We start from the raw sequence: 115,343 nt of genomic DNA, 5'->3' as shown, positions 1-115,343 counted from the left end.
TTCTGCCAGATCTGCTCTGAACCCTGTTTTGTCATCAATACCAATCGTTTCGCGCCAGGTGCGGGCTTTTAAGACCTGATCAGTCCAGGTATTAAAAGAATCTGTGATGTTGGACGCCAGATGCACACCATCCAGCTTGAGATGGTCGAGATATTTCAGCCCTTCCTGACGCACCCGATCAATATCGGCAGTGGACGCCGTGTCCATCGGCACCGCCACAATACCGGAGTGCAGATTGGACAGCTCCAGCAGTTCATGGTTGATTTTCGCCACCTGCTCGGAGGCATCGGCCTGGCCCCGGAATGCCGTCAGGGCTGTCCCCACCAGCATGGTGAAGCCGAGGGTGGTAATCACAACCAGCAATAACAGGCTCTGGCGGAAACCGGTGAGTTTGGACAGCATACAAACACTCCTGCACAAGCCTGAGGATCAGGCTGGAATCTCATCTCCCTTTAACCATAGCAGTCATTTTCCCGGCCGACGGACGAATGCCGGTATGGCGCACGATGTTCGGGAATGACAGCCAGTAATTGCGCTTTCGATTTCTTCTCTCTGCGATAGCCTCAGCATCGGTCGCCGAACTGGCCCAGCGCAGCTGGCTGCTCAATGCCCATCTGGCCGGGGTCGATGTGCCGTTGTCAGTGAATTTCGGAGAAACGAGCCCAGTCGGGCTAAGCAAGGGGAGGCCCGCCCGGCCGGGGGACAAGGTCCCCCAAGAGGGCATACGGATGTGCCAATTAACAAGCCGTGCAGACGGTGCAGCCATCCGGCCGCTTGTATATCGAAAGGATCTGTATAACAGTCGTTACCGGTTTTACATCGGCCACCATGGCGATGAGAAAATCCGGTCCAGCCAGCCCTGTTTGGTGTTGTTATTGAGATTGCCACGACCACCAAAGGAGATACGGGCGTCGGCTACCTTGCTACTGGAAACCGTGTTATCCGGGGTGATGTCCTGCGGCCGGATCAGGCCAACAATACGGATATATTCATCACCTTCACTGAGAGTCAGCCATTTCTCACCGCGGATTTTCAACACCCCGTTAGGGAGTACTTCCGCTACCGACACACTGATCTGACCGCTCAGGCTGTTGGAACGGTCTGCCTCGCCTTTGCCGTTAAAGGTGCGGTCGGCACTGGTTTCAACGCCCAGGTTCAGGTTCTTGAATCCGGGGGTGGAGCCGAGAATCGAACCCGCGCTCATGCTGTTGCTGGACGACTTGTCAGACTTGGTCTGTGCCGATTTACTCGACTGGTACTGCTCATCAAAAATCACGGTAATCAGATCCCCTACCCGCCGGGCTTGCTGATCGGTATACAGGCCCGAGGTATAACGGGCCTGATACAACGAACCGGTCGCGGTTGGTGGCGGTTGCAGGGAACTGGCCGACACCGGCGCAAATGCCGGGTCATCGGGAAACACATCCTTCTCCATGGGAACGGCGGTTGAACACCCGCCCAGTACCAGTCCGCTGGTAATCAGTAGCGCCATCCAGCGACCTGTAACCCGCATTCGGGTTTCCTGTTCAGCATGAGTCCGGGAGTGTTTCATGGTCTCACCTCATCAAACGTTCTGGGTCAGGAACTGCAGCATCTGATCCGCTGCCGATACGACCTTGGAGTTCATTTCATAGGAGCGCTGGACGGTAATCATTTTCACCAGCTCCTCCACCACTTCAACGTTGGAGTTTTCCAGTGCCCCTTGTTGCAAGGCACCAAACCCCGCTTCCGATGGCACCCCAGCCTGCGGTGCACCACTGGCGGCGGTTTCCTGGAACAGGTTGCCACCTAGCGCCTGCAAACCGGCCGGGTTAATAAAATCGACGGTTTCAATCTGGCCCAGATCGATCGGGGTCGGATCACCGGTAATGGTGGCCTGGACAATGCCGTCGGTACTGATGGTCAGGTTACTGGTTTGCTCTGGCACCGTGATCTGCGGCTCAAGGGGATACCCGTTAACGTTCACCACCACCCCTTCATCGTTGAGGTGGAAGGTGCCATCGCGGGTATAGGAAATGGTGCCGTCCGGCATCGCAATCTGGAAAAAGCCGCGACCGTTAATGGCCACATCCAGCGGCTGGTCGGTCAGCTGCAGAGAGCCGGTAGTGAAAACCTTTTGAGTACCAGCGGTGCGCACACCACTGCCCAGTTGCAAACCGGAGGGCAAACGACTGTCGGCCGAGGAGTTGGCACCCGGCTGGCGTTCAATCTGGTACAACAGGTCTTCAAACACCGGGCGGTCTTTTTTGAAGCCGGTGGTTGAGACGTTGGCGAGGTTGTTGGATACCGTGGTCAGCGCCAGGTCCTGGGCTTCCAGACCGGTCTTGCTGACCCAGAGTGCTCTTAACATGATGGCGTCTCCTCAGGAATTATTGGTTGCCCAGAATCTGGGTGGTGGCGGCGGTGTTTTCATCCACCCGTTTCATCAGCTTCACCTGCATCTCGTACTGACGATTGAGCGCAATCAGGCTGGTTAACTCACTGACAGCATTAACGTTGCTGCCTTCAACAAAACCGTTGACCAGCGTGACCGTCGGGTCGGCCTGCGCCGGTGGTGTATTGGGATCACGAAAACGGAACAGGCCGTCTTCGCCTTTTTCGAGCTGTTTGGCATCGGGATTGACCAGCTTCAGCTGGACCGGCTCGGCGACCCCCACCGGAGTTTCACCGGCCGGCTGAATGGTGATGATGCCAGCCTTGCTGATCTCGATTTTGGTGAATTCCGGCAAGGTCACCGGGCCACCATCACCGATCAGTTGCAGCCCGTTGCCATTAATCAAACGTCCGGCCGGATCGACACTGAGATCACCGGCACGGGTGTAGGCCTCCTGACCATCTGGCCCCATCACCGCAAACCAGCCCGCTCCTTCCAGCGCCACATCCATATCTCGCCCGGTTTCCTGCAGTGGTCCTTCACGGAAATCGCTGGCAGGGCGTTCGGTCATGGCATAGGCACGTGACGGAAAGTAGTCACCAAATACGCCCATGGCCCGGCTTTCGGTGTAATCCGACCGGAACCCGGTGGTGCTGGCGTTGGCCAGGTTGTTGGCGTGCGCCGCCTGGCCCAGCGTGTTCTGCTTGGCCCCGGACATGGCGATATATAGTGCTCGATCCATTGTTGCTGCTCCCGACGTCGGAAAAACGCCGTTCAAACTCTGATGCCATGGATTCAGCAAGCACTGTGCCAGTGATATTTTCCGCTTTTAAAACATATAGATAGGAATTGAAGAACGAACGCCACAGCCCCTAAGGTCAGAAAACCGGCAGCATGTTGCCGCTGCCAATCCGCCTATTCGGGCTCATGAACTCCACAGACCGGGATTGATCCGCGACAGCGCCAACAGCTTGTCATGATGAGAAGATACTGTGTGTCACTGACCCTGACGAAATGTTGGAAAGTCATATTCGAGCCAGTTCGCCCGCAGAGCACACCAATTCGACAGAGCGGCCGATTGCGGGCGAAACCCGCCACCAACGCCTCTATATTGAAGACGCCTGATCTGCGAGACTGACTATCCAGCACTGCCGCGTTCCACCTCATCGAAAAGGACTTGTTGCCATGAATCAGGATGATATCCGCCAGCATCTGACCAAAGCCTTTTCCCTTGCCCCCATGACCATTGCGGTTCTGATGGGCGTTGATGAGGATCAGGTGCACCCCCGTCTGGGCGATGTTTTTGCCGATGTGCTGTCACGGCAGCGTTACCAGCGCAGTTTCACCCAGGGCTTCAAGTTTGGTGGAGTCAACCAGACCGATATGGTCAAGCTGGTGGAAGGTGGCATGGATGAAATCGATGCCCATCTGGAACTGGCGACGGTAGCCATCAACAAGGTGGTGGAAACCACCGAACAGGCGCTGTTTATCAAGGTGCGTTTTTTTGAGTTCGCCGAGGAAATGGCGTTGGGGCTGGAAAATCTGGGTCCCGGTCAGGAAGCCTCGTTAAGCATCAACAGCCGCGGCAAACTGGCGTATCTGAATGAAAAGCTGGGCCTGCAGGCCGATTTGCAAAGGATGCGCGGTTAACGGATCAGGGCGCTATCCCCTGATCCCCAATCCAGTCCATCGGAATCAACAGCGTCTGCTCAGCTCAGGCGCCCGTGGTGATCTTGTCGAGCCAGTTACGCGCTCGTAATGCCGACTTGATGGCACTGTCGAGACCCGCCATACGATACGACTCGTCATTCACACTCAGCACCAGATCCCCTTCATAACCGTTTTGCTGGCACTGACGCACCAGTTCGGCGAGATCACCGGAAAGGTTACCGGCACCGGGGAAAAAACGCTGGTGATGATCCACTTCGATCTTGTCTTCCAGTACGTGCAGAGCACTCATCTTGAAGTCTGACAGACGCACCAGAAATACTTTTTCCGCTGGCACCTGCTGGAACACGGTGGTGATGTCAAGATCGGTCAGGTTCTGGAAGCTGTCGACCACCAGACCGAGGTTACGGTTGCCTGCCTGTTCGATCAGACGCCAGGCGCTGGCAAAATCATAGGCATGATCAGACCAGGGCAACGGACGGTAGCCCACACGAATACCCCGTTTCATGGCCAGCGTGGCCAGAGCCCGCAGCTGGTCCACCAGTTCGGACACATGAGTGGTCTTGTTGCTGGCTGACGGGTTCACAATGATGAGTTTGCCGCCCATATCGGCCAGCATCGACAGGCTGGTTTTGGCCAGCTCCATCCGGTAGGTCATCACATGGCCAACGTGGCCTGTGAAATCGCGCAGTTCTTTCAGGGCCGCAACCCGCAGGCCACTGGAACGGATGTGGGAAACACTTTCGGCAATCGAAAAGCTGGAGCGCGCCATATCGGTGGCATCCACTTCCACAGCATCAAAACCGGCGTCACGAATAGCCTGCAAACGCTGGTCGAGTGTGCCGGGTAAACCACCCAGGCCCAGAACGACAGAATTACTCATGCATTTTTCTCCCACAGCCACTCCAGAACGGCTGGTTGCTGCAGGTTTGGCAACAGGCGTTTCTGGCCGTTGCCGCCGGTGACCTCTTCCACTTCCACACCCGTTGGCAGGCTGCGACCACGCAGGGTAATGGCGGAAATGTATTCGTCACCGATGTTGTCATCATCGACCAGCGGCTGGTCGGCAATATGGATGGTCAGGCCACTGGAGTCGCAGACAACGGAGCGACCGTCAGCGGCCTCGCTAAACCCGAACAGCTGAATAAAGAAATCGAGCCATTCGCGGCTACGGCCTTCGACCAGCGTCAGGGTTACGGCAGATACCGAGCCAAAATGCTGGGCTGGCACGGCCGCCGGGCGAATCGGTTCAAAGTCGATATCGTAAATGGACGGACGATTCTCGACACGGTCGATCAGCAGCAGCTGGGTACCACCCACACCTTCCACACCCGGAATGTTCAACTCCATCACCCCGGCGGTGGTTTCCACCGGCCAGGCGCCTTTTTGCAGCAGGGTCTGGTAGGCCTTCTGGGCGTCTTCAACCCGCAGCGCCAGCGCACAGACACTGACGCCACGTTCCAGCGCCAGTTCATGGGGCATCCCCGTGGCGGATTCATTCACGATCAGATTGATCTCGCCCTGACGGTACAGTACCACCGGCTTGTGGCGATGCCGGGCGATGGCCGAAAAGCCCATCTGCACCAGGAAACGTTCCAGCTCCGGGCCGTCCTGAGCGGTCAGCTCGATAAACTCCAGGCCAAGAGCGCGAACACCGGGAGCCTGAATATCCTGAATCATGTTGAACCTCACGGGTCATGGATGCGGCTATTTTATATATCAATATCGATATGATAGACCGCATATATTGGATACATATTAAATTCATCCGGGCGGTTTGCTGAATTTACTCCCCGTCCGTTAATACAAGTGTACTTCAGGGAAAATATATAGCTCAAACCGGTGAATGCCTAATCTTGCGAATCCTGATGCGATTCTGTTGCCAGTGTTTGCACAATCCGGCCCGCAAAGCCCATTAATGCTCTGATGCTGATCAGTTGAGGACTTCTCCAGCCTGCTCATCGATTTCCGAATTTGCCCAGCGTAGCTGGCTGCCCAATGCCCATCTGGGCGAGCCGGGATTCACCGCAACGGCCGACCCGGCCGGGGCATGGATGCCCCGCAAGGCCCGTTGGCACAGGGATGTGCCATCGGGCCGGGGTCGAATAGCCGTTGTCGGTGAAAACCGGAGACACGAGCCCAGCCGGGCAAAAGCAGGGGGAGGCCCGCCCGGCCGGGGGACAAGGTCCCCCAAGAGGGCATACGACGGTGCCAATTAACAAACCGAGCAGATCGTGACCATCCAATGCAGTAACGAAGCGTAAGAATGCCAACGGGGGCTTGGCTGATCGACATTACAGACGAACAACCATTTCGGAAAAACCGTTTTCCCGTTACTGAAAATCAGAATTAACAATTCCTGCCGGAATCCTGGCCATCACAGACTGAATCACAAACAGAACTGAGCCAGCCCAGTGCCAGCGATTGAAAAAAGGAGAGATCGGAAGACCCGCTCCGTCCATAGGGACCCTAGTACGGAGTCTCTCCTGAAGATGTGACAGGACGAGTGACCAGCTCTGGCACAGCTGGCCGGTGTTCACCACACAACGCCGAGGAGCACTGTCATTGTTGTGAGGAACACCGTAGCAACCCATCCAGCAACCCAAACCAAGGTTCCTGGACGAGCGATAGGTGACGGCCCTCCCTGGCCATCATTGCATTCCCCGGTGCCAGAACCGGGGTATCCGGCCCGACCGCAGGTCAGAACGGCAAACACTTATTGCACCTGACGAATCAGGGTTTTCATGGCCTCAATGGCGGCACGCGCCCGTTCCAGTGCCGGTGTGGTACTGGCACGTTGCAGGTGTGGAATTTCCAGGCTGATCACCGCATCCGGCGCAATCACACCCAGAATGCCCTTGAGATCCAGTTGTCCTTCCCCCGGATACAGGCGTTCTTCACGGGCGATACGAATCAGGCCTTCGTTGGACGGATCGTAATCCGCCAGCGCGTCGTTCATCTGTACGTAATGCAGCAGCGCCGGATTAACCTCGGCCAGTTGCGCCAGCGTGCTGTGCGAACGGTCGAAATGCAGGGTATCCACCAGCAAACCGGCATTGGCGCGGTTGGCGGCCTTGATCACCCGCATGGCATGGGTCAGATTGGGCACCTGGGTCCATGGCATGAATTCAAGATCACAGGTCAGCCCGTAACGAGCCGCCAGATCACAGAAGCGGCCATAGTTGAGGGTGAAACGTGCTTCATCCGGATCGTCACCGGCCACCAGAATGTGTTTGGCCCCCAGCATCTGCCCGCGAGCCAGAAATGGTTCGGTAGCAGCCAGATCGAAGTGTTCACCAATCCGGATGATCTCGATGTCAGCAACCGCAACACCGGTTTCTTTCATGGCAGCCAGGGTTTCGGCCAGCAAACCGTCATCAGTCATGATGCGGTATGGGCCATCCTTGGCCGCAGGCAGAAGTCGCAGCCCCACCAGGTCGTAACCACACTCGGCAGCAATACGCACTGCCTCTGGAGGTTCAACCTCGTAAACGGTCAGAAACGCGAGCGAAAAACGATAGGCCATGAGTCGTCACCGGCTTATTTCAGTGGAGAAAACGGCAGTGGCATGGCCAGTGTCGAGGTCATCTTGTCGGTCAGCCAGGCTGGGCCGCCTTTTGGTGGCCAGGCGCCATCAGCAACCGATTTGCCACGTACTTCAGCACGCTCGTTGGCGCTCTTGTATGGCCAGATCTGGGTGAAACGTGGGCCACCGTCGATGCTGTACATGGCAATGGTCAGCTTGGAATATTCGGTACGACGTGGCACCGCTTCACGCCATTTTTCGATGGTCGGTGCCAGACCGTTCAGTTTGGTGTGGTAGGTACGGATTTCGTACACCGGGCCAAATTCACCGGTTTCCACTTCTGGCAGGAAATCCAGCGCCTGATAGCTGTCCATTTCCAGACCCAGCAGCACGTCCATACAACCGAACGGGTTTTCCGACATACGCACACGGTTACGTTCGGTCAGCAGGTCTTCGTAGCTGTCGAAGCTGCGCAGCAAATACACGTTGTTCAGTTCACCGATATCGGAGTACCAGGCGCCCAGCAGGGTGCCTTTGGCTTCCGGTGCGGCCAGAAATGCCTGAATGCCGGGAGCAGCCTTGCCAGCACCAAACAGTTCGGTGTGCAGAGTAGCCAGTTCGTAGTACTTCATTGTGTGATCTCCTGAGTGTGAACCTGGGTAGCCGCCGCGGCGGCAAATGAGGTAGCTGGCACATCGGCCAGATGGTGACCAATGACATAACCAAAGGTCATGGCCGGGCCAAGGGTGATGCCACCACTTGGGTAATAACCGTTAAAGATGCTCGACATGTCATTGCCGGCGGCATACAGGCCAGTGATCGGGCGTTGCTGGTCATCCAGTGCACGCCCTAATTCATCGGTGCGAATTCCGGCAAAGGTGCCAAGGCTGCCCGCCACAATTTTTACTGCGTGGAATGGGCCCTTGCGCAGCGCCGCCAGCGACGGATTTGGGCCGTGATCAGGATTGCCCTGCACGCGGTTGTAGGCCGAGTCGCCACGACCAAAATCGGTGTCCTTGCCCTGATCGGCCTGAGCGTTAAAACGCCCGACGGTTTCTTTCAGATTGGCAGCGTCGATCCCGCACTGGGCGGCCAGCGCCTGCAGGCTGTCGCCAGACTTCAGATAACCAACGCGATGGTAATGGGTCAGCGGGAACGGGAATGGGCGAGACCAGCCAAGGCCCCAACGACGTTGGGCGCTGTGGTCAGCAATCAGCCAGCAATGCGGTTCCTGTCCGGCCGGAGTCGCTTCAAACAACGACTGCATAAAATCGTGATAGGACTCAGCCTCGTTGGTAAAACGACGGCCATTTGGCAGCACCGCAATAATGCCGGGCTTGGCCCGCTCAACCAGATGCGGGAAATGGATGTAATCACCACGGCCGTCCGGCACCAGCGATACCGGTGACCAGGCCCCCGGCTGGAACAGGTCGGTTGGCACCTGCGCTCCGGCCGTTTCGGCCATCCGCATACCGTCACCGGTGTTGGTTTTTGGCGCTGCCGAATAATGGAGGGTGCCTCGACCAGTACCAAACTGCTGGGCCTGACGGGCCTTGTCATGCGGGAAACCGCCAGTTGCCATCACCACCCCACGGCTGGCATGGAGCGTACGGGTAGCGCCATCCACACTGGCTTCCACACCGATCACCTGACCATTGGCGGCGGTTAACAGACGCAGCACATTGGCATCCGTCTTGATGGTGACACCCTTGTCGAGGGCACTTTTGAGCAGACCCGCGACCAGCGCGTTGCCGTTCACCAGCTGCATACCACGACCATAACGGGCGAGGTCCAGCAGGTGTTTGCCGATCCGTTTGCCTGCATAAATAAAGGAAGACAACGAACGGGTGGCGTTGAAGAAATGTTTGATGTCCTGACCGGAGGCAATGCCCATTCCGAACAGCGAAATCACACTCAGAGGTGGACGCAGCTTGTGAATCCAGGGACCGAGCTGGCGACCATCAAAGGGAGCAGAACAGAGCGAGCGGCCACCGTCACGGGCACCGTCAATGGCATGGAAGTCAGGCACCTTGTTGCCGTCGATAAACCGCACAGCGGTGTGCTGACGGAAGAAATCGACCATTTCCGGGCCTTTTTCCAGAAACAGGTTGATACGCGGATCATCCAACGGCTTGCCGAACAGCGAAGCCAGATACCGTTTGGGCTGGTCGATGTCTTCGGTGATACCGGCCGCCACCGCCAGCGGATTACGCGGCACCCACATCCAGCCACCCGACCAGGCACTGGTTCCCCCCAGTACCGGCGCTTTTTCCAGTACCAGTACCCGCAAGCCCAGATGGGCAGAGGTGACTGCGGTAGCAAGGCCACCGGCACCCGAGCCGACCACAATCAGGTCGTAGGTATCATCACACCAGCCCTGGCTGGTGCTGTCGTGAGGGAGTCGCGGTTGAATGGATGTCATGCAAGCTTCCTGGCCGGCTTCAGCGACCGACACTCTGTTGTTGTTAATGGTTCGCGCGGTGCGATTCAGGCAACAGAGGTCGGGGCCGACTGACCGGAAGCCGTTGCTCAGACGGCGGTTCTGGTCAGCGAACGGGTTCCCTCACCCTGTCGCGAAAAAAACAGTGATGCCCGGCTGGCTTCACTCAACTCGCGCGCCGCGTCGTTGAGGGCATCACGAAAACCGTCCATAACGGTTTCGGTCATTCGTACCGATGGCCCGGCGATACTCACCGTACCAATCGGCTCACCAGTGTCCGGATGGCGAACCACCTGGGCCATGGCCGCCATACCCGCCAGATAACTGTTGGCATTGCGGCTGTATCCGCGTTCGCGTACGGCCTTTAACACCTCCAGCAGTTCAGCAATGGTGCGTGGTGACTGCTCGCCCGGCTCTCCTGGACGAATCAGCCCTTGCTTCATCACGGCTTCAATGGCGGCTTCATCACTCATGGCAGCCAGCCAGGCCTGACCACCGGCCGACGACGCCAGGTGAATCACCTGCCCCTGCTCGGAACCGGGGTCGTAACGCAAACCGGAGGTTGCCCCCTGAGCTACGCCCACCCACACCAGCTGTCCGGCATCCATCAACGACATCCGCACCAGCTCATGGCTGCGCTGGGCAAGGTTGTCGAGAATCGGCTGGCTGACATCAACGATGCCGCTCTGCCCCAGGTACGAAAGCCCCAGTGACGCCAGTTTGATGGTGAGTTTGTAGTCACCCATGTCGCGGGTCTGGCGCACGTAACCGATGCTTTCCAGCTCTTTCATCAGTCGATGCACCCCGCTTACCGGCATGTTGAGCGCGGTGGCGATTTCACTCACCGGCACTCCCAGCGGCCGCTGGATCATGTACTCCAGTACGGACAGGGCTTTCTGCAAGGCACTGCTCATGTTCGTTTCTCTCCCGTAGTCGCTCCGGTTGGCCGGAGTCACTTGTCGTTGCGATGAGTTCTGTATCTGCACGTCAGTGTACGAGAGGCATATTCAACATACCAAACCTTTCCAGCTTTTGAAACATTTTTAAAAGTTGAAATTGTTTAACAAAAATGGAATGATGCCCTCAACAACAACAAAACAGCCCCGTTGACACCGATGAAGATCAGCCGGGTTACAGGTGAAACATGACTACTTCCGCTCATGAATTTTTCGGACGCCTGACATCCGGCGCTGAATACGATGTGGCAGTACTGGGGGCTGGTGCCGCTGGTATGGCTGCGGCATTACATGCCGCGCTGGATGGTGCGCGTGTGCTGCTGGTGGAAAAAACCGAATACGTGGGTGGCACCAGTGCCCTGTCCGGTGGTACCACCTGGGTGCCGCTGACCCGTTATGAAAAAGACGCCAGCATTCACGCCACCCAGCCCGACAGTTATGAAAAGGTGTCCGGTTTTCTGGATCGCGCCGTCGGTGAACATGCTCCGGCTTATATGCGTGAAGCCTTTCTGAAAGCTGGCCCGGAAGCGATTCACAAGCTGGTGGATAACACCGAAGTACAGTTCCGTGTGTGTGCATTCCACCCGGACTATATGGCTGACCTCGAAGGCGCGGTGACCTGTGGTCGTGCGCTGGAGCCGCTGCCTTACATCACCCGCCATCTGGGCGATAACCTCAAGTTGCTGCGTCCACCAATCGAGGAGTTCACCGTCCTCGGCGGCATGATGATCAACCGCGAAGACATCGGGCACCTGCTGAAACGCTTCCAGACGTTTGAATCCGCGCTTTATACCGTGCGTCTGGGTATGCGTTATGTATGGGACCGAATCCGTTACGGCCAGACTGCCCGCAGTGTGATGGGCCACGCCCTGATCGCCCGTATGCTGGCATCTGCCTTGAAACTGGGAATCAACATCACCGTCAACACCGAAGCCACCGCCATTGTGCCGATGGGCAAAGGGGTTAACCGCCTGACACTGAGCCAGAACGGCCAGAGCAAGGACGTAGTCGTTAAAGGTGGTGTGATTCTGGCGGGGGGCGGTTTTGGCCGCGATCCGCAAAAGCGTGCCGCGTTTTATCCAAAGGGTATGCCTCCCTACAGCCCAACGGGCCCTGGTTGCACCGGCAGCGCCCATCGCCTGGCCGAAGCACTGGGTGCGTTTTATGGCAGCGCCGAAGACCAGCCGGCCTTCTGGGCCCCCTGCTCGACTCGCAAACGGGCCGATGGCACCACGGCAGTATTCCCGCACTTTGTGTTTGACCGTGCCAAGCCCGGCATCATGAGTGTGGATCAGGACGGCAACCGCTTTGTAAACGAAAGCCAGTCCTACCATGAATACGGCAAGGCCCAGCTCAACAGCGGCGGCAAGGCCAATCCGGCCTGGATCATTGCCGATGCCAAGGCCATCGCCAAATTTGGTCTGGGAATGGTGCGCCTCGGTGGCGACCCACTCGGCCCGTATCTGAAAGACGGATATCTGCTGGAAGGCAAAACCCTCGATGAACTGGCCCGCAAACTGGGGGTCAACGCCGATAACCTCAAGGCTGCGGTCGCCCAGATGAATGCCGCCGCCCATTCCGGTGTTGATGAGAAATTCCACCGTGGCAGCAACTTCTATCAGCGCGCCAACGGTGATCCGCAGCATACCGGTCCTAACCCGAACCTCGGCGAACTGGCCACCGCGCCGTTTTATGCCGTGCGTTTGTACCCGGCCGATATTGGTACGTCCAAAGGCCTGATGGCCGATGAAAACGCCCAGCTGATCCGCGCCGACCAGCAACCGATTGAGGGTCTGTACGCCTGTGGCAACGACCTCAACTCGATTATGGGCGGCAAGTATCCGGGCCCCGGTATCACCATCGGCCCTGGCATCGTGTTTGGTTATCTGGCGGCGCGTCATGCCTGTCAGCGTGCACGTGGCGAACTGGCTGCACCCGCCCCTCGGGTTGCCAATCTTTAATAACAAGACACGTCGGGGCTAACCCCGACAACCGCAATCCGTTTTTCAGAGCGACAAGGAACCACACAACATGACAACAATTATTACTGGTGAAACCCGTCTGTTCCCGATTCTCGGTGACCCGATTGCACAGGTGCGTTCACCCCGTTATCTGACTGAAATTCTGGCGCGTCGTGGCATCAATGCGATTGTTCCGCCTATGCATGTGGCACCACAGGATCTGGCTGCAACTGTCCAGACCTTGCGTGCAATCAAGAACGTGGGGGGACTGGTGATTACGATTCCCCACAAGATTCCAACACTGGCCCTGTGTGACGAAGTCAGTGAGCGGGCCCGCTTTGTGGGTTCAGTCAACATTGTTCGCAAGGAAGCCGATGGCCGTCTGATAGGTGATAACGTTGATGGTATCGGTTACCTCGACGGCATCCGCAAACAGGGCTTTGAGGTGGACGGCAAACGCGCCCTGTTGATTGGGGCCGGTGGTGCCGGTTCAGCCGTGGCGTATGAAATTCTCGAACGCGGTGCCACTTATCTGGGAATTTACGATATTGACCCTGAACGTCTGAGCGCACTGGTGACCCGTCTTGACCAGAAATTTCCGGGCCGTGTTGGTGTACAACGTAACTGTCCGGATGGTTATGACCTCATCGCCAACGTCACGCCCGTGGGTATGAAAGCCGGTGATCCGTACCCGGTGGATGTCGAAAAATTCCATGCAGGTCAATTTGTTGCAGATGCCATCACCAAACCGGAAGTATCCCCTATGGTGGAAGTAGCCCGTTCCGTAGGCTGTAATACTATGACGGGCGAAGGCATGTTCAACGCAGAAGCCGAGATACTGGTCGATTTTATGTGCCAATAACGGATATATCCGACTCAAAATGGAATTTGACCACAAGGGCTATCCAGACAAGGATAGCTCGGCCATGCCAAGGCCCGGCATTGTGAATGGGCCAAACAATAATAACCGGAGATAATCATGAAAAAGCGTCTTCTCAGCACTATCGCTGCACTGGCATTTGCCGCCGCTCCTGCGTTCGCTGCCGAATATCCAAGCAAGGACATCCAGGGCATCATCCAGTGGGGTGCGGGTGGTTCTACTGACGCCGTTATGCGCGCAGTGTCCCCACATGCAGAAAAAGTGCTGGGCACCGATATCGTTCTGACCAACAAGACCGGTGGTGTTGGTGCCATCGCCATGAAATACGTCAATGCCAAAAAAGGCGACGGTTACACCCTGCTGATGGGTGCTGAGAACCCACAGATGTACAAGGTTCTCGATCTGGCTAACATCGACTACAACGACATGATCCCGGTTTCCATCCTGGCTCGTGGTACTCCGATTTTTGTAGCCCGTAACGACGCTCCGTACAACAACATGCAGGAGATGATCGATTACGCCAAAGCCAACCCAGGCAAGGTGAAAGTCGGATCTACCGGCCCAGGTGGTCTGACCTCTATCGTGATGGCAATGGTGGACTCCCAGGTAAAACTGGATGTGACCTCTATTCCTTATGATGGTGACGGCCCAGCCCTGACTGCTCTGCAAGGTGGTGCAATCGACGTGATGCCATCCGTACTGGGTGCTTCTATCGAACACGTTAAAGCCGGTCGTATGAAAGTGATCGGTCTGATGGACGAAACCCCGCACCCGCTGCTGCCAGGTATCGACCCAATCACCAAAACCCTGCCGGGTCTGGAAAAACTGCTGCCTTGGGGCCCATTCTTCGGCGTGTTCGTAAAAGCGGATACCCCTGCTGACGTGGTTACCAAGCTGAGCACTGCGTTTAATGAATCTGCCCAACAGCCTGACTTCAAGGCTCTGATGGATTCCCGTGGCTTTACCCTGATGGGTATTTCTGGCAAAGAAGCTCAGGACTTCCTGACTGCCTACCGTTCCGTATCCTCCTGGATCGTGTACGACGCCGGTTTCGCCAAGAAATCTCCTGAAGAATTCGGCATCAAACGTCCGGAATAATTCGGGAACCGCCCATTCTGAGCAGAAGGGCGTAACGTGAAAGCCCTGCCTCTGGCAGGGCTTTCCATTTGTAGCACCGGTAACATGTAACACCCGTAAGACCCTACCCACAGACCATAACCAACAATAAAGGGAATCTGCATGTCTGAAGTCGTCCCTAAACAACCCGGAGAAACACTGTTCGGGTTTCTGATGCTGGCCCTGAGCCTATTCCTGTTCTGGCAGTCGTATGAAATTGCCGGTTTTTCTGCACTCAGTTCTCCAGGTGCATTTCCGATGGCAGTATCTGCCATCATGGTAATCAGCTCCTGTGTGGCCATTGTCCACGATTTCAAACGTCCTGCAGACTCCTTCGAATGGCAGCACTTTTTTGAGCGCATCCTGCCGCCTGTTGTCGGTGTGATGATTGGCATCATCTTTGTGTTTGCAGTGATGCTGGAAACCGTTGGTTTCCTGCTGACGGCGTTCGCCTTTCTGGTCGTCACCATCAAGATGCTGCACAAGGGCACCATGGCCTACACCACGCTGATTTCAGCACTGGGCCTGGTGGTGATTTACCTGGTGTTCCGCGTGATTTTCGTGGTGGTACTGCCGGAAGGCCTTATCCCGGAAAGTGACATCATGTCTGCTATCAAAGAAATGATCGGCTGAAGCCGCCAATAACAACAAGGGTAAACTCCAATGGATGCTCTCAGCTATTTTGCAATGTCCTGGCTGGATCCCAGCCTGCTGATTCTGACCGCTCTGGGTACCTTTCTGGGTATTTATGTGGGCGCGATTCCGGGCCTGTCGGTCACGATGGCGGTATCGATCCTGATTTCCTTCACCTTCTCATGGGACGTTAACGACGCTCTGTGCCTGATGGTGGGTATTTATATGGGTGGTGTGTACGGTGGTTCCCGTACGGCGATCCTGTTGAACATTCCTGGTGCACCATCGGCCATTGCCACGGCACTCGACGGTTATCCGCTGGCACAACGCGGTGAAGCCGGTGAAGCCATTGGCCTGTCGACCATCATGTCGGTGATTGGTGGTTTTATCGGCATTATCGTTCTGGCGGTTGCTGCTCCGAACGTCAGTGAATTTGCCCTGTCATTCCAGCCTCGTGACTACATGATGCTGGCGGTACTGGGCATCATGCTGGTCGGTTCGCTGGCCGGTGACAGCCTGGCCAAGGGTATTTTTGCCGGTGCCATGGGTATGCTGATTGGTACGGTAGGCCTCGATCCTCTGACCGCTGAAGAACGTTTCACCTTCGGTGTCACCGAACTGTGGAACGGTATCAACCCGGTTGCCGTGATGATTGGTATGTTCGGTATTTCCGAAGCCCTGAACCAGCTGCACCACCTCGACAAGATGGCGGTGAAACAGAAAATCGACCGTATTATTCCGCACTGGTCCAACATCAAGAAATACTTCGGTCTGTCTGTACAGTCTTCTACCCTTGGCGTCGTGATTGGTGCCCTGCCAGGTACCGGTGGCGACATCGCCGCCCTGATGGCCTACGACCACGCCAAACGTATTACCAAGAATCCGGAAGTACCGTTCGGTAAAGGTGCCAAGGAAGGTCTGGTTGCCCCTGAGTCTGCCAACAACGCTGCTGTGGGTGGTGCCTATATTCCAATGCTGACCCTGGGTATTCCGGGTGACGCCGTAACTGCGGTATTTATTGGCGCACTGTTTATTCACGGTCTGAATCCTGGCCCGCTGCTGCTGACTGAAAAGCCGGAAATGTTCTGGTTCACCGTCGGTAACCTGACCCTCGCCAACATCTTTGTACTGATTTTTGGTCTGACCGGTATCCGTCTGTTTGCCAAGATCGTGGAATGTCCAAAAGGCATTCTGATTCCACTGATCTTCCTGCTGTCGATTGTTGGCGCCTACTCCATCAACAACTCGGTGGCTGATATCTGGTGGATGCTGGGCTTTGGTGTGCTGGGTTATTTCATGAAGATGTATGGCTACCAGCTGGGCCCGGTGATTCTGGGTGTAATCCTGAGCCGTCTGATGGACGAGAACTGGCGTCGTGCCATTATCTCCGAGCGTGAAGACCTGGGTTCATTCTTCCTGAATCTGGCCTCCAGCCCGCTGTCAGCCTTCCTGCTGACCTCCATTGTGCTGATTTTCCTGTCCCAGACTCCGGTCTGGGCTCGCTGGATTCGCCCATTGTGGGCTGGTAAGGAAGACAAGGCTCAAGCCTGATTCTGGCATCCCCGCCATGGGCGTTAACAAGCCCCAAAAACAAAACACCCCGCATAAGCGAGGTGTTTTGTTTCAGGAATCCGGATTCTTTCAGGCGGCTGCGGCAGCGGCGGCCACCTGCATTTGCAAATGCGCCATATCGACCATCAGGTTAAGGTGACGAACCTTGCCACGCTGGAGTTGCCAGGTAACGGCGCAGGTAATCCCCACCACCTTGTTGGTGGGTTTCAGACCAAACAGCGGCTGCACAAAGGAGCCACAAAAGGTCATGATGCTGATGGCACGGTCACCATCGGACATGATGTCTTCAATCGTGAGCGTAAAATCACCGATCGCGGAGCGAATAACTTCAACTTCTGCGAAGAACTCGTCGACACCACAGGTGTCCAGCGACTGGCAGGCATGGTAGAGAAAATCGCGGCTGACCATCTGACGCGCAAGGTTGTAACGCCCACGTCCCCAGGCATTGTGAATGAACTGCTCAACCACTTTTTTGTTATCGTAATCCATAGCCGTTCCGCACTGCCTTGTCTAAAGATCTGACGAATAATGAGAAAAACGTCAGAAATTCTATCCGGCAGCCTGTCCAACGACCACACAAAAACCTACAAACCGTGATCTGGATACAATATTTCAGGTGTCTGGACTAAAAAGTTCTGTAAAACAAACCAACAGCCAGACATCAGTTGTTACTATTGCTGGCATTCAATGCATCAAATTGCGCCTTGATATAATCCAGCGTGCTGTTTAACGACTGCACCAGCAGGTCGTTATAAGCGAACTGGGATTTCAGACGTGCTTCCTGGGCACTGATTCGCGCATCAACCCGGGTTTGCTCGGTTTCAACACTGGTCTTCTCCTTATCCAGAGATGCCAATTTGGTATTAATCACACTATTCTGACCAGAAAGAATACCGTCGAGAATATCGGATAACTGATCGGCAAAGCCGGATATATAAGAAATGGTGCCGCGTGAGCCAACATCTCCACCAGTGATTTTAAGACGCAAACCGGAGGCATCATCCACCTGACCAACGGCATCGCTACCGCGTTCCCCTTCTGCAATCCCCTTAACAAAACCGAAGATTGATGAGGCCTCGGTGCTGATGTCTGTGATCTCAACGGATGAGTCTGCACCGGTGCTGGCCGAGATAATACCCAGCTTGTTGTAGGCGAACGAGGTAGCATCAGTGGTGAACTCCACCTTGACGCTAATGCCCTCGGACTTGAATGCCGAATTGCCATTAATCGCTGTTTGCAGGGCGCTGGCCAATGCCGTTCCGGAAATATAGGTCGCTGGCTGTGTCAGTTCGATTTCTGCCTCAACCCCATCAATTTTGATACTGAAGCGGTTATTGGTGTCATCCAGAACCACCGGAGACGAGAAATCGGCCGTGGTATTGGCAATATAATAACCGTTCGTCGCCGCAACGTTACCGTCTACCGCTTTCAGGAATTGTCCAGTACCTTGGGCTTCAACACCGTTAATAGTGCCTTTTACATCCTGCCCCGTCGGAATCTCAGCACTATACAGGCTGACATCCTGCAAACCGAAAAACGAAATCGCGGTGCTATCCAGATCAGTAAATCCTATTGTGCGAGCCTGGCCACCAATATTGATATTAAATGAGCCAAGATTCTTGTCGGCGTCATATATATAATCAACCGTTACATCCAGATCGGTACCAAATACACGTTTTTCGGTATCCAGACCAAAACCGTCATATCCGTTGGTGCTGGTGTCAGCGGCCATACCCAGCAATGTGCTGGCACCACCGCCCAGATTGGAAATCGCAATCGAAGCACCAGAACCATAGGTAGAGGCGGTACGAACGCCGTTTTTGCTGACAGTTTCGAAGTAGAGATTTCCACTGTCATCCACTTTGGCCAACACATCACCGGCTTCAAACTCACCACTGTTCACCAACGCGTCGTCCAGCGCTTCCTGAATGGCAGCCAGGTTGGAATCACGATTGTTGCCGCCCTCGGTCGCATTGCCGTTCACCGCAACGGCCATATCAATACCACCAACCGTGAGTGTGAAGGTAGCGGGATCAGCACTGAAATCAATACCGGTATCGAGATTGGCAAAACTGCTGCTGCGCGCCCCACGCCCATCACTGACCACTTTCAGGGATTGTTCACGGCCATCGGCAACCGTACTCAGCTGCAAACCGGTGCCATCGAGGCTGGCGGTCACCACACCGGCACCAAAAGTGCTGTCCAGTGCGGTCTGGATATCCGCCAGGTTGTCACCGGTGGAATTGTTGATCAGCACATCCTGCTCAACACCCGATACATTCAGACGGAAACCGGAGGCCGCGCTGGAAAAATCGATGGTAGTGCTGATATCACGGCTGCCGGTTTCAGACACGGCACCACTGATCAGGCTGGACAGATTGGCATCCGCATTCACACTGGACTGAATCGCAGCCTGCAGCGCGCTCGCCAGATCGGCTCCGGAATGGTAGGTACCGGCCGGTACTGACACCAGGCTATCACCTGCAATGTCATCCACCTGTACCCGAAAACTGACAGGATCACTGAGCGACATACCAGCGTCCTTGCCATTGGCTTGCAAACCATCGCTGGCGTTCAACCCCAACAGCAGATCGGATGCACTGCTGCCCACTGCCGTAATATTGATTGAAGAACTGCTACCGGTTGCTATGGTAGTGAAACGCAGGTAGCCGTTGTCATCAAAGGATGCCGTCACCTGCCCATTCAGCGAACTGCCATCAATCGCGGTCTGGATCGCCTGCAAGGTATCCTTGCGATCGCCATAAACGCCATCCGCATTCAAGTCCTTGCCAGACGCATTCTGGTTAACGGTAATGGCCACCGCCGCACCACCATTCACCGCCAACGAGAAGGTTGCGTTGGCCGTCGAGAAATTGATGCCTGTGGCTTCATCGACCGGGCGATCCCCAGCCAGAGTGCGAGAACCACGCCCATTAAAGGCATCCGAGTTCAAGGTGGTCAGCGCCACACCATCGTAGGTTCCGGCGCCCAGTTTGTTAAAACCAAGGGTGTTGGCGGTGTTGGTGTCCAGGCTGGTGAAATACACCATGGACTCCGAACCGTATTTGTTGGAAGTAATATTGAACGAGTGAGCATCGGAGTCGTAATCCACCGATACCGAATAGCCGTTTCTGGACAGTGTGGTATTGGAGTTGATCTGCAGGGCAATTTCGCGCGCCAACTCATCGCCGCTGCTGTAACTGCCACGGGTCAGACTGACCGCCGCGTTTTTGCCATTAACATTGATGGTGAAGTTGTCGTTACTTTCGTCGATTTCAACCGGCGAGTTGAAGTCCAGACTGCCCACCGAGCCGCCGTCATAACGCGCCTGGGTAGCCAGCTGGGTAATCACCAGATCATAGGTGCCCGGCTTGGTGTTGATCGAGTCGTTTACATAGGTTACCTGACTGTCGGTGGCCGAACCGGATTTGGCCAAAATACTGGCCACCGCGTTGCGATCTGCGGTCAGCGCCGCTGCAAATTTGGTGGTATCGAATGTCAGCAGGTAATCGTTGTACTGATCGGTGCTGACGCCAAGTTCGGTTAACGAGCTGTACTTGCTGCCGGTCAGACCGGTAATCGGCGTACTGAGCATGGAGCGGATCTGATACTGGATTGAGCGTACGGTTGAATCCCCCAACAACAACCCCGCCTGCTCGTTGGCGCTGTCGTATTTGCTGAGGTCATCCGTGAAGCTTTTGAAGTCGTTATAGGCGGTGACAAAATCCTGAATATTGGTCTGCAGCTGTTCGGTATCCGGCGCAACCGTAATAGTCACACTGGTGCCGACATCCGCATTTTTGAGATTCAGGGTAACGCCCTTGATCACCTCATCCACGGCATTACTGGCACGGCTGATATTCAGGCCGTTCACCCGCAACAAGGCATCCTGACCAGCACTGGTTTGCTCCATGTCGGTATAACTGTTCTGGGCCGGGTTAAACGCCAGCGCCGCCAGACCATCAGTCAGCAGGTTGCCGCTGCTGTCCAGTGCCTGAATGCGCATCGCCGATTCCTTGCCGGTATCATCCGAAGTCATCAACAGACGATAACCGTTACCGTCGTTGATAATGGAAGCGGTTACGCCCATATCAGCCTTGTTGATGGCATCGCGAATACCGCTGAGGGTACGGTTGGAACTGTCGATGGTTATGGTTGCGCCGGTGCGGCTGGTATTCAGGGTCTGACCTGTGAGGTTGCCAGCGGTGTCATAACTGTTTTCACCGAAGGTGAACACCAGTTTACCGGTGCCAATAATTTCGTCGAAGCTCGAATAGCTGCTGGTCGCCAGACTATGTGCCTTGGCAGTATTCAATACCTCGACAGAATAGGTGCCAGGATCAGCCAGAGTCGATGTGGTAGCGGTGAGGATACTTTCATCCGACGATGTGGCCACGGTTGCGTTGGCCAGCGATGGGCTTGCCAGTTTGCTGACTGCGCTGCTGATTTTCGACAGCTGCGACTGGATCTCGCCGTAGGCGGTAATCCTGGCTTCCACCAGCGTCATCTTGTTGGTCAGACGGAGATCAGTGGCTTCCCGTTCGGCTGAAATAATCTTGTCGACCAGATCAGTAGTAAGCACCCCCGATCCGATCCCCAATGATTCAATCGCCATAATGACCTCCCCGGGACGCCGCCCTGATTCCATAAAAAAACCCGCTAAGACCTTATCGGCCAGAGCGGGTTTTTCTTGAACGTAACCGGATTGGTGCTACGCGTCAGACCTGGGCGCTGAATAATAAGGATGGTTCTTCATCATTCAATTTCTGAGCCAATTCCAGTGCCAGCTCACTGGGGATCTGGCGAATCAGCTCATCGGACGCCTTGTCGAACACTTTCACGATAATCTGGCCACTGTCTTCATCCAGCTGAAAGTTCAGAGTCCGTTCTGACTGCTGTACATATTCATTAATACGCGACACCGCTTCCTGTACCTTCTCGATATCTGGCACCGCCTGGCTGCCACTTTCATGACTATTTGCCGCTGGCGGCAACTGATTTCCGCTACTTGCCGCTGAACTGCTGCGACTGGCCTGGTCACGATGGATACTGGTAACCCGGCTGGAGGATGCCAGGCTGATGCGATCAGCACCGCTAACATTCATTTCACTCATGGTTCACCTCACTGCAAGATCATAGCTGCGGGAGCCGGGGTAGCTCCCGCGTCACCGCGATTAACGCAGCAGGGACAGTACGTTCTGACCAGACGCATTGGCCTGCGCCAGAATCGACATACCAGCCTGTTGCAGTACCTGGGTACGAGACATCTCGGCAGTTTCTGCAGCAAAGTCGGCGTCCTGGATACGTGAGTTTGCAGCGTTCAGGTTTTCAGAAGTCACCTGCAGGTTGCTTACAGTGGATTCCATACGGTTCTGGATCGCACCGAGGTCCGCCCGTTGTGACGCTACCTGTTCGATGGCGTTGTCGACGGCCTTGATAGCAGCCTGGGCACCATCGTAGGTAGAAATGTCGATTTCACTCAGGAACTGACCATCTTCACCACCACCGTAGGTACCGGTTGCCAGACCCAGAGCATCCAGCTCGGAGTTACCGTTGGCACCACCTTCCAGGGTGTACTGTTTGGCAGAACTCAGGGTAATGGTGCCATAGGTGGTTTCGTAGGCAGCGCCTTCAGCAGTAATACCACCACCCGCAGAGCCCTTGCCAAACGTTGCCTCACCGATACCATCCTGTGCCGCATCCAGCCCCATCAGAGCACCAATCGACGCATTGGCACCTGATTTGTCATCAATCGCCACCGACAGGTTACGGCCATCGGCCGCAGTCAGGGTCAGGGATACACCGTTGTCGGTCGCCATCACACCGGTTTTACCAGAGGACTGGTTAATCAGGTTCAGAGCGTCAGAACGAGCGCGGTCAGTATCCAGCTCACCAGAGCTGTTTTTCTGCAGGGTTACGGTACCGACTTCCACACCGTTGATGTAGATACCGGCCTGGTCGCCTTCTTCAAACTCAGCGAGTGTAGTGGCGTTCACATTGGAGCCATCGCCCCCCACAACAGTGGTCGCATTCACAGAAGCCGTTACACCGGTTTCATCCGCCACTTCGTTGATTGCAGCGGCTACGGCAATCGCTGACAGACTCTTTTCAGAGGACAGGATACGAGAACCGTCTGAAGACACAGTCGCAGAGGCGGTATCCGCACCTTCGTCAGCGGCACCGATGGTTACACCGTTGATCAGCAGGTCACCGTCTTGCAGACCGTTCACACCGGTATATTCCGCGGTGTTGCTGTTACCGCTGAAAATCTCACCGCCGGTTTCCGGGTCAGACATGGTAACGGTCACGTCTTTGCCAGAGTCGGAGATAAATTTCAGTTCACCAGACAACGCCTGTGCCTGTTCACCCACGAAGCCTGCCGGGGAACTCAGGGACACACCACGACCTTCGGAGTTATCAGACTCCATAGTCAGCTGGGCGCCACTGAAGTTACGGACGGTCAGGGTCAGTTCAGTACCGTCATCATTCAGCACAGCGGCCACATCGAAGTCACCACTGGAGAAGTCAGTGTTGTTGATGTTGTCAGCCAGAGACGCCAAGGTAATGTTGCCATCCTTGTCAGGGCTGATGGAGATATCAACACCGCCAATGTTCAAGGTGTCACCAGACTTGAGGTTGGTGTCGTCAATGGCCAGAGTTACTTCTTCCCACGCGCTAACACCATCAACGGCGTCAATAGCGGCAGCCGCTTCAGCAACGGTGGAACCCGCCGCCAGTGGTGAGCCAGGAACAGTGACAGAACTGTCACCAATTCGCATACTGATATCCACTTCAGTCGAGGTAGTCAGAGCACTGGAAGACACACTGGTAGTGGTAGTGGTTTCACCCGCAGCAGCAGCACCAATTTCATCATTCTCGGAGATCATGGTGACGGATACTTTCTCACCGTTCACCGAGCGGTAGGCCAGTTCACCACCCAGATTAAAGTCGGTGGTATCGGCAATATCCACGCTGTCGGCGGTTCCAGCACCGTCCATATCCGTCCCAACAATCGTAGTAGCAGCATCAGTAGAGGCAGTCACTGCTGTATTACTGAAGTTCTGGATACGAATGGTCAGAGTGGAACGGTCTTCGCTGATTTCAGCGGTTACCTTGTCACCAGCGGCCAGATCACCGGTGGTGAAGTCAGCGGCGTTGATAGCATCGGCCAGCTGGGCAATCTGGTCTTCCTCACTGTAAGCGCCACCAGTGGTGTCTTGCAGTACGAAGTCGACACCGGCCAGGGTAAAGGTACCACCGCCCGCTGCGGTTTCGATGCTGGACGCCAATACGTTGAATTCGATTTCTTCAAAGAATTCAACGTCAGCATCCACACCGGCAGTCGTCGCATCAGTATTCAGTTGGTCAGCAATCGCAGCAACGGTTTCACCAGCACCGGCCGTGATGGCGGTGGAGAATTCGGTTCCGCCGACGTTAACAGCGAAAGTCAGGTCACCAGTCGTATCAATATCCGTTGCGGTAGTAGACGCCAGGTTGGTGATGGTACCAGCAGCCGAAGAGATCTTGGTTGAGCCATTGTCGGCCCGATCGATTGCGTTACTCAGAGAACCACCACCAATGCTAGACGCGGAGCTCTTGTCAGCCACTACATTGGATACCGAAGTAGCAGTAGCACGATCGTAAGTACCAGAAGACAGACCAGCGTTGGCAAGATTACCGCGGCCAGTGCCGTTACCACCGGTAATTTCGATCTTCTTGACGTCACCGTCGGCAACCAGAGTGTAACCACCTTCGTAAGTGTTGCTGTAGGTAGTACCAACTGTATTGGTGGCTCCACCGGCCAGACCAGTCGCGTTGGCAAAGTTGTCCGCGGTGATATCACCGGTCAGGTTGGCGGTATCAAAGGTCAGCTCAATGTTACGACCGTCTTCAGCCACCAGGTTAATACCGGTTGCAAAAGATTCGGTATCCACCGCTTTGACACCAGTCTGCTGGGCTACCGAGTTGATTGCCTGGGAAATCGCCGCACGAGTCTGGGCAGTATCCGTGGTAGTAGAGAAGGATACTTCCACACCGTTGATCTTGAAGGTACCGGAACCGGAAACACCGGTCATTTCGCTACCACCGGCGACGTTTTCATTCACAAAGGCTTTAACACCGGTTTCATCGCTGTAACGGTTAATGGCCGCTACCTTGGAGATCGCCGATGCAGAATTGTTGGAAGTAGAGGCACTGTCGTCTTCGGCCTTGGAAGCTGCAATGGCCACGCCATTGATGATCAGGTCGCCATTTTCCAGAGCATTGTCAGTGCCACGAGCACTCAGGCCGGACTGGGAAGAAGAACCCAATTTGTCAGCAGTCAGTTTGGCGATAGAAACATCCAGAGTCTGACCAGCATTGGCACCCACCTGGAAAGTGGCAGAGAAAGAACCATCCAGCAGTTTACGACCGTTAAAGTCGGTTTCTTCGGAGGTACGGCTGATTTCTGCTACCAGTTGGCTTACTTCCGCCTGTAAAGCTTCACGGTCAACGTCAGAGTTGGTGGCGTTGGCAGACTGTACAGACAGTTCACGGATACGTTGCAGGTTTTCGTTGATGGAGCCAAGTGCACCTTCAGCAGTCTGGGCAAGGGCGATACCGTCACCGGCGTTACGCACCGCTACCCCGAGCCCCTTGATCTGGGAGGTGAAACGGGTGGAAATCGCAAGACCGGCGGCGTCGTCTTTTGCACTGTTGATACGCAGACCAGAAGACAGACGTTCCATGGCGCGCTGGTTGGCAGACTGGGATTTGTCCAGGTTGCGCTGAGCGTTCAGGGAAGCGATGTTCGTATTAATAATTTGGGGCATGGTTGTTTCTCCTGTTCCAGAGTCTGGAGCTACCACATCGCTGATGGGTGTTTGGCACGCTCCGCCTAACTGTGTCATAAGAGTTAGCGGCACTCTGGGCAGGATCTTTAGAAAATATTTTTGGCGCCGTTTTTCAGGCATCGGACTTGCCAGCCCGATCAGCCAGTCAGGCACACGTCAGGCAGTGTCAGCCTCGGCAGAATTTGGTCAGGGCCGGCAAAGTTGGGGCAATCATCATTCCCGTTGATGAGTCATAGAGAAACAATAGAAGCCTGTTGGCGAGGATTCCCTATGAAATACATTTTGATGATTACCACCGTTCTGATGCTGTCAGGCTGTTTCCCTATGTACGGCGGCGGCGGTCAAGGTGGCGGTGGCCACGGCGGCGGTCAGGGTAACAGTCAGGGTGGCGGCCACGGTGGTGGTGGTCAGGGCGGCGGCCAGGGCGAGATTCGCGGTCGCTAGGACATCCGGTCGATGGGCACCCATGGTGGTGCCCAATCTGCTCAATCGGCTGTTCTGATCAGCCGGTTTGCCCGTCGCAACGGGCGCACTATTCAACGAATCAACAGCTCCAGAATGCGTTGCTGTTCGGCCTCACTCAGTAAAATGCCATCGGCCTCGTAAAAGGCGAAACGGCGAATCGAAAAATTGAATTTGGATGTAAACCGGTGGCGGCGACCAAAGCCGTAACGGGTCACACCCGTATCAATCCAGCGCAATTGTCCGTCGCGGTTCATAAACACGTTGCCAAAGTGACAATCGGAAAAAACCACCCGCTGCTCTTTCATGATCTGCAGATGTTGAATCACACCGTCAATCAATTGCTGGCGCTGTAGCAGGGATGTCTGCGGATCACGCAGGATTTCCCGCCCCTCCCGATACCCCTGCTCCTGCAGGTCTTCCATCAGGTAATACCCCAGATAACGACGACCACGGGCTGGCAGCAGCCGTACCCCTACTTCGGTAATACGCACCACTGGAATACCCAGCTGTTTCAACAGCCGATTGCCTCTCACTTCCTTGAACAGGCGGTTATGTGCCCACAGCAGCTTGATATACTCGTGCCAGGAACGTGCTTTCACCAGTTTCAGAACCTGACGACCGTTAGAATCCCCCAGATTCAGCAAGGTCGACGGGGTATGATCAATGATGGTATCCACTGCTGCGTACTCACCATTGTCCGGAGTATTGTGGCTGCCGCCGATGCGCAGAAAGCGGAAGTTTTCATCGCCCAAAGGCAGGTTGATGGTCACGATTCCCATAATAAAAACCTGATACAGTCGTTCGTAATAAAATTGTCACGAGCGTTTTATCAGGTGGCTTTTCAAGCCAGAAGTCACATAGAAGGAACAATGAGTATGATTTTCATTAACTACAAATAAAAACCAGTATCAATCAGCTTACCAAGGGGAAGCCCCCATTTAACCACATATATGGAACAGACTGTCATTTAACCAAAAGACTGTGCCATCTACATTTCCAAAAAAAACTACAGGGACCGTTACATGAATCCGCTTCTTTCTGCCGTACTCGAATTTGCCGCCTATTTTGCTGCTGGCCTGCTGGCATTGGTCATCTTCAAGGTGGTGTATGTCCGCATCACGCCGCACGATGAGTGGCAACTGATTCGCGAAGAAAACAACAGTGCTGCAGCGATCGGTTTTGGCGGTGCCATCATCGGTTTTGCCATTGCCCTCTACAGCGCCATCAGCCATTCGGTATCCCTGCTCGACTTTGGAATCTGGGCCTTGATCGCCCTGTGTGCACAGTTGCTGGCCTTTGCCGTGGTGCGGTTTGTGTTTATGCCAGCACTGGTACGCCGGATTCAGGAAGGTGAAATGAGCGCCGGTATCATGCTGGCATCGGTATCCATTGCCGTTGGTCTGCTCAATGCAGCCAGCCTGACCTGGTAAGGAGCACGCCATGAAATCACTCCAGAATCCGGACAACATCAGCAGCGGCTCTAACCGTAAACGCTCCCGCATCAATCGCGAGCGTATGAAACAGCTGAACTGGCAACGTGCTGTTACTCTGGGGGCCAGCGTGCTGGGCATCAGCGCCTGCAGTGATGGTCGTCAGGATGTCTACGTCGCGACCGACCCATACAGCTGTGCTGAACGCAGCGGCATGACCTTCGAACGTTGCGAGCTGGCCTATCGCAAGGCCCTGAACGAGGCCGCTCAGTCAGCCCCGCGTTATAAAAACCGCGAAGAATGTGAGCAGGAATTCGGCTTTTCCAACTGCGAGCCGGAATCCATGTCGAGCTCCGGTAGCAGTGGCGGTTCCGGCGGTGGCGGTTATGGTGGTGGCGGCGGTTATCGTGGTGATGGTGCTTACCACAGCGGTGGTACTAACCCCGAACCACCGCGCTATTACCCACGGATGACCGGCTTTGTTATGGACGGCAAAAATCCCGCTGCGACTCAGGCCTATAACCCGGTGTTCACCCATACCGACCAGCAAGGCAACATGCGTCTGGTCACTGCCGATGCCGAACCACTGGAATCCGGCAAAAAAGGCATGATGCGCGCCATTCCACAGCAGGTTCATACCACTGCGGCATCCGGTGGCAAGCAGACCCTCAGCCGTGGCGGCTTCGGCTCGCGTATGGCCATGAAAATGAGTTTCGGAGGCTGAGATGTTACGGATTCCGATGCCGGAACGTCCGGACTGGCGCGCCATCGCCGACGAATACGGCTTCCAGTTTCACACCATTGGTGGCGAGCCCTACTGGGATGAAAGCGCAGCTTATCGTTTCAGCCTGCGTCAGATAGAAGAAGACATCGAAGCACCCACCGAAGAGCTGCACCAGATGTGTCTGGAGGTGGTCAACCGGGTGTGTGCCGATGACGAACTGATGCAGCGCTTTGCCATTCCCGAACACAGCCGCGATTTTATCCGGCGCTCTTGGCAAGCACGGGAGCCATCGCTCTACTCCCGTCTTGATTTGGCCTACAACGGCCAGGGTCAGGCCAAGCTGTATGAAAACAACGCCGATACCCCGACCAGCCTGTACGAAACCGGTTTCTGGCAATGGTTGTGGCTGGAACAGCAGGTCGATGCCGGACGCCTGCCGCGTCAGGCCGACCAGTTCAACAGCCTGCAGGAAAAACTCATCAACCGGTTTGCCGAACTCAAGCTGCTGAAGCCACAACAACACCTGCATGTGAGTTGTTGTCAGGACAGCATCGAAGACCTCGGTACGGTTCAGTACCTGCAAGACTGCGCGGCCGAAGCCGGTATCAGCAGCGAGCTGGTGTATATCGACCATATCGGTCTGGATGCGCGTAACCAGTTTGTGGATCAGCACAACCAGCCCATCCACTGGATCTTCAAGCTGTATCCGTGGGAGTACCTGCTGCGGGAAGAATACGGCCAGCTGCTGCCGCACAACCCGACCCACTGGCTGGAGCCACCATGGAAAGCGATTCTGTCGAACAAGGCTCTGCTGCCGATGTTATGGCGGTTATTCCCCAACCACCCGAACCTGTTGCCAGCGTTTTTTGGCGACGAGTTACATCTGGCCCGGAATTGTGACGCGCTGGTGCAGAAGCCGTTGTTTTCCCGCGAGGGTGCCAACATTCGCCTGTTCAGTGGCAACGAAGACATTATGAGTAGTGACGGGCCTTACGGCGAAGAAGGGGTGATTTACCAGCAAGCGCATCTGTTGCCGAACTTTGGTGGCAATTACGCACTGATTGGCAGCTGGCTGGTGGATAACCAGGCCGCCGGTATCGCCATTCGTGAAGATGCGACGGCCATTACCCGCGATACCAGCCGCTTCCTGCCGCACTATATTCTCGACTGACGGGGATTCTCGACTGACCGTTATTCTCGACAGATCAGGGGTATCGACTGATCCTCGTTATTCCGCTCAATTATCCAGAACAGCAGCGGCCGGTTGCGGCCGCCCCAGCCAATAACCCTGAATCAGGTCGACGCCAAGATCCTGCATACACTGCCCTTCCTCAAAGGTTTCAACCCCTTCCGCAATGGTGGTGATCTGCATTTCACGGGAAAAACCGATAAGGGCACGCGCCAATGCCTGCTGGGCATGACAACTGGCAATGCCACTGATCAGACTGCGATCCAGCTTGATCAGATCTGGCTGTAACTGCAGCACATGACGGAAACTCGCAAAACCGGCCCCCGCGTCATCCACCGCAAAGCGGATTCCCGAACACTTCAACTGCAGCAGCGCTTCCAGCAACGGCTGGTAATCGTCTACCAGACGGTGTTCCGTCAGCTCAATCACCATCTGACTGGCAAATTGCACCGGCAACTGCTGCAGATCCATACGAATCAGGGTTTGGGGCGACAGGTTAAACGACACAAACTGGTCGGCAGGAATATCGGGCAACACCTCCAGCGCCGACAGCAGACACGCCATCTCCAGTTCCTCGATCAGATCGACCTGTTCGGCTTCCAGAAACCACTGCTCGGTATGCGGTTGTTGGGCAAAACGGCAGAGGGCTTCGTAACCCACCACCTGCTGGCTATTGGCGGCAAACATGGGCTGCAGATAAATATCCCAGTCACGGCGCAGAATCGTTTCCAGAATTCGCTCACGGATCACCTGGCGTTCCTGCCAGACATCGCGGTCGTGCTGAAGATACTGGCTGATCATGGCGCCAAACAGACGCATGGTTTCAAGATCACGCTGATCCAGTTCCACCGCATAACGGCTGAAACAACAGAATGTGCCAAACACACTGCCATCGGAAAACCGTACCGGCACACTGATATGTCCACCAACGGGCAATGCCAGTGTGGCATGCAGGCTCAGGGCTTCAGCATAGGTGCGAGCATCCACCATCAACTCAGGCAGCCGACCATCCACCACCCGCTGGCAAAAACTTTCGTCCAGCAGATCGGAACCACCCAGTGCGATCGGACAAAATGAATCATCAGCGTCCAGAGCACGGAAGTAACGACGTCCGGCCGAAAACTCCGATATAAACGCGACCTCCATGCCCATCATATGCCGCACGTAGCGCAGCATCGGGCGCAGCAGGTCATCCAGCTTCAGATTGGCATTACTGCAGAACCCGTGTTGTTCACCTGCATTCTTGTCCGAGCAAGCCGGATTATTCGCAATATCGGTTGCCACGCGCCCCCCTTTTCTTTTAACTCTCGATTCCCTGACGACAGCGACCCCGGTTACAAATCGTTGATCTGTCTACCAAGCATACAAGCGTTCAGGTCATGAGCAAGTCGGCAAGCCGGGCCATACCTGACATCGGACACGTTATGAACAAAGAAAAACGCACGGAAATCTTTACACGCCTGCGGGCCGCCAATCCGGAACCGAAAACTGAACTGGAGTACAGCACGCCCTTCGAGCTGCTGATTGCCGTGTTGTTATCGGCGCAGGCGACCGACGTGAGTGTGAACAAGGCCACTCGCAAGCTGTATCCGGTCGCCAACACACCGGAAACCATCCAGGCGTTGGGTGAAGAAGGTCTGAAGGAATACATCAAGACGATTGGCCTCTTTAACAGCAAGGCCAAAAACGTTATCAAACTCTGCGAGATGCTGATCAACCTCCACAACAGCCAGGTGCCACAAACCCGTGAGGCACTGGAAGCGCTGCCCGGTGTTGGTCGCAAAACCGCTAACGTGGTGCTGAACACAGCGTTCGGCCAGCCGACTATTGCCGTCGATACCCATATCTTTAGAGTATCCAACCGAACCGGCATTGCGCCCGGCAAAGACGTGGATGAAGTGGAGCAACGCCTGCTACGACTGGTGCCCGCCGAATTCCGGCTCGATGCCCATCACTGGCTGATCCTGCATGGCCGTTACACCTGTGTGGCCCGCAAACCACGCTGTGGCTCCTGCCTGATTGAAGATCTGTGCGAATTCAAACAAAAGACATCCGACTGAACCGTTGCTGACGGCTCAGCAAACAATACGGAGACAACGATGAGAATCCTTCACACCATGCTGCGCGTTGGCGACCTGCAACGCTCCATCGACTTTTACACCCAGGTGATGGGTATGCAGGTGCTGCGTCAGCACGATAACGAAGAGTACCAGTACACCCTCGCGTTTGTGGGCTACCAGCCGGAAAGTGAAGGTGCGGTGATTGAGCTGACCTACAACTGGGGAACCAGCAGCTACGACCTCGGCACAGCCTATGGCCATATCGCCCTTGAAGTCGACGATGCCGCTGCCGCCTGTGAACGCATCCGCGCCAGCGGTGGCAAGGTCACTCGCGAGGCAGGCCCGGTCAAAGGCGGCAGCACAGTGATTGCGTTTGTTGAAGATCCGGACGGCTACAAGATTGAACTGATCGAGAAAAAAGCGGGCGGCTCTGACGAGTTCTGATCCCGATTCCCGGGTGTAACACAGCGCCCGGGACAACCGCTCACCGGCTGCCGATTATCCCCTGCTACGGTGCCTCTCCTGCTTATTAACCTCTCCTGCACATCTGCCACCCTGCTCACATAAGCTGCCAGATGACAAATTCGCGATCACATCAGGATAACAACCGGGCAACACTGTTTCACAAAATTAAATTGCACACAATTTAATAAGCGGGCAGGATGGTTTCCAAACCGGAGGAACCATGACCACCCCAGATACCCCAGAACAGGCCGTGCCGCTGCTGCACCAGCAAATCTGCTTCCCGCTGTATGCCGCCTCCAATCTGATTGTGCGGTCGTACGGGCCACTGCTGAAACCACTGGGCCTGACCTATCCGCAATATCTGGTGATGATGCTGTTATGGGAAAAACCGGAGCTGAGTGTCGGTGAGCTGGGCGAAGCCCTGCATCTTGACTCCGGCACCCTGACACCGCTGTTAAAACGTCTGGAAAGCAACGGCCTGGTCAATCGCCGCCGCTGCAATGAAGACGAACGCCGGGTACTGGTGAGTGCCAGCGAACAGGGCCAGGCCTTACGGGCCGAAGCCGCGCTGGTACAACAACAGATGGCCTGCCGTCTGGGCGAAGATTTGCCCTGGCTACTGGAATTAAAAACCGATCTGCACAAGCTGATCCGGTTACTCGACTGAATTCGTTATGTCATCGGGTGTTCAGCACCCACCAACCACAGGAAACTGCCATGTCTCTCTACGATATCGAAGTCAAGAACATCCAAGGTGAATCCCTGCCACTGTCCACTTACGAAGGCAAAGTACTGCTGATCGTTAACGTGGCGTCCAAGTGTGGTCTGACTCCACAGTACGAAGGTCTGGAAGCACTGTACAAGGCCAAGCAGTCTGCTGGTCTGGAAGTTCTGGGCTTCCCTTGCAACCAGTTCCTGGGTCAGGAACCAGGTACTGAAAACGAAATTCAGGAATTCTGCAGCCTGAACTACGGCGTATCCTTCCCGATGTTCAGCAAGCTGGAAGTGAACGGTGAAGGCCGTCACCCACTGTACCAGCAACTGATCGCTGCCAAGCCACTGGCGACCCCGGTTGAAGGCGGCAAACTGAAAGAGAAACTGGCCAGCATGAACCTGCTGACCGATGACGAAACCAACATCATGTGGAACTTCGAGAAGTTCCTGGTTGGTCGTGACGGCACCGTACTGGGCCGTTTTGCTCCGGACACCACTCTGGACAACCCGGCGCTGCTGGCCGCTATCGACGCCGCCCTGTAATTCCGGCAGCGCACAGCATCCACTCCCTCGGGAGTAATGCCGATCTGAATCCAGCGTTCTGACTGGCGATCACAAAAATCCAGAGTTCGAACGGGCTCTGGATTTTTTTATTCTCAAGAAAGCCTCCCTTCCCAGCGCTATCCCGAAAGCCCCGAAAGCCCCGAAGGGCGCGGGCTGCAGCGCAGAGCTGTGCAGAGTTATTCAGAGTGTCCCTAATCCAAAGTGCTTCCGAAACAGGTTTTGCAGGCATAAAAAAACGGCTCCCGAAGGAGCCGTTCAGTTGGGCGAACGTTCTGGTACTGGCAGTTCAATCCCCGCCTGCCAGCACCAGCGCACACGTATCACTCCCGACCTTTACACCATGCGGCGCAAAGTATCGTCTTTCATCTTGAAGTGGTGCAGCAGGGCCGCGGCGATATGCAGGGCAATCAGCACCAGCAGTACGTTGGCGGTAAAGCCGTGTACGCCTTCAAGAAATTCATGCAGATCGTGGTTTTCACCAATCAGGGTTGGCACATCAAACAGGCCAAACACGCTGATCACACGACCACCGGACTGGGACATCAGAATGCCGCTCAGTGGCATTACCAGCATAGACACATACATCAGACCTTGCAGGGCCTTGGCTTTGATATAGTCCTTACGCTCGGTGCCTGGCAGCGGGTCAACCGGGTTGCTGAAACGCACCGCAAAACGCACCAGTACCACCAGCAGGAAGATAGCGCCAATCGCTTTGTGATTGCCCATCAGCCAGGTTTTGAATTCGCCTTTGGACAGCTCTTCCATAATCATGCCGCTCCCCAGCAGGCCAGCAATCATCAGGGCGGACAGCCAGTGCATGATTTTGCTTGGGGCGTTGTAGTTACGGATTTCGGTGGACATGATTCGGTGCTCCCTCAGGTAGATGTGGCCGATTATATAGGCCATTCCTGAAATACACCTTAATAACGGCATGCGTTTTACAGAATACCGATTATTTTCAAAACATGGGCCAGCCCAGGTCCCCCCCAGACACGCCCGACTATCTTTGAGGCAGAACAGCACTGATCAGGCGATCAATGCTGCTGGTTAGAAGAAAAGGTCTGAACAACAGACTGGAGAGAAAGATCAGGCAACCGGATAAAGAATGCGGTCCTGATAGCCCGTAAGGATTTCCAGCACACCGGCCCAGTCCTGATCCAGTTGCGGATCACCGCTGTCGATAATCAGCGGGCGGCCATCCAGCCCTCGAATCTTGGTTTTGGTGGATACCAGTTGCAGATTTTCACGTCCCAGGGCCCGTAATATCCGGGCGCTGAACTGCTGGTTACCACGACCAATAATATGGCCCTGCCCGCCCATCACACTCAGAATCGCCTTGTGTTGTGGGTGTTCCTGCAGCAGTTGCCAGATGGCGGCTTCGTTAACATCGGCTGCCAGCAATTCGCCGTTGATCACAGCGTCGACGCCCAGCAGGGTGCCACTGATGCCAAGTTCTTCGGTAATCGCCAGGGTGGTTTTGCCAGAACCGATCAGATACAGGCAGTCGTCTTCCATCTCTTCACGGATGCAGGCAGCGATATCGGCCAGTACCAGTTCTTCGACTTCAACACCGCCCTGTTTGACCGCCTGCACAAAGTGACCCTCCTGTGGCACCCGCATATCACCATAGTGACGGGCACGCACCTGACCGTTACGGAAGGCATCTTCGTCGAGGTCGCGGACTTCGGCTTCACGGACATCCACCAGCTGGCCAGTCACCAGACGGTGAATCACTTCGCCCGAGGCTTTTGGGGTAATGCCGTACACACCGGAATGGATTTTCACACCGGCCGGAATACCCAGTACCGGCAGTTGATCACCCACCACCGCGCAGATATCACGGGCGGTGCCGTCACCACCGGCAAACAGCAGCAGCGCTGGCTGCCGTTGCAGCATCAGTTCAGCGGCCTTGCGGGTATGTTCGGCCGTGGTCGGTGCCAACGGCAAACCGAGGTCCAGCACCTCAAATGCCAGCCCTTCGGCCGCCAGCCAGTCTGCGCCCATTTCACCGGGGCAAGTCACAAAGTGGCATTGCTCGCGTACGTCGGCCAGCACACCCAACGCCTGACGGGTACGCAGGCCGGATTTTTTCTCGGCACCCAGTGCTAACGCTTGTTCGACAATGGCAGCACCATCACTGCCCTTGAGCCCAACCGCACCACCAATGCCCGCCATGGGGTTCACAATCAAACCGATTTCAAGCAATCCGGACTCTCGCTCTGAATAACAGCCGGTTATAGCCAGTCGGATAATTTGATGCCGATGCCAAACCGTTGCTGGTAATGGTTGTAGTCGATCAGGCTTTCGCCGTAGCCGTCAAAAAATTGCACATAACCTTTGAGCTTGCAGGTCAGAGGAAACGTCCAGCCCAGCTCAACGGCACCACGGTTATCGAGCCGATCAAGATTGTTGCGCAGCATAACCGAGAGGTTGTGGTTGCCATAGACCTGAATCCAGGTGAGATCGCCATACCCCAGGTACTGTTCGATATCCGGGTTGTCGTCGTCGGATGGATCATCCGGGTCGGCCCCGCCCGATTCCGGAATCCGCCACCAGGCGCGCCAGCTGAGCATACGCTCACCTTCAAACACCGATGTACCACCAACAATTACCCGGTTCCAGCTGCGCGACAAGGTGCTGGTCTGACCGTTGGACTGGTGATTCAGCGAAATTGACGCCTGGTCAATCCAGTGAGCACCGGGCTGCCAGGTGTACATGATTTCCGGCTCGTGATTGGTTTCGCGGAAGGGTTTGGAGATCTGGTCGTTGTAGGCCTGCCAGAACGAACGGTTGGTATAGGCCACCTGAATTCGCCCGAACTTGTTCAGCACACCTTCGGCCAGCACGTATTTGATACTGAACTGGAATACCGCTTCGAGGTTCTCCAGCTCTGTGTTCTGATAATCCGATTCATCGGCACCAAAGTGATCGAGCAGGCGTTGCAACTCGGCATTGTTGGGATGGGTTTGCCAGGTTAACGGCAGCACATAATTGGGACGATGCGGCAAGAGAACATACGGACTGTCGGCGGCCACCGCTTCGATCTGACGTTTCTCCATCAGCTGCGGCAGGTTATCCCGAATGGCTGGTTTGAATTCTTCAGGCGCAATCACCTGTATATCCAGCGGTTCGGTTTTTAATTCCAGCTCCGGGTCGGCCGCTTCAGTGGCCGCAGGCAGCGTGGCGGAGCCGGTTTCAGCACTGGCAGCCAGAGGCTGCAGCAACAGACACAACCCCGGCAGCAGTACCAACAAGCGGCGCCGGGATTGCGGGCATTGGACATAACGCATGAAAGCCTCCTGATCCAGAGCGGGCACCGGTTTATTCAGAGGGTCCCCAAGCATCAGAAGACTATAACCAGCGTTACTGAATCAGCAAACCATCGGCCTCAAGGAAAGGCGTGCGGGCGGCTTGGTACTCGTTCTTGCAATGCGGGCAAATACGCACGTCTTTCTTGAGGATGCGGTTATGCAAGTGAAAGAGTTTGCTCTCTCCTTCCCAACAGTAAGAACAATAAGGCTGGCCGTAGGTCTGGTTATCACGCGCCTTGTAGTAGGCATCACCGCGACGCCGAAGATTGGCTTTGGTGTGCAGTAACTCTCCCATCGCCTTGAGTTCAGCATCCTTGTCGAACAGGTGCCCTTGCAGGATACCCAGCTCCATCTTGGCTTCGGAAATAGCGCCGGTCAGTTCCGCCAGAATCCGTTTGAGGTCCGACTTTTCCAACTGGAAACCGGATTCACGGATCATTCGTCCCACTTCGTTTGCCTGATTCAGGCTACGCATAATGTCGGTAAGTTTGCCCTGTCCTGCCATATTAACCTCACATCTGACACTGGTTCTGTCATCGCGACGGCGGATTGGCGTTTCCATCCACCGGCGATGACCATAACCGTCATGAAGCAGGTTCAATGCCAGTTTTTAACGTGCGTACTACAACGGGTTTACGCCCACCTTTTTGCGCCACCAGAACCGAGCCCAGTACCAGCATCATGCCGGCTTGCTGCAGCACCGACAGTTGTTCATTCATCATGAACAGACCCAGCAACACCGCAACCAGCGGGTTTAGAAGCCCCAGAAACGCCAGTCGATCAATGGTCAGAAAACGCAGTGAACGGAACCAGCTCCAATAACCGACACCCAGACCAATCGGGCCGATCCAGATCATCGCCAGCCAGTTGCTGGAGGTCATGGTCGGGGTAGTACCGGTGCTGAACCAGGCTACAGCGGTCAGCAGGAAACCGGCTACCAGAAACTGCGCGGCGGCCAGTTCCAGCGGCGGAATATCACGACCGTATTTCTGCGTCAGCAATCCGCCAATCGCCAGCGACAAGGCGGCCAGCAATGCCAATACAACACCTGTCCAGTCGAGTGGTTCAGAGGCTTGCCATACTAAAAGCGCCACCCCGCTGACGCCGGTCAACGCTGCCAGCACACTCATCCATGACGGTTTGCCGCCGCTGAACCACATCAGCACCAGTACCTGTAATGGCACGGTTGATACCAGTGTGGCCGCCACACCACCCGGCAAACGACTGATCGCCGCAAACAGCAGGCAGGTAAAAATCGCCAGGTTAAACAGGCTGAGGATGACCAGGCGCTGGCCATGCTGACGCCACAGTGTCAACCGCAGCAGTGGCAACAGCATCAGGCCCGGCAGCAACGAACGCAACGCAGCCACCCACAGAGGATCAATATCGGCCAGCCAGTGCTGGGTAACGCCGTAGGTGGTTCCCCACAGCAGGGGTGCAATAAGGGCAATAGGCCACTGCAATGACATGTCATGACTCCCGCATGAAAGTGTCGCCACAGTATCGAGGATTTATCTCCACTTCAAGTATCTTTATATAAAGATATATTTTGACGATCAGGCGGTTAGTGGATACTGTGACCAGCATCAAGAGTTTGCAGACAAGGCCATTCCCCTATGCACGATCAGGATCACCTCGACTTTATCCAGTCGCAGTGGCTACGCGAAAAACCGTCACTGGACACCCGTAGCATGGGACTGGTGGGACGCATGTACCGGCTGCAGCATCTGATTCGGGATGAAATTGACGAGTGCCACAAGGCGTTCGGTTTGCGCAGTGGTGAGTTCGACGTGCTGGCGACGCTGTTGCGAGCCGGAGAGCCCTGGTGTCTGACACCCACCGCGTTGTTTCAGGCCGCCATGTTGTCGTCAGGCGCGATGACCAATCGTCTGAACCGGTTGGAAGAAGCCGGGCTGATTCGCCGCGAAGCCGCGCCGGATGACCGACGGTCGTTACTGGTGATTCTGACAGCGGAAGGCAAGGAAAAAATTGATCAGGCCATCGAAGCCCATGTGGCAACCCTTGATCGGGTAACCAGCATTCTGTCGGAGCAACAGACCCAGCACATGGATCAGTTGTTAAAGGACTGGCTGCGGGGCCTTGAACAGCTCTGACCCCGCAGCCAGGTGGTTGGACCTTACTTTTCTACGAATGCACGCTCGATAACATAATGACCGGCCTTGCCACCACGCGCTTCTTCGAAGCCGAGGTCGTCGAGGATACGGGTCAGATCATCCAGCATGGCTGGGCTGCCACACAGCATGAAACGGTCGGTTTCCGGGTTCGGCTGTGGCAGACCAATGTCTTCAAACAGCTTGCCAGAGGTAATCAGGTCGGTCAGACGGCCCTGGTTACGGAATTCTTCACGAGTCACGGTTGGGTAATAGATCAGCTGATCACGTACCTGCTCACCGAAGAATTCATTGTTTGGCAGTTCGTTTTCAATACGATCCTGGTAAGCCAGTTCGCTGACAAAACGCACGCCGTGGGTCAGGATCACCTTGTCGAACTGCTCGTAAATCTCGTAGTCCTTGATGATGCTCATAAACGGCGCCAGACCGGTGCCTGTGCTCAGCAGATACAGGTTCTTGCCCGGCAGCAGGTGGTCAGCCACCAGAGTACCCACCGGCTTGGTGCCCACCAGAATCTCGTCACCGACGCTCAGTTTCTGCAGGTGTTTGGTCAGCGGGCCGTCTTGCACCTTGATCGAGAAAAACTCCATCTCTTCTTCGTAGTTGGCACTGGCAATACTGTAAGCACGCAGCAGTGGCTTGTTGTCGATTTCCAGACCGATCATGGTGAAGTGACCGTTCTTGAAACGCAGACCCTGGCTACGGGTAGTGGTAAAACTGAAGAGAGTGTCGTTCCAGTGGTGGACGCTGGTAACGGTTTCGCGAATCAGGTTGCTCATGGCTGGTCACCGGTTGTTTAGCTGTTATGGCGCTACTGTATGCCCCGCCGACCATTCGGTAAAACGGGATATTCCGATATACTTATCCGGTTTTTTCAATAAGGGATTTGCCCATGCGTTACAGCCTGCGCCAGCTTGAGGTCTTCCTGACCATTGCCCGCCACGGCAACCTCACCCGGGCTGCCGACGAGCTGGCGATGTCACAAAGTGCCGCCAGCAGCGCCCTGCGCGATCTGGAAGAACGTTTTGATCTGCAGCTGTTTGACCGCATTGGCAAACGTCTGCAACTGAATGAACAGGGCCGCCTGTTGTTGCCCCGAGCCGAAGCCCTGATGCATCAGGCCGAAGAACTGGAAGAGGCGCTGTTAAAACACAATCGCGCCGGTGAGCTGCGAGTGGGCGCAACCCTGTCGATTGGTAACTATCTGGCGGTGGGTTTAATCGCAGAACACATGCGCCGCCATCCGGGGGCGCGGGTGCATCTTGATGTTGAGAACACGGTGCATATTGTTGATCGGGTGCTGAACTTCGAGCTGGATATCGGCCTGATTGAAGGGGAAATCAATCATCCCGACCTGGATATCCAGCCGTGGCGGCCGGACGAACTGGTGGTGTTTTGCCATCCGGGGCATCCGCTGGCACAAACCGGCATACTCAACGATGACGACCTGCTGGCAGCCCCCTGGATTTTACGCGAACCCGGCTCCGGTACCCGTCAGGCCTTTGATCGCGCCTTGCATGGTCTGCTGCCCAAACTCAACATCGTGATTGAGTTACAACACACCGAAGCCATCAAACGTGCGGTGGAAGCCAATCTGGGGATTGGCTGTTTATCCCGCATTACTCTGGCCGATGCTTTTCGCCGTGGCAGCCTGATCGAACTGAAAGTGCCAGGGCGCGACTTCCACCGGATGCTGTACATCATTCTGCACCGCCAGAAATATCGCTCGGCCGGATTACTGGCCTGGCTGGAGCTGTGTCAGCCTGCAGTGCCGAAACGGTCTGCCCCCGGCGTTTGAAGGTTTTTCACTTCCGCCAGACGGCCGGCCCCCGAAAAAGCCACCAGCAAACGATCGATATCGGCTGCACTGACAGGACGGCAAAACAGATAACCCTGCCCGCTGTCGCAGCCCATATCCCGTAACCAGTGCAACTGCGCACTGGTTTCAATGCCCTCTGCTACCACCTTGAGATTCAGAGCATGGGCCATATCCACAGCAGCCCTCAACAACTCACGATCGCGGGGATGACTTTCCAGTTCCTGGATAAACGTCTTGTCGACCTTCAGCACATCAAACGGATGGCTACGCAGGTAACTCAGAGAAGAATAACCGGTACCAAAATCGTCCATCGCTACCGAAAAGCCCATGTCACGCAGGCGTTGCAGCAGACGGTCGCTGTTAAGCTGATCATCCAGCAACACCCCTTCGGTAATCTCGAAAGTAATGCCCTCGGCACAAACGCCGGAGTGCTCCAGCTCACGGGCAATACCGCTGATCAGGCCGGTATCACGGAACTGGCGTGGTGACAAGTTCACCGCCAGCTGGAAATCCGGACGGGTACGACGCCAGCTGGCCAGTTGCTGCACCGCTGTCCGCCAGACCATTTCGCCCAGCGGTATGATCAGGCCGGTACTCTCCGCCACCGGAATAAACTCGTCGGACGCAACATCACCCAACTCTTCACAGCGCCAGCGCAATAACGCCTCAACACCCACCATCTGACCGGTGGCGATATCAAACTCTGGCTGATAGGACAAATAAAAACGGTTTTTGACCAACGATTCACGGATCTTCTGCTCCAGCAACAAACGCCGTTTCATACCTTGGTTCATGCCTTCTTCGAAGAATTTGCCGATGTTGCGGCCGCCACCTTTAGCTTCGTAAAGGGCCACATCGGCATGGCGCAACAGGGTTGATACGTCGCTGGCATGGTCCGGATATATCGCCACACCAATACTGACGGTAATCACCAGTTCGTGTCCGCCAGGCAAATGGAACGGCTGGCGGAAACGGTTCATCAGGCGCTCCAGCAAGGTACGGCTGTCATCCAGCTCCGTCATACTGCCCATCAGCACCAGAAACTCATCGCCGCCAAGGCGGCCAGCAACGTCATGGCCACGCAAACAGGCACGAATACGTTCGGCTGCTTCCACCAGCAGCTGGTCACCGGCTTCATGCCCAAGGGTGTCGTTGACCTTCTTGAAATCATCCAGGTCGAGAAACATAGCAGCAACGCGGGTGTTGTGTTTACCCGCCAGCAGCAGCATGCGTTCCAGTTCCTGCAAGGCAAACAATCGATTGGGCAGACCGGTTAATACGTCAAAATTGGCCTGACGCATGATGCGCCGCTCCGCATGTGACAAATCGGCGGCCATCTGGATCAGGGCATTCCCCAAACGACGCACTTCGCCCTCTCCCATCGCCAGATCGGTCAGACGAAAGCCCAGATTGCCACGGGCGAATTCTTCCGCCGCCTCAATCATATGGAGGATGGGTTCCGACAGTGATTCCCGCAGATAACGGATCAGGCCAGCGGTCATCAGCACCACCAGCGCCAGACCACTGGCGGCAATGACCAGCAGGTTGACCAGGAAACCCTCCCAGTAATCTTCCACGCGGGATTCCAGCTCGGCCATGCCACCACCGGCCATGGCCGGGTTGAGGTCGATGCGCACAAATCCCGCCAGTTCACCAAAATGCACCACCGGGAAATACAAACTCTCCTGACCATTTTGCTCCAGCAAATGCGGCTGTTGATCGCGCAACTGCTCAGGCACCGGCTGCTGCTCGGCATAATGGGGATTAGCATCCGTACCATCACTGAGAATCAGGCCATCCACATCCAGTACCAGCACCCGTTTGGGACGCAACCAGTTGTAGATATCCTGAACTTCTTCGTTGATACGGGTAACGTCGAGGCGATACAGAGGATCAAACAAACGTTCACTAAGGTAACTGGCGTTATCCAGCAGAGCGGCACTCACATAGTTGTCGTGGCTGCTGCTGAAGGTATCTGTGAGCTGATCACGCAAACCGGCGGTGCGCAGATACACACTCACACACAGCAATATCAACACCAGCAGAATCAGCAGCGAGAACAGTCCGGCGACCAGAAAGGCATAACGATGACTGAGCTTGTCACTGGCCATGCAGCGCCTCCATCCATTGAGCCAGATTGTTCCTGTCGGCAGCGGTCAGTGGTTCGATCTGGGTAACCCCACTGGCCTCCTGCAGAGACTTGCGATCGTCTTCATTCTTCATCAACTGCAACAACGAGCGGTTCACGGCCGCTTGCATCTCGGCAGGCAGACGGGTATCCAGCGAAAACAGCCAGCGCGGCACGGGGCTGGTATGACCAATAATCCGCAGATGCTCACGCAGAGACTCTGGCAAACGCTGCCAGTCACCATCGTTAAAGGCGCCAACATCGGCCCGTTGCCGGTCGACCCAGTAAGCCTGATTAATTTCGGATTCGGCGAAACGGTAATTCACATAACGGCTTGGTAAACGGCTGATCTGACCGTCGGGCAACACCTGATAACCTTTCTGCTCCAGCATCAGACGCGGCAAATGGAACGCCGATGTCGAACGTGCGGACTCGAATACCACAGTCTTGCCAGACAAGTCGTCCAGCGACGTGATGGTGCTGTCATTACGAACAAAAAAGACGCTGTGGTAGTTGCGCTGGCCCTGACGCCACATCAACAGTTGCGGCTGCCAGGCGTCATCAAGATGGCTGACATCCAGAGTGGCAAACATACTCTCAAAGAAAGCATCCACTTCATGACGCCGTACAAGGCCTTTTAACTGATCAATACTGTCGACCACCAGCAGCGGTGCGAGGCTGATACCGGCCGCTGCCAGGTGCTGGCCCAAACGTCGATGGAAATCGGTCATCTCTGCCAGCGTTGCGCCAGGGCTGCTGGCTCGTTCACTGATAACGGCCAGCCGCAACAGGGGCGACTCGCCATACGCAGACGCCGTGCTGAACAGCAGCAAAGCGATGATAAAATTAATGACTGCTCTGACAAATCGTATCGATTTGCCGCTCCTTGAGCTGTACATGGACAAGGCTCCGCTAATATCCAGTACAAAGAATATACACAGCAGCCAGTCATTCTTCATGTTTTGCGGCACTTCATTTGCAAAAACCGGACGAACGTTACGACTTTGGCCGTTATGCCCCATTCCTCAGTCAATTTACTGCGGTTTACACCTGACATTCCTGTATTCAAGTTTGGTCGGGACGAATCCTGACCAATGTCAGCGGTTGCCAATATTATTGGCGGCACTTGCCTGTTCCTGTTGCTGCGCCGTTTAACCGCCTCGGCAATTCCGTTAATCTGTTAACCATCTCCTGCAGAGCTTTCCTCTCATATGTCCACCAACACAGCACCACTTCCCATTACCTTTGGAGATCATCTCAAGGCGCTGGTTGCCCTGAACCCCAGCCCACGCCCATGGCACCACGCCATGCTGGTGGCCTTATGTTGTGCGGTTCCGGCCTTTATTGGTGCGGCATTAGGCGCATTTCAGAGTGGGTTGATGGCCTGTATGGGCGCGATGGCAGTGATGTATATGCCAGCTGCCAGTCTTGGCAGACGTATGGTGACCATGCAGGTGGTGGCCTTCGGAATGGCAGCCAGTGTGGCGCTGGGATTGTTGGCCGCCTGGCATCCGGTACTTGGCGCGGTGGTGCTGGGGCTGGCATCTTTTATGATCACCCTGATCTGCCGTTATTTCCGGATTTCACCACCCGGTAACTTCTTCTTTATTATGGTGGCAGCCATTGCCACGGTAATACCGTTTGATCTGCACAGTATTCCGCAACGAGTGGGCCTGATCATGCTGGGCAGCATGTCCTCATGCCTGCTGGTGTTTCTGTATAGCCTGCTGTTCCCGACGCCGGAAGTCCGTACACCGCTGCCACAGGCGTCCGAACGGATTCGTCCTCTGGTTCGCGAGGCCCTGATCACCGGTGGCCTGATTGGCCTGAGTTACCAGATCGCGCATTTGCTGGAGCTGCATAACCCCTATTGGGTCCCAATATCCTGTGCGGCGATTCTGCAGGGCACCAGCTTCCGACTGGTATGGATGCGCAAGGTCCAGCGTATTGTGGGTACTGCAGTGGGTCTGGTACTGGCCTGGCTGATTTTCCAGATTCCAATGGGCCCCTGGGGGCTGAGCTTTGCGATTATTGGTCTGAGTATCGTGATTGAATCGCTGATTCTGCGGAACTACGGACTTGCCGTGATTTTTATCACCCCGTTAACCGTGATCTTCGCGGGTGTAGCCAGCACCGGTATGCCCCACGATGAACTGGTGCTGATTCGCCTGCTGGATATTTCCATCGGCAGCGCGATTGGCGCTTTGGGTGGCTGGTTCCTGCATTTACAGCGGCCCGCCAGTACCTGATTCACCCATAGGCTGACGGGCCCATCGGCATGACATGACTGACGCCCAATGGCTGACCGATAAGTGACAAAGGTGACAATTTCAAAGCATCGCCATATTCAACTTTCGGCATATTGACGGCAAAGAACATCATGACCTGCCATGCCCGCTGAGCCATTTTTCCCACAGTCCATCATGTTATGGTTTGCTATTCCCATAATAAAAATCAGGACACGGAAAATGGTGAGCATTCACAAATTTGCCGCTCGTATGGGTGCCGGAACAGCACTCTTCTCACTGTTGATGGCGTCTGTTGCCGGTTCACTGAGCGTACCGGTCAATGCTGCGGAGCCCCTCAAGATTGGTCTGCACTATCCGGCCAGCGGCCGTTACAAGGAACATGGCTTTGCCCAGGCCGAAGGTGCCTTGCTCGCAGTCGAAGAAATCAACAGCCGCGGTGGTGTACTCGGTCGCAAACTCGAATTGCTGAGCGACGATACTGCATCCGAACCGGAACGTGCCGCCAATAATGCCGCAACTCAGGCACAAGCCGGTGCCCTGATGATGCTGGGCGGCAGCTCCAGCGAAGTGGCCCGCGCCCTCGGACGTGAAGCCAGCCGCCAGAACATTATCTATTTTGCGACCCAGGCCTCCGCCAACGAACTCACTGGTGTAAAAGGTCATCGCAATATTTTCCGCGAGTCCATCAGCGCCCGTATGGGTGCCAAGGCGATTGGCAACTACCTCCAGACCCTGCCCGGTGAACACAAATTTTTCTACATTACTGCCAGTGACAGCTGGGGATTTTCGGCCGAAGCCTCCATGCGCGAGGTAACAGGAACAGAAGACACCGCTGCCCACCCGAACGTGCCGGTGCAATATCCGAAACCGAGCCAGAAAGATCTCGAAAACGCGTTGGCCGCGGCCATGAACTCGGACGCTAACGTGCTGGTGTTAAGCCAATACGGGAAAGATCTCGCGACTATTTTGCAACTGGCGCAAAAACGTAACGTGCAGGAACGTTTCACCATTGTGGTTCCAGTGGTCGATCTGGAAACCGCACGCGAAGCCGGAGCTGGTGCCATGGACGGTGTGATTGGCGCCATGGCCTGGAACTACGATGTACCGGCGGCTCTGAATCTCGATGACGCCCGCCTGTTTGTGAACCGTTATACCGACCGCTTCCAGCATTCGCCGTCAGCAGGTGCCGCTTCAGCCTACAATGTGGTGCATCAGTACGCCGATGCGGTTCGCCGTGCCGGAACAACCGATACCGGCAAGGTCATCAGCGCACTGGAAAACTATTCGTACACCGGTATCAAAGGTGACGAACAGTGGCGGGCGTTTGATCACCAGAACCTGCAAACCGTCTACGTAGTGAAAGGCCGCCCACGTGCCGACGTAATGAAAGACAAAAACAAGGAAAACTATTTTGTGATGCTGGCTGAAACCCCAGGAGCCGACGCTGCTATCAGCGAAGCCGACTGGAAGCAGGAACGTCGCAATAATGGCAAACCGGAACGTCTGGAATAGGCATAAACCCTGACGTGAATTGGCACACGTCCGGAACAATGGTGTAGCATGGCCACCAGCCTATCCTCAGGCTGAGTGGCAGGCACATCCTGGATTCGACATGAATAACGCAGAAGAAAAAAAACTGGTAGGCAAAACAGCCTACGAAACCATTCGCCACGACATCATCACCGGCACTCTTCCGCCTAATGAACGCCTGAAGCTCAACGCTCTGCAACAGCGTTATGGCGTCAGCATCAATACCCTGCGCGAAACCCTGATGCGTCTGGTATCAGAAGGGTTTGTGCTGTTTGAAGACCAGAAAGGATTCCGGGTAAACAGTGTCTCGGTTTCAGACCTTGAAGAGCTTATTGAGCTGCGCAGCACTCTGGAAATACTCGGCCTGCAAAAATCAATGCGCAATCGTAAAAGCCTGATTGAATGGAAATCGCAGCTGATCAGCGCCCACTATCGACTCAGTTGTGCCCAGTCATTAATGCTGGAAGACGAACAGACCTACGCCCCGGACTGGGAGAAGGCTGATCGCGAATTCCATATGACCATTGTTTCCAATTGCGGCTCGCGACAACTGATCCGTTATCACAGCACCATTCTGGAACTCTTTATGCGTTACCAGGTGCTGGCCCTGAAAAAGCGTCCGTTCCGTGGTCAGGGTGTGGTGGATGAACATAAAGAGCTGCTGGATCTTCTGCTGAATGACAAGGAAGAGGAAGCCGCGGCTTGTTTGCTGCACCACATCAGTCAGGGCTCTGCCCTGCCCATCTGAGGCTCAGGCTTCACTTCCGAATACCGGCAGGAATCCAACCTGCCGGGCTCAGGCTTCTTATATAGGTTCTGACGATTTCCCAGGTTCGAACGACGCCAACTGGCCACTCGACAGCGTTTGCACACCTGCCAATACAAACCCATGAATACGAACCCATAAAGTTAACGGTATAAAACAGCAGGCAAAAAAAACGGTGGCCGTAGCCACCGCTAAACAGGGTTCGACAAATGTCGATTCAGAACAAAAAATCGGGCTCAAACAGAATAAACACAGGCCTCAGCTAGCCATACGATCCGGCATTACCACAGCAGATGGTGTACTGCCATGCACAATCTGACGGGCGCTTTCACGAGCGGCATCCATCAGCAAACGCAGCTGGGCAGACGGAACACGGTCGGCACGAATCGTCAGGCCAACCGGGCCGAGGGTTTCCTGACCAGCCAATGGCAGTTCGACCAGCTCACCGCTCTCCAGTTCACGGCTGACTACACCACGCGACACAATCCAGATGGCGTTGCAGTGACGGGTGTATTCCTTGCCGAACGAGTCGGAAATAGTCTCGATACGATCCGGGATAGAACCAATGCCCAGCGCCACCATATAACTTTCCACCGCCGGGAAAATAATGGAGCCCTGTGGCGGATACAGTACGGTGTACTCGGCAATACCACTGGCATCAAAATTACCCTGCAGCAGCGGGTGACCAGGGCGAACAACAAAACTCACACGCTCGGAATAGAGGTGTTCAAAGGTCAGACCGGTAACCTGTTCAGGCTCCCCCAGACGACCAATCACCAGATCCAGCTCACCCACACGCAACTGGCTCAGCAGCAAGGTGTTCTGGGCCGATACGATGTTCAGGGTCACATCCAGACCAGACTCACGGAATTTCTGGACGGTCATTGGCATCAGGCTGGCGGCTACGGTTGGCAATACACCAATGGACAAGCGTGCCCGGCCCTTGTGTTTGGCCTCGGCTACACTGTTAGCACCTTCGCGCAATGCCGCCACACTGGTACCGGCGTACTTGATGAAGACCTCACCAAATTGTGTCAGCTCTACCCCTTTCTTGCTGCGATCCAGCAAGCGCACTCCCAGCATGTCTTCCAGTTCTTTCAGTTTTTTGGAAACGGCTGGCTGGGTGAGAGCCAGAACATCCGCCGCACGCCCAACGCTCCCCTGGCGGGAAACCTCCAGGAAACATTGCAGGTGGCGGTACTTGATGCGGTTCTCCATCATAAAACTAACCTCAAATTTCGAAAATATAGGTTATTTTTGGTTTCGTAGGGTTTTTACACTGGACGCTGATTGAAATCAACATACAAAATCGGAAAAAACGGAATAACAACCTGTTTGGGTACTTTTACAGGTCTTTTCATGCCCGGCGCATAGCATTAGCAGCATACGAGCAGCAGGGAATTTCATTTTTGAACGAGACTGAAGCGGCTTAGTTTATGCGCCCACTGAGCAATCCCCCGACCCGGGGCTGGTGCACACGAGGACAACCATCATGAAAACAGCATTGGCAACCGTCTCCATCTCCGGAACCCTGGAGCAGAAATTTGCAGCCGCTTCCAAAGCCGGCTTTCAGGGCGTCGAGATTTTCGAGAATGACCTGACCCAGTTTCCAGGCAGCCCTCGCGATGTACGCCTGATGGCGGCCGACCACGGTCTGGAGATTATTGCCCTGCAGCCAATGCGTGATTTCGAAGCCATGCCGGAGCCAATGCGCAGCGCCAACTTCTATCGGATGCAGAAAAAATTCGAGCTGATGCATGAGCTGGGCACCAAACGCACCCTGATGTGCAGCAACGTGTCGCCCTACTCGGTTGACGACAACGCTCGTGCCGCTGCCGACCTGTATGAGCTGGCCGAACTGGCCAAGGCCGAAGGCTTCCTGCTGGCCTACGAAGCATTGGCCTGGGGTCGCCACGTTGCCGACTACGACAAGTCATGGGATATCGTCAAACGCGCCGACCATCCAAACCTGGGTATCTGCCTCGACACCTTCCACATGTTCTCTCGTGGTGCCACCCTCGATTGCATGCGTAATGAAATCCCGGTCGAAAAAATCGCACTGGTACAGGTTGCCGATGCGCCGTACCTGCAAATGCGCGAGATTCTGCAATACAGCCGTCACTACCGTTGTTTCCCGGGTCAGGGTGACTTCCCAGTGGTGGAGTTCATGAAAGCCCTGAAAGAAAAAGGCTTCGACGACTACGTTTCCCACGAGATTTTTAACGACGACTTCCGTGCCTCCTCGCCAGAAGACCGCGCCGTTGACGGTATGCGTTCGCTGATCTGGCTAGACCAGCAGAGTGAACTGCCAGCCGATCACACGCCGGAAGAACTGGTCGATGACGTTGAGTTCGTAGAGTTTGCAGTGGCCGGTGAATCCGGAGAAGAACTGGTGCAGCTGCTGAGCCAGCTCGGCTTTGAAGAAACCCACCAGCACAAATCCAAACAGGTGTCGCTGATGCGTCAGGGCGATATCAACCTGGTGCTGAACCGTGAACCGGCCAGTCAGGCGCACCAGCATTTTGAAAAACACGGTGTGTCTGTGTGTGCGCTGGCATTCAGCACCCCTAGCCTGAAAAAGGTGATGAAACGCGCTGACCAGTTCCACTGTGCCCGTTTTACCAACCAGACCGGTCCGGGTGAACTGAATATTCCAGCCATTCGTGGCATCGGCGACAGCCTGATGTACTTCGTAGAACGCAAGCCGGTACGTTTTTTTGAACTCGACTTTGAGCCACTGGAAACCACTCGCTCTGGTAGCAGCGCTGGCCTGATCCGCATCGACCATATCGGCCAGACCGTTGCCAGCACCGATTTTCTATCGGCAGCCTTCCTGTACAAGAGCCTGTTTGACTTCAACGTCGAAGCCAGTCAGGACCTGCCAGACATCTACGGTCTGGTGGTCAGCCGCACGGCACTGAACCAGAACAAACGTGTGCGTATTCCGATCAACATGACTACTGCCCGTTCGGCCGCGGCCCAGCGTTTTATCGATACCACCCACGGTTCCGGTGTGCACCAGCTGGCATTTGCCTGTGAAGACATCTTCAAGGCCGCCGAATGTGTACCGGCGCACCTGCATCTGGATATTCCGGCCAACTACTACCGCGATCTGCAAGCGCGCTTCCAGATCGACAACAAGCTGCTGGCCCGAATGCAGCAGTGGAACATCCTTTACGACCGCAACGAGGACGGTGAGTTTTTCCACTTCTATACCCGTGAAGTACACGGCGTGTTCTGCGAAATCCTGCAACGGGTTGGCAATTACGACCGTTACGGCGAAGCCAACGCCTTTATTCGACTGGCGGCCCAGTCACGCGCGGTTGGTAATCACTGATCCCGGCCAATCCAAACAGAACAAACAGCATTCAGGCAAGGAAGCCTCTCAACGCCCACCAGGATGCCCAGGGTTCCTTGTCGACTCTCGACAATTTTTGACCGCCTTCGGGCGGTTTTTTTGGCCCGCCAATACTTGCCTGGCGAATTGCAAAGATTCAGAAAGCTCCTGCAGTAAACGATCGTAGCCCAAAAATAAAATCGAAAAATGGAATAACAGGAATGCCCAATAGTGATAGAAGGCAATAACGAGGCCCATTTTCAGCAACAATAAACCAACAAATGTGCAGGTTTGTTGCAAAAACAAACACAGATATTCGTCAAAGATTGGCGTCTAATACACGCATTCAAGCCCCTCCGACTTGCCGCGTTCATGGAATGACGGATCAGTAAGCGCACCGTGCGCCACATCACTCCTCCGCCCGAAAACAGTTTCTCTTTATGGACGCCAGCCGCGACCGGGGCTGCCAGTACCTGTTGTGTGCTGTGACCGCTCCACCACAACAATCACTGGTTTACCGATTTCGAATAACATAGATAGCGAGTCCGTAACCATGACTGACAACACACCATCCCGGACGCCACGGGTCATCATTGTTGGTGCCGGCTTTGCCGGCCTGCAACTGGCGAAAAAACTGGGTAAACGCCGGAAAGGCGAACCAGCCCTCGATGTAATCCTGCTCGACAAGAACAACCACCATACCTTCCAGCCCCTGCTGTATCAGGTAGCCACCGGCGGCCTCGAACCCGACAGCATCAGTTACCCGATTCGTCGTGCCCTGCGTGGTGTTTCCAATGTGAAATTCCAGATGGGTGAAGTGAAGATGGTGGATACCACCGCCAAACGTGTAACCACCGAGTCAGGTGATCTGGATTACGACTATCTGGTGCTGGCCACTGGCAGTACCAACAACTTCTTCCAGTTCGACTCCACCAGCAACCAGCTGCTGCCACTGAAGTCGGTACCGGATGCACTCAATATCCGTAACTTCATCCTGCAGAACCTCGAACAGGTAACCCACACCCAGGACCCAAACCAGCAAACCGAACTGATGAACATCGCCATTATTGGTGGTGGCCCAGCAGGTGTGGAACTGGCCGGTGCGTTGGGCGAAATGAAACGCCACGTTCTGCCAAAAGATTTCCCGAACTTCGACTTCAGCCGTATGTCGATCACCGTGTTTGAAGCTGCCCCACGTCTGCTCGGCGCCATGTCTCAGGAAGCATCGGATAACACCAAACGTTATCTGGAAGACATTGGTGTGGAAGTTCGTGTTGGTGCCAAGGTGGATTCCTACGACAGCAAACGCCTGTTGTTAGCCGATGGTTCGGAATTCCCGGCTCGTTCCGTGATCTGGACTGCGGGAGTCAAAGGTAATCCGGTTGAAGGCATCAGCCAGGAACTGATCAACCCGGGTCGTCGTATCCAGATTGACCAGTGGTTCCGCGTGCGTGGTATGGCCGATGTATTTGCCCTGGGCGACTGCGCAGCCTGCCAGACCGACAAAGACCCACGTGGCCTGCCAATGATGGCAGCCGTCGCCATGGACCAGGCCGCCTGGCTGGGTGAAGTGTTTGCCCAGATGGTGAGTGGAAAGGAAGTAGAGCCATACGTATTCAACAGCAAAGGCACCATGGCCACCATCGGCCGCAACCGCGCCGTCGTTGACCTGCCACGCTGGAAATTCCACGGCCCGTTCGCCTGGTTTGTATGGATGTTTATTCACATCCTGTCGCTGATCGGCTTCCGCAACAAACTGGTGACACTGGTCGACTGGCTGTTCAACTACGTCAACTACGACCGTCCGTTAAACGCCATTCACCAGCGTTACCAACGGCCCGGAATTGAAGACAGCGATTTCAAGACATCCTGATCTTTCACATATCGACACCACACAAAACCAAACGGGCCCCAAAGGCCCGTTTTGTTTTTTAGTCGGGCGTCGGGCGTCGGGCGTCGGGCGTCGGGCGTCGGGCGTCGGGCGTCGGGCGTCGGGCGTCGGGCGTCGGGTGTCGGGTGTCGGGTGTCGGGCCAGATCTTGTGGGCATAAATGCCCACACTACAACAGAGCATCCATTTACATCGATTTCACCCAGCTCAGCTGGCTGCCAAATGCCCATCTGGGCGAGCCGGGATTCACCGCAACGGCCGACCCTGCCGGGGCATGGATGCCCCGCAAGGCCCTATTTTTACCGATAGACAGGGCACAGGGACGTGCCATCTGGCCGGGGTCGAAAAGCCGTTGTCGGGGAATACCGGAAAAACGAGCCCAGTCGGGCAAAAGCAGGGGGAGGCCCGCCCGGCCGGGGGACAAGGTCCCCCAAGAGGGCAAGCAACGTAGCAAGTTAACAAGCCGAGTAGCCGTCAGGCGTCAGGCAAAGTAAAAACCGCTGCATTCCCACGAGGGATCGTGGGAACGAGGAAAAATCGACGCCCGGCCAAACGCCAGACATAAAAAAACCCGCCAGGGTGAACGGGTCAAAAAAAGGCCGACACTACCGTCGGCCAAGAGCACATAACGCAGTTATGAACCCGGAGCTCAGCCCAACAGCTTGCTCTGGATATCAAATTTCTTCATAAAATGACGCAGGGCCGCCTGGTCGTCTTCCACTTTGAAACCAGTGAAGATTTCGAAGGCATCTACGCCCTGGTAGAAGAACAGGTCAAAACCGGAAACAATCTGCAGGCCTTTGTCAGCCGCCGCGATCAGGAATTCAGTGTCCAGCGGGGTGTAAACGGCATCAAATGCCCAACGCTGACCGCCAAATGCGTCCAGTGGCAGCGGGTTACCCGGAGTCTTGTAGTGACCAACCGGAGTACAGTTCACCAGACCATCGACACCACGGGCGGCATCGGCCACATCGGCATGAGCCACCACAGAAGCCTTGTAACCATAAGCCGCCAGAGCCTGAACCAGAGACTCGGCGCTGGCGACGTTCATGTCACACACCAGCAGCTCGGTTGCACCCAGTTCAAACAGACCAAAGGCCACCGCACGGCCAACACCGCCAGCACCAATCATCAGCACCTTGCCCGCTGGCTGATCGCCACAACGGCCACGGTAACCACGGATAAAACCGGTGTAGTCTGTGTTAAAAGCGGCCACGCCACCTTGCAGACGCAGGGTGTTGGTCGCACCCATTTTCTCAACAGCCGTGTTAACGCTGCTGGTGTAACCGGTAGCCACTTGCTTGAACGGGAAAGTAACGTTGGTGCCGGTATAGCCCTGATCAATCAGTTGCTTCAGGGTGGCTTCAAACGCTTCCGGAGTGTTTTCACTCAGGTCGAACAGTTCGTAAGTCACCGGAATATTGAACATTTCACCGAGAGTGGTGTGCAGGGACGGAGCACGAGACTGGGAAATGGAAATACCAATAAGGCCAAGTTTGATCATGTAACAAATCTCCCGATGAGCAGCCTGGGTGAGATAAACCGTCCGGTTGTTATGTTATCGGTGCTGAAAATGGGTTCCAGCGACCGACAGAACGGCTTTCGGCTGCGAAAGTGGCGAGAAGATACACCAGCTGACGCCAACCATTGATTACTCTTTAAGCAGAGCGATATTCCGTTTTTGACAAGCATGGACAGAAATTGCCTTTTTCTCCTGCCCGCTGGCTCAGATCACCCCGTGTTCCAACTCTGGTGCTGCGGCTGCCGCCTGACTTGTATGCCTGTCTGGCATCTTGTTGCTATCCATGACAATTGCCCAGCGCCCCCTGTGGATCATGATCATCACTTGAGCCCACTACCGTCTGTCGGCCATTAACGCCCTATTTGGGTGCTCAAATGTCGCTATTTCGACCGAGTCAGCCGCCGCCATCCCCCGCAAACTTCCACCAATCCTGATTCATGCGGTTTTCGATATGGATACGCGCCTGAAATCTCACTTTTCTTAGTTGGGTCGCTGTCGCAGAGTGTCCGGCGTTTTGAAAAGTATCCTATATTTTTGAAATCTATGGATACGATGAGACAATGTCGGATAAATCTGCACAGCCTGCAGCTACCCCTGACTTAGCGCTCGGATCAAAACAGGTGGTCTCCACCGCCTACCAAAAAACATCCGGTTCTGCCCGAAAGAACACTGATAACAATAACCAATGGGATCCTGAATCCTGACTGGAGATGTGAATATGAAATCCATGACCAAAGCCCTGCTGGCCAGTGCCATGGCGGTTGCCGCTTCCGTTCCTGCATTTGCAGAAACCACCATCACCCTGGGCCACGTTGACCCTGTTGAGTGGACCACCTCCAAGAAAGGTGCCGCTGCCAAGGTTTTCAAAGAACTGGTTGAAGCGGAAAGTGCGGGCCGTATCAAGGTAAACGTATACCCATCTGGTCAGCTGGGCGGTGAAACCGACCTGGTTCAGTCTGCCCAGGAAGGTACTCTGACCATGGCCATGGTGTCTGGTCCGTTTGCCCGTGTATGCCCTGAAGCCGGTGTACTGGAAATCCCTTACCTGTTCCCGTCTGCTCCGGTTGCCTGGTCTGTTCTGGATGGCGACTTCGGTAAACAACTGAGCGAACACTGCCTGGCCAAAACCGGTCTGCGCACTCTGGCTTACGGTGAAACCGGTTTCCGTAACTTCACCAACTCCAAGCGTGCGGTTTCCGAGCCAAAAGATCTGGCTGGTCTTAAAATCCGTGTTATGACCCAACCACTGTACGTGGAAATGGTTAAAGCCATGGGTGGTGAGCCAACTCCTATCGCATGGCCAGAAGTGCCAGCCGCTCTGACCACCGGTGTTGTCGACGGTCAGGAAAACCCGGTTTCCGTTATTTACGCCAACAAGTTTTACGAAATGCAGAAGTACATGACCCTGGACGGCCACGTTTACGGTGCTGACTTCTTCCTGATCAACGACGCCATTTTCAGCAAGCTGCCAGCGGAAGATCAGCAGATCGTCAAGCGTGCAGCCCAGGTTGCAGCCATTGCCGGTCGTGCCATCCAGCAGATCAACTCGGCTGAAGGTCTGACCGCTCTGGCCGCCAAGGGTATGACCATCACTACCCCTACCGCTGAACAGCTGGACAAGTTCCGCGCCGTTGCCCAACCAGCCGTTATCTCCTGGCTGGAAAAAGAAGTTGATCCAACCTGGATCACCAAGGTTCAGAGCGCGGTTGACGCTGCTGCCACCAAGTAATCCTCGTACCGTTCACTCTGCCAACCGGATTGTTGGCAGAGTGTTCTCCTAATCGGATTCCATTCATGTTTTCACTTTATTCACGTCTGCTCGCGTTTCTGACCGGCGGATCGCTTCTGGTTGTGTTCGCCGTGATCCTGATCGGCGCCCTGATGCGTTATCTGCTGGGTACCTCCATCCAATGGGGTGAGGAGGTTGCCAAATACGCCATGATTTACGGCGTTATGTTCGGTATGACCCTGTGTTACCTGCACAACAGTCACATCCGTTTTACCTTCCTCGAAAGTCTGACGCCGAAGCAACATCACCGCTGGATCTACCTGACCCACGACGTGATTGCGCTGGCAGCCGGTGTGATTCTGATCTGGTCCGGTTATGACTTTGTGGCCAAGCGTGGTGCCCTGATGGCCACTGGCGTCAACCTGCCAATGTACTGGTTCCAATCAGCCATGGTAGTTGGTGGCGTCTGTCTGAGCATCGCTGCTGTCGTCAAGATTGTTCGTCACTTCACTCATCCGGAACAGGGAGAGTAATTCCATGCTGGCTATTATTGTTCTTGTTTTCCTGCTGCTGCTGGGTGCTCCGATTGCGTTTGGCATCCTGTTGTCCGTCACCGGTTATGTGGTACTGGAAACGCCTTTCCCGGCTTCTCTGGTTGCCCAGCGTATTTTCAGTGGCATCGATTCCTTCGCAATTCTGGCGATTCCGCTGTTCGTTCTGGCCGGTGAGCTGATGAATGAAAGTGGTATTACCGACCGTATTATCCGTTTCGCCAACGCTCTGGTAGGTCACACCAAGGCTGGTCTGGCGCAGGTAAACATCTGGGCATCGGTGATTTTTGCCGGTCTGTCCGGTTCTGCGGTTGCTGATACTTCTGCTCTCGGTCGTGTGTTTATTCCGACCATGGAAAAGGCCGGTTACCCACGTGAATTTGCCGCCGCCCTGACCGCTGCGTCATCGGTGATTGGCCCAATGATTCCACCGAGTATTCCGGTAATCATTTATGCCCTGATCACCACCGGTGTATCTGTACCTGGCCTGTTCCTGGCCGGTGTGGCTCCGGGTATTTTCCTGGCTATTGGTCTGTCTATTTATGTGCGTTTCACCGCGGCCCACTACGCTGAGCCAATGCCGAAACTGAGCATGAAAGAACGCTTCAAGGCGCTGATGGATGCCTGGGTACCGCTGTTGATGCCAGTGTTTATTGTTGGCTCAATCCTGACCGGTATTGTTACCCCGACTGAAGCCGCGGCTCTGGCGGCCGGTTACGCCCTGCTGGCCGGTATGTTTGTGCTGAAGAGCCTGAAAGTATCGGCACTGCCAGAAATTTTTGTGCGTGCCATGCGTGATTCGTCCGTGATCCTGCTGATTATTGCGGTAGTGGCGGCGGCGAACTGGCTGCTGACCTTCTCCCAGATTCCACAGGCGATCAGTCAGGCGGTTCTGAACACTGTAACTGATCCATGGATGTTCCTGCTGATGGTCAACGCCATCCTGCTGCTGGTTGGTCTGTTCCTGGAAGGTATTGCAGCCATGCTGATCCTGCTGCCAATCCTGCATCCAATCGCCATGAGCCTGGGCATCGACCCGACTCACTTCGGTATTGTGGTGATCTTCAACCTGATGATTGGTCTGATCACTCCACCAATGGGGATCTGCCTGTTTGTGGCGGACTCCATCGCCAAGGTGGGTATGGGCAAGCTGTCCCGTTGCATCATGCCAATGTTCCTGGTGGAGGTTGCAGTGCTGGCTATCATCACCTTTATTCCAGAGAGCGTTACCTTCCTGCCGCATCTGTTTGGTTACTGATTATCGGTATCCAGTGCCAACGTCAGGCAATAAAAAAGCACCTTCGGGTGCTTTTTTATTGGTTCTGTTTTGTTGGTTCTGTTTCTACAGGCAGCTATTTACCGACAATCCACTCCATCAACCAGCTCGCCTACTAACCCGGTAACCGATTAACCGGCGTGACGTTGTGGTTCTTGCAGCTCATAACAGGCCAGTCGCTGCCCTGCCAGAGCACACTTCAGTTGCTCCATTTCCGCGTCCAGCACTACCACTACCTGCTGTGGCCAGGCAGGCACTTTGCGACTGAACTCCAAAGCCTGGATACGCTGGCGTAACACACACAAATCATGGAAGTCACCGAGTTGTGATGCCAGCTGATGCAGACCGGTTTGCCGCTGCTGCCAGTAGGCACCCGCCTTGCGGCCACTGTCGCGGGCGAGGGATTCGATGTGCACCAGTCGCCCGACCAGCAGTTCGTATTTCACCCATTTGCGCCAGCTGTGATACGCAAGGCTGTTGTCGTTGAGACAGGCATCGGCTGCCAGATCGGCCGCTTTTTGCCAGCAACGCTGATAACCCGTTTGCCACCAGCGTTTACTCACTGACTGACGCGCCAGGTTTCGCCACAGCAACATCTCATCACGGAAGACCAGTTCCAGCCCGGCAACATCCAGTGTCAACGCCTCGGAAATAGGCGTCAGCAAACGGCGTTTGGCATATCCCAGCGCCAGACGCTGGCTGCCAGTACTCTTGTCGCTCAGTTGCTGTAACCAATCAGCCATCACCTGCTGCTCCCGATGATCGGCCAGCAAGGCAGCTACCTGCGCCAGCACACGTCCACGCTGACGAGCGATACGTCTGGTGTCAGCGTCGGTTTGCAGCCATTGCCAGCTGGCGCGCAGGGTTTTGCAGACCAACCGGATGGCATGCACACGATCAGCATCTACCGGGGTAACAAGCCAGGCCAACACATCGTCACAACAACGCTGATTACTGGCACAGAAAGAAGACCAACGGGGTTCGAGCGACTGTTTCATTATTTTTATCCTGTTCAGTAAACCCATAACAGGAATCTAGCACCACCCTGAACCGGGCGTCAGGGCAATCAGGGACAAAACAGGCTCAGAGGTATTTTTGCCAGAACTGCGCCTGGCCCGCTTGAGGGTCCAGTTCATAGGCTTCAAAGCCTGCAGCTCGGTAGGCAGCCATGGCCGAACGATTATTAGAAAGCACTTCCAACGTTAATTTGCAGTAATCTCGTTGCCGTGCCCATTGGCCAGCAACATCCAGCATCCGGCGCGCTAACCCGCGCCCACGATAATCAGCGTGCACCACCAGATCATGAATATTCAGTAGTGGCCGTGCCCGAAAGGTCGAGAAACCATCAAAGGCATTCAGCAAGGCCACCGGCTGCTGATCACCCCATCCCAACCAGCTGTGGGCTCCGGCAAACCCCGCCAACCGTTGTGGCAGTTCGGCTTTTACCTGTGGGTCGAGCCCTGTTCCACCGCCCATAGGGTCATGGGCATAGTGATCCAGTAATTGCACCAGGGCCTGCATATGCCCAGGGTTGTGAAAATCGACTTCAACAATCTGCAGCGCGTCAGCGTTCATAACACAGGCCTGTATTAACGAATCGGGAAATCAAACCAGGTATCCGGCCAGGGTTCATTGGCCAGGGTGAAGTGCCACCACTCTTGGGCAAATGGCAAAAAGCCCTGTTCCAGCATCAGGTTTTGTAACAACAAACGATTGGCGCGCTGATTCGGGGTCAGGTCGAGATATTCCGGCCAGGATACTGTACTGAAAAAGTCGAACTCGCTGCCCATATCGAGTTCCTGGCCAGTCGCCAGATCAATAATGGTGAGATCTACCGTGCTGCCACGGGTGTGGCTGCTATGAGTGGCCACGTAGCCTTCACGGAACAGGGTGGCCTTGTCGAGGCCAGGGTAAAACCGCTCACGCCCCTGCTCATGACCGTCCTGCCGGGCCCAGCGCAGGAAGTGATCAACGGCCTGTTGTGGACGATAGGCATCCAGAATTTTTAATCCCAGTCCGAATGCTGCCAGCGCTGCCTGTACCTTCTGAACCGCTTCAGCGGCTGGTCGGCTTAACAGGGCACGGTTGGCTTCGTATCCATCAATACGCTCACCAACAAAGTTGTCATCCGAGTAGTAGGCCAGCGCCACTACCAGATCGGGCATCAGATCCTGAAGATCAACAAAACCTTCCGGAATATTCACAGCAGACAGGGACATGGGGGTCGGCAATCCTGAAGAAAACCGCTCAACAGCGGGAAACCGTCAGTATAACAGTGCGATTCCGGGCAGCTACGGCCAGATTGCGACCATTCCCGGAATGAATATCCCCCGCTCAGCAACAACCATCAGTGCGCTTCAGGCCGGAGTCTGTTCGCGCACCGACTCGATCACCTTGCGGACAACAGATGCACTGTGCAGAAACGCTTCCTGCTCCTGCTCGTTCAGCTGCGGATGCAGGATGCGTTCAATCCCCCGCTTGCCAACCACTGCTGGCAAACTCAGGCAGACGTCATCAACACCGAGGAAACCATCCACTTTCAGGCTTACCGGCATGGTGTGACGGGTATCCAGCGCAATCACCTGAATAATATCGGCTGCTGCCAGCGCAATTGCGTAGTTGGTGAAGCCCTTGCGATTAAAGACTTCAAAGCCGGCGCGAGCAGCCTGCTGCGCCAGCGCATAACGGGCGGGAGTGGCATCAATCGGTTCACCACCTGCATTGGCGCAACTCATGGCCGGGAATTGGCTATCGCCGTGTTCACCCAGAATATTGGCGCGGATATCGTCCATATGAATCTGAAGTTCTTCCCCAAGCAACTGCCGGAAACGTGCGGAGTCCAGCAAAGTACCGGTACCAATCACCTGACGTGGCTCGAAGCCGGTAAATTCCAGCGCAAAATGCACCAGAACATCCACCGGATTAGAGGCAATCACGATCTTGCTGTCAGGGGATAAACACGCCAGTTCCGGCAACAAACCTTGCATCAGGGCGACGTTGGCAGGCGCAAGACTGAGGCGGTCGGCCATGTTGGAAGGCATGGGAGCCGATGCACAAATGGCAATCACATCGGAACCCGCAGTATCCGCCAGGGTGCCTGCCACAATCCGGGTTGGGCATTCCACAAACAGCTGGCCATGGCGCAAATCCAGCACATCACCCATCACGGATTCTGGTGAACGCCCAACCAGCACCAGTTCCTGCACAAAATTACGGGTAGACAGGACAAATGCGAGGCTCGATCCCACTTTTCCGACACCGATGATCGATACTTTCATATAACCCCCGATAGTTGGCCTTCCCTGTTATCAGTCTAGACCGGCACTATTCCGGGTAACAGCCGCGGGAACGGATTCAGTCGCAGATGCGGACAATCCCGTCGGACTTTAACCAGACAACATTCCATAAATAGAATATAGTTATATACTTGGAACATACAGTTATTAACACTCACCCAACCTCACCATCGGGAGGTCGTTATGCTCAACGAACTGCTACTGGGTATCGGCGTGGGTATCGCTCTGGGATTAACCGGCAGCGGCGGTACTCTGGCCGTACCGGCACTGATGCTGGGCCTTGGGATGACTATTGAAGAAGCACGGCCTGTATCCCTGATTGCCATTGGCATCAGCTCGCTGATTGGCACCATCGACGGTTTCCGGCATGGGCTGGTGCGTTACCGCGCCGCTCTGGTAATGGCTGCTTTTGGTATTACCGCCTCACCACTGGGCATCAAGGCTGCCGCCTGGCTACCAACCCATGCACTGACCACCCTTTTTAGCCTGCTACTGCTGTTTATTGCCGCTCGTATGGGCTGGCATGCCTGGCATGATGGGGAATCCCGCACGCACGTCGCTCTGTCGCGAAATTGCATGTTGCGCGAAGAGACTGGCCGTTTTCAGTGGAACCCGAAATGTTTTTTCACTCTCGCCGCCATTGGTGCACTGGCCGGATTCAACAGTGGTTTGCTGGGCGTGGGCGGTGGATTCCTGATTGTGCCGGGTATCCAGCAATTCAGTAATCTGGGGATGCATGGCATTGTCGCCACCTCTTTGGCAGTGATTACACTGGTATCCAGCGGCACGGTTTTGCAGTCTCTGGCACACGGCGCTGTGATTACAGAATCCGGATGGTACTTTATTGGCGCCACCGGCGTAGGATTATTGGTCGGACGACTCTGGTCTCCATATCTGTCAGCACGGATTCTTCAGTTCACATTTGCAGGACTTGCAAGCGTGGTAGCAGCCATGCTGTTTGCAAAATACTGGTGATCATTGATATCGGAACAGATACAAATTCCAGACAATCAAAAGCAATATCAAAGCCTGATCATTGATTGCCAAATTCGCCCTGCGCAACTGACTGCACCATGCCCATCCGGGCAACAGCCGACCCAGCCAGAGAACAGGCCATCCATGAGGGCATACGGTTGTGTCAATTAACAAGCCGTGCAGATAATGGAACGAAGCGTAATAATGCCGATTGGTGCTTAAGGGGACATCTATTTAATCCTGCACAGCTCTGCGCGAGTGTTGCCGGTTCTCAGAGCAAGACGGAGAACGCAGCGAAATGACGAGTCCTTTTCAAGTTCTCTAACGCAGCTATGTGAAGCGGCAACCCGCGCCCTTCGGGGGCTGCTGGATGATTCCGACTCTGTGTCGCCAGTTTTTGACTTGACCCGTCAGGCCTGCAAACTGGCTTCGTGATTCGTAACCATCCGGAAGCCCAGAGCGGGCACCGGATTAAATAGATGTCCCCTTAAGGACACTCTGAATAACTCTGCACAGCTCTCGGCTCTGGCTCCTGCTTCGCCCTTCCTGCATCCATGCAGTCGTGCGCGAGTGCTGCAGCGCTTGTGAGCAAGGCGACGAACACAGCGAAATGACGAACCAACCTGGACGGGTCCTTTTCAAGTCGGGCCGCGCAGGTTCGTCAACACCGCTCAAATGCGCTAAAGCCCGCGCCCTTTGGGGCTTTCGAGATGGTGATGACTCGGTGTCTCCGGTTTTTGACGTAGCCCCCAGGATTTAGGCAAGAGGGCCTTCAAACCGGCTTCGTGATTCATCACCATCCCGATAAGCCAGAGCGGGCACCGAGTTATTCAGAGTGTCCTTAACTATCAGCATTCATGCCAGATCCCCTTCTGAAAAACCTTTTGCCTACTACCACTCTGGATTATCGGGGAGCGTGAATCACGAAAGCTCCGAAGGACAAGTGCAGCAGCACATTTGAACTCTATTGGCGAATTTAAAAAAGACTCGGTCCAATGAACTCGCCATTTCGCTGCATTCGCGCCTTATTCACACAAGAGCAGCACTCGCTTACAGCTTTTCAAGGTGATTCGGAGTGTCCCAAGTTGGTTTGACGGCTTTTATTTCTGAAAAATGGGGCAAGTGATGCCCCATATAAAAGTATGTAATATCCGTCAATTATGAACTGACCGGTATTAAACATGTTGGCTCAGCTTTTAGGCTCGGTAAATTACCAGAACTTCTTGATACCTGTGGTTTTTTCAACGGCCGAGTTGGCTTGATCGGCCTTACTAGATACTTTCTTGGCAGCCGCAGACTGCGCACCATCGACCTTGGCGTTAGCAGCATCTTTGGCACCATCAACCTTGGCGTTAGCGGCGTCTTTGGCACCAGTCACCTTGTCAGCAGCCGCTTGTTTGGTGCTGTTAACCTTGTCTTTGGCAGCCGCCAGCGGGTTGCTGACCACACCGGTATCCACACCAGTCGCTGCACCCGCTTTATCGGCGGCACTGCTCTTCAAGGAGTTTGCCTTGTCAGTGGCAGAGGTCTTCAGGCTGTTGGCTTTGTCTTTGGCGGCCCCCACCGGATTGGTCACAGCGCTGGCATCCACACCGGCTTTGGCAGCCACAGCGTCAGTCGCGTTCTGTTTCAGGTTGGACGCCTTGTCCAATGCCTGCTGGGTCTTTTCGGTTTTCAGTGCTTCCGCCTGGGCTTTGGCGTCAGCAGCAGTGTTTTTGCCAGCTTCCTTGGCAGCCTGAACCGTTGCAGCAGTTTCAACGGCGGTGTTCAGCGTGCTGGTAACAGGGTCGTTTTCAGCGGCCATCACATGGGCAGACAGCAGAGCAGATGCAGTGATAGCAAACACCAGTTTTTTCATATCAAGGTAATTCCTTGTGGTTGGTAATTTGGGCGAAGTCTGTCAAGAGTATTCAGGCTTCGCAAGGAAGCACTGGGCAAACCTGACAAAATTATTCATACCTGTGACCCCCTTCGCGCCAAATATGACAACCGCAGATACTGGACGTTCCTACAGGAGAGTCGTAGCCTTGAGGACACAGGCAATCATGACAAAGGAACCCCTGATGAATCTTTCTCTCGTACTGACGGTTATTGCAGATGACAAACCCGGTATCGTTGAACAACTGTCTGCCGTAATTACCCGCAATCAGGGCAACTGGCTGGAAAGCCGTATGGCAAGCCTGGCAGGCAAATTTGCTGGCATCCTGCATATCACCGTGGAAGACAGTCATGCCGATGGTCTGCTGGCCGATCTGGCAACCCTGTCTGGCAAAGGTATTGAAGTCCGTGCCGAACATGGCAACGTACCACACGGTAAAACCGTACACCTGACCCTGAGTCTGGTCGGTAACGACCGTCCAGGTATTGTGCGTGAAGTTTCCCAGGTGCTGGCGGGACTGAACGTTAACGTGCTGGAACTGACCACCGACTGCAGTGCCGCCGAAATGTCGGCCGTGCCACTGTTCCGTGCTGACGCCGAACTGGAAGTGCCAGCCGACTTCGACCAGCAAACCCTGGCCACGGCAATTGAATCCATCAGCAACGAGCTGATGGTGGATATCACCCTGCACTGATCCGGCCAAACAACACTTGGGGGCAATCGCTGCGGTGAGTGCTCCCAATAAAAACGGCACCCGAGGGTGCCGTTTTGCATTGCAGACCATCCACAAAAGCCGATTAACGACCTTTGGTTTCGGTACGGGTACGATCCTTGGCGCGCTGCTTGCGGGATTTCTCCTGCTTGGCTTTACGGATGGCGGTAGTACGCACCACCGCTTCCGCACGGGAACGGCTGCTGTAACGTACTTCTTTTTCCTTGTTGGCAAACGGGTTCTCGCCCTGACGGAATTCCACCCGGATCGGTGTGCCCTTGATATCCAGCACACGACGGAAGGTATTGGCCAGGTAACGCTTGTAGTCGTCCGGCAGATCGGCCACCAGGTTACCGTGAATCACCAGCACTGGCGGATTGGAACCACCCTGGTGGGCGTAACGCAGTTTTGGACGCTTGGAGCGAACCATTGGCGGCTGGTGACTGGACACCGCGTCTTCGAGGATGCGGGTCAGCATGTTGGTCTGCCACTTGCCCATGGAAGACGCATAGGCCTGATCCACGGACTCGTACAGGTGACCAACACCAGTACCATGCAGAGCGGAAATAAAGTGAATGTCGGCGAAGGTCAGGAAGTCAAAACGACGATCGATTTCGTCCTTGATGCGCTCCTTCACTTCCATATCCAGACCGTCCCACTTGTTGACGGCGATCACCAGGGCACGACCGGCGTTGAGCACGAAGCTCAGCATGTGCAGGTCCTGCTCAACCAGACCGGTGCGGGCATCCAGAACCAGGATACACACGTGGCAATCCTGAATCGCCTGCAGGGTCTTGATGATGGAAAACTTTTCGGCGGCTTCCACAATGTTTTTGCGACGACGCACACCGGCGGTGTCGATCAGGGTGTACTCCTGACCATGACGCTCGTACGGGATGTAAATGCTGTCACGGGTGGTGCCGGCCTCGTCGTAAACCACAACTCGGTCTTCACCGAGAAAGCGGTTGACCAGCGTGGATTTACCCACGTTTGGACGACCCACAACCGCAATCTTGATACCTTTGACGTCCAGCTCTTCATGCACTTCCTGATGCATGCGGCCGTCATCGTCTTCTACCCACTGGTAGTTCCATTCGTCTTCGTCGCTGGCGTTTTCGGCAGCATCGTTGGAGCCGTCGAGTTCACCCAGAACGTATTCAACCAGAGCGGATACACCACGGTTGTGCGCAGCAGCAATTGGCAGCGGCTCGCCCAGACCCAGTTCGAAGAAGTCGATCAACACCAGATCCGGGTTTTTACCGTCGATCTTGTTGGCAACCAGGTAAGCTTCCTTACCGTTCTTGCGCAGGTGTTCAGCGATCATACGGTCAGCAGGCAGTACACCGGCACCGGCATCCACCATAAAGAACACGATGTCGGCTTCCTGGATGGCCAGATAACTCTGGGCCGCCATGGCTTCATCGATACCCTCTTCCTCGCCGCTGATACCGCCGGTATCAATCACGATAAAAGGTTTGTCACCCACCTTGCCCTCACCGTATTTACGGTCGCGGGTCAGGCCGGCAATTTCTGCAACCAGCGCGTCACGACTTTTGGTCAGGCGGTTGAAGAGCGTGGATTTGCCTACGTTAGGGCGCCCGACCAGGGCAATGACTGGAACCATGTGATACCTCAAAAAGCAATGGGCTGGTGATTACACCAGCCCTGTCATGTCTTGCAAAAAACGGCTGTCGCTATTATTCGCTGCGGATTTCCAGCAGCAGCATCTCGCCGTCGTTGGTATAAACCAGTAACCCCTTGTCGGTTGCAATGATCGGGTTACGAATGCCAAAGTCGCGGCCGCGCATTTCGCGCCAGCGAGTGGCTTCAGACTGGTTTGGATAATTGATATGCAATGGGCGAGGACGCAACCAGATACGTGCCGCCAGGCTGCCATCCTGCTGGTTCAGCAGATAAAGATAGCCATCACTGTCCGCTACCGCGAGGTGATTGCCACTGGCAGTAATCGGGCCCAGAGCCTTGTCCTTGAGATCCACCTGGGTCCAGATGCCGTTACCGGTGGCCTGGTCATAGGCCTGAATCCGGCCATCATCCAGAGTCAGATAGACGTTACCCAGCGCCAGCTCAGGGCTGGTGTAACTGGAACCGTCTTCTTCCCAACGGGTATTACCGTCAAGACCAATGGCGGCAACCTTGCCATGATAACTGGCGGCGTACACCAGGTTATCCTCAAGGTATACCGTTCCATCAACGTCGACCAGACGATCGAGTTCAGAACGGCCTTCCGGCATCGCCAGACGGGCTTCCCAACGCGGAATACCCAGTTCTCGATCCAGTGCAATCACCTTGCCGTTGGCCAGACCGGTAATCACCAGACCATCAACAGGCATAGGCGTACCCGTGCCACGCACGGTCAGAACCGGCATGGAGGTTTCATAAGACCACAACTGCTTGCCGTCAGCGGCGTCCAGCGCGGCAATACGACCATCAACGGTGTGAACAAACACGCGCTCGCTGTCGGCACCAACCGGTGCTACCGATTCGCTGCTCAGATGGGCTTCCCACTTGCTGGAGCCATCTTCCGCACTCAGGGCATGGATAACGCCGTCGTAGGTCACCACGTACAGGGTGTCATCCACCTTGGTCATGGCAGAACCGATCTGTTTGTCGAGCTGGATCGACCAGATGGTGGAACCGGAGTCGAGTTCCAGCGCCGTCACTGCACCACTGGTGTCCGCAGCATAGATGCGGTTGTCTTCAACCACGGCACGCAGGCGGGAGAACACGCTCCCGGAACCGGTGCCCAGTTGTTTACGCCATTCCACGCTCAGCGGGCTGGATGGCAGATCATCAACCGCGACTTTGGCTGGTTGCCCGGAACAGGCTGCCAGCAATACGGCTGCGGCCAGAGTCAGTGTGCGCCAGGTCATCAGTTACCCTCGGCAGCAACCAGGAAGTCAGCCTTGCGTTGCAGACTCTGGGTTTCAGAACCTTGCAGACGCGCTGCTTCAACAGCATCCAGATACGCCTTGCGAGCAGCAGTCTTGTCACCCTTCAGCAGCAGCGCATCACCACGAACTTCCAGATACTGGGCGTTGTACGCTACATCCGGAGTGGTATTCACCAGTGCCAGGGCATCGTCAAACTGACCCTGTTCAACCAGCACAGTCGCCAGACGGACAGTCGCCATGAAGCTGACCGGTGGTTGGGCGGTTTTCAGCAAGTCGCGCAGTTCGTTGGAAGCGCTGGCCATGTCACCTGCGTCAGCCGCCAGACGAGCCAGATACAGGCTGGCGAACTGGGCATACTGGCTACCGGCGTAGTTCTTTTTCAGTTCTTCGGCGATGGCAACCGCTTCGGTACGCGCAGCCGTGTTGGCACTGTTTTCACTGACGGCGGCGGTTTTTTCGCTCAGGGTGCCATACAGGGCAGCGGCGGCTTCGCCGTTGTGACGCTGTTGATCCTGATAGTAGTTCCAGCCTACCCAGCTGCCCGCTACCAGAACCACACTGATGAGCAGGCTTTTGCCGTTCTCAGCCCACCAGTTCTTCAGCATCTCTACCTGTTCTTCATCCGTACGCAGTTCGCTCATGCTTCCGCTACCTTGTCTCGTCTATCTGCAATTGGGTTATGTGTGTCTGACCGCGGCGCGGCTCAGAGCATGTTGTCTGCCAGCCAGCTGCCAACAGCATCCACCGCGATGGACTGTTGTTCGGCATCAGAGCGCAGGTCCTTGATGCTGACCTGGCCGTTGGCGAGTTCGGACTCACCCAGCAGGAAGGCATAACGGGCACCGCTCTTGTCGGCTTTTTTCATCTGGCTCTTGAAGCTGCCCCCACCACAGTGGGTCTGGATACGCAGCCAGCAGTGTTCCTGACGCAGACGGTCGGCCAGCAGCAAGCCAGCCAGATCAGCACCTTCACCAAGAGTGCAGAGATACACGTCGATGGTCTGGCTGACTTCCGCCGGAATCACTTCCAGGGTTTCCAGCAACAGGATCAGACGCTCAAGGCCCATGGCGAAACCAACGGCCGGAGTAGCCTTGCCACCCAACTGTTCCACCAGACCATCGTAACGGCCACCGGCGCACACGGTGCCCTGGGCACCCAGCTTGTCAGTAACCCATTCAAATACCGTCTTGTTGTAGTAATCGAGACCACGAACCAGACGCTGGTTGATTTCGTATTTGACACCAGCGGCATCCAGAATGGCGCGCAGACGGGCAAAGTGCTCACGACTGTCGGCATCGAGGTGGTCATGCAGTTTCGGTGCATTGGCCAGCAGCGCTTGAGTGTTCGGGTCCTTGCTGTCGAGCACCCGCAGCGGATTGCTTTCCAGACGACGCTGACTGTCTTCGTCGAGCTGGTCCTTGAACTGACCCAGGTACTCCACCAGAGCGGCACGATATTCGGCACGCGCTTCGTTGGAACCGAGAGTGTTCAGCTGCAGACTGACGGCATCCGCCAGACCCAGTTGCTGCCACAGGCGGGCGGTCATCAGGATCAGTTCGGCGTCGATATCAGCGCTGGCGATACCAAAGGTTTCAACACCCAGCTGGTAAAACTGACGGTAGCGGCCTTTTTGTGGACGTTCGTGACGGAACATCGGGCCGGTGTACCACAGACGCTGGGTCTGGTTGTACAGCAAACCATGCTCTTCACAGGCACGTACACAGCTGGCAGTACCTTCCGGGCGCAGGGTCAGGCTGTCGCCGTTACGGTCTTCAAAGGTGTACATCTCTTTTTCAACGATGTCGGTGACTTCACCGATAGAACGTTTGAAGAGGTTGGTCTGCTCCACAATCGGCATGCGGATTTCGTCATAACCATGACCAGCCAGCAGCTCCTTGACGGTACCTTCGAGGTACTGCCATACCGGGCTCTGGGTCGGCAGGATGTCGTTCATGCCACGAATGGCCTGGATTTTTGTCGCCATAAAACGGGTTTCTTGTCCGGATCAGACAGCAGGGCTGCCTTGGTTCATGTTGTCAGAAGTAATGAGTGCCGCACGTTCTTTCTGGAGGGCATCGGCACGCTCGCGGATCAGACGTTCAAGGTCGTCCACCAGGGTGTCGTTATTCAGTTTGCCGGCGGGCTTGCCATCAATGTACACCAGATTGGGCTGACCACCGGCCAGACCAACGTCGGCTTCACGGGATTCACCCGGGCCGTTTACCACACAGCCAATAATGGCCACGTCCATACTGGTGCGCACGTCATCCACACGCTGTTCCAGATCGTTCATGGTCTTGATCACGTCGAAGTTCTGACGGGAACAGCTTGGGCAGGCAATAAAGTTGATACCACGATTACGCAGTTTCAGGGACTTCAGCATATCCCAGCCCACCTTCACCTCTTCTACCGGGTCGGCCGCCAGCGACACACGAATGGTGTCACCAATACCGTCCCACAGCAGTAGGCCCAGACCAATCGATGACTTCACGGTGCCACCACGCAGGCCACCGGCTTCGGTGATACCGAGGTGCAACGGTTGTTCGATCTGACTGGCGATCTGGCGATAGGCTTCAACCGTCATGAAGATATCCGACGCTTTCAGGCTTAGCTTGAAGTCGTGGAAGTTCATGCGATCAAGGATGTCGATATGGCGCATGGCAGACTCCACCAGCGCTGCCGGTGTTGGTTCGCCATACTTTTTCTGCAGTTCTTTTTCCAGCGAACCGGCGTTAACCCCGATACGGATCGGGATATTACGATCACGGGCTGCATCCACCACGGCGCGGACGCGGTCATCACGACCGATGTTGCCCGGATTGATACGCAGACAGTCAACACCCAGTTCAGCCACACGCAGGGCGATGCGGTAATCGAAGTGAATGTCGGCAACCAGTGGCACGCTGACCTGTTTGCGAATCTGACCAAACGCTTCAGCGGCATCCATGCTGGGTACCGAAACCCGCACGATGTCAGCACCGGCGTCCTGGGCACGACGGATCTGGTCTACAGTTGCCGCCACGTCGGTGGTTTCGGTATTCGTCATGGTCTGGATGGCAATCGGGGCGTCACCGCCCACCGGCACATTACCTACCCAGATTTTACGGCTTTTGCGGCGTTTGATCGGATTCTCGAAATGCATAGGGTCTGTTTACCACTCAGTCTGCCGGTATCAGGCCGATCCGGCTTAATGAACCACCGGGAACGTCTGATTGTCGCCCAGTGAATCCTTGTATTGTTGGAACTCGGCAGAGTTCGGGAATTCTTCGCTCAGCTGTACTGCCAGACGGGCAGAACGCTGGGTGCTCTGGAAAATATTGGCCAGACGAATCCCCAGCCACAGGCTGTGGGAGGTGTGGCGGGTCTGCTGACGTTGAACCAGACGATCCAGGCGATCCCAGTATTTCAGGGATTCCTTGTACTGCTGGCTTTCAAACAGCAAAGTCGCAATGTTCACCAGCGGCTCGGCAGCATACGGGCTGATACGCAGGGATTCCGAATAGGTTTCGATAGCCTTGTCGGTATGTCCCTGGCGGTAGTAGTTCATGGCCAGATCGTTAAACGCCTGATTTCGGCCATCGTAATAACGATCTTCGGTAGCCTTGCGCAGCCAGGGTTCAGCCTTGTCGTACTCACGCTTCTGGTTGTACAGGCGTCCCAGGTGATGTTTGGCCTGGGTCAGGGATGAATCCTTGTTGATGGCCTTGCGATAAAACTCCTCGGCCAGATCCAGTTCCCCTTCCGTTTGCCACAACAACCCCATGGCATCGTTAGCGGGTGCATAGTTCTCATCAATACTGAGCGCTTTCTGCAAACGCTGACGAGCCAGATCCGGGTGGTTTTCTTTCAGATAACCAATACCCAGCTGGGTGTAATTTTCGACTGCCTTTTCAGGGGAGGCTTTTTTGGTAAAACGACTTTCAACCGTGGTCACACACGCGGACAGGGTAAAAGCCAAAACACCGGTAATAACCAGTCTGAACATCGAGGCTGTCTGTTTCATCATTACTGGGAGATTCCGTTTTTATTGAGCATCCAGTTGAATGGCGTTGATATAACGCTCACTGCGGCGCGTACGGTCGGCTACCCGGCCTACCAGCTGTCCACAGGCTGCATCAATATCATCACCGCGGGTCGAGCGAATGGTGACAATATGCTGCTGAGCGATCAAATAGTCACGGAAACGGTACACACGGTTGTTGCTTGGGCGCTCATAACCTGAGTTCGGGAACGGATTGAACGGAATCAGGTTGATCTTGCACGGTACGTCTCGCAGCAGCTTTGCCAGCTCTTCGGCGTGGTGCAGTTCGTCGTTCACACCGTCAATCAGGGTGTATTCAATGGTGGCTTTGCGACGATCAGGCAGTTTGGCGAGGTAACGCTTGGTAGCGGCCATCAGCTCCTTGATCGGGTATTTCTTGTTCAGCGGTACCAGCTGATTACGCAGTTCGTCGTTTGGCGCGTGCAGGGACACCGCCAGGGATACGTCAATCACGTCACCCAGCTTGTCGAGCATTGGCACCACACCCGAGGTACTCAGGGTGACACGACGTTTGGACAGACCATACGCGTTGTCGTCCATCATCAGTTGCATGGCGTCTACCACGTTGTCGAAGTTCAACAACGGTTCGCCCATCCCCATCATCACCACGTTGGTGATCTTGCGCTCACGGCGTTCGCCGGGAGTGTGAAAACTCATGGCGGCCACATATACCTGGCCAATAATTTCGGCCACGGTCAGGTCGCGGTTAAAGCCCTGTTTACCGGTTGAGCAGAAGCTGCAATCCAGTGAACAGCCAATCTGGGAACTGACACACAGGGTGCCACGGTCCTTTTCCGGGATATAAACGGTTTCCACCGCACTGCCACCGTCCATCCGCATGACCCACTTGCGGGTACCGTCGGCAGAAATATCCTCATAAATCACTTCTGGCAGGCGCACTTCACACACGGCCGCCAGACGGGCACGCAGATCCTTGCCCATGTTGGTCATGTTGTCGAAGTTGGCTTCACCAAACTGATGGATCCACTTCAGCATCTGCTGCGCACGGAATTTCTTTTCACCGAAGTCGGCAAAAAAAGCTTCCATCTTGGCAGGTGATAATCCCAGCAGGTTAATTTTTTCAGAGGTGTTGGACATCAGTGGTGTACCTGGTGTGTAGCGTTTGGGTCGAGCAAAAACAGAACGGAGGCACAAGGCCTCCGTTCAGCCGAAATCAGCGGGAGCAGATTTCGTCAGCAGCGAAGAAGTAAGCGATTTCGCGCTCTGCAGAAGCAGCAGAGTCAGAACCGTGTACTGCGTTAGCATCGATGCTTTCTGCGAAGTCAGCACGGATGGTGCCAGCAGCAGCTTGCTGAGGGTTGGTAGCACCCATCAGTTCGCGGTTCAGAGCGATAGCGTTTTCACCTTCCAGAACCTGTACAACAACAGGACCAGAAGTCATGAAAGAAACCAGTGCTGGGAAGAATGGACGCTCTTTGTGCTCAGCGTAGAAACCGCCAGCCTTTTCCTCGTCCAGTTTAACCATCTTGGCAGCAACGATTTGCAGACCAGCTTTTTCGAAGCGAGCCAGGATCTCACCGATTACGTTCTTGCCTACTGCGTCCGGTTTTACGATGGACAGAGTGCGTTCAACAGCCATTATTAGCTCCACAATTGACTTGTTAGGGAAAAAAACCGCGAGATTATACGCGTCTTTTGATTAAAGTTGTACGCGAACCCGCTTGCTTTTTGTGCAGTATTGGCACAGCACCTGATCAGCAAACGGATTCAGAATTAACGGCGCAGACCCTGGACGGTTCGAGTCACTTCGGACAGCGCAAGTTCAATGTCTTCAGCAGTTGTGAAACGACCCACGCTGAAACGCAAACCGGCGTGCGCCAGTGCATCACTGCGGCCAATCGCTTTCAGTACGTAGGAAGGTTCTACGCTGGCTGAAGTACAGGCTGATCCAGAGGAAACCGCCACCCGTGCCAGGGACGCCAGCAGGATTTCGCCATCCACTCCGGCAAACGACACGTTGAGAATATTGGCAACCCGCTGCTCGACATGGCCATTGATATACACATCACCCAGCGCCAGCAGACCTTCCTGCAAACGGTCACGCAAACCACGGATACGAACTTCGTCATCCGCCAGTTCTGCCTGAACCAGTGCCGCCGCCTTACCCATGGCTGCAATCTGGTGGGTCGCCAGAGTGCCGGAACGCATGCCGCGCTCATGACCACCGCCATGAATCTGGGCGGCTACATGCACCAGTGGCTGACGGCGCACAAACAGCGCACCAATGCCTTTCGGGCCATAAAACTTGTGGCACGACATCGACAACAGATCGACATCCCAGGCTCGCACATCGACGGCCATTTTGCCCACCGCCTGGGCCGCATCTACGTGCAAAAGCGCCGGATGTTTGGCCAGCAATTGACTGACAGCCGGAATGTCATTGATGGTGCCGAGCTCGTTGTTCACCGCCATCAGACTGACCAGCACCGTATGTTCACTCAGGGCATCCGCTACCTGCTGCGGCTGGATCAGACCATCCGCATCCGGAGTCAGGTAGGTCACCTCAACCCCCGTCCCCTGCAGCCACTTGCAGGTATCCAGAATGGCCTTGTGCTCAATCGCCGACGTAATGATGTGCAGCGGACGCCCAAAATCGTCTCGACGGGCGTATTCCACTACCCCCTTTAATGCCAGGTTGTTGCTTTCGGTCGCACCGGAAGTCCAGACGATCTCACGAGGTTCAGCATTGATGGTATCGGCCAATTGACGGCGAGCGACTTCAACCGCCTGCTCAGCCTGCCAGCCCAAACGATGGGAGCGGGATGCCGGATTGGCAAAATTGCCGTCCATGGTCAGGCACGACATGATCACCTCGGCAACCCGGGGATCAACAGGAGTGGTGGCGGCGTAATCGAGATATACAGGATTCATGGCTATTCCCGGTTGAAGCTGACTGGTTCATAACCGGCAATTCCGGATTGGACCAATACGCTGTGCATAATGATGTATGCGCGCATTGTCCGCACTGGAGAGACCTGGTCAAGTTTGATGACCAGGCCTGCTGTGATCAATCAGAAGGACACTGAGTCACTCATAAAAGCCGGAATACGGCTGCGAGCATGCTCATCCTGACGGCGAGCAGTATTACGAATTTCCTGACGTTCAATCAGCTGCTGCAGATTGATACCAGACAGGAAGTGATGAATCTGGTCACTCAGATCAATCCACAGATGGTGCGTCAGGCATTCACCACCGTCCTGGCAATCACCACGTTTGTTGCAACGGGTGGCATCCATGGACTCATTCACGGCATCCACAATTTCGGCGACGTTGATTTCGGCATGCGGACGGCTCAGACGATAACCACCACCCGGACCACGAACACTGGCCACCAGGCCACAACGGCGCAGGCGCGCAAACAGCTGCTCAAGGTAAGACAGGGAAATTCCCTGACGGCCAGAAATGTCATTCAGGCTGACCGGACCGGTCTCAGCGTGAATGGCAAGGTCCAGCATGGCGGTTACGGCGTAACGGCCCTTGGTAGTCAAACGCATAAAATACCCCCCATAACAGAGTGGGCATTATCGTAATCCCTACCAATTCAGTCAACTAAAAGCCGTAGTGGATTAGTAGGAATTAAAACTCAGATATTACCCGGATGTGGTTCATCGTCACGACGAGGGCGCGACGCACTATCGCTCACCTCACCCAGACTGACAAAATCCTCTTTTACCAGTTCCGGCAAGGCCCCGTCACAGCTGTGAATACCCAGATCATTCAGGGCTTTGCACATACGATCAATCTTGCTGTCGACCGCATGCATGTGATCCATCATGTTATGAATGGAACGGGCAATCGGGTCGGGCATACCATCGGCAACACCGTAGGCATCAAAGCCGAGTTTTTCAGCCATTTTCATCGCGCCATCCGGCACGGGCTTTTTACCCGCCATACGCACGATACGGCCAGGAATACCCACCACAGTGGCACCGGCTGGCACCTCACGAGTAACAACGGCATTGGAACCGATACGGGCATTTTCACCCACTACCAATGGCCCCAGCACCTTGGCACCAGCACCCACCACTACGCCATTGCGCAGGGTCGGGTGACGTTTGCCCTTGTTCCAGCTGGTACCGCCCAGAGTCACGCCGTGATACAGGGTGCAATCGTCGCCAATCTCGGCGGTTTCCCCGATCACCACGCCCATGCCGTGGTCAATAAAGAAGCGACGACCAATGGTCGCACCTGGATGAATCTCGATGCCGGTCATCCAGCGACTGAAGGTCGACAGCAGACGCGCCAGCCATTTGAAACCGGCTTTCCACAGGCGATTGGCAACCCGGTAATGCAGAATGGCGTGTACACCCGGATAGGTGGTGATCACTTCAAAGCTGTTGCGAGCAGCCGGATCACGTTCAAATACGCATGCTACATCTTCGCGCAATTGTTTAAGAATCAATCGGATTCCCCTTTATCGGATGACACTCCCACCTGCCGCGCCGCCAGTTGCTGCACTGTGCCAAGCACGCCACGCAGGATATTGATTTCAGTCTTGTCAGGCAGTGCGCGCTGGTACAAACGACGCAAGCGGCCAACAAGATGTTTCGGTGTATTGGGGTTAAGGAAGCCAATATCAAGCAACGTCTGCTCAAACTGACGAATCATGCCGTCGATTTCAGCGTGACTGGCCGGTGGATGATCCCACTCAACGCCCCACGGGCCAGTAACCACGTCATTCTCGACCAGCGCCAGACGCATCTCATAACAGAGCACCTGAATCGCCTGGGCAACGTTCAGTGACGAGTATTCTTCATTGGATGGAATATGGACGTGGGCATGACACAGATGCAGTTCGTCGTTGGTCAGGCCAGAGGATTCACGACCAAACACCAACGCCACCGGCATATCACTGCCGACCATGGCACGGGCACGTTCACCACACTGACGCGGCGTCATTAGCGGCCACGGCAAGTGACGATTACGAGCACTGGTACCCACCACCAGCCCGCAGTCAGCAATGGCTTCTTCCAGAGTGGCAACGATGGTGACCTGCTCCAGCAGATCGGCCGCACCGGCGGCACGGGCAATCGCTTCATCGTCCACACTGGCAATCGGGTCAACCAGCCACAAACGGCTCAAGCCCATGTTTTTCATGGCGCGTGCCGCCGCTCCGATGTTGCCGGAGTGGGTAGTATTCACCATCACAATACGAATCTGATCAAGCATAGTCAGGCCATTTCCACAGTCAGCAGGCCCTGTGCTTCAGGCTTGCGGATCCGGCTCAAGCAGGGCCCGAAAAATCGGGGGTCAAAATTGTATATCAAAACAGGCTTCGCCAACCAGTTTTCCGCTGCTATAATCGCCGGTTCCCCTTGTTCTTTAAGAGATAGTTAACGCAATGCAGCCCATGGTGAACTTGGCGTTGCGCGCTGCGCGCAATGCGGGCCAGGAAATCGTCCGTCGTCTTGACCGGTTCGATGCCGCTCAGAGTACTGATCAGGAAAAAGCAAAATTCGTTGCCGACTGCGTCATCGGCCTCGAAAAGGGCATTATTTTCGACCTGAAAAAATCCCTGCCAGAGCACAATTTTAACGGTCGCGAGACTGGCCTCAACGGTAGCAACGAAAACCAGCCAACCTGGCATGTATGCGTTATCGATGATCTCGCCAACTTCCGCGTGGGTATCCCAACCTTCGCAATCGTGCTGGCTTGCCAGGTCAATGGCAAAACCGAACACGCTGTTATCGTTAACCCGATGAACAACGATGAGTTCTCTGCGTCCCGCGGTCGCGGCGCCCAGCTGAACAACCACCGTATCCGTTGCAGCAACATCAACGCCATGAGTGATGCCATCATTGGCTACACCCAACCCGTCGGTTTTGGCGAAGAAGCCTTCGACCAGCGTCAGCGTCTGATGAACCTGATGAGCAAGAGCTACGAGCTGCGCGCCATTGGCTCCAACGCCCTGTCCATTGCTTATGTCGCTGCCGACCGTTTCCAGGCCGCTATGCTGAGCAACGTGGATGAATTCAGCCTGATGGCTGGCAGCCTGATTGCCACCGAAGCGGGCTGTCTGCTGTCTGACGTGAATGGCCAGCCACGCGTTCGCCAACCGGCCAACGTCGTGGTTGCCAACCCACGCCTGCTGAAAGCACTGCTGGTTCGTGAAGGCGCTGGCGCCTGATTGACAACCGCTGCTACAAAACCAGCCACTCAATGGCGGCAGGCCTGCATTGCCGCCATTGATGGGGAGGAAGTTGTTACGCACTGAGCTACACTGATGTAGAACCGGTGCCGTCTACCGGAGTTTCAGAGAGGTGGCGTTAACGCCCCAAGGGGAAGCTCATGTGGCAACAACTGACCTACATCCTGCAGTGGCTGGCTGAAGCCCAGTCACCTGATCAGCTGGCGCTCCATAAAAGCGCCCCCTGACCAGCACCGCTTCACACGCCACAGGCAGTACGCGTCGACCAGACGTCAACAAAGAAAAAGCTACAACCAATGCCGATCAGTAAAATACTGGTCGGTATTGATCTATCAAGAACACAGACACCTGACCAATACAAGCCTTATGATGGCGCCCCTTCATCACTGCCCGCCAGACAGGAACAACCTGAAAACAAACCAGATCAGCTTGGCGCCTCAAACAACTGTTGCTCATTCATTCTTTGCCAGGAGCTTCACTCTCCGCCACTCTGAATAATTCAGAGGACTTCCAGATGAATCAAGAGAAACCAATAAAAAAATCCAGAGCCCACTCGAGCTCTGGATTTCTGGATCACCAAACCTGCAACGGGACGCAACTGACCAATCAGGCACTCGCAACAAGTGCTCTACCAGTGCCAGATGGACCTCAATAAAACCCGGCTTAGTTAGCCAGCGGTTTCATGTGCGGGAACAGGATTACATCCTTGATGGTATGGCTGTTGGTGAACAGCATGACCAGACGGTCGATACCGATACCTTCACCAGCGGTTGGTGGCAGGCCGAATTCCAGTGCGTTGACGTAGTCACCGTCGTAGTGCATGGCTTCGTCGTCACCGGCGTCTTTCTCTTCAACCTGTTTGCGGAAACGCGCAGCCTGGTCTTCCGCATCGTTCAGCTCGGAGAAGCCGTTCGCCAGTTCACGGCCACCAATGAAGAATTCGAAACGGTCAGTCACAAACGGGTTGTCGTCGTTACGACGCGCCAGTGGTGATACTTCCCATGGGTATTCGGTGATGAAAGTCGGCTGGTCCAGCTTGCTTTCCGCCGTTTCTTCGAAGATTTCACACAGCAGTTTGCCAGCGCCCCAACCGGCTTCTTTCGGGCCGAGGTGGATACCAACAGAACGGGCGTATTCTTTCAGGGTTTCGATGTTGCCTTCCGGATCACGCAGAACCGCTTCGTCCATGCCTTCGTTGTACTTGAGGATGGCGTCAACCATGCTCATACGGATGAATGGCTGACCGAAATCGTAAGTAGACTCACCGTAAGGAACGATGGTGGTGCCCAGCACAGTTTCGGCCACGAAGCGCAGCATGGCTTCGGTGGTATCCATCATGTCGCGGTAATCAGCATAAGCCTGATAGAACTCGATCATGGTGAATTCAGGGTTGTGACGGGTACTGGTGCCTTCGTTACGGAAGTTACGGTTGATTTCGAACACGCGTTCGAAGCCGCCCACAACCAGACGCTTCAGGTACAGTTCCGGAGCAATACGCAGGAACATGTCGATGTCCATGGCATTGTGGTGGGTTTCAAACGGCTTGGCAGAAGCACCACCCGGAATGGTTTGCAGCATCGGGGTTTCCACTTCCATAAAGCCACGCTGGGACAGGAAGAAGCGGATAGTTTCGATGATTTTGGAACGAATACGGAAGGTGTTACGGGTTTCCTCGTTGATGATGAGGTCGACGTAACGCTGACGGTATTTCATTTCCTGGTCAGCCAGACCGTGGAACTTGTCTGGCAGCGGGCGCAGGGATTTGGTCAGAATCTGCAGGTCGGCAACGTCACCAACTTCGACGAACAGCTCGTCTTTACCAGACTTGTGCAGCACACCGGTCAGACCCACGATGTCACCGATGTCGAGCAGGTTCCAGGCAGTGCTTTCTTTCTGCAGCGCTTTGCCCAGGTAGAACTGGATGCTGTCGGAGCCGTCCAGGATACCCACGAATGGACCACCACGACGCATTACACGACCAGCCACAGACACACGCAGACCCAGCTCAGCCAGTTCTTCACGAGTCTTGTCACCGTATTGGGCTTTCAGATCACCAGCCAGGTTTTCACGACGGAAATCGTTCGGGTGGCCATTGCATTTGCTACCGGCACGCAGCTGTTCCAGCTTGGCGCGACGTTCAGCAATCAGCTTGTTCTCATCCACTACAGTTTGGTTTTGTTCGGTCATTTTTTTGCCCGTTGTGCTTGAGGTCTGACGTCGGCGATTGGACATCAGACACGTTATTTGGTGTCTGACGCCCAAGGCCTGACGTCAGACGAAATTACTGGTGTGTCAGACATCTGGCATCAGACATCTGACGAAGTATCAAAGGCCCTTCTTCAAGGACGCTTCGATAAACATGTCGAGACCACCGTCCAGTACGGCCTGGGTATTACGGGTTTCAACACCGGTACGCAGGTCCTTGATACGGGAATCGTCGAGCACGTAGGAGCGAATCTGGCTGCCCCAACCGATGTCAGACTTGGAATCTTCCAGAGCCTGGGCGGCGGCATTACGCTTCTGCATTTCGAACTCGTACAACTTGGCCTTCAACTGCTTCATGGCCTGATCTTTGTTCTTGTGCTGTGAGCGGTCGTTCTGACACTGGGTCACGATGTTGGTCGGCAAGTGGGTAATACGTACCGCAGATTCGGTACGGTTAACGTGCTGACCACCGGCACCGGAGGCGCGGTATACGTCGATACGCAGGTCGGCCGGGTTGATTTCGATATCGATATCGTCATCCACTTCCGGAGACACAAACACAGACGAGAACGAGGTGTGGCGACGGTTGCCAGAGTCGAACGGGCTCTTGCGCACCAGACGGTGTACACCGGTTTCAGTACGCAGCCAGCCGTAGGCGTATTCGCCTTCTACACGAATGGTCGCGCCCTTGATACCCGCCACTTCGGCTTCGGATACTTCCATCAGCTCGCCTTTGAAACCATGCGCTTCGATCCAGCGCAGGTACATACGCAGCATGATGTTGGCCCAGTCCTGGGCTTCCGTACCACCGGAACCAGACTGGATTTCAACGTAGCAGTTGTTGGCATCCAGCTCGCCCGAGAACATACGGCGGAATTCCAGCACGCCCAGTTCTTTTTCGAGGCCTTCAAGCTCGGTACGGCAATCCTCAACGGTGCCTTCGTCATCTTCTTCAACCGCCATGTCGAGCAGGTCGCGAACGTCTGCCAGGCCGGTATCGAGGGTATCGATGGTTTTCACCACGGCTTCCAGCGCCGAACGCTCCTTACCCAGCTCCTGGGCACGTTCCGGATTGTTCCAGACGTCAGGCTGAGCCAGTTCCTGCTCTACTTCTTCGAGACGTTCTTGCTTGTTGGCGTAGTCAAAGATACCCCCTCAGCACGTCAGTGCGTGCCTGGAGGTCTTTGATGGTTTCGAGAATCGGATTGATTTCCAAGGCTGTGCCCTATTTTGTGTTCACTATAAGCGCTGCACAGAGGGCCAGAAGGCCACTTGCCGGGAGAGTTTCCTGGGCCAGTGCAGAGTCGCCAGAAAAAGAGGCCAGCATTTTACAGAAATCGCAGACTTCTGGCGACCGTTGCCGACATATTGATCAGGCTTTCTGCTACACCCGCAAAACACCCGCAAAACACACGCAAAATACCTGCGACGGCGGTCCTGGTTCCCCACGGATACAGACGTGAGTCTGCCGTGAGTCTGGTGAAACGACAGTGATCACCCGGCCAATACCTCTACACCCATCACTTGTTCACAACACTGGGCACACTGTCCAGCGTGCTGTCAGTTTAGTCATCAAGGCTAATGCGAATAATTTGCAAAAAGCTTGTGATAGCTATTGCAAATCCTTCTCATTAAATTTACATTGCACACATCCTGAACAACACTGAATGCGAATCGGGTGCATTTATGTATATCTGCCTCTGCAAAGCCGTTACTCACCAACAAGTGACTCAAGCCGTCGAACAAGGCCAGAGTTATGCCGAGATTCGTAAAAGCCTTGGTGTTGCCACCGACTGTGGTTGCTGTGGTCAGGCCGCCAAAAAAACCATCCAGGATCATCTGGCCCGTATGCCTGTGTGTGAGTTTGCAGAAGCGAGCTGAGACCGACTCAGTAGCAACAGCAAAATCCGGTTTTCGAAAACAAAACCCGGTTTCCGAAAAAAGCAGCCACTGGCTGCTTTTTTTATACGTACGTTTTACCAGCCTGCTTTATCGGCGCGTTTGACGAATGCGTTTTACGGATTTGTTTACGGCAGCAGGAACCGGACATCGCAAAAACAAAAACCCGGCCGAAGCCGGGTTTCTGGTCAAACCGAAGTAGTTATCAGAACCACACTTCAGTCTGGGCACCGATGCTCAGACCATTGGTCTTGCCATCTGGCGTGATGCCTTCAGAGTTTTTGTTACCGTTGTCATCCCACTTGGCGTAAGTAGCAAACAGACGCAGAGTTGGACGAGCCATGATGGTTGGCGCCAGAGAGAACTGCTGGGCAACCGTCAGTTTGGTCATCTTGGTGTCAGCGAAGCCATCGTTCAGAGGTTTAACCTGATCCAGACCCAGTTCTACAGCAGTGCTGGTGTAACCACCCCACTGGTACACTGGACGCACACCAGCAGACAGCCACTTGTAACCGCCGTTGGCAGCGTTGTCGTTGTCACGCTTCTGGTAGATCACCACGTATTGGGCTTCCAGATTGTCAGCCAGCTTGGTCACGCCCTGGTCGAGAACACGCACCAGCTTACCGGACAGAGTACCATCCTGGTTACCGTTGGAGCTGTCGCTGGTCATACCGTCTTTACCGTACTGAACGGTGAACTTGTTGGTACCCCCCAGAACGGCTGTCTGGTTGTAGTTAACAGATACCAGCAGGCCGTTGTTATTGGCGCCTTCGTAGGTGTAACCATCAGTACCACGGGAAGTACCGAAGTCGATACCGGCTTCCAGGTTGCTGGTTTCAGTTACAGCAATGTTGCTCACACGAATGTCGTAGCTGTTGTTAACCACGTTGCCGTCGATGCCGTTGCCGTCAACACCATCGGTGCTGCCGTTACGGGTCCAGGCTACTGCCAGCTTACCGAAACCAACGTCAACGTTGTTCAGACCAACGCCTGGGCCTTTTGGATCCCAGAAGAAGAAGTCGTTAATGTTGGAGTCCTGACGGCTTACGAATTCCTTACCAACCCACAGAGTGGCACCTGGCAGGGCTTCAATCACGTCAGTACCGGCTACGTTGAAACGACGCAGAACGATCTTGTCACCAGCTTCGGTGCCTTCGGACGCTGGATTTGAGGCAGTCATGGTCTCAAAGTCCTTATCCTGGTCGGTGTAATAACCCAGTTCAGTAGTCACTTTGAAAGAGGCTTTGCCAGTAGAGGCAATCGGGTGAATCATTCGCATGGCTGCGTAGGTTTCACATTCATTGCCCAGACGGTACTTGGCTGGAGCACCACCGGCCTGATAACAAACCTGGTCGCCGCCATCCATGGATGAACCGATACCGGAACGGAGGTAAGCGTGGAAATCGGAATCAGCCATTACAGGCATGGCAGCAGCACTGGCAACAGCCAGGGCCAGCAGTTTTGGTGCGATAGAACGGACGGTCTTCATTTGCTCGCGCTTCATCATTTTAGCTCTCTTTGTTTTTATAGTCGGTCAGGTGGAAGCAGCAGATCATCGCGGGGATGAACTCTGGTGAAACCGGGTTGTCATACCTGCTTCCTTATCAGCCCGGTCGATACTAATTATTTTGTTCCCGAAGCCTAAATAAAACTTTAGCCAAATTGCATACGATTTTAGATATGCGTAACAAATTTTCACCCCTCAATTACACGCAAAAATAAGGCGACACATGCCGTAACATGAATTCTGGCAGCTGGCTCAATTAGCCACTCGACAAGCGTAAAAGCCCGTTTCATCAAACTGATACACCGTCCACTCGTCTGGTTGGCCATATTCGACACAAACCTTGTATGCCGAAAACGCATGTATTGTTTGCTCAGTGGTAATCTCAGAAAGCGTCGTACAGCAACTTGATACCAATCAATATCAATGCGGTATAGATCAGGCGGTAAAACAGTTTGTCATTAATACGCGCCTGCAGTTTTACCCCCAGCTTCACGCCAACAAAAGCCAGTGGCATCAGTACCAGGGCCGCCGCCAGATTATCGGTTTTTAACTGGCCAAGAGCGGCATACGGGACCAGTTTGACCAGGTTAACACCAGTCATCAGGATCACCACGGTGGCCAGATAGGTCTCGCGGGGCAACCGTAACGGCAACATATAAAGGCTCAACGGTGGTCCACCAGCATGCGCCACAAAACTGGTGAAGCCGGTCAGCACACCACAAAAGCGTCCCCAGCCTTTATGTCCGGCACGGGTTTCACCGGCGACTTTAATCTGGCTCAGCCCCCATAAAGCAAACAGGATTGCCAGCAAACCAACCATTACTCGAATAACGTTGGCATCCAGCCAGTCAAACAGCAGATAACCAATCAGCACCCCTATTACCGTCGCCGGAAACAGCAATTTCAGCTGGCGCTTGTCCTGCTTGCCGTACCAGATACGAACGCTGAAGAAATCCATACATATCAGTAATGGCAACATAATGGCGGCCGCCTGGCGCGGATCCACAAATAACGACATAAGGGGCACAGCAACCACCCCCACACCACCGGCAAAACCGGACTTGGAAACGCCGGTAATAAAGACAGCCAACGCCGCAACCAGCCAGAAGCCGGGGCCAAACCCCAGAAACTGGAATACAGAAGGATCAGACATGAAAGGTTCTCGCAGACAATATCAGGACAGCCGAAGAGCAAAATCACTCTAGCGCCGGGCGAAATACGATAACAGTTCATTCCCAAACCGATTCCATATCAATATCGGAATAATAGGAAATCCAAATTTCATCCGGAACATCGCATACCACCAGCACTGGCCAATGGTAAGGTGGGCTTGCAGTTACGTAGTCCATACCAGAAACGGAATACAGTGTTCCCGGTGTAACGGGGCCACAACCGCCTGAGCATATTCACAAAAGCCGATAGACTCGGCGAATTTCGAATCGCCGGAAAGATGAGTGTAAACGGCCAGCCTTGTAGGATGCCGTTTGCCGGAAGCGTCCGGTTTATTCCAATTCAGTCCGAGATTGCTCATCCATGCTGACGGTTCTGTCCATCATTACTCCGATTTTTGCCATTATCGCCATGGGCTTTATGGCCATTCGCAGCGAATTCCTGCCGCGAGATGTCTTGCCTGCCCTCGCCAAACTGGTTCTGTATTTCCTGCTGCCAGCCCTGAGCTTTGCCACTGTCGCCCGCATGAACTTCTCCGAAGTCATCGTGATGGACTACATTCTGGTATACGCCGGTGGCGCTCTGGCCGCCCAGCTGATCATGGTGCTCGTGTATCGTCTGTGGCTGAAAAACAGCCTGTCACAAAGTGCCGTCCGGGCTCTTGGAAGCACCATGCCAAACACCATGTTTGTGGGGTTGCCGGTGTTTATGCAGGCGTTTGACTCACCACCACTGAATGCGCTGGCCATGTCGGTTATGGTCGAAAACATTCTGATTTTGCCGATGGCGCTGCTGCTGGCGGAATCCGGTGCTGCCAATGGCGGCCGTATGCATGAAGTGGTGATTCAGGTTGTAAAACGGGTGGCCAGCAATCCGATTATTGTGTCAATTGTATGTGGCCTGTTGGTATCAGCGTTGGGCATCAGCCTGCCGGAATTCGTCAACCGGACCCTGACGATCCTCGGTAATGGCGCCGCCTCGGTAGCCCTGTTTGTGATTGGTGGTTCGCTGGTTGGCAACTCGATTCGCAGCGACCTGCGCGACATCGGTATGGTTGCCGGTGGCAAGCTGATCCTGCACCCATTGATGGTGTGTACGCTGGTGCTGCTGTTGCCCGATTTTGATCGCAACCTGCAGCTGGCCGCCATTCTGTTCGCGGCGATGCCGATGTTCAGTATCTACCCGATTATTGGTGGTAACTACGGACTGAGAAATTTTTGTGCCAGCGCCCTGCTTGGCACCACGGTTGCGGCCTTCTTTACGCTGTCGGCCGTGTTGTACCTTATGTTAACACCCTGAGGTCCGTAAGGGCCGGAGTGCCCTTGCATGCTCAACGTCCTGTTTGTTACCACACCCATCTTTATTCTGATTGCCATCGGATTTCTGGTGGTAAAACGCGGAATCCTCAAGCCGTCCGAGGTGCCCACCCTCGGACGTCTGGTAACTATGGTGCTGCTACCGTCGCTGATTTTTGTGTCGTTGTCACAGCGCTCCTTTGATGAAGTCATGAACGGCACCTATCTGCTGTTATACGGCATCGGCTCTGTGGGGCTGTTTATGGGTGTGTTGCTGTATTGCCACCTGAAACGTGGCCAGCCGTTTGTCAGCAGCACACTGAATGCCCTCGCCTCGACCTGTTCCAACAGTGGTTATATCGGTTTTCCGCTGGTGACTGCACTGGTTGGCCCGACCGCAACTGTAGCGCTGGCGCTCTGTATGATTATCGAAAACGCGGTGATTATTCCGCTGGCGCTGGTGCTGGCAGAGACCGGCCAGAATCGCAAAGGCAGTGTGCTGATGTCGGTATTCAAAACCCTGGCCCTGCTGGTGAAAAGCCCGGTCAGTCTGTCGATTACCGCCGGTCTGCTGGCATCCATTCTGGAAATTCAGCTGCCCGGCCCGTTATTAAAAGCCGTACAGATGACCGCCGGTGCATCCGGAGCGCTGGCACTGATTACCATTGGCGGCATGCTGGCGGGTCTGTCGTTAAGTGCGCTCAAGGGCTCGATGGCGGAAATCCTGACCCCGGCCGTTGGCAAACTGGTTTTGCACCCGCTGGTTATGATGATTCTGCTGCTGATTTTCCCTGACTTCGACCCGCAATTGCAGGTAGCCGCGGTGGCGATGGCCTGTTCGCCGATGCTGAGTATCTATCCGATCCTGTCGGCCAAATACGGTTATGACGGCGTCGCGGCGGCGACCTTGCTGGTTGGCACCATCGCCTCGTTTTTTACCATCTCGTTTGCGTTCTGGCTGTTTGGAGCCACCGGCTTTCTGGAATTGGGCACAGAGGTATTCCCGGACTGGTTACTGGGGTGGCCACGTCTGCGAGGGGGCGACATGTAATGCCGATGGGAGTGCCCGACGATGATTCAGGGCATATCTGACGCTACAAATTTCATGGTTAAGGGCCCCTGCTCTGGGGCAGAATGTCGGCCTTTGACCAAGCCCTGCGGGAGATACCTGTGAGCAAAACTATTTACGTATTAAACGGCCCGAACCTGAACCTGCTGGGCAAACGCCAGCCAGAAATCTACGGTTCTGAAACCCTGGCAGACGTCGAAGCCAAGGTGCGTGCCCGCGCTGCCACTCTGGGTCTGGAAATCGAGTTTTTCCAGAGTAACCACGAAGGTGCCATCATCGACAAGATTCACGAAGCTCGTGAAAAAGCCCAGGGCATTATCATCAACCCAGCCGCTTATACTCACACCTCTGTGGCGATTCTGGATGCCCTGAATGCGTTCGAAGCACCGGTGGTAGAAGTACATATCTCCAACGTGCACAAGCGTGAATCCTTCCGTCACCACTCTTATGTTTCCCTGCGCGCGGAAGCCGTGATTGCCGGTATGGGCACTCTGGGTTACCAGGTCGCTCTGGAATACTTCGCCCGTTAATGGCGGGCCGGATGATCGTTGGTTATTGCAGACCAACGATCTCCCACGATACCCCATCCAGCACCAGCACATCCTCCAGACCCAAGCCCCGCAAACGTGCCGCCAGCGGCGTCTGCTGACTGATCACCTGTACCTTGTTGCCCTCGTCGGTATCGAGAATCCGCCCGCCCAGTAACGCAATCCAGATCAGACGTTGCTGACCATTGGCCGCCAGTTCAATCAGGGCGCCGGTTGCTACCGTGCTGTCGTCATCAAACTCCGGCACTTGCCAACGGGCCAGCTGAATACGCTCCTGCTGCAAACCCAGAATCCGCTCTGACTGACCATGCGCCAGATAAGCCGCTTCCAGGCTGAAGGTGTCATATTTGTTTTCGGGCTGGTTATCTTCATGAGCCGCCGCTTCACGGGCGGTCTGGGCCGCTGCCAGCGCTGCATCAATTTCAGCATCAAGGCTGGCCAGTAACAGGGGTTTCAGTTGACTTTTGTTCACGCAGGAATCCGGTAAAGTGTGCGCCTGAAAACGCCATCTTAAAGGCGCCCCCGCTGCAGAAGGAAGCCCGCTATGTCCACAAGCCCGATTGATCTGTCGAAATCCGCCTTTACCCGGCTGGTACAACGCAAGTCCCTCGCCTGTCTGGAAATCCGCCATCCAGCCTTCCGTGCCGATATCCTGCTGCAGGGGGCGCAGTTACTGCAGTTTGCTCCAACCGGGCAAGACAGCTGGGTGTGGCTGAGCAACAGCGCTGATTATGTCGAGGGTGTTTCGGTTCGTGGTGGCATCCCGGTGTGCTGGCCATGGTTTGGCAATGCTGACCGCAACCCGGCCAGTGTTCAGGATCACCTGCAGATGGCCAACAATCCGCCTGCTCACGGTTTTGCCCGCACCCAGGTATGGAATATCAGTGATCTGTACGAGTCTGCAGATCGTGTCGAAGTGGAAATGACCCTGCAACCGGGCCAACAATTCGCCAACGTCTGGAACGGCAGCGCCGTGGTAAAAGCGCGCTGGGTGATGACCGCCCGCTCGCTGCGCATGAGCCTCACCACGCTGAACACCGGCACCACCCCGCTGACGTTCAGTCAGGCGCTGCACACCTATTTCCCGACCACCAGCATCCAGCAAACCCGTCTTCGGGGGCTGCACGGCCGTGAATACCTCGAAACTCTCGAAGGCTGGGTTCGTAAAACCCAAACCGGCGACGTTTCCTTCACCGGTGAAACCGACCGTATCTACTTTCCAGCCACCAACCAGAACCTGCAGCTGATGACGCCACAACAAACCCTGCAGCTGGGTTGTGACCAGAGCGCCAGCTGTATTGTCTGGAACCCTTGGATTGCCAAGGCCCGTCGTCTCGGCCAATTCCAGCCGGATGCCTGGCAAACCATGTTCTGTGTCGAAACTGCCAATGCCGCCGATGACGTGGTCACCCTCGCAGCCGGTGCACATCACAGCATGACCTTGACTCTGAGCCGTTCCTGAACCCGATTGGCGGCAGGTCTGCAACAATTAACGAAGGTTGATGCAGATAGCCCGATGTCGGTTATCACGCTTGCCGATTATGCTTCCGGGCTGTTTGTTTGCCGCCCGGAAGTCCGATATGTCAGCAATTCCCTGTTTTGAAATTGTCCTCCTCAGCAGCCGTCAGGGCATTGATCTTGGCGCGTTTGCCCTTGATGCCAGCCAGATGGGATTACCGGCGGATGTGAATATCCGCATCGAACAGCAGCTGCTGTGCGGTGGCAAACAGCAAGGCTCGCGCCTGATTACACTGACCGTTGGCGACAAGCAGCTGCGTATTGTGCCAACACGGGCGATGGCCATTCTCGACGCCTCTCGCCATAACGTGCGATTTGGTTGGGACTCACCGGTGCAGGAAGTGGTGCACCCGGCGTTTGTGAATCAGGAAGCCTCCGGCGGTCTTGGCTGGCTCGACGGTTTTAACGAAATGCTGGTGCGTTGTGGTTATCAGTGGGCGGGTCATCCCGGTCAGGACGGCAACGAGTTTCTGACCCTGCACGGCCGTATCCAGAATACTCCGGCCGACGACGTGATCCTGCGTGTCGAGCAACAGGCCCCCTGGCGCGTCAGCCTCAGTGGCCGGGTGGATGAAAAACGCTTCAAGTTCACCAACTTCGAAGTCCATACCGAACTGTGCCTGACCCCGTCGGAGCCCTGGATTCATGTCGAAGATCATCTGATCAACCGCGGCAGTTATGCCCGTGAATATCAGGCGATTTACCACAACAACTTCGGCACTCCGATACTGGAAGAAAACAGCCAGCTGCACGTTGCGGTTGCCGAGTTATCGCCGTTTAACCCCTACGCCGCCACCGGACTGGCCGACTGGAACCGGATGCCAGCACCCACAGCAGACTTCGATGAAATGGTGTTTAACGTGCTGCCACTGGCCAACGCGCAGGGCCTGACTCAGGCCTTGATGTGTAATGCCAACCAGCAGCAAGGTATTGAAGTGGCATGGGATATCAGCACCTTGCCGGTACTGACCATCTGGAAAAATACCGACAGCCTGCAGCAGGGTTATGTGGTGGGGATTGAGCCGGGTACCAGCTTCGCCTGGAACCGTCGTTACCAGCGCACACTGGGGCTGGTGCCAACCATTCAGGCCAGTGAAGAAAAACGTTTTTATGTGCGTTTTGGCCTGCTGGTAACCCCCGAAGAAGTCAGCAGCAGCCAGCAGCAGATCCAGGCCCTGCAACAGCAGGCTGAGGCAGTTATCCTGCCGCAGCCGCTGGTGACGCTGGATTAAACATCCGGTCCGATCAGGAACACCCGGCGATCAGCCATGGCATGGAGTGGCAACACCGGCACTCAGGTAACGAGCAGTTACGCGGTCCATGGTGCCGAGGTGCTGCTCAAACCAATCCGGCAGATCTGCGGTTATAAAAGCCAGCAACGCATCGGCATCCAGGTTCTGGCGATAAGCGGCCAGTTGATCGTCGAGCAGATTCAATACCCGTTCATGTTCGGACTTGTGTACCGGGTAAGGAGGAAAACTGGCCGCCAACATGGCTTTTTCTTCGTGAGCAAAGTGGGCGTAAACGTGTTCTATCAGGGACGACAGGGAAACCAGCGCGGATTTCCCATCGCGCAGGTCCTGTTCCACCGCGTTTACCAGCGCTATAAATTCGGCATGCTCTTCGTTCATGAACGGCATGTCGACCAGCGGATAGGCGTTAAAGTCCATCATCAGCAAATACCCGATTATCAATTGGAAAATGGCAATTGCCTTTACAATACGATAATCGGGTGACGCGCTTATTGACGGTTATCAGCAGTACTGGGCAACTTCCACAATCAGACGTCGTAACCAGCGGTGCGCCTGGTGGTGCTGAACCAGCGGCGACCAGGCCATTTTCAGTTCAAATGGCGGAATCGGGAATGGCGGTTGTTTTACCAGCAGGTTCGCCGTTTGCGCCTGCATGTCCGCAACCTTGCGAGGCAGGGTCGCCACCAGATCATTGTTGTGGGCCAGCAGTGCCGGCATCTGGTAGTGACGGGTAAACACCGAAATCCGGCGTTTGTGGCCGAGCTTCGACAGGGCGTTATCCACCCAGCCCAGACGAATCACTTTATCAGGATCAATCCCCACGCCCGCCCCCATACCGGTTTTGCTTACCCAGATATGGTTACTGGCCAGATAAGCTGCCAGATCAAAATGATCGGCCGACGGGTGATCCGGGTTTACCAGACACACAAAATCGTCCTGCCAGAGCGTCATCTGGTGGAACGACTGCGGCATCTCGTCAAAGCGGTTGATGGCCATATCGACCTTACCCGCTTCAACGTCCTTGAAGGTCACGTCGGACGGGGTCAGTACGTCAAGGATGATATCCGGCGCCAGCGAGCGCAGGCGTTTTACCAGCTCAGGCACCAGTGTCGATTCGGCATAATCACTGACCATGATACGAAACACCCGGTGGCTGCTGTTGGCATCAAACTCTTCAAGCGGTTGCAACGCCGCTTCCAGTTCACCCAGTGCCTTGCGAATCACGGGTTGTAATTCACGGGCACGTTCGGTAGCGGTCATGCCATCAGAGGTGCGAACCAGCAAGGGGTCATTAAAAAGATCACGCAAACGGCGCAGACCGTTGGACATGGCAGGTTGGGTAATACCCAGTTGTTGTGCAGCTTTGGTAACGCTGCCTTCGCGCAACAGGACATCAAGGTATACCAGCAGGTTAAGGTCTATGCGGTCTAGGTTCACAGCAGGATTCCGGGCCAGAGGCTTACCCGCATATTCTGGCATCGAGCGGTGCAGTTCACCAAGCAAGATTCCATCGTTGGGGATTATTCCTGCCCAATTGCCAGCAAGACAGGCAGTCATTGGCCATTTGCTGAACAAATTGGGGAAATCAGCCTGTTCCATTCCCAAAGATTCCAAAAAATCCCGAACACCTGACAGATCAGCAGTAAAAGAACAGCAATAACAGATCAGCAGTAGAAGAACGGCACTAACAGAACCGTAATAAAAGAACCGTCATAAAAAAGCCGGTTATCAGGGATAACCGGCTTTTCAGATCATCGGGCCCAGGTCATAAACCACCAGAGGCCAGAAGCATCAGGGTCTATCAGGCTTTGCCTTCCAGATTGTCGAGGTAACGCTCGGCATCCAGAGCCGCCATACAACCAGTACCGGCAGAGGTAATGGCCTGACGGTAGATGTGGTCACACACGTCACCGGCCGCAAATACACCTTCAATGCTGGTCTGGGTAGCATTGCCGTTGGTGCCACTCTGTACCACCAGGTAGCCGTCTTTCATTTCCAGCTGGCCTTCGAAAATGCCAGTGTTTGGCTGGTGACCAATGGCCACAAAAATACCATCCACTTTCACGTCTTCGGTTTCGCCAGTGACGCGGTTTTTAACGCGCATGCCGGTTACACCCATGTTGTCGCCCAGTACTTCGTCCAGCTCGCTGTTCCACTTGATGGTGACGTTGCCGTTAGCGGCTTTTTCCATCAGTTTGTCAGCCAGGATTTTCTCGGAGCGGAAACCTTCACGACGGTGAATCACCACCACTTCGGATGCAATGTTGGACAGGTACAGGGCTTCTTCAACCGCTGTGTTACCACCACCAATCACCGCCACTGGCTTCTTGCGGTAGAAAAAACCGTCACAGGTAGCACAGGCAGAAACACCCTTGCCCTTGAACGCTTCTTCACTGTCCAGACCCAGGTACTTGGCGCTGGCACCGGTAGCAATGATCAGTGCATCACAGGTGTACTCACCCACGTCGCCTTTCAGACGGAAAGGACGCTGTTGCAGATCAACGCTGTTGATGTGATCGAAGATGATCTCGGTTTCGAAACGCTCGGCGTGCGCCTTCATACGTTCCATCAGCTCTGGACCCTGTACGCCGTGTACATCGCCTGGCCAGTTATCCACCTCGGTGGTGGTGGTCAGCTGACCACCCATCTGCATGCCAGTCACCATAACCGGCTTCAGGTTGGCGCGGGCCGCGTAGACAGCAGCGGTATATCCAGCAGGGCCGGAACCCAGGATCAGAAGTTTGACGTGGCGCGGTTCGCTCATAATAACTCTCCAGAAGGCATGCAACGGCCTGTTGCGCGGCAACAGGCCCCCGATTTGCTCGTTGATCTTCAGTTTGACCAACAAAATGGGGGCAAGCTTATCGGTTGCCAAGGGGCTGTATCAATACTATTTGCCAATCCACTGATGGCTTCTGGCTATCAGTCATGGAAAGAACCTCCGCGCTCCACCATTACCCTTATAAAAGGTAATGGTGATAACGACATTCCTGCGCAACAACTGGCCGCCTCGCCTGTGGCATCTATACTTCAGGAACTCTGCCGTTCCGGGCTATCTGAACTGGCAAATTGATATACCTCCGAGGAGGCCTGCGTGTCATCCGGACAAGAATTGCTGCTGGACGATGATGTCCTGATTGTGTCGAAGACCGACATCAACAGCCTGATTACCTACGCAAATCCGGAATTCTGCCGATATTCCGGTTATGGCGAACGCGAGCTGCTGGGAAAACCCCAGAACATTGTGCGTCATCCGGATATGCCAAGAGCCGTATTCGAGCTGATGTGGTCTCACTTGCGCCAGGAGCAGGAGTTTTTTGGTTACATCAAGAATCGCTGCAAGGATGGCGGGTTCTACTGGGCATTTGCCAGTGTTGCGCCGGTTTATGAAAACGGTCGTCACAGCGGTTACATTTCCACGCGTCGCTGCCCGAAACGTCAGGCCATCAATGTGATTGAACCCGTATACCAACGTATGCGTGAAATCGAACTTGCTCACAGCAAGGAGGAGCAGATTCCACGTTCCTCATCCGAGCTGTGGCGAGCGATCAAAAAGGAATACGCCAGTTATGCGGAATTTGTCCTTTCACTCTAATCCGGCCAGGGTCCACCTGCTGGGCATGCTGTGTTGGGCCATCAGCCTGATCATCATGTACGACGAACATGTCACCGCGATCAGTCTGTTGGTCTCGGGCCTCCTGTTCGTCTTCATGACGGTTGTACGGCTGGTGCAGTTCCGCGCCCTCAAGCAGCAACGCCAGCAGCTGGAACGCGTACTGGGCGAAGCCGTTGCGGGGAATCTGCAGCCGCGTCTGACCGGAGTATCGGAGGATAGCAACATCGGCATTCTGGCGCGGCGGGTCAACAGCTTTCTGGATCAGGTCGAAACCTATATCCGGGAAGTAGAAGCCTCGTTCCGTGAAGCATCATCCAATAATTATTACCGCAAGCCACTGAGTCAGGGCCTGCGCGGCCAGCTGAAAGAATCCCTCGACAAGATTGCGACCAGTTTGCAGTCCATGGAACATGCCCACTTTCTACAACACTGCCAGGAACTGGAAAGTAATATCAGCCACACCAAAACCCTCAGCCTGATTACCAACCTCAATCGGAATCAGCACGATCTTTCCAAGGTCGCCGACGAAATGATTCATGTCGAGCATTTCTCTTCCCAGGGAGTCCATCTGTCGACCGAAGCGCTGACTGATATCCGGGAGGTAATCCGCCGCCTGCAGGAACAAACCGCCATGGCGCATTCGATTTGCAGCACATCACGGGAACTGCAGCATCAGACCCAGGAGATCACCAAGGTTCTGGCATTAATCGACAGCATTGCCGCCCGCACCAACCTGCTGGCCCTTAATGCCGCCATTGAAGCCGCCCGCGCGGGATCTGCGGGACGTGGTTTTGCGGTGGTTGCCGATGAGGTACGAACGCTGGCCGACAGCACCCGCTCGGCCACGGCTAACATCGGCGAACTGATGGAACGCTTCACCCGCAGCGGCAATGACATGGCAAACTCCGCCGACAATATGTCGAGTCTCAGTGAGTCGGTACATAATTCAACTCTGACCTTCGAGCAATCGTTTAATGATCTTGCCAATATTGCCCAGCAAACCTATCAGCGCATCAGTTATTCCGAAATCGTCAGTTTTGCCTCACTGGTGAAAGTGGACCACATGATTTATGTCCAGAATGGTTATCAGGCGCTGGAGTTAGGAAACCAGTCGGATGCATGGAAAGCCGTGGATATTCCAGCACGCAATACACGCCTGGGACAGTGGTATCACTCCGGAATTGGCCGTAGCCACTTCAGCCATTTGCCATCCTATGCCGCTATTGAGCCTCTGCACGAACTGATCCATAACGACATGGACAAGCTGCTGCGCATCATTGAAAAAGGCGACTGGCGCAAAAACATCCAGGAGCATCAAACCCTGCGCGAAGGCTTTGCACGAATCGAATCCAACAGTAACGAACTGATCAAGCTGATCGACAAACTCACCGAAGAAAAACTCATGTACGAAGGCAGCAACGAAGCCCCGGCCAGCAACGACGTGGAGTTGTTCTGACCAAAGGATTTGTATCGTCAGACTTGGCAACGTCCCATTCCCGAGCCATAGTAAGGATAACACCCACGGAGGGAGGCGGATGTTGCCCGTCAACACCACCCTGCACCAACCGGTTGTTACACCGGTCGGCACGTACCATGCGGTAATGATTCACCGCAGCCATTACCCCCCCATCCTGCTTCTCTCCGAAGCGAGGCCGATGGGCCTCACACTCCCACAAATCCAACACACCACTGCCCCGGCCTACTGCTTGCCGGTACGTTTCGATTCCGATTCGCTTGCTTCGCTGACCCTGCAACCAGGAGAGTGCCATCATGGCCGCGCGTAAAATCACCACCAAGATGTATGTGCTGGACACCAATGTGCTGATCCACGACCCCGCTTCGATTCACAACTTCGAGGAACATCAGGTCGTGGTGCCAATGACTGTGCTGGAGGAACTCGACAAACTGAAAATCGGCAAGGCGTCGATTGCCACCGATTGCCGTGAAGCCATTCGCCAGATCGACAAGATTATTGGTGATGCCTCACCGGAAGAAATAGCCAAAGGGGTGCCGATTGTACGCCCGGACGGTTCAACCCGAGGCACCTTCTCGATTTTGCTGGATACCCTCGAACACCATCATGCCACGCTGCCGCAACACCTGAACGACAACAAGATCATCAACAGTCTGGTGAGCCTGCAGGAACGCAATTCCCGGCGCGAGGTTGTCCTCATCACCAAAGACATCAACATGCGTCTGAAGGCACGCAGTTGTGGGGTCGGCGCACAGGACTACCATAACGACCAACTGCTGACCGACGTGTCGATGCTGGAAACCGGTTACCACGTGTACCCGAATTCATTCTGGGACAGCCAGGACAAGGTCGAAACCTTCCACGACATGACCGGCACCTATCACCGGATTCCACGCGCCAACTTGCCGGAAAAACTCTATGTGAACCGTTTTCTGGTGGATGAAAAAGGCTTTGTTGGCCGGGTTACCGACCTCAGCGACGACGAAGCCATCGTACAGGATCTGCCCATCGAACAGTTGATGTCGCAAACCGCCTGGGGTCTGCAACCACGCGACCTGCCACAAGCGCTGGCGTTGTTGCTGTTACTCGACCCGAATATCCATCTGGTGACGCTCAGTGGTCAGGCAGGCTCGGGTAAAACGATTCTGGCGCTGGCTGCGGCCATTGAAATGACGGTTGCCACCAACCAGTTCCGTCGCATTATTGCCACCCGTTCAACCCGTGGTCTGGACGAGGACATCGGCTTCCTGCCCGGTACCGAAGCGGAAAAAATGGAGCCATGGCTGGGCGCGATTACCGACAACCTCGAAGCCCTGCACAGCGACGATATGCACGCCAACAGCAGCATTGATTACATCCTGCAGAAGGTGCCATTACAGTTCAAATCCCTGAACTACATCCGTGGTCGCAGCTTCCAGCACAGCCTGATCCTGATCGACGAATGCCAGAACCTGACACCCCACCAGATGAAAACCATCATCACCCGTGCCGGCAGTGGCTCCAAAGTGGTGTGCCTGGGCAACCTTGCCCAGATTGATACCCCGTACCTGACCCCGATCAGTTCAGGCCTGACCTACCTGATCGAGCGCTTCAAGGAGTTTTCACACGGCGGCACCATTCACCTCGAAGGCTCACCGCGTTCCGAGCTGGCGGAATACGCCGAGACCCATCTCTAACACTCGTATTGTTTTGTCGATATAACCGTCACGCCCCGGCTCCCGGGGTGTGACATCCCGCCCTGAATGACTATGCTGTCAGAAGACTCTTTCAGGACACGAACACATCATGATCAGAACCGTCGCTATTTATTGTGGCTCGCGCCCCGGCGTTAATCCTGCTTACGCAACGGCCGCTGCCGAGCTGGCTACCCGTCTGGCCGAAGCCGGTATTGGTATCGTATACGGTGGCAGCAAGGCTGGCCTGATGGGGATTGTTGCCGACGCCGCTCTGGCTGCCGGTGGCGAAGTCATCGGCGTTATGCCCGACAACCTGGCGGAGCGCGAACACGGCCACAAAGGCCTGACCCGCTTTCATCTGGTGCGTGACATGCACCAGCGCAAGGCCATGATGGCCGACCTCGCCGATGCCTTTATTGCCCTGCCGGGCGGCATCGGCACTCTCGATGAGCTGATGGAAATCTGGTGCTGGGCAGGCCTTGGCAACCATCAAAAAGCCTGCATCTGTTACGACGTCGAAGATTACTGGCAGCCACTGTACGACCTGTTAAAACACGTCCACCAGCAGGGTTTTGCCTGGACTGAAAACCTGCCCGAGCGTCTGACAACACCGAAGCAAGTGCTGGCACTGTTACGTCAGGAACAACCGGAAGACTGATTTTTCGCGTTCCAAAAACAAACGGCGAATTCGATCCGTTAAGCCCGGATAGACATTATTCAGCCGTGTACCCACACTGGATGGCTATGTTATCGGCACAGCTTGTTAATTGGGTGCACCGCTTGCCCTCTTGGGGGACCTTGTCCCCCGGCCGGGCGGGCCTCCCCCTGCTTTTGCCCGACTGGGCTCGTATCTCCGGTATTTCCCGACAACGGCGTTTCGACCCCGGCCCGATGGCACATCCCTGTGCCAACGGGCCTTGCGGGGCATCCATGCCCCGGCCGGGTCGGCCGTTGCGGTGAATCCCGGCTCGCCCAGATGGGCATTTTGCAGCCAGCTACGCTGGGCCAGTTCGACGATGCATGCAAGGTTATAAGGGCCCGCTGCCTCGATTAACTTTCGACCGCAATCAGATGGCGGCTTTCAGCGGCAAAACCGGCGCCGACTTCCGAGTAGTAGTTAAACACCACATCAACCCCCAGCCGTAACAGCTCCTGACGTTCGTCCTCATAACGAGCCACAGCAGCGACCTTGCCTTTAAAGCCGGCCATCCGCAGCATTTCCAGTGTGCTGATAATTTCCAGATGCGATGGCAAGGCCATCATCACCAGGCGAATGGAATCGATCCCCACGTTCTCCCAGAACTCCATATCGTCGGCGTCACCCAGCACCAGGTTAAAGCCCTGCTGCTTGAGATAGGCCACCCGTTCCGGGTCCGATTCAATACCACACACCCGATTGCCATAATCCGGTTCCAGCGCCTGATAGGCGCCCTTGCCTACCCGCCCCATCCCCAGAATCAGCACCTCTGCGTGATGAGGACGCTCGTAAGTCGCGTGAGCGCCCCTACGCTCGTAACGGTTGATGGCACTTTTACGCACCGCATACACATGGTGCGCACGACGATAGATAAAGCTGCTCAGTACAAACGACAACGACATGGCCACCGCAATAATCACCAGCCAGTCGTTGGTCATCCAGCCTTTATCCACACTGAGATCAGCGACGATCAGACCAAACTCACTGAAGTTGGTCAGTGACAGGGCTGCCAGATAGGACGCGCGTCCGGATACCTGGAAATACAGCAACAAGGCATAAAACAGCAGAAATTTGCCCACCAGCAGCGCAGTTAACACCAGCACCGGAATCGCCATATCCAGCGTCGGCAGCGCGGTAAAACCGATACTCAGGAAAAAGCCGATCAGGAACAGGTCCTTGAAGCCCATCAGGGATTTGTACAACTCAGCCGACTTCGGATGATTGGCCAGCAGCACCCCCATCAAAAGAGCGCCGAGATCCCCTTTCATATGCACCAGCTGGAATAGCTCCGCCCCGCCCAGGGCCAGAAAAAATCCCATCAGGGGTAATAATTCACCGTGCCCGGCCTGGCTGACCAGTCGATTCAGCAACGGCCGCAGGAACCACAGTCCGATCAGGCCGATGGCCATAATGGACGGCACCTTGCCGGTGGAAATCACCAGGAAAATCACCGCCACCAGATCCTGAATTACCAAAATCCCGACCGCCAGTTTGCCGTGACGGGCTTTTAACTCCGAAGCCTCTTCGAGCATCTTGATCACACAGACGGTCGACGAAAAACTCAGAGCAAAGCCCACCAGCACCTGGGTCATCAATGGAATGTCCAGCAGGCTGCTCAGGCCGATCCAGCCGGTAACGCTGACAAAACCGACCACCAGCACCATCCAGAAACCAGTGTGTACCACACTGCTGGCCCACACCTCATTCTTGAGCAACGACTTTACGTGCAGCTTGAGACCAATGGTGAACAGCATCAGGGTGATACCCAGATCTGCCAGTCCCTGCAGGCTTTCAGCCGGTTTCATCCCGACAGCATTGAGCGTAAAACCGGCCAGCAGGTAACCGACCAACGGTGGCATCCCCAGCTGTTTAAAGCCGAAGCCAAACAGGAAGGCCACCAGAATCCAGACAAAATCCATCCACCCACTCCGCGTTCACACCGGCCTATGCCGGTGGGTCAGTTAATAATTAACACCTACGCCCAGATATACCTGACTTTCACCCTCGTCATCCAGACCTCGGGCAACTCCCAGTACCAATGGCATGATCATGCGGTAACCAATCACCAGCTCGGCATGCGCTTCCAGACCAACCGCAGGCAACCACTCCGCTTTTTCACCCGCCGACCAGGCTGCACCGGCTTCGGTATACAGGGTCATGGAATAGTCGCCACTTCCGAATGGCAACAAATGTGCGTTATGTTCAGAACGCCCCAACCAATGGGTCCAGGAAATCCGCTCCTTGTGATAGCGGGTGCCATAACGAACACCTTCGGCATACCCCATCAGGCTGACGGTATCACGCCCGAACAGCTCTTCGTCATATTCCGGGCCGCCCCCCAGCATAAAATCACCACCTTCAGGATCAACCACACCGGCATGCAGATGCAGATTCAGGGTATCGCGCCCCGGCAAGTCGATCACCTCGTTCCAGCGCCCTTGCAGTTGTTCACCATGAAAGTCGCTATCGATCCAGTCGTTGGTTTCCAGCACCAGATCCCAACGACTGCCATAGGCAGCGCCCGGCACATTGAGCAGGTCTTCACGATCATCAAACTCCAGCGCGACACCGGTCAGGCCCTGACGCAACCGTTGTGGCCCGGTCCAGAGCACCCCACCGTCGTCACGCAAGTCTTCACGGGCGTACACAACCCCGGCATGCAAGGCCAGACGGTCTTCCAGCGCTGACCATAAATAATGGCGCTCCAGACTGATGTCATCACGCTGAATGATCAGATGCTCGTTATCGTCCGTTGCCAGCTGCGGATAACGAAATGCCCGCTGCGCCCGTAACCACCAGCGGTTATCCAGGGCATAATCAAACAGACCGGACGTCAGGTCGTGCTGGAAATCCTGCCGCAGCTGGGCGGTATAACGATGACGTCCCAGCGCATCACTGCCCGACAGCAAAACACCCGCCTCAACGTGGTAACGGTTCGCCGAAAACGATGGATACCAGGCTTTGGGAGCAAGGCTGCTCCAGGGGGAATAAGCAGATTCCGGAGTCATGGCAACCGCTGTTTGCGACGCCAGTTGCACTACCGATTCAAACTGACGACCACCACTCTGATTGGACGCCTGCGCCAATACCGGTGCCATTACTGGCTGCTGCTCAACCCGATAACCCTGCGCGGTGTAGCGCACATAAAGAAGCTGGTCGCCAATCACCAACGGCGCAAATGCGGCAGTGCTGACATTGGTCAGTTGCTGCCGTTCACTGCTGCCAGGGGTCAGCCGGTACAGGTTGTATTGCCCGCCGGTATCGGCACTGAACAACACATCGCCATTAGGCAAATAACGCGGGGAGTTTTCGATCGCAGCGGTATCCGTCAGGGTTTGCCACTGACCGCTGGCCAGATCCAGCTGTTCGAGATTCCAGCTGCGACCGGCACGTTTGATCGCAGCAACCAGATAACGGCCGTCAGCCCGAACATCAAACTCACCGAGAACATCACCATCCTGCCCTTGCCAGACCGACCGGGTAACAGCGCTGGCAACATCCAGCGTTAACAGCTCACTGCGCCCCCCCACCAGACGGCTGACCATCAGGGTTTTACCATCGTCGAGCCAGGCCAGACGGCGTGCTCGCAGATGAGTCGTCAGGCGCTCTTCTTCATCGGATTTCCAGACATAAACATCACCCCATTCCTGACCGCCAGCGTTAAACGGAATTCGCACCAGCGCCAGTGCACCGGATGGCGCAACGGTCAGGGATCGGCTGGTTTCCGGGTAAAACAGGTCTTCGACCTCAGCGGGGTTATCCAGCGACCGACGACGCGCAACCTCACGATCATCGCCATTACGCTCGATGCTATATAAAGAGTGGCCATCGGTTGCCAGCAGCGGCCGGAACAGTGTCGCTACCGGCACCGGCTCACCATCCACCACATCCGGATGCTGCTGTTGCCAGTCGCGGGCACGCTGCTGCCACTCGACCATAAACTGCAGCCACAGGAAGCTGAATGAGTGACCAAATACCCGCCGGGCATCACCTTCCAGCGACACGTAAGGCAGTAATCGGCCGCTGTACAACAACAGGAATTCGCGGAGTTTGTCTTCACCGTAGTGAGTGATCAGCCAATCGATAAACCAGGCGCCATACAGGTACGACTTGTCGAGTGGCCAGTCGCGCAGCGGCGCAGCTGTTTGGCCGATAGCGTCACCACCACTGGCCAGCATTTCCGCCCGCATGGCCATTTCGTAAAAACTGCCCTGCAAGCGGCCATAACCGCCATCACGACTGGTTTCCTGATACACCGCCAGACCTTCCAGCAGGAACGACGGGGTAAACAAATGCGGAAAGTTAAAAAAGGCTCGCCCAAAAACCTGCCGTGAACGGGTAACCGGGCCACGCCCCAACTCCATATGCAGGGTGTGGGTGTATTCGTGACGAATCAGCATATGCAGCCAGTCGTCGTATTCTTCCAGCCCACTGCCACCATCCGGTGGACTGGTATACAAACGAATCGCCGCCTGCGGCAGCGGTGTCGAAAAGCCGTTGGAATAATCAAAATCATCAACCAGTACCATCAGGGTACGTTCGGTTGGCATCTGGACAAAAAAGCGTTGCAGATCAGCCCGAACCTGCTCGGCAATATTCAGTGCTTTCTCGGCTGTCGACTGCAGACCATCCGGGTAAATAATCTCGAAATGCTCAGACTGCCGGGTACGCCAGTCATTCTGTTGTCCCCATGCCACGGCGGGCACATATTCAACCGGCTCAGACTGTGCTGTGTTCACCCACAAAGGTGATCCCAGCACACAGAGCATCCCCAGCATCCATCCTGATCGCTTCGTCATTATTTTCCGTCCCGGCACCCGAATTTGCCTCGATACTAGCGGATCAGCCGTTTTTTTTCAGCGCATGGGTCGGCGTATATAAAGGAAGAGCACTGCTCAAAGGCTGATCAGTAGTGGCATCCACAAGCCGTCTGGGCTAGAGTCCTGCCCCGCCCGCGGGCTTTCCTTTTATTGTTACCGGTTCACGACATGCCGCTCGAAATTCTCTATCAGGACGACTATCTGGTCGCCATCAACAAACCTTCCGGACTGCTGGTGCACCGCAGCGAAATTGATCGCCACGAAACCGAATTTGCCCTGCAGCTGTTGCGTAACCAGCTGGGCCGCAAGGTGTATCCGGTACACCGTCTGGATAAGCCAACGTCGGGTGTGCTGGTGTTTGCCCTCAGTTCCGAAATAGCCAGCCTGATGGTGGACCAGTGGCGTGAGCGCGCGGTGGACAAGCGTTACCTGGCGGTGGTGCGGGGTTATATGCCGGAGTTTACTCACCTCGATTACGCCATGAGTCCGCCGGTCGACAAGTACGCCAAAAATGAGGTGCCAAAACCACCGCAGGAAGCTATTACCGACTTCCGCTGTCTGGCGACTGTCGAGATTCCGGTCGAGATCGACAAGTACCCACAGTCACGTTATTCGCTGGTAGAAGCGCAACCGCACACCGGCCGCAAACACCAGATTCGTCGCCACCTGAAACACCTAAGCCATCCGATTATTGGTGATGCCCGTTACGGCAAGGGTCATCACAGCCGTTACTTCCGTGATCATTTTGGCGCTGGCCGCCTGCTGCTGCATTCCTGGTACCTGGGCATCCAGCATCCGGTCACCGGAGAAGCCCTGACGTTCTCGGCCAATCTGGATGAGGTCTGGACCTCTCTGATGGCGCGTTTTGGCTGGCAAGATTCTCTACCAGGTGTTTTAAGAACAAGCACCGAGGCCTTGTCAACCGACTGTGCATAACTTTTACGTCGATAATCACCGGTACAATTCCGGTGATTATTTCCCCCTCCTCCCGTTGACAATTCGGCGCACTCCAAAATCTCAAGGTTACCCACAGATTCTGTGGATAACACTGGGGACAAGGCCTTTAAAACCCCGTCCAGAGCCTGAATTTGCTGGCTTTTCCTCAAATTGTGCGGTTTTGCATCATTGGCAAAAATCCATGATATTCAACAAGTTAGCTTTTAACGCTTTTAATCTGAAAATTTATTGACATATTTGTGACAGTTGATCCAGATAAACTGCCGGTGTGTATAAGCAAAACTGTGGAAGTCCTGACCTGCACTTAGTTATCCACCATTCGGGAAAATCCATCAATTTGCCAAGGTCAATATTGACAGCGAAAAACTTCCGGAAACCTGTGGATAACTCTGTGGAGATGCCTGCGCATAACCCCGTGTACAGAAAATATGCGAATGGGCCCTGATTTTATCTGTATCGCAGATATTCACACAGATTGTCAGGCAAACAGCCGCTTTAACACACGCCGGGCTGACCGGTCAGGCTGCAGGAATTCATGGCCTGGGGATCATCCACAGATTTTGTGGATAACGTTGTGCATATCGACTTCACAAACTGCTGCAGCGCCCATTGGCTGTCCTTGCCCTACAGATTGATCATTTTTTGACCAATAAAAAACCTTATAAAAAACAGTCTGTTAGTTAATAAAAACCGGTAACAGATCAAAACCTGGCCCTATTAACAACACCAATAGCCATTGTGGGTAAATCAGATCGATGCATTTTTGATCATACGATCATATGCATTGATGACGTCATCGAGAGGGACTTAAAAAGAGGGAAAAACGCAGAGGGAAATACGCAACAGCGGGCCGAAACCCGCTGCTGGAGAAAGATTAGATCACACCCAGACGGGAAGCCAGCTCATCGGCAGGCAGGTAACCCGGGAACAGACGACCGTCTTCAACCACAATGGCTGGCGTACCGGTCACGCCCACTTCAGCACCCAGACGATATTCGCGCTCAATCGGAGCGCCACAGTCTTCGTTGCTGGCCATGCCGTTACGAATAACGGTTTGTGCTTCTTGCAGACGCTGCTGGACAGAAGTGTCACCTGCCATGGCCTGACGACCCAGCATGCCAATGTCACGCTGTGCGGTTTTCATATCAGTCATGGCAACCTTGCGATCATCGGCGCACCAGACGTGGTTGATCTTGCGATAGGAGTCGGTGAAATTACCGGCCTGATCACGAATACCGGAACGAGGATACGCCAGGTAACGAACGGTGATACCCAGTTCGTTCAGACGTGGAATTTCCTGATGCAGCTTCTGACAGTAACCACAGTCAATGTCGGTAAAGACGTTGATAAGGGCTTTCTGTTCACCTTTGGCCTGGAATACCACGGTATCCTTGTCAGACACCTCAGCCAGCAATTTGGCACGGCGAGGATTCTGACGCTCCTGGGTTACACTGACCGTGCTTTTGCCATCCAGACGATACAACTCATCGCGGTAGATCAGGTGTGTCAGATCAGGTGTCATGTGCACGACTGAACCGTCAACCAGAATCACTTCGACAATTTGCCCACCAGCAATGGCTTCGGCATTACGCACCACAATCTGTGGACCAAACGCCGCTTGCAGGTTCTGCTGAACGGTAGCCGCCATATCACCTGCCGGTGCAGTTTCGACAGCAGCCGGTGCTGCCGCCTTGGCAGTCTTGTCCTGTTCTGCTTCAACACAACCCGCCAACATCATGGCTGCTGCGCTGAAACACACCAGTTGAAATCGCTTCTTCATATCTATTCCAGGAACTTGTGTTATCCAGTGTCAGAGTATGCAGGCTGGCCATGGTTCCTTCCAGTGAAGTTAATATGGAAACCTTCCTGCTCTGACAAAGCCTCAGACAAAGCGGCAAAAAAAAACGGGCCAGAGGCCCGTTCTTTTTGAAAGGATAAGGATTATACCTTTTCCTTGATACGTGCAGACTTGCCGCTGCGCTCGCGCAGGTAGTACAGCTTGGCCTGACGAACGTCACCACGACGTTTCAGTTCAATGCTGTCAACCAGTGGGCTGTGAGTCTGGAAAGTACGCTCTACGCCTACGCCGTGGGAGATTTTACGCACGGTGAAAGCAGAGTTCAGGCCGCGGTTACGCTTGCCAATTACGATACCTTCAAACGCCTGCAGACGCTCACGGTTACCTTCAACAACTTTTACCTGTACAACAACGGTGTCACCGGTGCTGAACGCAGGGATGTTGGCTTTCAGCTGAGCATTTTCGATCTGCTGAATAATTGGGTTCTTGTTGCTCATTGTATGCTCCTTAACAGTCCGGCGAATTTGTGTCTCGTTCGCGCAGATACTCTGTCAATAACCTATGTTGTTCGTTCGTCAGTTCCAGCGCATCCAGTAAATCAGGACGCCGCTCCAGGGTTCTTCCCAAGGACTGCTTCAGACGCCATTGGCGGATTTTCTCGTGATTCCCACTCAGCAACACGGCTGGCACCGCCTGTCCTTCGTAAACTTCAGGACGGGTGTAGTGCGGACAATCGAGCAGACCATCCATAAAGGAGTCCTGCTGCGCCGACAGATCGTGACCGAGAACACCCGGCACCAGTCGGATAACGGCATCCATCAACGTCATGGCAGCGAGCTCACCACCACTGAGTACGAAGTCACCCAAAGACCACTCTTCGTCGATTTCGTTCTCGATCAGACGTTCATCGATACCTTCGTATCGTCCCGCGACCAGAATCAGCTTGTCCTGTTTAACCAGTTCAAGCGCACCAGCCTGATCCAGCTTACGCCCCTGAGGTGACAGGTAAATCACCTTGGGCGGCTCGCCAGGCTGTTGTTCGGCCGCTGCCCGTGCCGCATGGATTGCGTCGCGCAGGGGCTGGATTTTCATCAGCATCCCCGGGCCACCACCATACGGACGATCATCTACGGTCTGATAATTATCGTGAGCAAACTCACGGGGATTCCAGCTCTGAACTGAAACCAGCCCCTGTTTTACTGCTCGCCCGCTCACACCGTGTTCAGTGAGAGCACCAAACATTTCCGGAAACAGGCTGATAACACCAAACCACATTGTTCGTGCCTCCTGGTTACTCTGCCAGGTATCACTACCCGGCCGACGGATAACCGTTATAACCAGGTCAGAAATCCGAATCCCACTCTACCTGGATCTCACCCTTGTCGAGATCAACATCCAGGACGATGGCATCCACATACGGCAGCAAACGTTCCTGACGATCAAGGCTGCCCTCACAAGCTGCTACGACCATCACCAGATTGCCACCACCGGACTCAAACAGTTCTTTAACCCGGCCCAGCCATTGTCCATGGGTATTAACTACCTTGAGACCTTCAAGCTGGAACCAATAATGTTCATTTTCGGCAGGTTCCGGCAGCTCGGAAGTTGGAACACCAATCTCGAGTTGAGACAGTGCCAGTGCCATGTCACGATCGGACACGCCCTTCAACTTTGCTGTCAGTCCCTTGCCCTGGGTCTGGCCATCTTCAACCTGGTATGGACGCCATTCACCGCCGACCTTGATCAGCCAGCGTTCATAATCCAGGATGTTGGTAATGGGATCTGTGTACGAATACACCTTCACCCAGCCCTTGATGCCAAAAGCAGTGGAGACCTTGCCAAGGACGGTAATGTCTTCAGTTGTCACCATTGCCTGACCCATTACTGACTGACTCAAGCCTGAGCTTCAGGTTGGGCTTTTTTGGCTTGTTTAACCAGACGAGCTACAGACTCGGTTGGCTGCGCGCCACAAGCCAGCCAGTAGTTCACACGGTCCATATCCATACGGAATTCCGGTTCAGCGCCACGAGCAACAGGGTTGTAGAACCCTACACGCTCGATAAAGCGACCGTCGCGAGGCATACGGGAATCCGCTACGTTGATGTAATAGAAAGGACGCTTTTTGGAGCCACTACGGGCCAGACGAATAACTACCATAAGAGACTTAAACTCCAGTCGTTTTATCGAGCAGGAAACCCAGACGTAATGTCCGGAAATCCCGATAGCAGGTTTTGAAATCGCCTGCCGTTCCAGTTCAATCCCAGTTTCTGGCCATACCAGAAACGGAAAAGGCCTATCAAAAGGCCGCGTATTGTATGCAACTGATCATCACAAGTAAACCTTGATCACCATTACATCCGTCGGACAGCAAGCCCCGCGAATACGTCGAGCCACAAAAGACAGGTATAAAACCCGGTGAATGCGACAGGTCTGCTGAAAACAGCAGACCAGAAGGAAATGAACACCAATGAATCAGGGCAAGCTGGCTTGCCCTGATTCTTCAGTACAGTCAGCGATTTTTGCAGCGCACCAGAAACTCGGCCAGATCCGGACCAAAGCGACGAACATGGGAACAGAAGGCCGGTAACAGGTTCCAGATCAGCCCTCGACGGGCACGGACAACATCGCCAGACAACAACATGGAGTTGATATCATCCATTTGCTCCAGCAAACGCTCATGATCCTGCATATGCGCTTCGGCTTGCGGATACCCGAAGCCCTGCATCATGGCGTCTTCTTCATGGCAATGTAAAAACACCTGCTCATGCAAATGCTCAAACCGGCTGCCAAAATCATCGTCGGATGATTCAAACGCCTGGCGCCACTCATTCAGCAAACGCCCAACCACACGATCCAGAACCGGATGACCCGTAGCTGTTCTGGAAACCGATTGTTCAAAGATGTCCCATTCAGCAACCGACACTAACGACACCATTACGAACTCCTTTTTATTGTTATTCAAGGTTCGTTGTACCGGTGCAAATCACCGGCACACCTGATCTTCTCTCAAGACTTCACATCCCTGAACGCCGTCGCACATTGGCAAATCCGGCAAAATCCCTGTGGCAGCTACCAAATCTAACAGTCGATAGCTTAGCTGTTATAAACGTCGACCAACTCTCCCAGCAGGAGACTCTCGACGATACACCAGCTGCAAGAGCTGTTTTTGTCGTGGCATTGATACGATTGATTGCAAACAACCCACTGATTCCTGCTGCGCGGAAGCAATATCCTTCAGAAAAGTACGGCTATAGAATCACAACCGTCCGACAATCCAAAAAGACAATACAGGACAACATAACTAACATCCGATAGATGCGTATGAAACACCAATTCACCATCATCAATACCGAATAGCAGACATAAAAAAACCGGCCAAAGCCGGTTTTTTTATTCATGCCAGCGGAACGTTATAATCAGTTCTGCTCGCACCAGGCACGGGCATTACGAAACATACGCATCCAGGCACCGTCTTCGCTCCAGTCTTCCGGACGCCAGGAGTTCTGGATCGCACGGAATACACGCTCAGGGTGCGGCATCATGATGGTGACACGGCCAGCGTTGGCAGTCAGACCAGTGATACCTTGCGGAGAACCGTTCGGGTTGAACGGGTAACGCTCGGTCACTTCACCGTAGTTGTCCACAAAACGCAGGGCGATCTGGTTACCCAGAGCTGCAACATCTGCTTCAGAAGCAAACTCGGCACGACCTTCACCGTGAGCGACAGCAATTGGCATACGGGAACCTTCCATACCCTGGAAGAACAGGGAATCGGATTCCTGAACCTCAACCATGGCAACACGAGCTTCGAACTGCTCACTCATGTTACGTACGAAGTGAGGCCAGTGCTGGGCACCCGGAATCAGCTCGTGCAGGTTGGACAGCATCTGACAGCCGTTACAGATACCCAGAGCAAAGGTGTCCTGACGCTCGAAGAACGCCTTGAACTGACCACGCGCCTGTTCGTTGAACAGAATCGACTTGGCCCAGCCTTCACCAGCACCCAGTACGTCACCGTAAGAGAAACCACCACAGGCCACCAGGCCGCGGAAGCTTTCCAGGGTTACACGACCAGTCAGAATGTCACTCATGTGAACGTCGATGGTAGTGAAACCGGCGCGATCAAAGGCGGCAGCCATTTCGATCTGACCGTTTACACCCTGTTCACGCACGATGGCTACTTTTGGACGGGCAGCCATACCAGCGGTGATGTCTTCGTTCTGATCGTAGGTCAGGTAAGCATGCAGACCCGGATCTTCGGCATCCAGCAGGTTATCGAATTCCTGACGGGCGCAGTCGGCGTTATCACGCAGAGACTGCATTTCGAAGCTGGTACGGGACCAGGTACGCTGCCAGTTGATACGGGATTCGCTCAGGAACTCTTCGTCCTGGAAGCTGAAAGTGATCTGGTTGTCGTCGTTAATACCACCAATCACCTGGGTGCAATCGCCCAGACCAGCGGCTTCGAACTGGGTCAATACATCTTCCAGATCGTCACGACGAACCTGGATAACCGCGCCCGGCTCTTCCGCGAACAGCGCAGCCGCCAGACCATCATGGTTTTCGGCCAGCAGGTCCATGCTGATATCCAGACCACAGTGAGAGGCAAACGCCATCTCGGCCAGAGTCACAAACAGACCACCGTCAGAACGGTCGTGGTAAGCCAGCAGTTTGTCATCAGCATTCAGACCCTGAATCACCGCAAAGAAGGCTTTCAGGTCTTCTGCGTCATCGAGGTCAGGAGTGACATCACCTACCTGCTGGTAAACCTGTGCCAGACAGGAAGCGCCCAGACGGTTCTGGCCACGACCGAGGTCGATCAGCAGCAGGTCAGTTTCACCTTCATCGAGGTGCAGTTGTGGAGTCAGCACCTTGCTGGCATCGGTCACTGGCGCAAAACCGGAAATGATCAGCGACATTGGTGCGGTCACCGCCTTGTCGACACCGGCATCGTTCCAGCGAGTCTTCATGGACATGGAGTCCTTGCCTACCGGAATGGTGACTTCCAGCTCAGGGCACAGCTCCATACCCACCGCTTTAACGGTTTCGTACAGCTTGGCATCTTCACCCGGATGGCCTGCAGCACACATCCAGTTGGCGGACAGTTTGATGTCGGCCAGCTTGGCAACCGGAGCCGCCGCCAGGTTGGTGATCGCTTCCGCAACCGCCAGACGACCAGAGGCCGGAGCGTTCAGCAGGGCCACCGGAGTACGCTCACCCATGGACATGGCTTCACCAGCCAGAGTGTCGTAAGAAGCAGTGGTTACGGCTACGTCAGCAACCGGCACCTGCCATGGACCAACAAACTGGTCACGCGCCACAGTACCGGTAATGGAACGGTCGCCAATGGTGATCAGGAACGACTTGCTGGCAACGGTTGGCAGACTCAGCACACGAGTGGCCGCTTCTTCCAGATTCACAGCAGCCGCGTTAAACGCCTGACCAGCCGCTTCATGGCTGCTGACATCACGGTGCATGCGCGGTGGTTTGCCCAGCAGAACCTGCAGAGGCAGATCAACCGGATTGTTACCGAAATGGCTATCGCTAACGGTCAGGTGTGGCTCTTCAGTGGCATAACCCACTACCGCATACGGAGCACGTTCACGGGCGCAAATCGCATCAAAACGCTCCAGATCTTCCTGCGGAACCGCCAGAACGTAACGTTCCTGGGATTCGTTGGACCAGATGGCCAGCGGGCTCATGCCTGGTTCGTCGTTTGGCACGTTACGCAGTTCGAACTTGCCGCCACGACCACCGTCGTTTACCAGCTCAGGGAATGCGTTGGAGATACCACCCGCACCCACGTCGTGGATAAAGGCGATCGGGTTCTGTTCACCCATTTGCCAGCAACGGTCGATCACTTCCTGGCAACGACGCTCCATTTCAGGGTTTTCACGCTGAACAGATGCGAAGTCGAGGTCAGCATTGGACTGACCGGAAGCCATAGAGGAAGCAGCACCACCACCCAGACCAATCTGCATGGCCGGACCACCCAGAACGATCAGGCAAGCGCCAACCGGAATTTCACCTTTCTGCACGTGTTCGTCACGGATGTTGCCGTAACCACCAGCAATCATGATTGGCTTGTGGTAACCACGGACTTCACCATCGTGTTGCAGTTCGAAGGTACGGAAGTAACCACACAGGTTCGGACGACCGAATTCGTTGTTGAACGCTGCACCACCCAGTGGGCCGTCGATCATGATGTCCAGAGCCGACACGATACGGTCAGGCTTGCCATACTGGCTTTCCCATGGCTGTTCGTAGCCCGGGATTTTCAGGTCAGATACGGTGAAACCGGTCAGACCGGCTTTTGGTTTGGAGCCACGACCGGTTGCGCCTTCGTCACGAATCTCACCACCAGAACCGGTAGCCGCACCGGAGAACGGGGCAATCGCAGTCGGGTGGTTGTGGGTTTCAACCTTCATCAGGATGTGCATGTCTTCCTGATGGTAGCTGTAGTCATTGCTGCCTGGATTCGGGAAGAAACGCCCGGTGTTGTGACCCGTGATCACGGCGGCGTTGTCTTTATAAGCAGACAGGATGTTTTCGTTGTAGCACTGGTAGGTGTTCTTGATCATCTGGAACAGGGACTTGTCCTGCTCCTGACCATCAATAGTCCAGCTGGCGTTGAAAATCTTGTGACGGCAGTGTTCAGAGTTAGCCTGGGCGAACATCATCAGCTCAACGTCAGTCGGGTTACGACCCAGAGCCTGATAGTTGGTGACCAGGTAATCCACTTCGTCTTCGGCCAGAGCCAGACCCAGCGCGCGGTCAGCTGCAACCAGAGCGTCACGACCACCGGCCAGAATATCCACAGTGGTCAGAGGTGCAGGCTCAGCGTGGCTGAACAGGGCAGCAGCAGCAGCGGTTTCGGTCAGAACGACTTCAACCATACGGTCATGCAGCAGAGCGGCAACGGCGTCACGCTGATCAGCGCTTACACCTTCAACAAAATAGACAATACCGCGCTCCAGACGACGGATTTTGTCCAGACCGCAGTTATGAGCAATATCAGTCGCCTTGGAGGACCATGGAGAGATGGTGCCAAAACGTGGAATCACCACGAACTGTTCACCAGCAGGCTGGTTCTGCACATCCGCTTTCGGGCCGTAACGCAGGATACGTTCGAGCACCAGACGTTCGTTGTCCGCCAGGGCAGCAGACAGATCAGCGAAGTGCACAAATTCGGCGTACACACCGCTCACTGCTGACAGCTGCTGTTGCAGCTTGCGCAGGATCTTCTGTTGACGGAATTCTGAAAGGGCCGGGGCGCCGCGCAGTTCAAGCATGGGTCTGGGACTCCAGGGTTGGGAGCGATAATCGGGGAAAAAATGACGCGGAATAATACTGGATCAGCGCCTTCCATACCAGTTCAAGGCGGAGGTGCCGGATCAGAGGTGGCAGGAATGCCCTGTCACTGACCGGACAATTGACCTCAGACACTTGCCAATTGCACAAATTATAACCAGCATCAGAATATCCACACGCCGTACAAGGATAGGATAACCAAAGCATCAGACCAGTAACGCCCTGTCATTTGCGAGGCAAGTTACTGAACGTATGTAAAAGAAAGCAGTCATTCATCAGTGTCAGAGCAAGGGACCCTCTGAATAACTCGGTGCCCGTTCTGGCTTATCGGGATGGTGATGAATCACGAAGCCGGTTTGATGGCATAGCGGGCTACGTCAAAAACCGGCGACACAGAGTCATCGCCATCCCGAAAGCCCCGAAGGGCGCGGGCTACAGCGCATTTGAGCGGTGTTGACGAACTTGCGCGGCCCGACTTGAAAAGGACCCGGCCAGGTTGGTTCGTCATTTCGCTGCGTTCGTCGCCTTGCTCACACGCACTGCAGCACTCGCGCAGAGCTGTGCAGAGTTATTCAGAGTGTCCCAAGGTGTGCATCTCACACAAGGAGCCCGCATGCGGATAAACGAGTACTTCTCTTACCGACGATTAGTGCCAAAATGGAAAACTTGTATTTCCAATGAAAATTCGATCAATCCCCTTACACCCGTCCAGCTTTGTGAACATAGTCCCAATACTTCATGTTTACTGGGCTTCAAGACGGTACTCCCCCACATTTCAGGCACACAATTTGCGGCACTTGCTGCCAATTTACTGGTTAATAACCACACAACTTCACAGGACTCAGATTGTTATTTGTACAAGCCTCGGGCTAGAATGCAAAGACGGCCCAAATTGTGCACTATTTTGGTGCAATACGGAGAATCGCCATGCTGACAAAATCAGTAAAACTGATATGCAGTCTCGCGACGGTTCTGGTGTGTCTGACCTCTGTCACCGGCAGTGTCCGACCCAGTCAACTTGAGCAGATTCGCATGCAGGGTGCTATCACGATTGTTACCCGCAACAGTCCGACCACCTACTTTGAAGACCGATCCGGTACTACCGGATACGAATATGAACTGGCCAAGGCCTATGCCGATTTCCTCGGCGTTGATCTGCGCATCGTAGTGGCCAACAGTACGAACGAAGTGTTTGATATTCTGGAAAACGGCAAGGCCGACCTGGCTGCTGCCGGATTGACCAAAACCGCTGAACGAGAACGCGATTACCGATTCAGTGAGCCCTATCAGGAAGTCAGCGAACAACTGGTTTATCGTCGCAACAGCGACAAGAAACCAGGAACCCTGGCCGACCTGCCGGGCAAGAACCTGGTAGTAACCTCTGGCTCCAGCCATTCGGAAACCCTGCGTAATACCCAGGCCGAACAGGTGCCCGAACTGAGCTGGAGTGAGTCTGCTGATCTCGATACCACTGACCTGCTACAAATGGTGTCAGATGGTGAAATCGACTACACCGTAGTGGATTCCAACGAATACAGCATGGTGAAGGCCTACTTCCCAAATGTGGCAGTGGCATTCAATCTGCGTGACAACATGCCGATGGCCTGGGCTTTCCCTCACAAGCGTGATGCAAGCCTGTACCAGTCAGCGATGGATTTTTTCCAGAATCGCCAGACCCGTAATACTCTCGCCAATCTTAACGAGCGTTATTACGGACACGTCGACGAACTGGATTACACCGGTGCCAAACACTTTTCCAAGGTCAGCAATCGCAAGCTGAACCAATACAAGAAGCTGTTTATCACCTACGGCAACAAACAGGGCTTCGATTGGCGCTTGCTGGCAGCCATCGGTTATCAGGAAAGTAATTGGGACCCGCAAGCCACCAGCAAGACCGGTGTACGCGGCCTCATGATGCTGACCCAGCAAACCGCGGAATACCTGGGTGTTACCGATCGCCTGAACCCGGAACAAAGCATCCGTGGTGGTGCCCGTTATCTGGCAGAGATTCGCGATAAGTTCGACAGTCAGGTCAAGGAGCCAGATCGCTCATGGCTGGCACTGGCCGCTTACAACGTGGGTTTTGGTCATCTGCAGGATGCCCGCCGACTGGCGTATGAAATGGGAGGTAATCCCAATCTGTGGCGTGACGTAAAGGAAACCTTGCCGCTGCTGAGCCAGCGTCGTTACTTCCGTAATTCCCGACATGGATACGCTCAGGGCCAACATGCCGTCGATTACGTTCAGAACATTCGTCGTTATTACGACGTACTCGTCTGGAACGATGAACAGTCGGTACAACAGGTTGCCATTCGCCAGAACGGTGGGGAAGACCTGGTGAGCTCAGGCTCCGGTATTACCGTTGTACCTCCCCTGCTCTGATCATCTGCATCAGAGCGGCAGCGCGCGGCTCATTGACCGTCCGCTGCCGATTCCTTCCCCCCATCTTTTGCCAACTCCCGCAATCGCTTTTTAGCCTCACGGCGACGGGCAAAAAACTCCGTCAGAATACGGCTGCATTCCTGCTCCCTCACACCGGAAGTAGTGACAAAACTGTGGTTAAACACACCGGTTAATGGCAACTGCAAGGCACTGACAATCGCGCCCGCTTTAGGCTCGTTAGCCCCGTAAACCAGACGCTCAATACGACTGTGCATCAACACTCCGGTACACATGGTGCAGGGTTCGAGGGTTACGTACAGGGTGCACCCCGTCAGACGATAATTGCCAATCTGGC

101 protein-coding genes (2 of these 101 running past the window's edge) are annotated in these 115,343 nt (G+C 54.9%); 40 read left to right on the top strand and 61 right to left on the bottom strand.

Annotated elements, in window-relative coordinates; all coding sequences use genetic code 11:
- The 4 genes from OUO13_RS18005 to flgF form a co-directional block, all read right to left on the bottom strand.
- Positions 1 to 402: the 5' portion of a methyl-accepting chemotaxis protein gene (locus OUO13_RS18005; protein ID WP_283175292.1), read on the bottom strand. Its footprint begins 1,437 nt before the window's first position; 402 of the gene's 1,839 nt are visible here — the first part of the coding sequence; the start codon lies at positions 400 to 402; the stop codon falls past the left edge of the window.
- Positions 403 to 814: 412 nt separating this feature from the next.
- Positions 815 to 1,552 (bottom strand): flagellar basal body L-ring protein FlgH, encoded by a 738-nt coding sequence (gene flgH / locus OUO13_RS18000; protein ID WP_283175291.1) that lies wholly within the window; start codon positions 1,550 to 1,552, stop codon positions 815 to 817.
- A gap of 12 nt (positions 1,553 to 1,564) precedes the next feature.
- Positions 1,565 to 2,350, bottom strand: a complete 786-nt coding sequence (flgG, locus tag OUO13_RS17995) for a flagellar basal-body rod protein FlgG (protein WP_283175290.1) — start codon at positions 2,348 to 2,350, stop codon at positions 1,565 to 1,567.
- Positions 2,351 to 2,369: 19 nt separating this feature from the next.
- The gene (flgF, locus tag OUO13_RS17990) at positions 2,370 to 3,116 is read right to left on the bottom strand and encodes a flagellar basal-body rod protein FlgF (protein WP_283175289.1); all 747 of its coding nucleotides are present in this window, start codon (positions 3,114 to 3,116) and stop codon (positions 2,370 to 2,372) included.
- Between the two features lie 443 nt (positions 3,117 to 3,559).
- On the opposite strand from flgF, the gene OUO13_RS17985 reads away from it, so the two are divergent.
- Entirely contained in the window at positions 3,560 to 4,024 is a 465-nt protein-coding gene (locus tag OUO13_RS17985; RefSeq protein ID WP_283175288.1) for a hypothetical protein, read from the top strand.
- A gap of 64 nt (positions 4,025 to 4,088) precedes the next feature.
- Here the strand turns inward: OUO13_RS17985 and OUO13_RS17980 are convergent, their stop codons facing one another.
- The 6 genes from OUO13_RS17980 to OUO13_RS17955 all read right to left on the bottom strand — a co-directional run bounded on the left by OUO13_RS17980 (position 4,089) and on the right by OUO13_RS17955 (position 10,964).
- Positions 4,089 to 4,925, bottom strand: a complete 837-nt coding sequence (locus OUO13_RS17980) for a sugar phosphate isomerase/epimerase family protein (RefSeq protein ID WP_283175287.1) — start codon at positions 4,923 to 4,925, stop codon at positions 4,089 to 4,091.
- On the bottom strand, positions 4,922 to 5,722 hold the full coding sequence (locus OUO13_RS17975; protein ID WP_283175286.1) for a VOC family protein: 801 nt from the start codon (positions 5,720 to 5,722) through the stop codon (positions 4,922 to 4,924). Before OUO13_RS17975 ends, OUO13_RS17980 begins: the two co-directional genes overlap by 4 nt.
- 1,036 nt (positions 5,723 to 6,758) lie before the next feature.
- Positions 6,759 to 7,568, bottom strand: coding sequence for a sugar phosphate isomerase/epimerase family protein (locus OUO13_RS17970; protein ID WP_283175285.1), 810 nt, complete (start codon positions 7,566 to 7,568; stop codon positions 6,759 to 6,761).
- Between the two features lie 14 nt (positions 7,569 to 7,582).
- On the bottom strand, positions 7,583 to 8,200 hold the full coding sequence (locus OUO13_RS17965) for an NIPSNAP family protein (RefSeq protein WP_283175284.1): 618 nt from the start codon (positions 8,198 to 8,200) through the stop codon (positions 7,583 to 7,585).
- Positions 8,197 to 9,990, bottom strand: coding sequence for an FAD-dependent oxidoreductase (locus OUO13_RS17960; RefSeq protein WP_283175283.1), 1,794 nt, complete (start codon positions 9,988 to 9,990; stop codon positions 8,197 to 8,199). The genes OUO13_RS17965 and OUO13_RS17960 overlap by 4 nt, the downstream gene beginning before the upstream one ends.
- A gap of 107 nt (positions 9,991 to 10,097) precedes the next feature.
- Positions 10,098 to 10,964, bottom strand: a complete 867-nt coding sequence (locus OUO13_RS17955; protein ID WP_283175282.1) for an IclR family transcriptional regulator — start codon at positions 10,962 to 10,964, stop codon at positions 10,098 to 10,100.
- 188 nt (positions 10,965 to 11,152) lie between these two features.
- On the opposite strand from OUO13_RS17955, the gene OUO13_RS17950 reads away from it, so the two are divergent.
- The 5 genes from OUO13_RS17950 to OUO13_RS17930 all read left to right on the top strand — a co-directional run bounded on the left by OUO13_RS17950 (position 11,153) and on the right by OUO13_RS17930 (position 17,105).
- The gene (locus OUO13_RS17950; RefSeq protein ID WP_283175281.1) at positions 11,153 to 12,925 is read left to right on the top strand and encodes an FAD-dependent oxidoreductase; all 1,773 of its coding nucleotides are present in this window, start codon (positions 11,153 to 11,155) and stop codon (positions 12,923 to 12,925) included.
- A gap of 70 nt (positions 12,926 to 12,995) precedes the next feature.
- Positions 12,996 to 13,787: a shikimate dehydrogenase family protein gene (locus tag OUO13_RS17945; RefSeq protein ID WP_283175280.1), complete on the top strand. Its 792-nt coding sequence runs from the start codon at positions 12,996 to 12,998 to the stop codon at positions 13,785 to 13,787.
- A gap of 117 nt (positions 13,788 to 13,904) precedes the next feature.
- On the top strand, positions 13,905 to 14,903 hold the full coding sequence (locus OUO13_RS17940; RefSeq protein ID WP_283175279.1) for a tripartite tricarboxylate transporter substrate binding protein: 999 nt from the start codon (positions 13,905 to 13,907) through the stop codon (positions 14,901 to 14,903).
- 141 nt (positions 14,904 to 15,044) lie between these two features.
- The gene (locus OUO13_RS17935; protein WP_283175278.1) at positions 15,045 to 15,554 is read left to right on the top strand and encodes a tripartite tricarboxylate transporter TctB family protein; all 510 of its coding nucleotides are present in this window, start codon (positions 15,045 to 15,047) and stop codon (positions 15,552 to 15,554) included.
- Between the two features lie 30 nt (positions 15,555 to 15,584).
- A complete protein-coding gene (locus OUO13_RS17930) occupies positions 15,585 to 17,105 on the top strand; it encodes a tripartite tricarboxylate transporter permease (RefSeq protein WP_283175277.1) in 1,521 nt (506 codons plus the stop codon).
- 90 nt (positions 17,106 to 17,195) lie between these two features.
- Here the strand turns inward: OUO13_RS17930 and OUO13_RS17925 are convergent, their stop codons facing one another.
- From OUO13_RS17925 to OUO13_RS17910, 4 genes are all read right to left on the bottom strand, one after another.
- The gene (locus OUO13_RS17925) at positions 17,196 to 17,615 is read right to left on the bottom strand and encodes an ester cyclase (protein WP_283175276.1); all 420 of its coding nucleotides are present in this window, start codon (positions 17,613 to 17,615) and stop codon (positions 17,196 to 17,198) included.
- Positions 17,616 to 17,787: 172 nt separating this feature from the next.
- A complete protein-coding gene (gene fliD, locus OUO13_RS17920) occupies positions 17,788 to 21,741 on the bottom strand; it encodes a flagellar filament capping protein FliD (RefSeq protein WP_283175275.1) in 3,954 nt (1,317 codons plus the stop codon).
- A 103-nt stretch (positions 21,742 to 21,844) separates the two neighbouring features.
- Positions 21,845 to 22,240 (bottom strand): flagellar protein FlaG, encoded by a 396-nt coding sequence (locus OUO13_RS17915; protein ID WP_283175274.1) that lies wholly within the window; start codon positions 22,238 to 22,240, stop codon positions 21,845 to 21,847.
- A 60-nt stretch (positions 22,241 to 22,300) separates the two neighbouring features.
- The gene (locus OUO13_RS17910) at positions 22,301 to 25,936 is read right to left on the bottom strand and encodes a flagellin N-terminal helical domain-containing protein (protein ID WP_283175273.1); all 3,636 of its coding nucleotides are present in this window, start codon (positions 25,934 to 25,936) and stop codon (positions 22,301 to 22,303) included.
- Between the two features lie 291 nt (positions 25,937 to 26,227).
- On the opposite strand from OUO13_RS17910, the gene OUO13_RS17905 reads away from it, so the two are divergent.
- On the top strand, positions 26,228 to 26,401 hold the full coding sequence (locus tag OUO13_RS17905) for a hypothetical protein (RefSeq protein WP_283175272.1): 174 nt from the start codon (positions 26,228 to 26,230) through the stop codon (positions 26,399 to 26,401).
- 92 nt (positions 26,402 to 26,493) lie between these two features.
- On the opposite strand, the gene OUO13_RS17900 is transcribed toward OUO13_RS17905, so the two are convergent.
- Positions 26,494 to 27,201 carry a hypothetical protein gene (locus OUO13_RS17900; RefSeq protein WP_283175271.1) on the bottom strand — a complete coding sequence of 236 codons (708 nt, stop codon included), beginning with the start codon at positions 27,199 to 27,201 and terminating at the stop codon, positions 26,494 to 26,496.
- Positions 27,202 to 27,444: 243 nt separating this feature from the next.
- Here OUO13_RS17900 and OUO13_RS17895 point away from each other — a divergent pair, with 243 nt between their 5' ends.
- The 3 genes from OUO13_RS17895 to OUO13_RS17885 are packed head-to-tail and all read left to right on the top strand — an operon-like array spanning position 27,445 to position 29,747.
- Complete coding sequence (locus tag OUO13_RS17895; protein WP_283175270.1) at positions 27,445 to 27,852, top strand: DUF350 domain-containing protein; 408 nt, start codon at positions 27,445 to 27,447, stop codon at positions 27,850 to 27,852.
- 10 nt (positions 27,853 to 27,862) lie between these two features.
- Positions 27,863 to 28,576: a DUF1190 domain-containing protein gene (locus tag OUO13_RS17890; protein ID WP_283175269.1), complete on the top strand. Its 714-nt coding sequence runs from the start codon at positions 27,863 to 27,865 to the stop codon at positions 28,574 to 28,576.
- A 1-nt stretch (position 28,577) separates the two neighbouring features.
- Entirely contained in the window at positions 28,578 to 29,747 is a 1,170-nt protein-coding gene (locus tag OUO13_RS17885) for a glutathionylspermidine synthase family protein (RefSeq protein ID WP_283175268.1), read from the top strand.
- Positions 29,748 to 29,813: 66 nt separating this feature from the next.
- On the opposite strand, the gene OUO13_RS17880 is transcribed toward OUO13_RS17885, so the two are convergent.
- Positions 29,814 to 31,049, bottom strand: coding sequence for a sensor domain-containing phosphodiesterase (locus OUO13_RS17880; protein WP_283175267.1), 1,236 nt, complete (start codon positions 31,047 to 31,049; stop codon positions 29,814 to 29,816).
- Between the two features lie 140 nt (positions 31,050 to 31,189).
- On the opposite strand from OUO13_RS17880, the gene nth reads away from it, so the two are divergent.
- The 4 genes from nth to OUO13_RS17860 all read left to right on the top strand — a co-directional run bounded on the left by nth (position 31,190) and on the right by OUO13_RS17860 (position 33,547).
- Positions 31,190 to 31,825 carry an endonuclease III gene (gene nth, locus OUO13_RS17875; RefSeq protein WP_283175266.1) on the top strand — a complete coding sequence of 212 codons (636 nt, stop codon included), beginning with the start codon at positions 31,190 to 31,192 and terminating at the stop codon, positions 31,823 to 31,825.
- Positions 31,826 to 31,864: 39 nt separating this feature from the next.
- Positions 31,865 to 32,269, top strand: coding sequence for a lactoylglutathione lyase (gene gloA / locus OUO13_RS17870; protein WP_283175265.1), 405 nt, complete (start codon positions 31,865 to 31,867; stop codon positions 32,267 to 32,269).
- A 241-nt stretch (positions 32,270 to 32,510) separates the two neighbouring features.
- On the top strand, positions 32,511 to 32,957 hold the full coding sequence (locus OUO13_RS17865; RefSeq protein WP_283175264.1) for a MarR family winged helix-turn-helix transcriptional regulator: 447 nt from the start codon (positions 32,511 to 32,513) through the stop codon (positions 32,955 to 32,957).
- Positions 32,958 to 33,007: 50 nt separating this feature from the next.
- Positions 33,008 to 33,547: a glutathione peroxidase gene (locus OUO13_RS17860; protein WP_283175263.1), complete on the top strand. Its 540-nt coding sequence runs from the start codon at positions 33,008 to 33,010 to the stop codon at positions 33,545 to 33,547.
- 354 nt (positions 33,548 to 33,901) lie between these two features.
- Here the strand turns inward: OUO13_RS17860 and OUO13_RS17855 are convergent, their stop codons facing one another.
- The 5 genes from OUO13_RS17855 to OUO13_RS17835 form a co-directional block, all read right to left on the bottom strand.
- Positions 33,902 to 34,429 carry a cytochrome b gene (locus OUO13_RS17855; RefSeq protein WP_283175262.1) on the bottom strand — a complete coding sequence of 176 codons (528 nt, stop codon included), beginning with the start codon at positions 34,427 to 34,429 and terminating at the stop codon, positions 33,902 to 33,904.
- A gap of 225 nt (positions 34,430 to 34,654) precedes the next feature.
- Positions 34,655 to 35,773 carry an ATP-NAD kinase family protein gene (locus OUO13_RS17850; protein WP_283175261.1) on the bottom strand — a complete coding sequence of 373 codons (1,119 nt, stop codon included), beginning with the start codon at positions 35,771 to 35,773 and terminating at the stop codon, positions 34,655 to 34,657.
- A 29-nt stretch (positions 35,774 to 35,802) separates the two neighbouring features.
- The gene (locus OUO13_RS17845; RefSeq protein WP_283175260.1) at positions 35,803 to 36,858 is read right to left on the bottom strand and encodes a phospholipase A; all 1,056 of its coding nucleotides are present in this window, start codon (positions 36,856 to 36,858) and stop codon (positions 35,803 to 35,805) included.
- A 73-nt stretch (positions 36,859 to 36,931) separates the two neighbouring features.
- On the bottom strand, positions 36,932 to 37,384 hold the full coding sequence (locus OUO13_RS17840) for a hypothetical protein (RefSeq protein WP_283175259.1): 453 nt from the start codon (positions 37,382 to 37,384) through the stop codon (positions 36,932 to 36,934).
- 79 nt (positions 37,385 to 37,463) lie between these two features.
- Entirely contained in the window at positions 37,464 to 38,348 is an 885-nt protein-coding gene (locus OUO13_RS17835; protein ID WP_283175258.1) for a DMT family transporter, read from the bottom strand.
- A gap of 147 nt (positions 38,349 to 38,495) precedes the next feature.
- Between OUO13_RS17835 and OUO13_RS17830 the strand changes: the two genes are divergently transcribed.
- Positions 38,496 to 38,993 carry a MarR family winged helix-turn-helix transcriptional regulator gene (locus OUO13_RS17830; RefSeq protein ID WP_283175257.1) on the top strand — a complete coding sequence of 166 codons (498 nt, stop codon included), beginning with the start codon at positions 38,496 to 38,498 and terminating at the stop codon, positions 38,991 to 38,993.
- Positions 38,994 to 39,016: 23 nt separating this feature from the next.
- Here the strand turns inward: OUO13_RS17830 and OUO13_RS17825 are convergent, their stop codons facing one another.
- Positions 39,017 to 39,790: a ferredoxin--NADP reductase gene (locus OUO13_RS17825; protein WP_283175256.1), complete on the bottom strand. Its 774-nt coding sequence runs from the start codon at positions 39,788 to 39,790 to the stop codon at positions 39,017 to 39,019.
- A 113-nt stretch (positions 39,791 to 39,903) separates the two neighbouring features.
- On the opposite strand from OUO13_RS17825, the gene OUO13_RS17820 reads away from it, so the two are divergent.
- Entirely contained in the window at positions 39,904 to 40,809 is a 906-nt protein-coding gene (locus OUO13_RS17820) for a LysR family transcriptional regulator (protein WP_283175255.1), read from the top strand.
- Here the strand turns inward: OUO13_RS17820 and OUO13_RS17815 are convergent.
- Complete coding sequence (locus tag OUO13_RS17815; RefSeq protein ID WP_283175254.1) at positions 40,770 to 42,941, bottom strand: putative bifunctional diguanylate cyclase/phosphodiesterase; 2,172 nt, start codon at positions 42,939 to 42,941, stop codon at positions 40,770 to 40,772. The two genes, OUO13_RS17820 and OUO13_RS17815, sit on opposite strands and share 40 nt — an antisense overlap.
- Entirely contained in the window at positions 42,931 to 43,689 is a 759-nt protein-coding gene (locus OUO13_RS17810; RefSeq protein WP_283175253.1) for a phosphate/phosphite/phosphonate ABC transporter substrate-binding protein, read from the bottom strand. The genes OUO13_RS17815 and OUO13_RS17810 overlap by 11 nt, the downstream gene beginning before the upstream one ends.
- Before the next feature lie 480 nt (positions 43,690 to 44,169).
- Between OUO13_RS17810 and OUO13_RS17805 the strand changes: the two genes are divergently transcribed.
- The 3 genes from OUO13_RS17805 (at position 44,170) to OUO13_RS17795 (ending at position 47,485) form a co-directional block, all read left to right on the top strand.
- Positions 44,170 to 45,207, top strand: coding sequence for an FUSC family protein (locus OUO13_RS17805; RefSeq protein ID WP_283175252.1), 1,038 nt, complete (start codon positions 44,170 to 44,172; stop codon positions 45,205 to 45,207).
- 219 nt (positions 45,208 to 45,426) lie between these two features.
- Complete coding sequence (locus OUO13_RS17800) at positions 45,427 to 46,719, top strand: ABC transporter substrate-binding protein (protein ID WP_283175251.1); 1,293 nt, start codon at positions 45,427 to 45,429, stop codon at positions 46,717 to 46,719.
- Positions 46,720 to 46,819: 100 nt separating this feature from the next.
- Positions 46,820 to 47,485 (top strand): GntR family transcriptional regulator, encoded by a 666-nt coding sequence (locus OUO13_RS17795; RefSeq protein ID WP_283175250.1) that lies wholly within the window; start codon positions 46,820 to 46,822, stop codon positions 47,483 to 47,485.
- 276 nt (positions 47,486 to 47,761) lie between these two features.
- On the opposite strand, the gene pcaQ is transcribed toward OUO13_RS17795, so the two are convergent.
- A complete protein-coding gene (pcaQ, locus tag OUO13_RS17790) occupies positions 47,762 to 48,724 on the bottom strand; it encodes a pca operon transcription factor PcaQ (RefSeq protein ID WP_283175249.1) in 963 nt (320 codons plus the stop codon).
- A 271-nt stretch (positions 48,725 to 48,995) separates the two neighbouring features.
- On the opposite strand from pcaQ, the gene OUO13_RS17785 reads away from it, so the two are divergent.
- Positions 48,996 to 50,840 (top strand): bifunctional sugar phosphate isomerase/epimerase/4-hydroxyphenylpyruvate dioxygenase family protein, encoded by a 1,845-nt coding sequence (locus tag OUO13_RS17785; RefSeq protein WP_283175248.1) that lies wholly within the window; start codon positions 48,996 to 48,998, stop codon positions 50,838 to 50,840.
- Between the two features lie 553 nt (positions 50,841 to 51,393).
- Complete coding sequence (locus tag OUO13_RS17780) at positions 51,394 to 52,713, top strand: NAD(P)/FAD-dependent oxidoreductase (protein WP_283175247.1); 1,320 nt, start codon at positions 51,394 to 51,396, stop codon at positions 52,711 to 52,713.
- 666 nt (positions 52,714 to 53,379) lie between these two features.
- Here the strand turns inward: OUO13_RS17780 and OUO13_RS17775 are convergent.
- The gene (locus OUO13_RS17775; protein WP_283175246.1) at positions 53,380 to 54,234 is read right to left on the bottom strand and encodes a shikimate dehydrogenase family protein; all 855 of its coding nucleotides are present in this window, start codon (positions 54,232 to 54,234) and stop codon (positions 53,380 to 53,382) included.
- A gap of 736 nt (positions 54,235 to 54,970) precedes the next feature.
- Between OUO13_RS17775 and OUO13_RS17770 the strand changes: the two genes are divergently transcribed.
- The 3 genes from OUO13_RS17770 (at position 54,971) to OUO13_RS17760 (ending at position 57,790) form a co-directional block, all read left to right on the top strand.
- Positions 54,971 to 55,981: a DctP family TRAP transporter solute-binding subunit gene (locus OUO13_RS17770; protein WP_283175245.1), complete on the top strand. Its 1,011-nt coding sequence runs from the start codon at positions 54,971 to 54,973 to the stop codon at positions 55,979 to 55,981.
- A 65-nt stretch (positions 55,982 to 56,046) separates the two neighbouring features.
- Positions 56,047 to 56,514, top strand: a complete 468-nt coding sequence (locus tag OUO13_RS17765) for a TRAP transporter small permease (RefSeq protein WP_283175244.1) — start codon at positions 56,047 to 56,049, stop codon at positions 56,512 to 56,514.
- Between the two features lie 4 nt (positions 56,515 to 56,518).
- A complete protein-coding gene (locus tag OUO13_RS17760) occupies positions 56,519 to 57,790 on the top strand; it encodes a TRAP transporter large permease (protein ID WP_283175243.1) in 1,272 nt (423 codons plus the stop codon).
- 149 nt (positions 57,791 to 57,939) lie between these two features.
- Here OUO13_RS17760 and OUO13_RS17755 read toward each other — a convergent pair whose 3' ends face one another.
- The 4 genes from OUO13_RS17755 to OUO13_RS17740 form a co-directional block, all read right to left on the bottom strand.
- Positions 57,940 to 58,806 (bottom strand): CHAD domain-containing protein, encoded by an 867-nt coding sequence (locus OUO13_RS17755; protein ID WP_283175242.1) that lies wholly within the window; start codon positions 58,804 to 58,806, stop codon positions 57,940 to 57,942.
- An 85-nt stretch (positions 58,807 to 58,891) separates the two neighbouring features.
- Positions 58,892 to 59,383 carry a GNAT family N-acetyltransferase gene (locus OUO13_RS17750; protein ID WP_283175241.1) on the bottom strand — a complete coding sequence of 164 codons (492 nt, stop codon included), beginning with the start codon at positions 59,381 to 59,383 and terminating at the stop codon, positions 58,892 to 58,894.
- Between the two features lie 14 nt (positions 59,384 to 59,397).
- A complete protein-coding gene (locus tag OUO13_RS17745) occupies positions 59,398 to 60,027 on the bottom strand; it encodes a M15 family metallopeptidase (RefSeq protein WP_283175240.1) in 630 nt (209 codons plus the stop codon).
- A 138-nt stretch (positions 60,028 to 60,165) separates the two neighbouring features.
- Positions 60,166 to 61,086, bottom strand: coding sequence for a malate dehydrogenase (locus OUO13_RS17740; protein WP_283175239.1), 921 nt, complete (start codon positions 61,084 to 61,086; stop codon positions 60,166 to 60,168).
- A gap of 201 nt (positions 61,087 to 61,287) precedes the next feature.
- Here OUO13_RS17740 and OUO13_RS17735 point away from each other — a divergent pair, with 201 nt between their 5' ends.
- Positions 61,288 to 62,079 carry a sulfite exporter TauE/SafE family protein gene (locus OUO13_RS17735; RefSeq protein ID WP_283175238.1) on the top strand — a complete coding sequence of 264 codons (792 nt, stop codon included), beginning with the start codon at positions 61,288 to 61,290 and terminating at the stop codon, positions 62,077 to 62,079.
- A 1,210-nt stretch (positions 62,080 to 63,289) separates the two neighbouring features.
- Here the strand turns inward: OUO13_RS17735 and OUO13_RS17730 are convergent.
- Complete coding sequence (locus tag OUO13_RS17730) at positions 63,290 to 63,937, bottom strand: hypothetical protein (RefSeq protein WP_283175237.1); 648 nt, start codon at positions 63,935 to 63,937, stop codon at positions 63,290 to 63,292.
- Positions 63,938 to 64,142: 205 nt separating this feature from the next.
- On the opposite strand from OUO13_RS17730, the gene OUO13_RS17725 reads away from it, so the two are divergent.
- Positions 64,143 to 64,652: a glycine cleavage system transcriptional repressor gene (locus OUO13_RS17725; protein WP_283175236.1), complete on the top strand. Its 510-nt coding sequence runs from the start codon at positions 64,143 to 64,145 to the stop codon at positions 64,650 to 64,652.
- A 103-nt stretch (positions 64,653 to 64,755) separates the two neighbouring features.
- Here OUO13_RS17725 and der read toward each other — a convergent pair whose 3' ends face one another.
- The 12 genes from der to trmJ form a co-directional block, all read right to left on the bottom strand.
- On the bottom strand, positions 64,756 to 66,294 hold the full coding sequence (gene der, locus OUO13_RS17720) for a ribosome biogenesis GTPase Der (RefSeq protein ID WP_283175235.1): 1,539 nt from the start codon (positions 66,292 to 66,294) through the stop codon (positions 64,756 to 64,758).
- Between the two features lie 73 nt (positions 66,295 to 66,367).
- Positions 66,368 to 67,561, bottom strand: coding sequence for an outer membrane protein assembly factor BamB (bamB, locus tag OUO13_RS17715; RefSeq protein ID WP_283175234.1), 1,194 nt, complete (start codon positions 67,559 to 67,561; stop codon positions 66,368 to 66,370).
- On the bottom strand, positions 67,561 to 68,223 hold the full coding sequence (locus OUO13_RS17710; protein WP_283175233.1) for a YfgM family protein: 663 nt from the start codon (positions 68,221 to 68,223) through the stop codon (positions 67,561 to 67,563). Before OUO13_RS17710 ends, bamB begins: the two co-directional genes overlap by 1 nt.
- A 62-nt stretch (positions 68,224 to 68,285) precedes the next feature.
- On the bottom strand, positions 68,286 to 69,566 hold the full coding sequence (gene hisS, locus OUO13_RS17705; RefSeq protein ID WP_283175232.1) for a histidine--tRNA ligase: 1,281 nt from the start codon (positions 69,564 to 69,566) through the stop codon (positions 68,286 to 68,288).
- 21 nt (positions 69,567 to 69,587) lie between these two features.
- On the bottom strand, positions 69,588 to 70,724 hold the full coding sequence (ispG, locus tag OUO13_RS17700; RefSeq protein WP_283175231.1) for a flavodoxin-dependent (E)-4-hydroxy-3-methylbut-2-enyl-diphosphate synthase: 1,137 nt from the start codon (positions 70,722 to 70,724) through the stop codon (positions 69,588 to 69,590).
- A gap of 45 nt (positions 70,725 to 70,769) precedes the next feature.
- Positions 70,770 to 71,588, bottom strand: coding sequence for a tetratricopeptide repeat protein (locus OUO13_RS17695; RefSeq protein ID WP_283175230.1), 819 nt, complete (start codon positions 71,586 to 71,588; stop codon positions 70,770 to 70,772).
- Between the two features lie 18 nt (positions 71,589 to 71,606).
- The gene (rlmN, locus tag OUO13_RS17690; RefSeq protein WP_283175229.1) at positions 71,607 to 72,722 is read right to left on the bottom strand and encodes a dual-specificity RNA methyltransferase RlmN; all 1,116 of its coding nucleotides are present in this window, start codon (positions 72,720 to 72,722) and stop codon (positions 71,607 to 71,609) included.
- 76 nt (positions 72,723 to 72,798) lie between these two features.
- Positions 72,799 to 73,224 (bottom strand): nucleoside-diphosphate kinase, encoded by a 426-nt coding sequence (gene ndk, locus OUO13_RS17685; RefSeq protein ID WP_283175228.1) that lies wholly within the window; start codon positions 73,222 to 73,224, stop codon positions 72,799 to 72,801.
- A 134-nt stretch (positions 73,225 to 73,358) separates the two neighbouring features.
- Positions 73,359 to 74,516 (bottom strand): aminotransferase class V-fold PLP-dependent enzyme, encoded by a 1,158-nt coding sequence (locus OUO13_RS17680; RefSeq protein ID WP_283175227.1) that lies wholly within the window; start codon positions 74,514 to 74,516, stop codon positions 73,359 to 73,361.
- Between the two features lie 140 nt (positions 74,517 to 74,656).
- A complete protein-coding gene (gene iscR / locus OUO13_RS17675; protein WP_283175226.1) occupies positions 74,657 to 75,139 on the bottom strand; it encodes a Fe-S cluster assembly transcriptional regulator IscR in 483 nt (160 codons plus the stop codon).
- An 89-nt stretch (positions 75,140 to 75,228) separates the two neighbouring features.
- Positions 75,229 to 76,044, bottom strand: a complete 816-nt coding sequence (gene cysE, locus OUO13_RS17670; protein ID WP_283175330.1) for a serine O-acetyltransferase — start codon at positions 76,042 to 76,044, stop codon at positions 75,229 to 75,231.
- Positions 76,044 to 76,814, bottom strand: a complete 771-nt coding sequence (trmJ, locus tag OUO13_RS17665; protein WP_283175225.1) for a tRNA (cytosine(32)/uridine(32)-2'-O)-methyltransferase TrmJ — start codon at positions 76,812 to 76,814, stop codon at positions 76,044 to 76,046. Before trmJ ends, cysE begins: the two co-directional genes overlap by 1 nt.
- Positions 76,815 to 76,995: 181 nt before the next feature.
- On the opposite strand from trmJ, the gene OUO13_RS17660 reads away from it, so the two are divergent.
- Positions 76,996 to 77,772, top strand: coding sequence for an inositol monophosphatase family protein (locus OUO13_RS17660; RefSeq protein ID WP_283175224.1), 777 nt, complete (start codon positions 76,996 to 76,998; stop codon positions 77,770 to 77,772).
- A 684-nt stretch (positions 77,773 to 78,456) separates the two neighbouring features.
- On the opposite strand, the gene lysS is transcribed toward OUO13_RS17660, so the two are convergent.
- Entirely contained in the window at positions 78,457 to 79,980 is a 1,524-nt protein-coding gene (lysS, locus tag OUO13_RS17655; protein WP_283175223.1) for a lysine--tRNA ligase, read from the bottom strand.
- Positions 79,981 to 80,118: 138 nt separating this feature from the next.
- Positions 80,119 to 81,214, bottom strand: a protein-coding gene (prfB, locus tag OUO13_RS17650; protein ID WP_283175222.1) for a peptide chain release factor 2 whose coding sequence is annotated in 2 segments (ribosomal slippage) — positions 80,119 to 81,141 and positions 81,143 to 81,214 — 1,095 coding nt in all. Because the reading frame shifts where the segments join, the coding sequence is not laid out codon by codon here.
- A 470-nt stretch (positions 81,215 to 81,684) separates the two neighbouring features.
- Here prfB and OUO13_RS17645 point away from each other — a divergent pair.
- Positions 81,685 to 81,879 carry a (2Fe-2S)-binding protein gene (locus OUO13_RS17645; protein ID WP_283175221.1) on the top strand — a complete coding sequence of 65 codons (195 nt, stop codon included), beginning with the start codon at positions 81,685 to 81,687 and terminating at the stop codon, positions 81,877 to 81,879.
- Between the two features lie 223 nt (positions 81,880 to 82,102).
- On the opposite strand, the gene OUO13_RS17640 is transcribed toward OUO13_RS17645, so the two are convergent.
- Both OUO13_RS17640 and OUO13_RS17635 read right to left on the bottom strand, forming a co-directional pair.
- A complete protein-coding gene (locus OUO13_RS17640) occupies positions 82,103 to 83,404 on the bottom strand; it encodes a maltoporin (protein ID WP_283175220.1) in 1,302 nt (433 codons plus the stop codon).
- 382 nt (positions 83,405 to 83,786) lie between these two features.
- A complete protein-coding gene (locus tag OUO13_RS17635) occupies positions 83,787 to 84,557 on the bottom strand; it encodes a sulfite exporter TauE/SafE family protein (protein WP_283175219.1) in 771 nt (256 codons plus the stop codon).
- Between the two features lie 380 nt (positions 84,558 to 84,937).
- On the opposite strand from OUO13_RS17635, the gene OUO13_RS17630 reads away from it, so the two are divergent.
- From OUO13_RS17630 to aroQ, 3 genes are all read left to right on the top strand, one after another.
- Positions 84,938 to 85,873, top strand: coding sequence for an AEC family transporter (locus OUO13_RS17630; protein WP_283175218.1), 936 nt, complete (start codon positions 84,938 to 84,940; stop codon positions 85,871 to 85,873).
- A 27-nt stretch (positions 85,874 to 85,900) separates the two neighbouring features.
- A complete protein-coding gene (locus OUO13_RS17625; protein WP_283175217.1) occupies positions 85,901 to 86,920 on the top strand; it encodes an AEC family transporter in 1,020 nt (339 codons plus the stop codon).
- Between the two features lie 119 nt (positions 86,921 to 87,039).
- Positions 87,040 to 87,468, top strand: a complete 429-nt coding sequence (aroQ, locus tag OUO13_RS17620) for a type II 3-dehydroquinate dehydratase (protein ID WP_283175216.1) — start codon at positions 87,040 to 87,042, stop codon at positions 87,466 to 87,468.
- A gap of 22 nt (positions 87,469 to 87,490) precedes the next feature.
- Here the strand turns inward: aroQ and OUO13_RS17615 are convergent, their stop codons facing one another.
- The gene (locus tag OUO13_RS17615; protein ID WP_283175215.1) at positions 87,491 to 87,958 is read right to left on the bottom strand and encodes a hypothetical protein; all 468 of its coding nucleotides are present in this window, start codon (positions 87,956 to 87,958) and stop codon (positions 87,491 to 87,493) included.
- A gap of 72 nt (positions 87,959 to 88,030) precedes the next feature.
- Between OUO13_RS17615 and OUO13_RS17610 the strand changes: the two genes are divergently transcribed.
- Positions 88,031 to 88,948, top strand: a complete 918-nt coding sequence (locus OUO13_RS17610) for a D-hexose-6-phosphate mutarotase (protein WP_283175214.1) — start codon at positions 88,031 to 88,033, stop codon at positions 88,946 to 88,948.
- 118 nt (positions 88,949 to 89,066) lie between these two features.
- On the top strand, positions 89,067 to 90,236 hold the full coding sequence (locus OUO13_RS17605) for an aldose 1-epimerase family protein (RefSeq protein ID WP_283175213.1): 1,170 nt from the start codon (positions 89,067 to 89,069) through the stop codon (positions 90,234 to 90,236).
- A 30-nt stretch (positions 90,237 to 90,266) separates the two neighbouring features.
- Here OUO13_RS17605 and OUO13_RS17600 read toward each other — a convergent pair whose 3' ends face one another.
- From OUO13_RS17600 to trxB, 3 genes are all read right to left on the bottom strand, one after another.
- Positions 90,267 to 90,677: a bacteriohemerythrin gene (locus OUO13_RS17600; protein ID WP_283175212.1), complete on the bottom strand. Its 411-nt coding sequence runs from the start codon at positions 90,675 to 90,677 to the stop codon at positions 90,267 to 90,269.
- Between the two features lie 81 nt (positions 90,678 to 90,758).
- Positions 90,759 to 91,694, bottom strand: a complete 936-nt coding sequence (locus OUO13_RS17595; RefSeq protein WP_283175211.1) for a LysR family transcriptional regulator — start codon at positions 91,692 to 91,694, stop codon at positions 90,759 to 90,761.
- Between the two features lie 364 nt (positions 91,695 to 92,058).
- Complete coding sequence (gene trxB / locus OUO13_RS17590; RefSeq protein WP_283175210.1) at positions 92,059 to 93,021, bottom strand: thioredoxin-disulfide reductase; 963 nt, start codon at positions 93,019 to 93,021, stop codon at positions 92,059 to 92,061.
- Here trxB and OUO13_RS17585 point away from each other — a divergent pair.
- The 5 genes from OUO13_RS17585 (at position 93,004) to OUO13_RS17565 (ending at position 97,681) form a co-directional block, all read left to right on the top strand.
- Positions 93,004 to 93,330: a hypothetical protein gene (locus OUO13_RS17585; RefSeq protein ID WP_283175209.1), complete on the top strand. Its 327-nt coding sequence runs from the start codon at positions 93,004 to 93,006 to the stop codon at positions 93,328 to 93,330. The genes trxB and OUO13_RS17585 overlap by 18 nt on opposite strands.
- A 21-nt stretch (positions 93,331 to 93,351) precedes the next feature.
- Positions 93,352 to 93,852, top strand: a complete 501-nt coding sequence (locus OUO13_RS17580) for a PAS domain-containing protein (protein ID WP_283175208.1) — start codon at positions 93,352 to 93,354, stop codon at positions 93,850 to 93,852.
- The gene (locus OUO13_RS17575) at positions 93,827 to 95,329 is read left to right on the top strand and encodes a methyl-accepting chemotaxis protein (protein WP_283175207.1); all 1,503 of its coding nucleotides are present in this window, start codon (positions 93,827 to 93,829) and stop codon (positions 95,327 to 95,329) included. Before OUO13_RS17580 ends, OUO13_RS17575 begins: the two co-directional genes overlap by 26 nt.
- Positions 95,330 to 95,643: 314 nt before the next feature.
- Entirely contained in the window at positions 95,644 to 97,023 is a 1,380-nt protein-coding gene (locus OUO13_RS17570; protein WP_283175206.1) for a PhoH family protein, read from the top strand.
- A gap of 109 nt (positions 97,024 to 97,132) precedes the next feature.
- Positions 97,133 to 97,681 carry an LOG family protein gene (locus OUO13_RS17565; RefSeq protein WP_283175205.1) on the top strand — a complete coding sequence of 183 codons (549 nt, stop codon included), beginning with the start codon at positions 97,133 to 97,135 and terminating at the stop codon, positions 97,679 to 97,681.
- 392 nt (positions 97,682 to 98,073) lie between these two features.
- On the opposite strand, the gene OUO13_RS17560 is transcribed toward OUO13_RS17565, so the two are convergent.
- Together OUO13_RS17560 and OUO13_RS17555 are read right to left on the bottom strand one after the other, a co-directional pair.
- Positions 98,074 to 99,639, bottom strand: a complete 1,566-nt coding sequence (locus OUO13_RS17560) for a cation:proton antiporter domain-containing protein (RefSeq protein WP_283175204.1) — start codon at positions 99,637 to 99,639, stop codon at positions 98,074 to 98,076.
- A gap of 42 nt (positions 99,640 to 99,681) precedes the next feature.
- Positions 99,682 to 102,519, bottom strand: a complete 2,838-nt coding sequence (locus OUO13_RS17555) for a hypothetical protein (RefSeq protein WP_283175203.1) — start codon at positions 102,517 to 102,519, stop codon at positions 99,682 to 99,684.
- Positions 102,520 to 102,708: 189 nt separating this feature from the next.
- Here OUO13_RS17555 and truC point away from each other — a divergent pair, with 189 nt between their 5' ends.
- The gene (gene truC / locus OUO13_RS17550; RefSeq protein WP_283175202.1) at positions 102,709 to 103,476 is read left to right on the top strand and encodes a tRNA pseudouridine(65) synthase TruC; all 768 of its coding nucleotides are present in this window, start codon (positions 102,709 to 102,711) and stop codon (positions 103,474 to 103,476) included.
- Between the two features lie 895 nt (positions 103,477 to 104,371).
- Here the strand turns inward: truC and OUO13_RS17545 are convergent.
- From OUO13_RS17545 to purL, 7 genes are all read right to left on the bottom strand, one after another.
- Positions 104,372 to 105,277, bottom strand: a complete 906-nt coding sequence (locus OUO13_RS17545; protein ID WP_283175201.1) for a thioredoxin fold domain-containing protein — start codon at positions 105,275 to 105,277, stop codon at positions 104,372 to 104,374.
- 161 nt (positions 105,278 to 105,438) lie between these two features.
- Positions 105,439 to 105,792, bottom strand: a complete 354-nt coding sequence (rplS, locus tag OUO13_RS17540) for a 50S ribosomal protein L19 (protein WP_283175200.1) — start codon at positions 105,790 to 105,792, stop codon at positions 105,439 to 105,441.
- A 10-nt stretch (positions 105,793 to 105,802) separates the two neighbouring features.
- The gene (gene trmD, locus OUO13_RS17535; RefSeq protein WP_283175199.1) at positions 105,803 to 106,570 is read right to left on the bottom strand and encodes a tRNA (guanosine(37)-N1)-methyltransferase TrmD; all 768 of its coding nucleotides are present in this window, start codon (positions 106,568 to 106,570) and stop codon (positions 105,803 to 105,805) included.
- Positions 106,571 to 106,637: 67 nt separating this feature from the next.
- Positions 106,638 to 107,192 carry a ribosome maturation factor RimM gene (gene rimM / locus OUO13_RS17530; RefSeq protein WP_283175198.1) on the bottom strand — a complete coding sequence of 185 codons (555 nt, stop codon included), beginning with the start codon at positions 107,190 to 107,192 and terminating at the stop codon, positions 106,638 to 106,640.
- Entirely contained in the window at positions 107,189 to 107,452 is a 264-nt protein-coding gene (gene rpsP, locus OUO13_RS17525) for a 30S ribosomal protein S16 (RefSeq protein WP_283175197.1), read from the bottom strand. The genes rimM and rpsP overlap by 4 nt, the downstream gene beginning before the upstream one ends.
- Positions 107,453 to 107,804: 352 nt before the next feature.
- Positions 107,805 to 108,257, bottom strand: a complete 453-nt coding sequence (locus OUO13_RS17520; RefSeq protein ID WP_283175196.1) for a hypothetical protein — start codon at positions 108,255 to 108,257, stop codon at positions 107,805 to 107,807.
- A 454-nt stretch (positions 108,258 to 108,711) separates the two neighbouring features.
- Positions 108,712 to 112,587: a phosphoribosylformylglycinamidine synthase gene (gene purL, locus OUO13_RS17515; protein ID WP_283175195.1), complete on the bottom strand. Its 3,876-nt coding sequence runs from the start codon at positions 112,585 to 112,587 to the stop codon at positions 108,712 to 108,714.
- Between the two features lie 946 nt (positions 112,588 to 113,533).
- On the opposite strand from purL, the gene mltF reads away from it, so the two are divergent.
- A complete protein-coding gene (gene mltF / locus OUO13_RS17510) occupies positions 113,534 to 114,988 on the top strand; it encodes a membrane-bound lytic murein transglycosylase MltF (protein WP_283175194.1) in 1,455 nt (484 codons plus the stop codon).
- A 29-nt stretch (positions 114,989 to 115,017) separates the two neighbouring features.
- Here mltF and tadA read toward each other — a convergent pair whose 3' ends face one another.
- A protein-coding gene (tadA, locus tag OUO13_RS17505) for a tRNA adenosine(34) deaminase TadA (RefSeq protein WP_283175193.1) crosses the window boundary here: on the bottom strand, positions 115,018 to 115,343 show its 3' portion. The gene runs 232 nt beyond the window's last position; the window shows 326 of its 558 coding nt (coding positions 233-558); its start codon lies off the right edge, out of view; it ends in the stop codon at positions 115,018 to 115,020.

Origin of the sequence: Parathalassolituus penaei, assembly GCF_026626885.1 — a bacterium.
GTDB lineage: Bacteria > Pseudomonadota > Gammaproteobacteria > Pseudomonadales > Oceanobacteraceae > Oceanobacter > Oceanobacter penaei.
The sequence above is the reverse complement of the archived record's forward strand: the minus strand, read 5'-3'. Positions and strand labels throughout refer to the sequence as shown.

Coding starts and splice junctions, on each gene's coding strand:
- OUO13_RS17745 (WP_283175240.1), bottom strand. CDS start 60,027: ATGTCCCTGTCTGCTGTGAATATTCCGGAAGGTTTTGTTGATCTTCAG.
- gloA (WP_283175265.1), top strand. CDS start 31,865: ATGAGAATCCTTCACACCATGCTGCGCGTTGGCGACCTGCAACGCTCC.
- OUO13_RS17945 (WP_283175280.1), top strand. CDS start 12,996: ATGACAACAATTATTACTGGTGAAACCCGTCTGTTCCCGATTCTCGGT.
- OUO13_RS17905 (WP_283175272.1), top strand. CDS start 26,228: ATGAAATACATTTTGATGATTACCACCGTTCTGATGCTGTCAGGCTGT.
- ndk (WP_283175228.1), bottom strand. CDS start 73,224: ATGGCTGTTGAACGCACTCTGTCCATCGTAAAACCGGACGCAGTAGGC.
- OUO13_RS17660 (WP_283175224.1), top strand. CDS start 76,996: ATGGTGAACTTGGCGTTGCGCGCTGCGCGCAATGCGGGCCAGGAAATC.
- OUO13_RS17640 (WP_283175220.1), bottom strand. CDS start 83,404: ATGATGAAGCGCGAGCAAATGAAGACCGTCCGTTCTATCGCACCAAAA.
- OUO13_RS17980 (WP_283175287.1), bottom strand. CDS start 4,925: ATGAGTAATTCTGTCGTTCTGGGCCTGGGTGGTTTACCCGGCACACTC.
- OUO13_RS17565 (WP_283175205.1), top strand. CDS start 97,133: ATGATCAGAACCGTCGCTATTTATTGTGGCTCGCGCCCCGGCGTTAAT.
- rlmN (WP_283175229.1), bottom strand. CDS start 72,722: ATGTCCAACACCTCTGAAAAAATTAACCTGCTGGGATTATCACCTGCC.
- OUO13_RS17755 (WP_283175242.1), bottom strand. CDS start 58,806: ATGAAACAGTCGCTCGAACCCCGTTGGTCTTCTTTCTGTGCCAGTAAT.
- OUO13_RS17725 (WP_283175236.1), top strand. CDS start 64,143: ATGAATCTTTCTCTCGTACTGACGGTTATTGCAGATGACAAACCCGGT.
- bamB (WP_283175234.1), bottom strand. CDS start 67,561: ATGACCTGGCGCACACTGACTCTGGCCGCAGCCGTATTGCTGGCAGCC.
- OUO13_RS17610 (WP_283175214.1), top strand. CDS start 88,031: ATGTCCACAAGCCCGATTGATCTGTCGAAATCCGCCTTTACCCGGCTG.
- OUO13_RS17915 (WP_283175274.1), bottom strand. CDS start 22,240: ATGAGTGAAATGAATGTTAGCGGTGCTGATCGCATCAGCCTGGCATCC.
- iscR (WP_283175226.1), bottom strand. CDS start 75,139: ATGCGTTTGACTACCAAGGGCCGTTACGCCGTAACCGCCATGCTGGAC.
- truC (WP_283175202.1), top strand. CDS start 102,709: ATGCCGCTCGAAATTCTCTATCAGGACGACTATCTGGTCGCCATCAAC.
- flgF (WP_283175289.1), bottom strand. CDS start 3,116: ATGGATCGAGCACTATATATCGCCATGTCCGGGGCCAAGCAGAACACG.
- OUO13_RS17600 (WP_283175212.1), bottom strand. CDS start 90,677: ATGATGGACTTTAACGCCTATCCGCTGGTCGACATGCCGTTCATGAAC.
- trmD (WP_283175199.1), bottom strand. CDS start 106,570: ATGTGGTTTGGTGTTATCAGCCTGTTTCCGGAAATGTTTGGTGCTCTC.
- OUO13_RS17730 (WP_283175237.1), bottom strand. CDS start 63,937: ATGAAAAAACTGGTGTTTGCTATCACTGCATCTGCTCTGCTGTCTGCC.
- ispG (WP_283175231.1), bottom strand. CDS start 70,724: ATGCATTTCGAGAATCCGATCAAACGCCGCAAAAGCCGTAAAATCTGG.
- lysS (WP_283175223.1), bottom strand. CDS start 79,980: ATGACCGAACAAAACCAAACTGTAGTGGATGAGAACAAGCTGATTGCT.
- OUO13_RS17800 (WP_283175251.1), top strand. CDS start 45,427: ATGGTGAGCATTCACAAATTTGCCGCTCGTATGGGTGCCGGAACAGCA.
- OUO13_RS17815 (WP_283175254.1), bottom strand. CDS start 42,941: ATGGCCAGTGACAAGCTCAGTCATCGTTATGCCTTTCTGGTCGCCGGA.
- OUO13_RS17985 (WP_283175288.1), top strand. CDS start 3,560: ATGAATCAGGATGATATCCGCCAGCATCTGACCAAAGCCTTTTCCCTT.
- OUO13_RS17965 (WP_283175284.1), bottom strand. CDS start 8,200: ATGAAGTACTACGAACTGGCTACTCTGCACACCGAACTGTTTGGTGCT.
- OUO13_RS17710 (WP_283175233.1), bottom strand. CDS start 68,223: ATGAGCGAACTGCGTACGGATGAAGAACAGGTAGAGATGCTGAAGAAC.
- OUO13_RS17760 (WP_283175243.1), top strand. CDS start 56,519: ATGCTGGCTATTATTGTTCTTGTTTTCCTGCTGCTGCTGGGTGCTCCG.
- OUO13_RS17930 (WP_283175277.1), top strand. CDS start 15,585: ATGGATGCTCTCAGCTATTTTGCAATGTCCTGGCTGGATCCCAGCCTG.
- pcaQ (WP_283175249.1), bottom strand. CDS start 48,724: ATGATGGAGAACCGCATCAAGTACCGCCACCTGCAATGTTTCCTGGAG.
- OUO13_RS17575 (WP_283175207.1), top strand. CDS start 93,827: ATGCGGAATTTGTCCTTTCACTCTAATCCGGCCAGGGTCCACCTGCTG.
- hisS (WP_283175232.1), bottom strand. CDS start 69,566: ATGGCGACAAAAATCCAGGCCATTCGTGGCATGAACGACATCCTGCCG.
- OUO13_RS17950 (WP_283175281.1), top strand. CDS start 11,153: ATGACTACTTCCGCTCATGAATTTTTCGGACGCCTGACATCCGGCGCT.
- rpsP (WP_283175197.1), bottom strand. CDS start 107,452: ATGGTAGTTATTCGTCTGGCCCGTAGTGGCTCCAAAAAGCGTCCTTTC.
- OUO13_RS17825 (WP_283175256.1), bottom strand. CDS start 39,790: ATGAGCAACCTGATTCGCGAAACCGTTACCAGCGTCCACCACTGGAAC.
- trmJ (WP_283175225.1), bottom strand. CDS start 76,814: ATGCTTGATCAGATTCGTATTGTGATGGTGAATACTACCCACTCCGGC.
- OUO13_RS17750 (WP_283175241.1), bottom strand. CDS start 59,383: ATGAACGCTGACGCGCTGCAGATTGTTGAAGTCGATTTTCACAACCCT.
- OUO13_RS17630 (WP_283175218.1), top strand. CDS start 84,938: ATGCTGACGGTTCTGTCCATCATTACTCCGATTTTTGCCATTATCGCC.
- OUO13_RS17925 (WP_283175276.1), bottom strand. CDS start 17,615: ATGGATTACGATAACAAAAAAGTGGTTGAGCAGTTCATTCACAATGCC.
- flgG (WP_283175290.1), bottom strand. CDS start 2,350: ATGTTAAGAGCACTCTGGGTCAGCAAGACCGGTCTGGAAGCCCAGGAC.
- OUO13_RS17765 (WP_283175244.1), top strand. CDS start 56,047: ATGTTTTCACTTTATTCACGTCTGCTCGCGTTTCTGACCGGCGGATCG.
- OUO13_RS17895 (WP_283175270.1), top strand. CDS start 27,445: ATGAATCCGCTTCTTTCTGCCGTACTCGAATTTGCCGCCTATTTTGCT.
- OUO13_RS17855 (WP_283175262.1), bottom strand. CDS start 34,429: ATGTCCACCGAAATCCGTAACTACAACGCCCCAAGCAAAATCATGCAC.
- OUO13_RS17545 (WP_283175201.1), bottom strand. CDS start 105,277: ATGAAGAAGCGATTTCAACTGGTGTGTTTCAGCGCAGCAGCCATGATG.
- OUO13_RS17845 (WP_283175260.1), bottom strand. CDS start 36,858: ATGCGTTATGTCCAATGCCCGCAATCCCGGCGCCGCTTGTTGGTACTG.
- OUO13_RS17820 (WP_283175255.1), top strand. CDS start 39,904: ATGCGTTACAGCCTGCGCCAGCTTGAGGTCTTCCTGACCATTGCCCGC.
- purL (WP_283175195.1), bottom strand. CDS start 112,587: ATGCTTGAACTGCGCGGCGCCCCGGCCCTTTCAGAATTCCGTCAACAG.
- OUO13_RS17830 (WP_283175257.1), top strand. CDS start 38,496: ATGCACGATCAGGATCACCTCGACTTTATCCAGTCGCAGTGGCTACGC.
- OUO13_RS17960 (WP_283175283.1), bottom strand. CDS start 9,990: ATGACATCCATTCAACCGCGACTCCCTCACGACAGCACCAGCCAGGGC.
- OUO13_RS17770 (WP_283175245.1), top strand. CDS start 54,971: ATGAAATCCATGACCAAAGCCCTGCTGGCCAGTGCCATGGCGGTTGCC.
- OUO13_RS17555 (WP_283175203.1), bottom strand. CDS start 102,519: ATGACGAAGCGATCAGGATGGATGCTGGGGATGCTCTGTGTGCTGGGA.
- flgH (WP_283175291.1), bottom strand. CDS start 1,552: ATGAAACACTCCCGGACTCATGCTGAACAGGAAACCCGAATGCGGGTT.
- OUO13_RS17935 (WP_283175278.1), top strand. CDS start 15,045: ATGTCTGAAGTCGTCCCTAAACAACCCGGAGAAACACTGTTCGGGTTT.
- der (WP_283175235.1), bottom strand. CDS start 66,294: ATGGTTCCAGTCATTGCCCTGGTCGGGCGCCCTAACGTAGGCAAATCC.
- OUO13_RS17940 (WP_283175279.1), top strand. CDS start 13,905: ATGAAAAAGCGTCTTCTCAGCACTATCGCTGCACTGGCATTTGCCGCC.
- OUO13_RS17890 (WP_283175269.1), top strand. CDS start 27,863: ATGAAATCACTCCAGAATCCGGACAACATCAGCAGCGGCTCTAACCGT.
- OUO13_RS17560 (WP_283175204.1), bottom strand. CDS start 99,639: ATGGATTTTGTCTGGATTCTGGTGGCCTTCCTGTTTGGCTTCGGCTTT.
- OUO13_RS17625 (WP_283175217.1), top strand. CDS start 85,901: ATGCTCAACGTCCTGTTTGTTACCACACCCATCTTTATTCTGATTGCC.
- OUO13_RS17910 (WP_283175273.1), bottom strand. CDS start 25,936: ATGCCCCAAATTATTAATACGAACATCGCTTCCCTGAACGCTCAGCGC.
- OUO13_RS17785 (WP_283175248.1), top strand. CDS start 48,996: ATGAAAACAGCATTGGCAACCGTCTCCATCTCCGGAACCCTGGAGCAG.
- mltF (WP_283175194.1), top strand. CDS start 113,534: ATGCTGACAAAATCAGTAAAACTGATATGCAGTCTCGCGACGGTTCTG.
- OUO13_RS17795 (WP_283175250.1), top strand. CDS start 46,820: ATGAATAACGCAGAAGAAAAAAAACTGGTAGGCAAAACAGCCTACGAA.
- OUO13_RS17645 (WP_283175221.1), top strand. CDS start 81,685: ATGTATATCTGCCTCTGCAAAGCCGTTACTCACCAACAAGTGACTCAA.
- OUO13_RS17900 (WP_283175271.1), bottom strand. CDS start 27,201: ATGGGAATCGTGACCATCAACCTGCCTTTGGGCGATGAAAACTTCCGC.
- OUO13_RS17810 (WP_283175253.1), bottom strand. CDS start 43,689: ATGACCGATTTCCATCGACGTTTGGGCCAGCACCTGGCAGCGGCCGGT.
- OUO13_RS17735 (WP_283175238.1), top strand. CDS start 61,288: ATGCTCAACGAACTGCTACTGGGTATCGGCGTGGGTATCGCTCTGGGA.
- OUO13_RS17835 (WP_283175258.1), bottom strand. CDS start 38,348: ATGTCATTGCAGTGGCCTATTGCCCTTATTGCACCCCTGCTGTGGGGA.
- OUO13_RS17740 (WP_283175239.1), bottom strand. CDS start 61,086: ATGAAAGTATCGATCATCGGTGTCGGAAAAGTGGGATCGAGCCTCGCA.
- OUO13_RS17860 (WP_283175263.1), top strand. CDS start 33,008: ATGTCTCTCTACGATATCGAAGTCAAGAACATCCAAGGTGAATCCCTG.
- OUO13_RS17840 (WP_283175259.1), bottom strand. CDS start 37,384: ATGGCAGGACAGGGCAAACTTACCGACATTATGCGTAGCCTGAATCAG.
- OUO13_RS17635 (WP_283175219.1), bottom strand. CDS start 84,557: ATGTCTGATCCTTCTGTATTCCAGTTTCTGGGGTTTGGCCCCGGCTTC.
- OUO13_RS17865 (WP_283175264.1), top strand. CDS start 32,511: ATGACCACCCCAGATACCCCAGAACAGGCCGTGCCGCTGCTGCACCAG.
- OUO13_RS17605 (WP_283175213.1), top strand. CDS start 89,067: ATGTCAGCAATTCCCTGTTTTGAAATTGTCCTCCTCAGCAGCCGTCAG.
- OUO13_RS17805 (WP_283175252.1), top strand. CDS start 44,170: ATGTCCACCAACACAGCACCACTTCCCATTACCTTTGGAGATCATCTC.
- OUO13_RS17975 (WP_283175286.1), bottom strand. CDS start 5,722: ATGATTCAGGATATTCAGGCTCCCGGTGTTCGCGCTCTTGGCCTGGAG.
- nth (WP_283175266.1), top strand. CDS start 31,190: ATGAACAAAGAAAAACGCACGGAAATCTTTACACGCCTGCGGGCCGCC.
- fliD (WP_283175275.1), bottom strand. CDS start 21,741: ATGGCGATTGAATCATTGGGGATCGGATCGGGGGTGCTTACTACTGAT.
- OUO13_RS17970 (WP_283175285.1), bottom strand. CDS start 7,568: ATGGCCTATCGTTTTTCGCTCGCGTTTCTGACCGTTTACGAGGTTGAA.
- OUO13_RS17695 (WP_283175230.1), bottom strand. CDS start 71,588: ATGATGAAACAGACAGCCTCGATGTTCAGACTGGTTATTACCGGTGTT.
- OUO13_RS17570 (WP_283175206.1), top strand. CDS start 95,644: ATGGCCGCGCGTAAAATCACCACCAAGATGTATGTGCTGGACACCAAT.
- OUO13_RS17775 (WP_283175246.1), bottom strand. CDS start 54,234: ATGATCAAACTTGGCCTTATTGGTATTTCCATTTCCCAGTCTCGTGCT.
- trxB (WP_283175210.1), bottom strand. CDS start 93,021: ATGAGCGAACCGCGCCACGTCAAACTTCTGATCCTGGGTTCCGGCCCT.
- OUO13_RS17885 (WP_283175268.1), top strand. CDS start 28,578: ATGTTACGGATTCCGATGCCGGAACGTCCGGACTGGCGCGCCATCGCC.
- OUO13_RS17680 (WP_283175227.1), bottom strand. CDS start 74,516: ATGAATCCTGTATATCTCGATTACGCCGCCACCACTCCTGTTGATCCC.
- OUO13_RS17780 (WP_283175247.1), top strand. CDS start 51,394: ATGACTGACAACACACCATCCCGGACGCCACGGGTCATCATTGTTGGT.
- rplS (WP_283175200.1), bottom strand. CDS start 105,792: ATGAGCAACAAGAACCCAATTATTCAGCAGATCGAAAATGCTCAGCTG.